Consider the following 111,960-nt stretch of genomic DNA (forward strand, 5'->3'; position numbering starts at 1 on the left):
ACGGCCATGCCGATGCCGCGGCGCTCGGCATGCGCCAGCAGGCGTTCGAGGCCGGCAGTGGGCTGCAAGGTCGGCGACAGCGCACGAAAGCGCGCCTCCTTGCGGTCGGCGAATGCCTCATGCTCGGCCACCGGGCGCCCGGGGAACAGGTAGCGGCACATGTCGGCGTTGGCCCGGCCACTGACGTGGGCGTCGAACTCGGCCTCGCTCAGTTCGCGACCCTGCTCACGCAGCAACTGCTGCAGTGCCTGCAAATGCAGGGTATCGGTGTCGGTCAGGGTGCCATCGAGGTCGAACAGCAGGGCTTCAAGCATGGGGCGCGGTTTCCATTGCACGGCGGGCCATCATAACCATTTTGCCGTGGCGATCAGCGGGGCTGGTCAGATAAACCCGAAAAGAGTACAAATGTGCTCCATGAACAGACTATCGCCCAAACGTGCCGCCATCCTGACCTTCATCCGCGACCGCATCGCGCAGCAAGGGCAGCCCCCGAGCCTGGCCGACATCGCCCAGGCCTTCGGTTTTGCCTCGCGCAGCGTGGCGCGCAAGCACATCCAGGCGCTGTGCGAGGCCGGCTTCATCGAGGTCACCCCCAACCAGGCGCGCAGCATCCGCCTGGCCGGTGCGCTGCGCCGCCCCGAGGTGCTGGAGATCCCGGTACTGGGCCAGGTGGCCGCCGGCCGCCCGATCGGGCCCGACGTGGACATCCACGAACAGCTGATGCTCGATGCGCACCTGTTCAGCCGTACCCCCACCTACCTGCTGAAGGTGCGCGGCGACTCGATGATCGACGACGGTATCTTCGACGGCGACCTGGTGGGCATTCACCAGCAGCCCGATGCCCGCGACGGGCAGATCGTGGTGGCCCGGCTCGATGGGGAGGTCACCATCAAGCGCTTCCAGCGCGCAGGCGCGCACTACCGCCTGCTGCCGCGCAACCCGGCCTATGCACCGATAGACGTGGGGCCCGAACGCGACTTCGTGATCGAAGGGGTGTTCTGCGGCCTGTTGAGGCGCGACTGATGGGCGCGGTGGTCAGCCTCGACGGGCTGCTCGACGAGCGGCGGGTCTGGAAGGGGCGCCCGCTGGCCCAGCCCCGGGGCCTGCAACCCACCGGGCATGCCGCGCTGGACGCGGTGCTGCCCGGCGGCGGCTGGCCACCGGGTGCGCTCAGCGAACTGCTGCTGGCTGCCGAGGGCGCCGGCGAGCTGCACCTGCTCTGGCCGAGCCTGGCGCGCCTGACTGCCAGCGGCGAACGGGTGGTGCTGGTGGCGCCGCCGTTCATTCCGTACCCGCCCGCCTGGCTGGCAGCCGGTGTCGACCTGCGCTGGCTGTCGCTGATCCAGGCCTCCCGCGTCGAGGCCCTGTGGGCCGCCGAGCAGTGCCTGCGCTCGGGCAGTTGCGGCGCGGTGCTGTGCTGGCCGCAGCAGGTCGACGACCGCGCCCTGCGCCGCCTGCAGGTGGCTGCCGAAACCGGCCAGACCCTGGCCTTTGCCTGCCGCCCGCAGCAGGCGGCACTCAACCCGTCGCCGGCCGCGCTGCGCATTGCCGTCGACCTGCACCCGGCGCAGTGGCGGGTGCTCAAGTGCCGTGGCGGGCTGGCCCCGGCCACCCCGATCGCCATGGCCGGGCGAGGGTGATGGGCGATGCTGTGGGCCTGCATCCTGCTGCCGCAACTGGCACTCGACAGCGTGCTGCGCGGTCGCGACGACCCCCAGGCGCCGCTGGTGCTGCTCAGCGGCCCGGCGCAGCGGCGCGTGTTGCAGGCGGTCAACCCGGCGGCCCGGGCCCTGGGGCTGCGCGCCGGGCAGAGCCTGAGCACCGCGCAGGCGCTGGCCAGCAGTTTTACCTGCGTCGAGCATGACCCGGCGGCGGTCGAGCAGTTGCAGCAATTGCTGGCCGCCTGGGCCTACCAGTTCAGTTCGCAGGTCAGCCTGCATTACCCACGCACCGTGTTGCTCGAAGTCGAATCCAGCCTGGGCCTGTTCGGGCCCTGGCCGCTGTTCGAGGCCCGCCTGCGCAAGGAGCTGGGCGAGCTGGGGCTGCGTCATCGCATCGTGCTGGCCAGCAACCCGGTGGCGGCGCGCATGCTGGCCAACGCCCATGACGGGCTGGCACTGAACGACCCCCAGGCCACCCGCGCCGCCCTTGCGCAGATGCCCGTGGACCGCATCGGCCTGCCGGTGGAGGCCGCCACGGCCTTGTCGCGCATGGGCCTGCGCGACCTTGGGCAGGTGCTGGGGTTGCCGCGCGACACCCTGGCCAGGCGTTTTGCCGCCAGCGTGCAGGTGCACCTGGATCGCCTGCTGGGCCTGCGCCCCATGGCGCTGGCGTGCTACCGGCCGCCGGACCGGTTCGAGGCGCGCCTGGAACTCAACTTCGATGTGGAGTCGCACCAGGCGCTGTTGTTTCCGTTGCGCCGGCTGATTGCCGACCTGGCGGCGTTCCTGGCCAGCCGTGACGGCGGCGTGCAGCGTTTTACCCTGCACCTGGAACATGCCCGGGGCGTCGCCACGCCGGTGGTGGTCGGCCTGCTGGCCGCCGAACGCGAGGCGGGCATGCTGTTCGAGCTGGCACGCGGGCGCCTGGAGCAGTTGAGCCTGCCCGCACCGGTGCGCAGCGTGCGCCTGGTGGCCGACGACCTGCCGGCGTTCGTGCCGCAACCGGGCGAGCTGTTCAATGCGCGGCCCCAGCAGCAACAGGGCTGGGAGCAGTTGCGCGAGCGTTTGCGTGCACGCCTGGGCGATGAGAGCGTGCGGGCTGTGCAGGCTTTTGCCGACCACCGCCCCGAGTGCGCCTGGCAGGCGGCAGGCGGCGCCCCGCCGCTGGCCCGTGCGCCGGGCGGGCCGCCGCGCCCGGGCTGGCTGCTGGCCGAGCCGCAGGCCTTGGCGCCCGAGGGCCTGCGCCTGCTGGCCGGGCCCGAGCGGATCGAATCCGGCTGGTGGGATGGCGGCGATGTACGGCGTGACTACTACCTGGTCGAAACCCCGGCCGGCCAGCGCGGCTGGGCCTACCGGCCACTGGGCGAAGGCGGGCCGTTGTGGCTGCAGGGCTGGTTCGCATGAGCGTGGGCTATGCCGAGCTGCACTGCCTGTCGAACTTCACCTTCCAGCGCGGGGCCTCGAGTGCCCGCGAGCTGTTCGAGCGGGCGCACCAGCAGGGCTACCAGGCCCTGGCGATCACCGACGAATGCACCCTGGCCGGTATCGTGCGCGCCTGGCAGGCGGCCAGGGAGACGGGCCTCAAGCTGATCGTCGGCAGCGAGGTGCGGGTGCACGACGGCCCCAGGCTGGTGCTGCTGGTCGAAAACCTGAGCGGCTACCAGCACCTGTGTCGGCTCATCACCCTGGCGCGGCGCCGGGCGAAAAAGGGCGAATACCAGCTGCTGCGCGAAGACTTCGCCGGCCCGCTGCACGGCCTGCTGGCGCTGTGGGTGCCGGACGAGCCGTTGCAGGCCGGCCCCGGCCTGTGGCTGCGCGAGGTGTTCGGCGAGCGCCTGTGGCTGGCGGTGCAACTGCATCGCGGTGCCGACGATCATCAGCGCCTGCAACAACTGCAGGGGTTGGCCGCGAGCCTGAACCTGCGCACCGTGGCCTGTGGCGACGTGCACATGCATGCGCGTGGGCGGCGCGCGCTGCAGGACTGCATGAGCGCGCTGCGCCATCACAGCACCGTGGCCGGTGCCGGGCAGCACCTGTTCGCCAATGGCGAGCGGCACCTGCGGCCCCTGGCGCAACTGGCCGAGCTGTACCCGGCCCACCTGCTTGAGGCCACCCTGGAGATTGCCCGGCGCTGCACCTTCGACCTCGGCCAGTTGCGCTACCAGTACCCGCGCGAAGTGGTGCCCGAGGGGTACACGCCGACCGGCTGGCTACGCACGCTGTGCGAACGCCAGGTGCCGTGGCGCTGGCCGGGAGGAATCGAGCCGGCCGTGCGCCAGACCCTCGAACACGAACTGGCGCTGATCGCCGAGCTGGGCTACGAGAGCTACTTCCTGACCGTCTACGACATCGTTCATTTTGCCCGTGGCCAGGGCATCCTGTGCCAGGGCCGGGGCTCGGCAGCCAACTCGGTGGTGTGCTTCGTGCTGGGCATCACCGAGCTGGACCCGACCCGCACGCACCTGCTGTTCGAGCGCTTTTTATCGCGTGAGCGCGACGAGCCGCCGGACATCGACGTGGACTTCGAGCACGAACGGCGCGAAGAGGTGCTGCAATACGTGTTCAACCGCTATGGCCGCCACCGCGCCGCCCTGACGGCCGTGGCCAGCACCTACCATGCCGCCGGGGCGGTGCGCGACATTGCCCGGGTGCTGGGGCTGCCGCCCGACCAGATCAACGCCCTGGCCGATTGCTGCGGGCGCTGGACCGACCGCATCCCGCCGCCGGAGCGGTTGCGCGAAGCCGGTTTCGACCCCGACAGCCCGCTGCTGCACCGGGTGCTGACCTTGACCGGCGAGCTGATCGGCTTCCCCCGGCACCTGTCGCAGCACCCTGGTGGCTTCGTGATTTCCGAGCAGCCACTGGACACCCTGGTGCCGGTGGAAAACGCCGCCATGGACGAACGCACGGTGATCCAGTGGGACAAGGACGACCTGGACATGGTCGGCCTGCTCAAGGTCGATATCCTGGCCCTGGGCATGCTCAGCGCCTTGCGCCGCTGCTTCGACCTGGTGCGCTACCACCGCGGGCGCGAGCTGACCATCGCGACCCTGCCGCCGGACGATGTCCCCACCTACGACATGATCGGCCGTGCCGATACCGTGGGGGTGTTCCAGATCGAGTCACGGGCGCAGATGGCCATGCTGCCGCGGCTCAAGCCACGCGAGTTCTACGACCTGGTGATCGAGGTGGCCATCGTGCGCCCCGGGCCGATCCAGGGCGACATGGTGCACCCGTACCTGCGCCGGCGTAACAAGCAGGAGCAGGTGACCTACCCGTCGGATGCGCTGAAGAAGGTCTTCGAGCGCACCCTGGGTGTGCCGCTGTTTCAGGAACAGGTGATGGAGCTGGCCATGGTGGCCGCCGACTATACGGCGGGCGAGGCCGACCAGTTGCGCCGTTCGATGGCCGCCTGGAAACGTCACGGCGGCCTGGAGCCACACCGCGAGCGGCTGACCCGGGGCATGCTGAACAACGGCTACAGCGTCGAGTTCGCCGAGCGCATCTTCGAGCAGATCAAGGGCTTTGGCAGCTACGGGTTCCCCGAGTCCCACGCGGCCAGCTTTGCCTTGCTGACCTACGCCAGTTGCTGGCTCAAGTGCCACGAGCCGGCGATCTTCGCCTGTGCGCTGATCAACAGCTGGCCGATGGGCTTCTACAGCCCGGACCAGATCCTGCAGGACGCGCGCCGCCACCGCATCCAGATTCGCCCGGTGGATGTGCAGCACAGCCAGTGGGACTGCAGCCTGGAGCCGGTGGGCGGCGATGAACTGGCGCTGCGCCTTGGCCTGCGCCAGGTGCGCGGCTTTCGCCAGGACGATGCCCTGCGCCTGGCACAGGCCAGGGCGCAGCGGGCGTTCGGCGATGTGGCCGACCTGTGCCTGCGTGCCGGCCTGGATGCGCGGGCGCGGGCGCTGCTGGCCGATGCCGGGGCCCTGGGCGCCCTGGCCGGGCACCGTTATCAGGCGCGCTGGGAAGTGGCGGCGGTGCAGGCGCAACTGCCGCTGTTCGCCGGGGTGGAGCCGCCCCGTGAAGCGCCGGTGAACCTGCCGGTGCCCAGCGTGGGCGAGGACCTGTTTGCCGACTATGCCAGCGTCGGCACCACATTGGGCCCGCACCCGCTGAGCCTGCTGCGCCGACGCCTGAATGGCCTGGGCTGTCGCAGTTCGCAGGCCCTGGAGGGGGCCGAACACGGCGATGCGGTGAGCGTGGCGGGGCTGGTCACCGGGCGCCAGCGGCCAGGCACTGCCAGCGGCGTGACCTTCGTGACCCTGGAGGATGAGTTCGGCATGGTCAACGTGGTGGTGTGGCGCGAGCTGGCCGAGCGTCAGCGCCGGGTGCTGGTGGGCTCGCAGCTGCTGCGGGTGATGGGTACGCTCGAATGCGCCGACGGCGTGCGCCACCTGATCGCGAAGCGCCTGGAAGACCTCAGCCCGCTGTTGCACGGGCTGGATGTGCGCAGCCGCGACTTTCGCTGATCACACCATCGCCAGGCGCTGCTTGCGGGTGGGCGGCGGGAAGGCGCGGTCGATGGCGCGCAGGTCTTCGCTGCTCAAGGTCAGGCTGGCCGCGGCGGCATTGAGCTGCACATGGCGCTTGTCCACCGCCTTGGGGATCGCGATCACGCCGTCTTCACGGGTTACCCAGGCCAGCGCCACCTGGGCCGCGGTGGCGCCATGGCGTTCGGCGATCTGGTTGAGGGTCGCGTTTTTGAGCAGGCGTCCGGCCTGGGCCAGCGGGCAGTAGGCCATGGTTGGCAAGTGGCGCTTGTGGCTGTAGGGCAGCAGGTCGAACTCGATGCCGCGCTGCTCGGGGTTGTACAGCACCTGGTTGGTGGCGCAGGCCGGGTTGTCCAGCTCGCGCAGGTCATCGGTATCGAAGTTGGACACGCCCCAGCGCCGGATCTTGCCGGCCTCGCGCAGGCGCTCGAAGGCTTCGACGGTTTCCTCCAGCGGGTACTGGCCGCGCCAGTGCAGCAGGTACAGGTCGATATGGTCGGTGCCCAGGCGCTGCAGGCTGCGCTCGCAGGCGGCGGGGATGCCGCTGCGGCTGGCGTTGTGCGGGTACACCTTGCTGACCACGCAGACCTGCTCGCGACGCCCCTGGATGGCCTGGCCCACCACCCGCTCGGCGCCGCCCTCGGCATACATTTCGGCGGTGTCGATCAACGTCAGGCCCAGGTCGATGCCGTGCTGCAGGGCGGCGACCTCGGCTTTCTGCTGGCCGGGGTCTTCGCCCATGTACCAGGTGCCCTGGCCGATGACGGGTACGGTGGAGTCGCCGAGTTCGAGCGTACGCATGGAAGGCTCCTGCAAAGTGGGGAGGGTGGTCTACTGTCCTTTAGGGTTTTGTGGCGGGTCAAGCCTACCCGCGTCGACATTGATTTGAATAACCAATCAATCCATCAAAAAAACAAAATTAACAAATGAGTGGCCAAGGGTGAAGATGGCCCCAGACGCTCTCCGACGACCCTCGTCGGTTCTACAACTACAAAAGGCGAATCAGCATGGCCGGACTGGACAAGCGCGTAGCGACCTATGAAGAGGCCCTCGAAGGCCTTGCCGACAACATGACCGTACTGGCAGGCGGCTTCGGCCTGTGCGGCATCCCTGAAAACCTCATTGCCGAGATCAAGCGCCGCGGCGTGCGCGGCCTGACCGTGGTGTCCAACAACTGTGGCGTCGACGGCTTTGGCCTGGGCGTGCTGCTCGAAGACCACCAGATCCGCAAGATGGTCGCCTCGTATGTGGGCGAAAACGCCGAGTTCGAGCGTCAGCTGCTCAGCGGCGAGCTGGAAGTGGAACTTACCCCGCAAGGCACCCTGGCCGAGAAGATGCGCGCCGGCGGCGCCGGCATCCCGGCCTTCTTCACCGCCACCGGCTACGGCACCCCGGTGGCCGAAGGCAAGGAAGTGCGCGAATTCAACGGGCGCAAGTACATCCTCGAAGAAGCCATCACCGGTGACTTCGCCATCGTCAAGGGCTGGAAGGCCGACCACTACGGCAACGTGGTGTACCGCAACACCGCGCAGAACTTCAACCCGCTGGCCGCCACCGCCGGCAAGATCACCGTGGTGGAGGTCGAGGAGATCGTCGAGCCAGGCGTGCTGCTGCCTACCGAGATCCATACCCCGGGCATCTACGTCGACCGGGTCATCGTCGGCACGTTCGAGAAGCGTATCGAAAAACGCACCGTCAAAGCCTGACCCGACCCCGCGCAGAACAACAAAGAGAACCTGAGCATGGCACTTACCCGCGAACAAATGGCACAACGTGTAGCCCGTGAACTCAAGGACGGCTACTACGTCAACCTTGGCATCGGCATCCCGACCCTGGTGGCCAACTACGTCCCGGCGGATATGGACGTGATGCTGCAATCGGAGAACGGCCTGCTGGGCATGGGGGAATTCCCTACCGAAGCGCAGCTGGACGCCGACATGATCAACGCCGGCAAGCAGACCGTGACCGCCCGCACCGGCGCGTCGATCTTCAACTCGGCCGAGTCCTTCGCGATGATCCGTGGCGGCCACGTCGACCTCACTGTGCTGGGGGCGTTCGAGGTGGACGTGGAGGGCAACATCGCCTCCTGGATGATCCCGGGCAAACTGGTCAAGGGCATGGGCGGGGCGATGGACCTGGTGGCCGGTGCCGAAAACATCATCGTCACCATGACCCATGCCTCCAAGGACGGCGAGTCCAAGCTGCTGTCGCGTTGCAGCCTGCCGCTGACCGGTGCCGGCTGCATCCGCAAGGTGCTGACCGACCTGGCCTATCTTGAGATCGAGAATGGCGCGTTCATCCTGCGCGAGACAGCGCCGGGGGTGAGCGTGGAAGAGATCATCGCCAAGACCGCCGGCAAGCTGATCGTGGCCGATGATGTGAAAGAGATGACGTTCTAGGCTGATAACCGCCTTGCCTGTGCTGGCCTCTTCGCCGGCAAGGCCGGCTCCTGCAGGGAACCACGCATTCCTGTGCAGGAGCCGGCCTTGCCGGCGAAGGGGCCTTCAGCCGTTCAAAAAAAATCAATAAGAAGGAAAATCCCGTGGCCGCCGAACTCCAAGACAGCCGCTCCGCCCGCTTTGCCCTGCGTTGCTCCAACTGGGCCGAACGCTGGTTCCCCGACTCCTGGGTGTTCGCCGCCCTGGCCGTGGTGCTGGTGTCACTGGCCGCCCTGGCCATGGGCGCCAAACCCCTCGATACCGCCACCGCCTTCGGTGACGGGTTCTGGAGCCTGATCCCCTTCACCATGCAGATGGCCTTCGTGGTCATCGGCGGCTATGTGGTGGCCAGCTCGCCGCCGGCGGTGAAACTCATCGACCGCCTGGCGCGCATTCCGAAGAACGGCCGTTCGGCCGTGTGCTGGGTGGCGCTGATATCGATGGTCGCCTCGCTGCTCAACTGGGGCCTGTCGCTGGTGTTCGGCGGCCTGCTGGTACGCGCCCTGGCGCGCCGTACCGACCTGAAGATGGACTACCGCGCCGCCGGTGCCGCCGCCTACCTGGGCCTGGGCGCCGTATGGGCCCTGGGCCTGTCCTCGTCGGCCGCGCAGCTGCAAGCCAACCCGGCCAGCCTGCCGCCGTCGATCCTGGCGATCACCGGGGTGATCCCGTTCACCGAAACCATCTTCCTCTGGCAGTCGGGCGTGATGCTGGCGGCGCTGGTCATCGTGTCGCTGATCGTGGCCTACGCCACTGCACCCGGCCCGCAGAGTGCCCGCGATGCCCAGGCCTGTGGCATCGACCCCAGCTTCAGCGCACCACCACCGGCGCAGCGCACGCGCCCAGGTGAATGGCTGGAATACAGCCCGGTGCTGACCCTGCTGCTGGTGGCCCTGGCGGCTGGCTGGCTGTACCACGAGTTCTCGACCAAGCCGGCCATCACCGCGATCTCGGGGCTCAATACCTACAACTTTCTGTTCATCATGCTCGGCGCCTTGCTGCACTGGCGTCCGCGCAGCTTCCTGGATGCGGTGAGCCGTGCGGTGCCGACCACCACCGGGGTACTGATCCAGTTCCCGCTTTACGGCTCGATCGCGGCCATCCTCACCCAGGTCAAGGGCGTGGACGCGCAAACCCTGGCGCACCATATCTCCACCTTCTTCGTGCAGATCGCCTCGCATGACACCTACGCCTTGCTGATGGGCGTGTACTCCGCGGTGCTGGGCTTCTTCATTCCCTCCGGTGGCGGCAAGTGGATCATCGAGGCGCCCTACGTGATGCTGGTGGCCAACGACCTGCAGTACCACCTGGGCTGGGCGGTGCAGATCTACAACGCCGCCGAGGCGCTGCCCAACCTGATCAACCCGTTCTACATGCTGCCGCTGCTGGGCGTGCTGGGGCTCAAGGCGCGCGACCTGATCGGCTTCTCGTTCGTGCAGTTGCTGGTGCACGTGCCGCTGGTGCTGTTCCTGCTCTGGGCGCTGGGCACCACGTTGCAGTACACGCCACCTGTGATGCCGTAGCGCATCCGGCGGGTAAAAAAGGCGATCTTCGGATCGCCTTTTTCATGCCTAAATTAAATCGATAAGCATTCGTATTAAGGGTGATCCGATGATGTCCCGCTGTGTATTTCTAAACGGAATTTCCCGTCGTAAAACAAGGAGAAGGCCGCGATGTTCGCGCCGATTACCCGTTCCATGACGTTGACACTGGGCCTGTACAGCACCGCCTGCAGCGCCGTCGCACTGGCTGACAACGAACCCCTGCCCGACGCCGCCCCCCAGGCGCTGGAGCTGGGTTCGACCAACGTGAGTGCCCAGGGCCTGGGCAGCACCACCGAAAACACCGGGGCCTACACCACCGGCAGCATGAGCACCGCAACCCGCCTGAACCTGTCGATCAAGGACACCCCGCAGTCGATGTCGGTGCTGACCCGCCAGCAGCTGGACGACTTCCAGCTCGACAACCTCTCCGAAGCCATGGGCCAGGTGACGGGCGTGGTGGTGCAGCGCAACGACTCCGAGCGCCCCACCTACAACTCGCGCGGCTATGCCATCGACAACTTCCAGATCGACGGCATGCTCAACACCTTCGCGGGGCTCAAGTCCGACTCGGACACCATCATCTACGACCGCATCGAAGTGGTGCGTGGCGCCACCGGGCTGACCACCGGCGCCGGCGACCCGTCGGGCACCATCAACATGATGCGCAAGCGCCCCACCCATGAACTGGCGGTGAAAACCGGCCTGCGTGGCGGCAGCTACGACAACTACTACAGCTATGTCGACGTGGGCGGGCCGCTGGCCTTCGACGGCCGTCTGCGCGGGCGCAGCGTGCTGGCCTACCGCGATGCCCATTCGTTTCGCGACCGCTACCAGACCCAGCGCGAGGTGGCCTACGGCATTCTCGAGGGCGACCTGAGCGACGACACCGTGCTGGCGGTGGGGTACGACTACCAGAACAAGCATGTACAGGGTGCCTCGTGGGGCACCGTGCCGTACTGGAACGCCTCCGGTGGCAAGGCCAAGCTGCCGCGCTCGAACAACATCTCGGCGCCGTGGAGTTCGTGGCCGCTCAAGGACGAGACCGTGTTTGCCACCCTCGACCAGCGCCTGGGCGGCGACTGGCACCTCAAGGCGGCCTACACCTACCGCCAGAGCGAAACCGACGGCAAGGTGTACTTCGGTGGCCAGGGCTTCCCCGAGGCCGACCGCAGCGGCATGAATGCCTGGGTCAGCCACTTCATCGGCGACGAGAAAATGAGCGCCGCCGACCTTAACCTGGGCGGGCCCTTTGCGCTGCTGGGGCGCGAGCACGAATTCATGATCGGCTATGGCGAGTCGCAGCGGCGCAACAGCGCGCCGCTCAAGCGGCCCCTGGACCTGCCGCCCGGCTACACGGCCATCCCCGACTGGAAGTACCTGGGCGGGGTAGACAAGTTCGCCGATACCGTGACCAACCTGGATGGTTCGCGCGATACCACGCAGCAGAAGGCCGGCTATGTCGCCACCCGGCTGAACGTGACCGATGCACTGCACCTGGTGCTGGGCAGCCGCTACGGCAGTTGGAAGGTCACGGGGCGCTCATGGGCATTCGATGCGGCGGGGCAGGTGGTGGAGAACCCGCGCTCCAGCCGCACCCACAATGACGTGTGGACACCCTATGCGGGCGTTCTGTACGACATCACCGACCAATACACCGTGTACGCCAGCTACACCGACATCTTCAAGCCGCAGAACTACAAGGATGTCGACGACAAGTACCTGGAACCGGTGGTGGGCAGCAACTACGAGGTGGGCCTGAAGGGCAGCCTGCTGGACGAGCGCCTGAACCTGTCGACGGCGGTGTTTCGCAGCAAGCAGGACAACGTGGCCGAGGTGGACGATTCCATTCCGGTAGGGCCCAACGGCGAGCAGTATTACAAGTCCGGCGGCAAGGGCAATACCGTGGAGGGCTTCGAGGCGGAGGTCGCTGGCGAGGTGATGGCGGGGTGGAACATGACCCTGGGCTACAGCTACACCCACTCGCTGGATGCCGAGCACAAGCGGCGCAACACCACCCAGCCGTTGAACATGGTGCGCTGGAACAGCACCTACAGGGTGATGGACAGGTTGACCGTGGGTGGGTCGGTGGATTGGCAGAGCGACATCTACCGCAGCGGCAATCGTCCGGTGGGGCGAGGCAGCGATGGCCGGATCATCACGGCGCCGGCTGACATTCGCCAGCGGTCCTACACGGTGGTGGGGTTGATGTCCCGTTACGAGTTCGACGAACACCTGTCGGCGTCCTTGAACGTGAAGAACCTGCTGGATACCAGGTACTACAACAATGTGGGGTTCTACAACGGGGTGTACTGGGGTGATCCGCGCACGCTGACGGTGAGCCTGGATTGGCGGTTGTAGCGCCCTGAAGCCGAGCCAACAGGGCTGGCGATGCATGCCCTGTTGGCCGTGGCAATCCCGTGCGCCGAGGCCGTGAGAAGGCCTTACCCCATCTGTTCGAGCAACCCGCGCAACCGCTCACGCCCGGCGTCATCCAGCCCGAACACCGGCCTGCGCGGCTCGCCCACCTCCAGCCCGGTCAACGCCAACCCTGCCTTCACCGTCGCCGGCAAGCCGCCCTTGAGGATGAACTCCAGCAATGGCAACTGCCGGTAGAACAGCGCCCGCGCCGCCTCAAGGTCGTTACCCAGCACGGCCTGGTACAGCTGCTGGTTGAGCGCCGGAATCAGGTTGGCTGCCGCCGTGCACCAGCCCGTGGCACCGGCCACGAACGCTTCCAGGGCCAACGGGTTGCAGCCGTTGTAGAACGGCACCTGGCCTTCGCCCAACTGCTGCAGCTTGTGCATGCGCTGGATGTCGCCGGTACTCTCCTTGACCATGGTCACGTTCTCGACCTGGCGCACGATGCGCATGATCAGCTCCACCGACAGGTCGGTGCCGCTGGTGGCCGGGTTGTTGTAGAGCATGATCGGCACGCCGATGCAGTCGCCGATGCTCTGGTAGTGCTGCAGGATCTCGGCCTCGCTCAGCTTCCAGTAGGCCGCCGGCAATACCATCACCGCATCTGCCCCATGGGCCTCGGCAAAGCGCGCACGGCGCATGGCGCTGGCGGTGGTCAGGTCCGAGACGCTGACAATGGTCGGTACCCGCCCGCCAATGTGCGCCAGGCTGAACTCGGCCACCTGGTCCCACTCGCGGTCGCTCAGGTAGGCGCCTTCGCCCGTGCTGCCCAGGGGCGCGATGGCCTGTACGCCACCTTCGATCAGCCGATCGATGGAGCGGCCCAGGGCCGTCAGGTCGAGCTGGGTGCCGTCGGCGCTGAACGGGGTGATGGTGTAGCCGATGATGCCGTGAAAAGTCGTGGACATGAAAAACACTCCGCAGAAAACAGGTTCAGTTCAGGCAATCGGCATGCTGACGCAGGCACTGCCGGGCATAGTAGGCGAACGCCGCGCCGTGGCGCTTGGGGCGGGCGATCCAGTCGTGCGCTTCGCGCCCCAGCACCGGCTCGATGGGCTTGATCTGGCCGGCTGACATCGCCAGCAACTGCAGGCGCGCCGCGCGCTCGATCAACTGCGCGATCACACAGGCTTCCTCGATGCTGGCGCCGGTCGACAGCTGGCCGTGGTGCGACAGCAGGATGGCGCGCTTGTCGCCCAGCGCCGCGCTGATCAGCTCGCCTTCCTCGTTGCCCACCGGCACCCCGGGCCAGCCTTCGAGAAACGCGCAGTCCTCGTACAGCGGGCAGAGGTCCATGTGCGACACCTGCAACGGTACCTCGAGCATCGACAATGCGGCGATGTGGGTCGGGTGGGTGTGGATGATGCAGTTCACATCCGGGCGTGCGCGGTACACCCAGCTGTGAAAGCGATTGGCCGGGTTGGGCATGCCGCTGCCTTCGAGCACCTCCAGGTCCTCGTTGACCAATAGCAGGTTGCTGGCGGTGATTTCATCGAAGCCCAGCCCCAGTTGCTGGGTGTAGAAGGTGCCCGGTTGCGGGCCGCGGGCACTGATCTGCCCGGCCAGGCCGGAGTCGTGGCCGTTGTCGAACAGGATTCGGCAGGTCAGCGCCAGCTTTTCACGCACAGTCCACGTATTATCGGCAAGCGAGCCCTGCATCTGTTCCAGGGCCTGCTTGACCAGTTGGTCCTTGGGGAGTGCTAATGTCTTGGCCATTGGGGTTTCCTCGGTGGCGGATCGGACGTCAGGGCTGGCCCGCCCCGGTTGCTTGAAAGGTGAGCGGGGTGGTCAACCTCATGACACAAACAAGGCTATATGACACAAAGTGTCATTGGCAAGGGAAAGGTTGCCCATTGCACCGGGAATAGCGGCGTTAAATGTCTATCCGATTGAAAGTATTAAGAAAAAAACTTGGGCTGACGCTTGAGACGCTGGCCGAGAAAACGGCCATGACCAAGAGCTACCTGTCCAAGGTGGAGCGGGGTCTGAACACGCCTTCGATTGCGGCGGCGCTGAAACTGGCGCGGGCGTTGAACGTGAACGTGGAAGAACTGTTCGCCGAAGACCAGCCTGCGCAGGCGCGCTACAGCCTGGTACGCCGGGGTGAACGCCAGGCGTTGTCCGGCAGCGCCGAAGGGCCGGGCTACGCGGTGCTGGCCCAGCATATCGGCCAGCGCAGCCTGCTGCCGTTCATCATCTGCCCGCCGGCGGACTTCAGCGACTCGACGTTCAAGGAGCACCTGGGCGAAGAGTTCCTGTTCGTGCACGAAGGGCAGGTGGAAGTGGACTTCATGCACGAGCGGGTGTTGCTCGAGCGCGGCGATGCGCTGCACTTCAATGCCCAGACGCCGCACCGGCTACGCTCGGTCGGGGCGGTGCAGGCGCAGTTGCTGGTGGTGGTGCACGACGCCGATTCGCCGGTTTAACCGGGCTGTCGAATGAACGCCACCGGCACGTGGGCCGTCAGCCATACGCCATTGTCGGCCTGGAAGAACGCCAGGCCCTGGGCGTGCATTGCCGCTGCATCGATGTGCAGCAGTACCGGTGAGCCGTAACGCTGGCCGACCGCAATGGCCGTGGCAGGGTCGTGGGACAGGTGCACGTGGTGACGGTTGCCGGCGATCAGGCCCTGTTGGGCAATCGAGTCGAGAAAGCGCGTTGCCGTACCGTGGTACAGCTCGGCAGGCGGCGCCTTGGGCGCGTACTGGAGCTCGACCGTCGCTGTCGAGTGCCCCTGTACGGCGCGAATCCTGCGGCCATCGTCCGACAGGCCGAAGCGTTTCTTGTCGCTGCTGGCCACCACCGCCTGCAGGTGCGCCAGGTCCAGCGCGCGGCCCTGGCGGGCGGCGCCGGCAATCAGTGCATCGACATCGCCCCAGCCTTCGCTGTCCAGTTGCAGATCGATGGATTCGGGGGCGTGACGCAGCACGTAGCTGAGAAATTTGCTGGTTTCGGTGAAGCGCTTGCTGCTCATGCGGGTCTTCCTTGAACGGTCTGCGCGGCAGCTTATCAGGGCGCGCAAGCGGCGACGAGCGGTGCGCAAGGGGCAGTGGCACGCCTTGAAGCCTGATAGAGTGCGCGTTGTTCCACTGCCCACAGGCCCGCACGCGATGACCACCACCTCGTATTTCTGGCGTGACCCGGCGTTGCCCTTCATCGAGGCGCGCGGGGTCGCAGACGGTCGCAAGGTCTGCTATGCGCGCCATTCCCATGCCGGGTTCTCCATCGGTGCGATCACTGCCGGGCGCAGCTCCTACCTCAGCGGGCACACCTGGCGCGAGGTCGAGACCGGCACGGTGGTGATGATGAACCCCGGTGTGGTGCACGCCTGCAACCCGATCGCCGACCAGCCGTGGTCGTACCTGATGCTGTACGTGGACATGCCGTGGCTGACCCGGCTTGGCTTCGCACCGGTCGCTGCCACCCTGAGTACCGCCCCGGCCCTGTTCGAGGCCCTGTTGCAGTTGTACGACGTGCTCATCGACAACCAGCGTGGCGCGACGTGCAAGGCGGCGGCTGCCGAAGCGTTCTTCGGCGACCTGCGCCAGCAGCTGGAGGCAGCGCCACCGCCGCTGGCCAGGCCGGATGCGCGCCTGGAGCGGGCGGCGGCATTCATTCGCGCACATTGCACCGAACCGCTCAAGCTCGAAGACATCAGCCAGGCCGCCGGCTTATCCACCTCGTATCTGATCCGCACCTTCAAACAGCATTACGGCCTGACCCCGCACGGCTTTGTGCTGGACTGCCGCGTGCAGTACGCCCGCGCCCAGTTGCGCCAGGGCCGGCTGATCGCCGAGGTGGCGCTGGAGGCCGGGTTTGCCGACCAGGCGCATCTGCAACGGGCATTCAAGCAGCACCTGGCTGCGACGCCCGGGCATTACCGCTCAGCCTAGGCGCTGTACGAAAAGCCTTGATACTTGGTGATGCTGGGTTGAAAACAGCCTGACCTTCGTCTTTTTCATACAGACCCCTGCATCAGGTACAGCGCACTCAGCACCAGCAGGGCGGCCAGGCTGCGATTGAACAGGCGCAGGCGCCGCGGGTTGTCGAGGTAGCTGCGGATCAGGCTGCCGGCCAGCGCCCAGCTGCCCAGCGAGAGGTAGCAGATCACCAGGTAGATCAGGCTGAACTGGCCCAGCAGGGCGGTTTCGCCCTGGCCCACGAAGGCGCCGATGCCCGCCACGCAGGCCAGCCAGGCCTTGGGGTTGAGCCATTGCATGGCAGCGCCGCGCAGCAGGCTGGGTGCGTGGGTATCACGCCCTTCACCGAGCGCGCCGTCGTCGCGGGCCAGTTTCCATGCCATGTACAGCAGAAACAGCACCCCGGCCCAGTGCAGGGCAACGGCAAGGCCTGGCCAGTGGCGCAGCACCTCATGCAGGCCCAGGCCGATCAGTACCAGCAGCAGGATGAACCCCAGGGTGGCGCCGGTAACGTGGCGCATGGCCGGGCGCAAGCCATGCCGTGCGCCGGCGCCCAGGGCAACGATGTTGACCGGGCCAGGGGAAATGGAGGCGGCCAGGGCGAAGGCGGCCATGGAAAGGCTGAGGCTCATGCGGCAGATCCTTGAGGGGGAGGGTGCAGCGAGGGTAGGCGGGAAGGTCGGTGGGGTATTGAAGGAAATTGCCCTGTGCCGCAGCGCGTGTTTTGCCACAGATTGAAATAATTTCACGCTGTGAGAAAAGTCAGCTGAAATTGTAGGATCACCGTCCCTAATTGACCCAAGGTTGATATGACTTCGTTCTCGGAGCCTCCCAGTACCCGGCCGTCCTGGCCATCCTCCCTTTCCCGTCCCCGTGACGTTTCCCGCCTGAGTACCTGCCCATGGAATGGCTAGCCGACCCCACGGCCTGGCTGGGCCTTGCCACGCTGATCGTGCTCGAGCTGGTACTGGGTATCGACAACCTGGTGTTCATCGCGATTCTCGCCGACAAGCTGCCGCCCCATCAGCGCGACCGCGCGCGGGTGATCGGCCTGTCGCTGGCGCTGATCATGCGCCTGGGCCTGCTGGCCAGCATCTCGTGGATGGTGACGCTGACCGCGCCGCTGTTCGAGGTGTTCGACAAGAGCTTCTCGGGCCGTGACCTGATCATGCTGTTCGGCGGTGTGTTCCTGCTGTTCAAGGCCACCATGGAGTTGCACGAGCGTCTCGAAGGGCATGTCGCCCACCATCAGGGCCCGGCGCGCCATTCGGCGTTCTGGCCGATCGTGGCGCAGATCGTGGTACTCGATGCAGTGTTCTCGCTGGACGCGGTGATTACCGCCGTGGGCATGGTCGAGCACCTGTCGATCATGATGATCGCGGTGATCTTCTCCATCGGCATCATGATCGTCGCGAGCAAGCCGCTGACCCGCTTCGTCAACGCCCACCCCACGGTGATCATGCTGTGCCTGGGCTTTCTGATGATGATCGGCTTCAGCCTCACCGCCGAGGGCCTGGGCTTTCATATACCCAAGGGGTACCTGTATGCGGCAATCGGCTTCTCGATCCTGATCGAGCTGTTCAACCAGCTGGCCCGCGCCCGGCGCAAACGCAGCCTGCAACAGCACCGGCCATTGCGCGAGCGCACCGCCCACGCGGTGATGCGCATGCTGGGCGGGCGCCGGTTGCAGGCCGACGAGGTGGGTGAGGACATCGCCGACCTGGTCGAGGATGGCGATGAACAGGTGCTGTTCGACCGCCGCGAACGGGTGATGATCAGCGGCGTGCTGAACCTGGCCGAACGCCCCATCAGAACGCTGATGACGGTACGCGCCAAAGTCGACTTCATCGACCTGGCGCAACCGCCGGAGGCGATCCGTACCGCGCTGATGCATTCGTCCTACTCGCGCCTGCCGCTGATTCGCCAGGGGCGGGTGGAGGAGCCGCTGGGCTTCGTGCACAAGAAGGAGCTGCTCAGGGAGCTGCTGGCCGGTCACGAGCCGGACCTGGAGCGCCTGGCGCGCACGCCGCTGAACCTGCTGGAGAGTTTCAGCATCCTCAACGCGCTGGAGCAGATGCGCAGCCAGTCGACCCACATCGCCTTCGTGGTCAACGAATTCGGCGACTTCACCGGCGTGCTGACCATGACCGACATCCTCGAGTCCATCGCCGGCGAGCTGCCCGATGCCAGTGAAGTAGAAGGGCCGGGCATCGTGCAGGCGCCGGACGGCTACCTGGTCAACGGCGCGCTGAACCTGCGCCAGATCCAGGCGCAGATCGGCTTTGCGGCCAAGCCCACCGAGGACTACCAGACCCTCGCCGGCCTGGTCATGAGCCTGCTCGACCGCCTGCCGCGGGTGGGCGATCAACTGACCTGGGGCGACTGGCTGATGACCGTCGAGGCCGTGCAGGAGCGCCGGGTGCGGCAGGTACGGCTTACACCGAACGCCGCCGCTGACGCAGCAGGTGCCTGACCCCCTCGAGCACCAGCACCACCACTGCCAGCCAGATCGGCAGGTAGGTCAGCCACTGATCCGGGGCGATGCTCTCGCCCAGGATCAGGGCCACCGCCACCAGCAGCACCGGTTCCACATAGCTGAGCAGGCCGAACAGGCTGAACGCCAGCAGACGGCTGGCCATCACGTAGGTGACCAGCGCCAGGGCGCTGATCACGCCCAGGATCGGGATCAGCACATAGAGCTGCGGGTGGGCCAGCAGGTCGGCTGCGCTCAGCGGGCCCTGCACGATGAAGTACACCGAGGGCGGCATCATCAGGCACATGTCGGCCCACAGCCCGCCCAGGTGATCGGTGCGCAACTTGCGCCGCAAGATGAAGTAGAACGGGTAGCCGCCGGCCACCAGCAGGGTTTCCCAGGCGAACGAGCCATGGCGTATCAGTTCATGCCCCACCCCCACCACGGCGCAGGCCACGGCGACCTTCTGCAGGCGTGACAGGCGCTCGCCATACACCACCCGCCCGGTCAGCACCATGGTCAGCGGCAGCAGGAAGTACCCCAGCGACACCTCCATGCTGCGCCCGTGCAGCGGTGCCCACAGGAACACCCACAGCTGCAGCCCCATCAATGTCGAGGTACCCACCAGCCCCAGCAACAGCAGCGGGTTGCGCCGGATGCGCTGCAGTACGCCGATTGCCAGTGGCCAGTCCTTGGACAGCAGCATGAACAGCGTGATGCACGGCAGGGTCAGCAGCATGCGCCAACCGAAGATTTCCTCGCCGTCGAGGGGGGTGAGCAGGGAGGTGTAGTAGTACATCAGGGCGAACAGACACGACGCCATGACCGATGAAACGATGCCTCTGGACAAGGGGGCCTCGGGAGCACGAAGGGGTAGGGAAGTGGTGAGCGCGCATGATCTCAGGGGCGCGTCACCTGGGCAACCGGCTGTGTGCCCAATGCAGCCACGAACTCGGCCAACGGCATCGGCCGGGCGAACAGGTAGCCCTGCTGGAAGTCCACCCGGTGCCGGGCCAGGTAGTCGCGCTGGGCGATGGTCTCCACGCCCTCGGCGACGATGCCCAGGCCCAGCTTGCCCGACAGCTCGATGATGCTGTCGAGGATATGCAGCGACAGGGCATCGACGCCGATCATGGCCACGAAGCTCTGGTCGATCTTCAGGTAGTCGACCTTGAACTGGCGCAGGTAGCCCAGGCTCGACTGGCCGGTGCCGAAGTCATCGATGGCGATCATCACCCCCAGGGCCTGCAGACTTGCGAACAGCTGCTCGGTGGTGTCGCTGGGTACCACCAGCTTGCGCTCGGTCAGCTCCAGGGTCAGGATCACCCGGCCAGGCGGGAAGGCGGCGAGAAAATCGCGGCAGTCGTCATACAGGGCCATGTCCTGGCAGTGATCGGCAGTGATGTTGATGCCCACATGAAAGCCGTCGCCAAAGGTCTGGGCGTGGGGCGCCAGGCCTTCGGCCACGCGCTGCATCAGGCGCCGGGTCATGGGCACGATCTGGCCGCTGTGCTCGGCATAGGGAATGAACAGGTCTGGGCGCACCATGCCTTCGCGCGGGTGCTGCCAGCGCATCAGCACCTCGGCGCCGGCCCAGCGGTAGTCACCCTCGCGCACCACCGGCTGGAAGTACGGGATGAACTCGTCGGCCTCCAGTGCCCGTTGCAGCTCCACCCGTGGCGAACTGGCCCTGCGCAGCTGCCAGCGGCAGGCCGCGCCGGCCATCACGCCCAGCAGGGTCACCAGGCCGAACAGCCCCGGGTACTCGGCGCGCATCAGGCGCCAGGGCTCGCCAGCGGCATAACCGCTGTGCACCGAAAAACGATAGCGCTGCGAGGCCTGCTGCGTCGGCGCCACGGCAAACACCGGGGGCGGGCCCTGGTGCACCACGCCGTCTTCGCCCATCCAGTTGGGGCCTACCTGCAGCACCAGGGTGGTGCCCTGGTCGAGCAGCTCCAGGGCGCTGCTCAGGTGGTCGCCATCGACGGTGGTGATGGCGCCGTCGTTGCCCTTGCTGAGCCGGTAGGCCAGCAGTGCATGGCCGGGCGTCACCGAGTTGCCGTTCATCAGCCACAGGCTGCCATCGACATAGTCCTTGGCATCCACCGGCTCGCTGAAGTTGCCAAACAGCGAACTGCAGTACAGGTCATTGTCACGAAACAGGTTGCTGGAGCGCACGAACGAGCCGCGTGTCACCTGTTCGCGCAGGGCCAGCGTGGCCTCTGCGCAGGGTTGGCGGGTCAGGGGCAGCAGGGCCTGGGCGGCGCCGGCGATGTTGTCGAGGATGCGTTCGAAGTGCCCGGTGACCAGGGCGGCCGTGTTCACGGCCCTGGCCTCGAGCTCACGCTGGGCCTGCCAGTGCATGATCAGCACGCCGGACACCACCGGTATCGCCCCCACCAGCCATGGCAGCAGGGCTCGCAGGGTCCAGCGACCGGGGCGTTTTTTCGTGAGGGGCATGGTGGCTACCTGTGCGGGATGAGCGCGGATGATTTCAAGGGCAGGGTTTCCCTGGTACCCCGAGCGCACAGCATAGCCGTTCATCGGCCTGTATACAGCTGAGGCGTCAGCCTGATGTACTGCAGGGGAGGCTGCCGCTGTCGGCAGGCCCGGGCACTAAAGTACTTACAATTTTTCTTACGCCCTGTAGAATCGCGTTACGCATACAATAATAAGGTCCTTCGCCACTGGAGGATCAGACGGCCGAGAATAGGTCCCATATGAAGTGTCATGGGTTCAAACTGATTTATGGTGACTACCTCGCCCGCAGTGTGAGGGGCATCTCCTGCGCGCCGCCACGTTCGCTCCACATCGACAGCAAGCTACCCCTGTGATTTGAACGCTTTGATGATGAGGAAACGAACATGGCAGATATCTTCGAAAACCCGATGGGCCTGATGGGCTTCGAGTTCATTGAACTGGCCGCACCTGTCCCGGGTACCCTGGAGCCGATCTTCCAGATCATGGGCTTCACCAAGGTTGCCAGCCACCGCTCCAAGGACGTGCACCTGTACCGTCAGGGCGGCATCAACCTGATCCTGAACAACGAACCCAAGAGCGTGGCGTCCTACTTTGCCGCCGAGCATGGTCCGTCGGTGTGCGGCATGGCCTTCCGTGTGCGCAATGCCCATGAAGCCTATGCCCGTGCCCTGGAGCTGGGTGCCCAGCCGGTCGAGATCGAGACCGGGCCGATGGAACTGCGTCTGCCGGCGATCAAGGGTATCGGCGGCGCGCCGCTGTACCTGATCGACCGTTTCGAGGAAGGCAGCTCGATCTACGACATCGACTTCAAGTGGATCGAAGGCGTGGACCGCAACCCGGTCGGCGCCGGCCTCAAGATCATCGACCACCTGACCCACAACGTGTATCGCGGGCGCATGGCCTACTGGGCCGGCTTCTACGAGAAGCTGTTCAACTTCCGCGAGATCCGCTACTTCGACATCAAGGGTGAGTACACCGGCCTGACCTCCAAGGCCATGACCGCCCCCGACGCGATGATCCGTATCCCGCTGAACGAGGAGTCCTCCAAGGGCGCCGGCCAGATCGAAGAGTTCCTGATGCAGTTCAACGGCGAGGGCATCCAGCACGTCGCCTTCCTCACCGACGACCTGATCAAGAGCTGGGACGCGCTGAAAAAGCTCGGCATGCGTTTCATGACCGCGCCGCCGGATACCTACTACGAAATGCTCGAAGGCCGTCTGCCGAACCACGGCGAGCCGGTGGGCGAGCTGCAGTCGCGGGGCATTCTGCTGGACGGCTCGTCCGAGGCGGGCGACAAGCGCCTGCTGCTGCAGATCTTCTCCGAAACCCTGATGGGCCCGGTGTTCTTCGAGTTCATCCAGCGCAAGGGTGACGACGGCTTCGGCGAGGGTAACTTCAAGGCCCTGTTCGAATCCATCGAGCGCGACCAGGTTCGCCGCGGTGTACTGACCGCCGAATAAACGCGGCGCGTATGCAAAAAGGCCATCGAGCATGCCTCGATGGCCTTTTTTTGTGCCTGCGCCGGCCTCAACCGTAACGACGCACCGATGGCGCGCGGCGGTTGCGAAACAGCGTCCAGTACACCGCTGCCGAGGTCATGACGCCCACCAGCAGCAACGACGGGATGATGGCCTGGGCGTTGGACAGCATCGCCTGCCAGATATGGCCGTCCGGGTAGCCGCCATGGATGGTGTACCCGTAACTGGCGGACAGCACGCGGACATGCTGTTCGGAGTGATCGGGCAGCACGTCGTCGAAGGTGCTGCCCTCGCTCCACAGGTAATCGTCACCGAACTGCAGCACCAGATTGGCGCTGGCCTTTACCCGCTGCATCGTGGCTTGCAGGGTCTTGGCGTCGACCAGGGCCAGCACGCCGAGCGGGTACTCCTGCAGGCGGTAATACAGGATGGCCGAGTCCGGGGTCACATCGTTGCCCGGCTCCAGGCGCAGGCGCTGGTTGAAGAAGCTGCCCGGGTCGACCAGCAGCTGGTATTCGCCGTGCACCGTGCTGCAGTAGGCCCGGTTCTCGCGCACCAGCACCAGCGAGCGCAGCTCGGGGCGCATCACCACTTCGGTACGCAGGCTGGGCAGGGCCCGCGGGCAGGGGAAGTCCGCCAGGTTGAGCACCTTGTTGCTGGCATTGTGCAGCGAGTCGAGGATGCGATCGATGTCCTGCTGGGTGTGCTGGATCGAGACCAGGGTCGACTCGGCCAGCATCTTTTCCACCTGCCAGCTCATGATCAACAGGCCGCACCCCACAGGGGTCAGGCCGATCAACAGGATGACCAGCAGTTCCAGCAGCACACGGCCAGCGCGAAATTTGTGACGGGGCATGATTCACCTATGTTGACAGAGCGGGCCGCAGGGGCGCGCGGGCATCTTGAGCGGATGCCGTTCAGCATAAGTGAGGGGCGTAGTTTGCCCTTGTAAGACGCGACGACATTGGCCGTGCTATTCGTCGACGCTCCGGGGGGCTAGCCTGCCTTCGATGCGGCCAGTACTGCCAGCACCTGGCGTGCGACAGCGGCCGAGGAGGCGGGGTTCTGCCCGGTGATCAGGCGCCCCTCGCGCTGGTCGCGCACCACGTATTCCTGCCAGGGGTCCTCGGCCTTGCTGTACAGGCCACCGCGCGCGGCCAGTTCGTTCTCGGTCAGAAACGGCACCACCTTGTCCAGTTCGACCAGTTGTTCCTCGACGTTGGAGAACCCGGTAACCTCGCGGTCCTTGAGCAGCAGGGTGTTGTCACTGAGCTTGATGTTGAGCAGGCCGACCGCGCCATGGCACACCGAGGCCACCACGCCGCCGGCCTCGAAGATCTGGCGCGCCAGGCCCTGCAATGCCGTGTTGTCGGGGAAGTCCCAGATCACCCCGTGGCCGCCGGTGAAATAGATCGCGTGGTAGTCCTGCGCCTTGACCTGGTCAGGGGCCAGGGTGGCGCCCAGGCGGTTCATGAACGCCTTGTCGTCGTACCACTGCCAATCCAGGTCCGGGGCCATGCTCAGGCTGTGCGGGTCGATCGGCACGTAGCCGCCGGCGGGGCTCACATAGTCCACCTTGCAGCCGGCCTTCTCGATCACCGCAACGAAGTGCACGGCTTCGCCCAGCCACAGCCCGGTGGCGCGCTTGAGGCTCGGATACCTGGCGGTATTGGTCAGCACTACCAGTACTTTCTTGCTCATTGCAGCGTTCCTCTGGTGATCGGGCGCGGGGAGGGGGGGGGCGAAGCAAACCTATAGAGCATAGTCGCGGCCGCAAAACCCGCCATCGCCCAGGGCGTTGTGCTAGTTTCCACCCATACAGCCGCTGTCACAGGAGTCACCGCCATCATGTCCACACACACCGACCCGTTCATGCAGGCCGCCATCGACGAAGCGCAGAAGAGCCTGGCAGAAGGTGGCATTCCCATCGGCTCGGTGATCGTGCACCAGGGCAGGATCATCGGACGCGGCCACAACCGACGGGTGCAACAGGGCAGCGCGATACTGCATGGTGAAATGAGCGCGCTCGAAGATGCCGGGCGCCAGCCGGCCAGCGTGTACGCCGACGCCACCCTCTATACCACCCTGTCACCCTGCGCCATGTGCAGCGGCGCCATCCTGCTGTACGGCATCAAGCAGGTGGTGATCGGCGAGCACCACACCTTCCTGGGCGAGGAGGACCTGCTGCAGAGCCGTGGCGTGAACCTGCAGGTGCTGCATGACGCCACCTGCACCGGCCTGATGCGCAGATTCATCGAGGACCACCCCCAGCTCTGGAACGAAGATATCGGCGAGCAGTCCGAGCCTTGAGCCCCAAGGAAGCGCACCCGATCATGCACACCCCCCACTCTGAAGCGGCCCCGAACCTGTCGGGCGGCATGAGCGATGCGGTACGCCAGTTCGACTGGAGCCGCACCGCCCTGGGGCCGGCGCCGCAATGGCAGGCTTCGCTGCGCATCGCCGTGGACATGCTGCTGGCTTCCAAGTTTCCGGGTTGCCTGGTGTGGGGCCCCGAGCTGATCAGCATCCACAACGACGCGTTCGTGCCCTTGCTCGGCGCCAAGCCGGCGCCGCTGGGCAAGCCGCTGAGCGTGATCTGGAGCGACGTGTGGGACGATATCAGCGCCCTGGCGCAGCGGGCCTACGCCGGCGAAGCGGTGTTCATGGAAAACTTCGCGCTCGATACCGACCGCAACGGGGACGTGGAGCGGGCGTACTTCACCTTCTGCTACAGCCCGGTGCGCGACGAGTCCGGCCAGGTGGCGGGCTTTCTGAACACCGTGTTCGAAACCACCGAGACGGTCAGAAACGAGCAGGTGTGGCGCGAACGCGCCGATGCCTTCGAACAGAAGATCATGGAGCAGACCGCAGACCACGAGCGCATCTGGGAGCTGTCCAGCGACATCATGATGCTGGTGCGCGAAGACCTGCAGATCTACGCCATCAATGCCTGCGGTCGCGAGCTGCTGGGCTGGGACGATTCGTTCATCGGCAGGCCGGTGCTGGAGCTGTGCCATGTCGACGACCGGCCGGGCATCGAAGCGGTGCACCAGCAACTGCGGGCCGGGCAGACCGTGCAGGGCTTCAAGTGCCGCTACCGTCACCGCGACGGCCATTACCGCTGGTTCAACTGGTCGATCGTGCCCAGCACCGGCATCTATACCGCCATCGGCCACGACATCACCCTGGACCAGGAGCGCGCCGCGGCCCTGGTGCAAGCCGAGGAACTGCTGCGCCAGAGCCAGAAGATGGATGCCGTGGGCCAGTTGACCGCCGGCATGGCGCACGACTTCAACAACCTGCTGACCGGCATCAGCGGCAGCCTGGAAATGATCGAGCGGCGTATCGGCAGTGGCCAGCTGGACGGCCTGGATCGCTACATCGCCGCCGCCAAGGAGGCGTCCCAGCGCGCGGCGGTGCTCACCCACCGCCTGCTGGCATTCGCCCGGCGCCAGCCCCTCGACCCGCGCCCGGCAGACCTCAATGCCCTGGTGCACGGCATGGACGCCCTGATCCGCCAGACCCTGGGCCCGGACATCGCCCTGCAGCTGAAGGTCGAGCCGCAGCTGTGGCGCACCCTGGTGGACGCCAACCAGCTGGAAAACGCCTTGCTCAACCTGTGCATCAACGCACGCGATGCGATGCGCGCCGGCGGGCGCCTGACCATCAGTACCGGCAATGAACGCTACGATGCCCGGGTCGCAGGCAGGGACGGCCTGCCCCCTGGCGACTACTGCTCGCTGACGGTCGAGGACGACGGCCAGGGCATGAGCCCCCAGGTGATGGAGCGCGCCTTCGAACCCTTCTTCACCACCAAGCCCGTGGGCCAGGGCACCGGCCTGGGCCTGTCGATGGTGTACGGTTTCGTGCGTCAGTCGGGCGGGCGGGTGTGGATCGAGGCGTCCGATACCGGCGGCACCCGCATCAGGCTGGTGCTGCCACGCTACTGTGGCGCCGACGGCCAGTCTGCGGCCAGCGTACCGGTGCCGGCCAAGGCCAGCGTGCCGGGCAAGGGGCGGATCCTGCTGATCGATGACGAACCGACCCTGCGCATGCTGATCAAGGAGGTGCTGCAACAGGAAGGCTACGACGTGATCGAGGCCGTGGATGGCCGTTCAGGCCTGGCGGCGTGCCTGGCCGGCCCGCCGGTCGACCTGCTGATCACCGACATCGGCCTGCCCGGCGGTTTCAGTGGGCGCCAGGTGGCCAGCGAGGTGCGCCGGCACAACCCGCAGCAGAACATACTGTTCATCACCGGCTACACCGACGAAGCCATCGCCCAGCGTGACACCCTCGAGGCGGGGGTGGAACTGCTGACCAAGCCGTTCCCGCTGGACCGCCTGCAGCGCAAGGTCAAGGCCATGCTTCAGCGCGCCGAGTCGCGCGGGCCGGGGGCCGGCACGCCGGCGCCCTGACTGGCCACGCGCTCCAGCAGCAGGTAGACGACGCAGGCCACCAGCAGCGGCAGCAGAAAGTACAGTACGCGGTAGGCAATCAGCGCCGCCAGCAGGGTGCCCTTGGCGTACTGGCCCTGCAGCAGGGTGATGAACACCGTCTCCAGCACCCCCAGGCCTGCCGGAATATGCGTGATCACCCCGGCAATGCTGCTGATCATCAACACCCCGACGATGCTCGGGTAGCCCACCTTGTCCGGCAGCAGGGTGTAGATCACCAGCCCCATCAGCAGCCAGTTGCATGCCCCCATGACGGCCTGCAGCAGTGCCAGGCGGATACCCGGCAGCGTGAGCACCTGCCCGCGCACCTGCCAGCTGCGGCGCCTGGCGAACGCGCAGGCGCCCAGGTAGGCCGCAGCGGCCAGCAGCATCAGCACGCCGATCACGCGCAGCCCGCCGGTGCCGATCTCCATCCCCGCCGGCAGGCGCGGCAGGCCACAGGCGAACAGGCTGCCGGCCACCAGCAGGTAGCCCAGCCAGTTGGTCACCAGGCCCAGCCCGAGCAGGCGGCTGATGGTCGGTACATCCAGCCCCAGGCGCGAATACAGGCGATAGCGCAGGGCAACCCCGCCCACCCAGGCACTCAGGTTCAGGTTGAACGCGTAGCACACGAAGGCCAGCGGCACGACCTGGCGCGCCGGCAGCTGGTGGCCGGTGTAGCGCCGCCCCAGCAGGTCATAGCAGCTGAACAGCACGAAGCTGCACGCCGCAATCGCCCCGCCCAGCAGCAACACCCCGGGCGGATAGGACACCAGGGCGTGACGCACCTCGCCCCAGTCCTGGTTGCGCAGCAACATGAACAGCAATGTCGGTATCAGGATGAAGAACGCCAGGGTCAGGGCCCGGCGCGCCCATTGCCAGTGTGTGCCGGAAAGCTTCATGACAGTGGCTCCTGGAGCGCCGCTGGCGGCTGCAGCGGCTTGAGCCGGGGCTGGTGCGCAGGCAGCCAGCCGACGATGGCCGGGAACAGGCGGGTGAAGTGGAACGCCATGAAGATCAGCGGTGCGCGCCACCAGTAGCCGCGCAGCACCCGTTGCAGGGTCACCGGCTTGCATTGGCTGTGGGCCAGCGCCTGCAGGTGCTCGCCCAGCAGCTGGTTGAAGGCCTGGTCGCGGATCACCAGGTTGGCCTCGAGGTTCAGCGACAGGCTCAGCGGGTCGAGGTTGCTCGACCCCACCGTGGACCACTCGCGGTCCACCACCGCGACCTTGCCGTGCAGCGGGCGCTCGCAGTACTCGTGAATGCGCACGCCGTCGCGCAGCAGGTAGTTGTAGAGCATGCGCGAGCACAGCCGCACCAGCGGCATGTCGGGCATGCCCTGCAGGATCAGGGTGACGTCCACGCCACGCCGGGCCGCATTGCGCAGGGCCCGCAGCATCCGGTAGCCGGGGAAGAAGTACGCATTGGCGATGATGATCCGTTCGCGCGCGGTGACGATGGCGCGCATGTAGTGCTGCTCGATGTCGGTGGGGTGCTCGGCGTTGTCGCGGATGCACAGGCACATGCGCGCCTGCACGCTGTCGGCACTGATCGGCGGTGCCCGGCGCCACCAGCCCCGGGGCCGCACAGGGCGGGCGCGCTGGGCGTCGAGCAGGGTCAGGGTGGCCTGCTGCAGGTCGGCCACGATCGGCCCCCGTACCCGCACGGCGTAGTCCTGCTTGGCCATCGGCCCGAAGTCGGCCAGGTGGTCGGCGCTGTAGTTGATTCCACCGACAAAGGCAGTGTGCCCGTCGATCACCAGGATCTTGCGGTGCAGGCGGCGGAACAGGTTGGTGCGCAGCCCCAGCCGCCGCGGGCTCGGGTCGAACGCCTGCAGGTGCACTCCGGCCTGGCTCAGCGCCAGCAGAAAGGCGCTGCTCAGGTCGGCGGTGCCATAACCGTCCACCAGCACCTCCACCTGCACGCCGCGTTGCGCTGCCTCGATCAATACCTGTTGCAGCTGCTTGCCGACCTTGTCTTCGAAAATGATGAAGGTCTCCAGCAGCACCTGCTCCCTGGCATTGGCAATCGCCTCGAAGGCGGCCGGGAAGTACGCCTCGCCATTGATCAGCAATTGCACCTCGTTATCCTCGCGCCAGTCGGCCTTCATAGCAGTACCTCCACGAACAGCGGCAAGTGGTCTGACAGGTGCGACCAGGGTTTGCGCCCCATCACCCGGGGTTGCCGGGCCTGGGCGTTGCGCACATAGATACGGTCCAGGCACAGCAGCGGCCAGCGCGCCGGAAAGCTGCGTGCGGGGCGCCCGTGGGCCTGGGTGAACACCTCCACCAGGCCGCAGCCGGCCAGGTGCTGGTCGGCGCGCTGGCGCCAGTCATTGAAGTCGCCCGCCACGATCACCGGCGCCTCGACGGGCAGGCTGTCCAGCAGCCGGCACAGCAGGCGCAACTGCTTGACGCGCTGGCGCTCATCCAGCCCCAGGTGCGCACACACGGTATGCAGCGGGCGCTGGCCGGGTACATCGAGCACGGCGTGGAGCAGGCCGCGGCGCTCGCTGCCGGTCACGCTCACATCGAGGTTTTCGTAATGCCGGATGGCGAACTTGGACAGCAGCGCATTGCCGTGCTCGCCGTCCGGGTACACAGCGTTGCGCCCGTAGGCGTACTGCGGCCACAGGCTGTCGGCCAGGAACTCGTACTGCGGCACGTGGGACCAGTCCGGGTGGCGGCTGGCATGGCCACGGTGGCTGCCCAGCACCTCCTGCAGAAACACCAGGTCGGCGTCCTGGCTGCGCACGGCCTCGCGTAGCTCGGGCAGCACATAACGCCGGTTGAACGCGCTGAAGCCCTTGTGCACATTCACCGTAAGCACCCGCACGGCGTGCTCGGTGATCTGCCGGCCGGCCACCGGCGGGGGCTGGGGCAGGCTCATGGGGCGTTGCCCGGGCCGAGCATCTGCGCCACCTTGCGCGTCAGCTGGGTGAACTTGAATGGCTTGTTGATCATCTGCATGCCCGGGTCGAGAAAGCCCCGGCACGAGGTGGCGTTTTCGGCGTAGCCGGTGATGAACAGCACCTTCAGCCCCGGGCGCAGCTTGCGCGCGATCTCCGCCAGCTGGCGCCCGTTCATCCCCGGCAGCCCCACATCGCTGATCAGCAGGTCGATCGGCCGGTCGGAGCGCAGAACCGACAGTGCCAGGCTGGCGTCGGCCACCTCGCAGCACTGGTAGCCCTGCTCGGCGAGGGTCTCGTGGACCAGCTGGCGCACCGTGTGGTCGTCCTCCACGATCAGCACGCGGTTGCTGCCATTGGCCTCTGGCGGCGGGCCGGGGGCGGGCGCTGGCGCGCCCTGTACATCCCCCACATGACGCGGCAGGTAGAGCTCGACCTGGGTGCCATGGCCGATGCTGCTGTACAGCGCCACGTGCCCCTGTGACTGGCGACTGAAGCCATACACCATCGACAGGCCCAGCCCGGTGCCCTGGCCGATGGGCTTGGTGGTGAAGAAGGGGTCGAAGGCGCGGTCCACGCTGCTTTGCGGCATGCCGCAGCCGTTGTCGTGCACGCTCAACAGTACATAGTCGCCGCTGGCCAGCGGATGCCCGCCAGGCAACGGCTTGCCCTGGCGACGGTTGCCGGCGTGGATGCGCAGCTCACCGCCGTTGGGCATGGCATCACGGGCGTTGCTCAGCAGGTTGTCGATGGCTTCGCGCAACTGCTGCGCGTCCACCTCGATGTGCCACAGGTCGGCGTCGAGGCTGACCTGCAGGTCGATCTGCGGGGTCAGCAGGGCGCGCAGCTGGTCGCCGTCCAGCAGGCTGGCCAGGCTGACCGGGCCCGCATCCAGCGGCTGACGGCTGGAGAATGCCAGCAGCCGATGGGTCATGCTGGCGGCGCGCTGCACCGCCCCCAGGCTCATGTCGATAAGCTTGGGCAGGTCTTCCTGGCGGCCCTGGGCAAGGCGCCGGCGGATCAGCTCCACGCTGCCGCCGATGCCGGTAAGCAGGTTGTTGAAGTCGTGGGCCACACCGCCGGCCAACTGGCCGATGGCTTCCATCTTCTGCGTGTGGCGCAGCTGTTGTTCGTCTTCGCGCAGGTGGCGCAGTTGCTCTTCCACCCGCTGCTCCAGGTCCTGCAGGCGGGCCGCGCTGTACTGGGCCTGGTACTGGCGACGGCGCGCGCGCAGCGAAGCGTGGGTCAGGGCCAGCAGGCCGCTGGGCTGGAACGGGCATGCCAGCAGGAACAGGTTGCCCAGCGCCGTGTGCAGGTCGGCGTCCGGCGCCCGGGCCGGGCTGGTCAGCAGCACCACCGGCAGGTCCGACCAGACGGGCTGGGTACGCAGGTAGTTGTGCACGGGCGACTGCACGAAGCCGCCCAGGGACTCGTCGGCGATGATGGCCAGCCCCGCGCCCTGGCCCAGGGCATCGGCCATCTCGTCCAGGTCGCGGGTGGCCAGCGCCTGTATGCCGGCTTCGTCGAACAGGTTCAGCGCCAGGCGGCTGAGGGTGGGCGGGGCAAGTATCAGTGCGCGTTCGCCGTTTGGCACCGAATTGTTCACGGGCGATCTCCTTTGATAACGCACAGCCAGGCGATTGCCTTTTTATCCATGCACTATCACTGGACACGCCACTTTCGGCGGGGTTCAAAACGCTTGCGGGAGCCCGGACGAGGGGCCTCAGAGGCCTTGCTGCACCAGCGGATCGTCCGGGTTCTGCTGCTCCAGCTGGGCCAGCAGCACCTGCACGTTCTGCAGCTGGCCGGTCTCTTTCCAGTAGCCGATCAGCAGCACCCGCGCCTTGCGGTTGGCCGGCTGGCGGGCGAGCAGGGTTTCGAGCTGCTTCTGCGCCACCTCGACCTGCTCCAGGCTGTGCAGGGTCAACGCCAGGGTATAGCGATACTCGGCGTTGTCCGGGTCCAGCGCCAGGGCCCGGTCGAACGCCAGCAGCGCGTATTCGTGCTGGTCGTGGCGCATCAGCCACAGGCCCAGCTCGTGTTGCAGGAAGGCCGAGTCTGGGTGGCGCTTGAGCGCCTGGGCCAGCAGCTCGCGGGAGGCATCGGCGTGGCCCTGGCTGTCGAGCAGGCGCACCTTGGCCGCCAGTGCCTCGAGGTCGTCGGGGGCCAGCGCCAGCGCTCGCTCCAGTGCCTGCGCCGCCTCGTCGTCATGGCCCTCGTGCACGTACAGCCGGGCCAGGTGCACCTGGGCGGCGGCATCGTCGAGCTGCTTGAGCAAGGCCTGCTGGTACTGCTCCAGTGCCTGCTGCAGCGGGCCGTAGTACAGGCCGACATCGTCCGGGCCCAGCCCCAGCAGCGCATCGACCGCGGCAAAGCGCACGCTCTGCTCGGGGTCTTCGAGCATCGGCCCCAGCAGCACGCTGCGCTGCGGCGCCGGCACCAGCGCGCTGATGCTGGCGATCGCCGCGCGGCGCACCAGCGGGTCGTCGTGGCTCAGGTCCTGGTCGGCCAGCTTCAGCGCCAGCGGCGAAGGGTAGTTGGGCAGCTCGGCATGCAGGCTGGCGCGGCGAATGCCCGACAGGTCGGCGCGCGCCAGTTGCTGGTACAGCACCCGCGCCGCCCCCGGCTGCCCTTCATGGGCCATGGTCAGCGCCTTGGTGTAGCCATGGCTGGGGGCCGGCGCGGGGGCCGGGGCGTCACCCAGCCAGCCGTAGCCCAGCCCGATGACGAGCAGCACGAGCAGGCTGAGCAGTGTATAGAGGCGCGGTTTTGACATGCGGCATCCGGGCAGGCGGGGTGGGGCAAGCTTGGGTCAGCCAGGAAACGGAGTCAATCCGTTTTCCCCCTTCACCTGCCCGCGCCCTGCGCCGCAGCCCGTGCCGCGAGCCGTCAGGTGCGAAAATGCACCACCAGGCTCTGCAGGTCGCTGCCCAGGCGCGCCAGTTCGACGCTGGAGCTGGCGATCTCGCTGCTGGCCAGTGCCGACTGGTCGGCGGTTTCGCGCACATGCAGCACGTTGCGGGTGATTTCCTCGACCACCGTGGTCTGTTCTTCGGCGGCGCTGGCGATGCGCAGGCTCATCTGCTGGATGTCCGAGACCTGCCGGGTGATCGCCGCCAGCGCATCGCCGGTGTTGCGCACCCCGGTCACGGTCGACTGGGTCTGCTCCACGCTGGACTGCATGATCTGCGTACTCTCGTTGGCAATGCGCTGCAACTCGCCGATCAGGTGCTCGATCTCCTCGGAAGACTGCTGGGTACGCTGGGCCAGGCTGCGCACCTCGTCGGCCACCACTGCGAAGCCGCGCCCGGCCTCGCCGGCACGTGCCGCCTCGATGGCGGCATTGAGCGCCAGCAGGTTGGTCTGCCCGGCCACGGCCTTGATCACCCCGAGCACGCTGGCGATACGGTCGATTTCCTGGTGCAGGCGGCTCATCGACTCGGCCGACACCCCGACCTCGCCGGCCAGCGCCTCGATCTGCACGATGGCATTGCGCGAGATGCCCGAGGCGCCGCTGGCTTCCTCGTCGGCCTGGCGGGCCGCCTGGGCTGCGTCTTCGGAGTTGCGTGCCACGGCCTGCACCATCGAGGTCATCTGGTTCATGGCGGTGGCGACCCGGTCGGTGTCGCTGCGCTGGCTGTCGGTGCCGGCCTGGGTCTGGGTGGTGATGGTGGCCAGCTGGCTGGCCGATACCGCCAGTTGCGAGGAGCCGTGACCAATGCGCGTGATCACCTCGCGCAGACGCTGGCTCATGTCGCCGATGGCGCGCAGCAGCTGGCCCAGTTCGTCTCGCCGATGGCTGTCCAGCTGCACGGTGAGGTCGCCGTGGGCGATGCGCTCGGCCGCCTCCAGGCTCTGGCGCAGCGGGCGTACGATCTGCCGGCCGATCAGCCAGGCGATCAGGGTGCCCAGCACCAGGGTCGCGACGGTCACGCCCAGCAGAATCGAGACCACCGTGGCCACGCTGGCGGCAGCGCGCTCCTCTTCCTTCTTGTACAGCACGTTGATGCTGCCCTGCAGGTCGGCCAGCAGGGCATTGGCCTGCACCACCCGGGCGCTGTCGGGCGGGTCCAGGGCCAGGGCGGCCTGGTGGGTGGTGATGTAGCCCTGCAGGCCGTCGGCCAGTTGCTGCACGGTCTGCAGGTCTTCGGCGGGCCAGGCGCCGCGCTGCACGTCCTCGAGCACCGCGTTCAGTGCGCTGTGCAAGGCCTGCTGGTGGGTCTGGTGGGTGTCCAGGTGGGCGGCCTGGGGCGCCAGCGCGTACTGGTAGTTGGCCTCGCGGGCAAACACCGTTTCGTCGAACAGGGTGCTCAGTCGGTTGATCCGCTCGAACGAAGTCTTGTCGTTGTGCAACCCCTTGAGGCCGGTGGCGGCCAACCACACCGCCAGGGCCAGCATCAGCCCGAAGCCCAGTGCCAGTTTGCGGGTGACGGTGAGGTTTTCCAGTGAAAGTACGCGCAGCATGAACGCTCCTTAGAGTGGGGGGAACGTGGTTCCCGCCACACTATAGAAGCGCTGTCGCAGTGGATGAAGGCCAAGTGCCATACATCACGCCAAACGTTGATCCAGCTCAATTTTATTGTCGGACAAAATTCAGAAGTCGTAACTCAGGCTGGTGTAGTAGAACGCGCCCTGGGCGCCCTCGGGCGAGGTGATCGAGTACTTCTGCACCCCGTACAGGGTCTGGCCTTCGAGTTTGTCGGGGTGGCTGTCGAACAGGTTGATCGCACCCACCGAGACCTTCAGCCCCTGGTCGAAGCGGTAGCTCAGGTCCAGGTCGGTGATCCACTGCGCGCTGAAGGTCTGGTCCAGGTCAGGGTTGCTGGCATTGAGGCTCTGCCATTCACCGTAGCGGCGCTGGGTCAGGGTCACGCCCCAGTTCTGGTACAGCCAATTGGCGCTGAGGGTCAGCTTGGTGTCGGGGGTGCCGTGCTCGATCAGGCCCTGGGTGGCGCGCCCGACGATCTGGTTGCCGGCAATGCCGCCGGCATCGCGCAGTTCGGTGATGCGCGTGCGGGTCTTGGCGAAGCCGGCGTTCAGGTCCAGCCGGCCGTACTGCGCCAGGTCCCACTGGTACTGGCCGGCCAGCTCGATGCCGTCGGTGCGGGTGTCGGCAATGTTGGTATAGAACGCCGCACTCTGGATGTTGGCATACGGCGTACCGGCGAAGATCGGCCCCACCACGCTGGCCGGCAACTGGTCGGACAGGGTGATGCGGTTGTCGATGTCGATGCGGTAGGCGTCCACGGTCACCGAGGCGTTGGCCAGCGGGCGCCACACCAGGCCCAGGGAGTAGTTGGTCGACTCTTCGGGCTTGAGCGCGCGCCCGCCCAGCAGCGCGGCCTCGGGGCTGTCGGCACGCAGGGTGCGCTGCTGCACCTCGACCCAGTTGCCGCTGCCAGGTGGCTGCTCCACCACCTGCACGCTGAACGAGGACAGCCCGCTCTGCACCAGCGAAGGGGCGCGGTAGCCGGTGCTGAGGCTGCCGCGTGCGGCGATCTGCGGGGTGAAGTCGTAGCGCAGCGACAGCTTGCCGTTGGTGGTGTCGCCAAAGTCCGAGTAATGCTCCGAGCGCAGCGCCACGCCGGCCTGGAACTTGTCGGTGAGCTGCCCTTCGAGGTCGACATAGGCGCCGAACACCTTGCGCTCCAGCGACGCGGCATCGACGTTGGTGATGCCCGAGTAGTAACCGGGGATCGGCCGCCCGCTGACCGGGTCCAGGCTGCCGAACAGCGGCCCGTTCTGCCAGCCGGCCGCCTCGCCGGCGCCCAGGTGGTAGTTCTCCTTGCGCCAGGCCAGGCCCGCCGACAGGGTCAGCGGCCTGGCCAGCAGGTCGGTGGGGAAGTCGCGCACCCAGTCCAGGGTCAGGTTGGTCTGTTGGTTCTCGCGCTCGCCGGTGTAGATGCTCGACGGGCTGGCCGTGCCCCAGCTGGGGTTGATGGCGTTGCGGTCGGTGGACTTCAACGTGTCGTTGCCGTAGTTGGCTGCCAGGTCGAACGTGCCCAGGGTTTCGTCCTCCCAGCGCAGGCCGCCGGTCACGGCATAGTCTTGCAGGTTGTAGCGGGTGACCGGCAGGCGCCCGTCCGGGTAGCGGCGCAGCGCATCGCTGCCGTAGTTGCGGGCCAGGGTGGTGGGCGGGTCGAAGAAGCCGTCGGCGTCGGTGTTCTTGTGCGCATAGGTGGCAAAGCCATAGGCGGTCAGCCCTTCGCCCAGGCCGATTTCGCTGTTGGCCACCAGGTTGTACTGGTCCGAGACATTGCCCGAGCCCCAGCGCCAGGTGCGGTAGCGGTTGTTCTGCTCGCGCGGGGTATCGGTGCTGGTGCTGCCGGGGTAGAAGATCCGGTTGTCGGGGTTGGTGTCGCTGGCCGGGTCCTGGCTGCCGGCATCGAAGCTCAGGGTCAGGAAGCCATCGTTGGGCAGGGCCAGGCCCTTCCAGCCGCTGAGCTTGCGCTGCAGGCCGTCGCCCTTGTCGTAGCCGCCGAAGCGATAGCCCACGTTGCCGCCGTCGTCGTTCTCCTTGAGCACGATGTTGATCACCCCGGCGATGGCGTCCGAGCCGTACTGGGCGGCGGCGCCGTCGCGCAGGATCTCCACCCGCGACACCGCGCTGAGCGGGATCAGGCTCAGGTCCACGGCCGCTGCGCCACGCCCGTTGGCCAGGCCCTGGCGGGTCACGTTGGCGCTGGTATGGCGGCGCTTGCCGTTGACCAGCACCAGCACCTGGTCCGACGCCAGGCCGCGCAGCGAGGCGCCCTGGGCGATGGAGCCGGCGAACGCGCCCTGGGGCGACTGCGGGAAGCTGAACGAGGGCGACAGGGCGGTCAGCGCACCGGACAGGTCGCTGGCGCCGGTGTCCTGCAGCTTCTCGGCGCTCAGCACATCCACCGGGGCTGCGCTTTGCAGCGCGGTGACGTCGCTGCGGCGGGTGCCGACCACGACCACGGTATCGAGCTTGTCATCCGCGCCGGGTGCGGCCTGGGCAGAGCATTCGGGCACGGCAACGCTGCCGATGACCAGCGCGATGGCGCCGGCCAAGGGGGTGGGACGCAACATGGGGTGTACTCCTTGCAAGGCAGTTGAAGTGCGCCGGCAGCCTGCCGCCGGCGCGTTCGATCAGAATCGGCTGGTGACGCTGAGGCCGACCGTGCGCGGGTCGCCGTAGGTCAGCACGTACTGGCCCTGGGGGCCGTTGGGCCGGCCGTGCACCTGGTAGCGGCGGTCGGTGAGGTTGTTGACGAAGCCGGTCACGCTGAGCTTTTCATCCGCGCTGAACCAGGTCAGGCGGCTGTTGGCCAGGGTGTAGTGGGGCTGGCTGAGGGTCGGCTCGGCGCTGCTCTGGCGGTTGGCCAGAAAGTACTCCTTGTCGCGAAAACTCACGTCGGCGCCGGCCACCAGCTTGCCGCCGATCGCCAGCGGGATGGTGTAGTCGGCGCCCAGCGACACCACGTTGCGCGGCGAGCGCACGAAGCTGTTGCCGCTGTAGTCGGCGGTCACTTCGCCGGTGGTGGGGTTGACGTTCTTGAAGTCGGTGTACTCGGTGTCCAGGAACGACACCGCCGCGCGCAGGTGCAGGTAGTCGGTGGGCTGGCCCTCGATCTCCAGCTCCGCGCCCTTGACCTTGCCCTTGGCACCGTTGGTGAGCGCGGTGGTGAGCACGCCGCTGTTGACCGTCAGCAGGTTGACCTGGATGTCCTGGTAGTCGTAGTAGAACAGGTTGGCGTTGACCGTCAGGCGGTGGTCGAACCACTCCGATTTCAGGCCCAGCTCGTAGGCATCGAGCTGTTCCGGGTCGACCGTGGTCAGCTGCGCCAGGTTGCTCGACAGGCCGGTGTTGAAGCCGCCGGAGCGAAAGCCGTGGGCATAGCGAAAGAACACCCGCAGGTTGTCGTTGATGCGGTACTCGGGCGTCACATCGTAGGTCCAGGCGTCCCAGCGCTTGCTCTCGTCGCGGTTGCCGTTGGCGCCCGCAGCGCCCAGCGGCACCAGCGGGCCGTTGGCGCTGGTGCGGGTGAGCTGGGCCAGGTCCAGGTCGATGCTCTTTTTCTCGGTGGTCCAGCGCAGCCCGCCGGTCACGGTGAAGTTGTCGCTCAGGTCATAGGCCAGGTTGCCGAACAGCGCGTAGCTGTCGGTCTTGTGGGTGTAGTCGAGGCTGCTCAGGTCGACCCCGCCGATCTGGTTGGAGCCGGTGCCGTTGGGCGTCGGGCCCGGGGTCACGAAACGCCGGTCGGTGCTGTCGAGGGTTTCGTGAAAGTAATGGGTGCCGAGCATCCAGCGCAGGGTTTCCTGCTGCGGGGAGGCCAGGCGAAATTCCTGCGAGTACTGGTCGTAGCGGTTGTCGGTGTCGCTCGCGCCGTTGACCTCGTAGGGGGTGTAGTCGGCGTCGGTCAGCGACTGCTGGCGGATAGAGTCGTAGGCGGTGATGGAGGTCAGCCGGTAGTCGCCGATGTCCCAGTTCAGGGTCAGCGAGGTGCCGTCGTGGTCGAGTTTGGAGTGCTCGTCCACGTTCAGCTCGATGCGCCGCCCCTGGGGGCGCTGGTAGCCGACGTTGTAATAGGTGCCCAGCGGCAGCGAACCGCTGCTGCCATCGCCCTTGAACTGGCGCCCGTGGAGCTTCCACAGCGCCTCCAGGTCCGGGTTGAGCCTGGCCAGAAACTGTACGCGTACGGCCTTCTTGTTGACGTCGCCATAGGTCTGGTCGTTGGTCAGGTTGTGGGTGAAGCCGTCGCGCTCCTCGGAATACAGCGACACCCGGCCGGCCAGGCGTTCGTCCACCAGGGTGCCGCCCAGGGCGCCGTTGAGGATGCGTTCGTTCTTGCTGCCAAAGCCGATGGTGCCGAAGCCGTCGGTGTCGAAGGTGGGCTTTTTCGAGATCACGTTGACTGCCCCCGCCGTGGTGTTCTTGCCGTACAGGGTGCCCTGAGGGCCGCGCAGCACCTCGATGCGCTCCAGGTCGAACAGCGGGCCGCCGCCGGCGACGGGGGCGTTGAGGTAGACGTCGTCGGCATAGATGCCCACCGGGTAGACCGTGGCGGCGCCGGTGTCGCCGGTGCCCAGGCCGCGGATGTACCAGCGCGGGCGGCCATCGCCATCGGGGTTCTTGGCCGAGGCGTTGGGGATGAAGGTGGTGATGTCGCCCATGGCGCGCACGCCGTCGGCGGTGATACTGGTGCCCTGGACCGCGCTGACCGCCACCGGCACTTCCTGCAGGGTTTCTTCGCGGTGTTGTGCGGTGACGGTGACGGTCTTGAGTGCCGGCGTGGTGTTGTCGTCGGCGTGGGCGGTGCTGGTGCCTGCGAGCAGCAGGCCCAGGCCGATGCCCTTGGCCAGTGGATGAAGCTGATGCATGGTGTGGCTCCCCGAGTGTGGCTGATACGGGGCTAGAGCAGGGTTTGTGCCATGTTTTCAAGCTGTTGATTTACATGGGTTTTATCGGGTGTTTCGGGGTGGGTTGCTAGTGGTGCAGCAGGGGGCTGTGGAATGCCTGCTGCTGCAGCAGCAACCGGTTGGCAAGGCTGCGCCTTGCATCGCGGGTCAAGCCCGCTCCCACACGGACCGTGCGAATCCTGTGGGAGCGGGCTTGACCCGCGATGGGCTGCAAAGCAGCCCCGGCAATCAGGTGGCCACCCGCGACGTCGACCCGATCACCGCCTCCAGCACACTGAAATCGATCCAGTCGCGCACATCGAAGCGCCGCGCAATGAAATGCCACCGATGCAGAAAATCGGTGAAATCCTGCAGCGCCTCGATCGAGCGACTGTCCAGCGTGGTGCGCAGGCGCCGGTGCGCGTCCTCGCCATACGCCGCCGCCACCCAGTACTCGCTGGTGTTGAGCTCGCGTGCCAGGTAGCGCCGGGTTTCATCGGGGTTGGCCCAGGCCCACTGCTCGGTACGCAGCACCACGTCGACGATGCGCGTGCACGCGCCGAAATGCTGTTGCAGCAGGTTCAGGTCCACGGTCAGGGTGCGCGGCGTGCCGTTGTTGGAACGGATCAGCGGGTCGGGGTGCGAGCCGGTGTCGATCACCACCCGCAGGCCGAACTCGTGGGCCAGTTGCAAGGCCGAGGCCCCCTTGAGGAAAATCGCGTCGATATCGCCGCGCAGCAGCCCGATCAGTTCGTTGTTGCGCCGGCTCACCCGGTTCATGCCCAGGGTCACCGTGGCGCCATGCACATGGGTGACCTGCTCGTCGCTGTGGGTGCCGCCGTAGGGGTAGTCCACCAGCTCAACATCGGCCACGTCCAGGCCTTCGAGCCTGAGCGCGTTTTCCAGCCCGCGCAGGGCCTGGGCGCGGGTGAAGTCGATCTGCACGTTGGCCCACTTGGGCAGGCCGAAGCGGCGGTTCTTGAGGTCGCGCACGCTTTTCACGCCGCTGTCCTCGGTGGTCAGGATCAACTGCACCTCATCGGCCCAGCTCAGCCCCAGCACGCGGGTCTGCACGCCGCTGGCGTAGGCCCAGATCGCCGGAATGTTGCCGCCGTGGCGCACCGAGTTGGGCAGGTGATGGTCGTAGTGGGCTTCGCGCACTTCGCGCTCGCTGGACTCGCGCAGCGACTGGATCGAGGTGCCCAGCGGCTGGAACGCCTCGGCCAGGCGCCCGGTCTGCACGGCGATGCCAAGGCCGGTCGGCACCGGGCTGTGGGTGTACCAGAGGGTATCGAGAGGGGTGGTCATAGGGGCATCGGGTCCTTGATGGGTTGTTGTTGCACCAGCGGCAGCACTTCCTGGCCGATGCGCAGGGCTTCTTCCAGGTGCGGGTTGCCGGCCAGGATGAAGGTCGAGAAGCCGGCGTCGCGGTACTCGGCCAGGCGTTCGGCGATGTTCTGGTGGCTGCCCACCAGGCCCACGGTGGGGCCGGGCTTGGCCTTGGCGAAACCGGCCCACAGGTTTGGCCCCAGAATCAGGTCGTCGAAGCGCTGGATGTTCTGGTGATAGGCGCTCTGGCGGGCGCCGCCGACCGAGTCGCTGGCAGTGCTGAAGGTGCTGGAGAGGGCGCTGGGCCTGCCGTCGAGCCTGTCGAACTGGCGGCGCAGGTCGCGCCAGGCCGCCTCTTCGGTTTCGCGGGCGAACAGGTCCACGCGCAGGCCGAAGCGCACCGTGCGGCCCTGCCTGTCGGCCAGCTCGCGCACGCGCTCGATGTGCGGCCTGAGCTGCTCGATCGGCTCGGCCCAGTTCAGGTACACATCGGCGTGGCGTGCAGCCACGTCCAGGGCCGGGTCGGAGAAGCCGGAGAAGTACACCCCCGGCTTGCGCACATGGCCCAGGTGCTCGGGCAGGGCGCCGTTGTCCAGTTGATAGACCTCGCCCTGGTAGCTGAAGTGCTCGTTGCGCCACAGGCCGTCGATGATGTCGAGAAATTCTCCGGTGCGCCGGTAGCGCTGGTCGTGGTCGAGAAAGTCGCCCTGGGCGCGCTGGCTGGCGGGGTTGCCGCCGGTGATGATGTTCCAGTCCAGGCGGTCGTGGCTCAGGTGCTGCAGGATGGCGGCCTGCTGTGCGGCATAGGCGGGCAGGGTCCAGGCGGCCTGGAAGGCGATCAGAAAGCGCAGGCGGCGGGTTTCGCGGGCCAGTGCGGCGGCCACGATCCAGGGTTCGGGGCCGGTGGGCAGCAGGGCGCCTTCGAAGCCGGCCAGTTCGGCGGCCTTGGCCACCTGGGCGATGTAGTCGATATAGGTGAAGCCGTCGGGGCGGCCGTCTGCCAGCCGGCCGGGTGCGATATGGCCGTGCTGGTGGCTGAAGCTGCCACGGTTGTGCCGGTCGGTGCTCAATTGCGGCCCGTCGGTGCCCAGGGGTAGGCGCCAGAAGAATTCGGTGCTCATGGCTGTTCCTCGGTGAATGTGCCAGAGGTGGTGCAACCGTCATGCCACGCGGTGCGGGCCCGATTTTGCGGGGGGTGGGCGACTGCACTGCTGCCAGGGCAGCAGTGCAGCAGCAGTGGGTGCGGCGGTTGCAGCACCAGAGCAATGCCCCCCTGTGGGAGCGGGCTTGACCCGCGATTGGCCCTAACCGGCCCGCGCATAGCTGCGATGCAGCGCCGCATACGCCCCACCCCTGGCCAGCAACTGCGCATGCGGCCCTTGCTCCACCAGGCGGCCCTGGCCGATCACCACGATGCGGTCCGCCTCGCGAATGGTCGCCAGCCGATGCGCGATGATGATCGCCGTGCGCCCCTCGCACAGCCGACGCAACGCCCGCTGGATGCGCCGCTCGGTATGCACGTCCACCGCCGAGGTGGCTTCGTCCAGCACCAGCACCGCGGGGTCTGCCAGGTACGCCCGCACCAGGCACACCAGCTGGCGCTGCCCATGGCTCAGGTGCGCGCCCAGCGCCCCCACCTGGGTCGCGTACTGGTGCGGCAGGCGCTCCAGCACTTCATCGGCGCCCAGCTCGCGGGCCGCCGCGATCAGCGTCGCATCGTCCGCCCCCGGTGCTGCCAGGCGCAGGTTGTCGAGGATGCTGCCGGCAAACAGCACGTTGTCCTGCAGCACCACACCCACGTGCCGGCGCAACTGCTGCTGGCTCAACTGGCGAACATCGATGCCATCGAGCTTCACTGCGCCGCCGTCCACGTCATAGAAGCGCGTGAGCAACTGCACCAGCGTGCTCTTGCCATGCCCCGACGGCCCGACCAATGCCAGCACCTCGCCGGCCCGTATGTGCAGGTCCAGCCCGTCGATCACCGGCGTTGGCGCCTGACGCTCATAGGCAAAGCGCACCTGCTCGAAGCGCACCTCGCCACGCGCCCTGGGCAACGCCACGGGCACCTGCGGGTCGAGAATCTGCGGCGCGGTGTCCAGCAGCAGAAAGATCCGCTGCGCCGAAGCCGAACCGGTGGCATAGCGCTCGAACAGGTCGGTCAGCTCCTGCAACGGCCCCAGAAACAGCATCACGTAGAACAGGCTTTCACCCACCTGGCCTACCGTCACCGAACCCTCGGCCAGCCCGTAGCCACCCACCAGCACCAGCACCGCCATGCCCATCGCGGCCAGCAGCGCGGTGAACGGCGCGAACCAGCCCGAGCGCAGGCTGCCCAGAATCAGCGCGCGGTTGAAGTCGTCCAGCAGGCCCTGGTAACGCTGCAGGTTGGTCTGCTGCCGGCCGGTCTGCTGCAGCAGGCGCACGCCGCTGACGCTCTCCACCAGGTGGGCGGTGAAGCGGCTGCGGTTTTCCGCGACCTTCGCCCAGTTGCGCTGGGCGATACGCTTGAAGCCCCAGGTGGCGAGCAGCAGCAACGGCACGCTGCCGATCAGGCTGAAGAAGAACAGCGGCTCTATCAGCCACAGCATCACCGCCGCCAGGCTGCAGCGCAGCAGGGCGCCGAGCAGCTCGGGCGGGCCCTGGATCAGCAGCGGCTCAAGCGCGTCCACGTCGCGGTCGGCCCGCGAAATGATGCGCCCGGCGCGGGTGCGGTCGAAGTAGCCCACGCTCAGCGCCTGCACGTGCGCAAACACCCGCACGCGCAGGTCGTTGAGCACGCTGATCGCGGCGCTGCCGGCGATGTACTGCGACAGCCCCGCCAGCACGAAGCGCCCCAGCCAGCTTGCCGCCAGGCCCGCGCCCAGCCACAGCACCAGCGGCGGGTCCAGCAGCCAGGCGTTGCCGTCATGGATCAGCCCGTGATCGAGCAGCTCGCGCACGAACCACGGGCGCAGGAACACGGTGAACACCAGCACCAGCTCCAGGCCGATCACCCAGCCGATCTGCCGGCGCACCGGGCGCAGCAGCGGCAGCAGGCGCCGGAACATGCTGCGGTCCAGGGCCTTTCTTGCCAGCAATTCTTCTATCTCGATATCGCTCAGGGCAGTGCCCGCTTGCGGCTTAGCCATGCTCGATCCCCAGCAGTTCACGGTAGGTCGGGTTGCGTTGCAGCAGCTGCGCATGGCTGCCGCTGTCGGCGATGCCGGTACTGCTCAGCAGCAGCACGCGGTCGGCCAGTTGCACGGTGCTCAGCTTGCTGGCGATCAGCAGCAGGGTCGGTGCATGCCCATCGCTGCGGCGCTGGCGCAGGGTGTCGAGCACACGCTGCTCGCTGATCGCGTCCAGCGCGCTGGTGGCGTCGTCCAGGCACAGGATGTCGGGGGCCGCCAGCAGGGCGCGGGCCAGGCACAGGCGCTGGCGCTGGCCGCCCGAGAGGGTCACGCCACGGTCGCCCAGCGGCGTGTCCAGGCCCTGGGGCAGGCGTGCCAGCACGTCCTCGGCGCTGGCCTGGCGCAGTGCATCGAGCAGTTGCGCGTCGCTGGCCGTGGGCGCACCCAGGCGCAGGTTGGCAGCCAGGCTGTCGGCGAACAGAAAGCTCTCCTGGGGCAGCACATGCACGCGCCGGCGCAGTTCATCCAGCGCCAGGGTGCGCACGTCGTGCCAGCCCCGTGCAGCGCTGCCCAGCAGCACGCGGCCCTGGTCGGCCTCGGTCAGGCGCGGCAGCAGGCTGGCCAGCAGGCTCTTGCCGGTGCCCGTGGCGCCCACCAGCGCGACCACCTCGCCGGGTTCTATCTGCAACGAGCACTGGCTGAGCACCGCCTGCCCACCGCCGGGCGCTGCCACGCCGACAGCCTCCAGCTTCAGGCCCAGCGGCCCCGGGGGCAGCGACTGCTGACCGCTGACGATGTGTACCGGCGCATCGAGCAACTGCCAGATACGCTCGGCCGAGGCGCGCGCGTCGGCGAAGGTCTGCATCACCCGGCCGATGCCTTCGATGCGAAACACCAGGGTGGTGGCGATCAGCAGCGAGGTCACCAGCTCGCCGATGCCGATGCGCCCCTGGGCCACCAGCTGCGCACCGACCACCAGGATCCACACATGCCCCAGCGCCACCACCGCCTGCGGCAGCGGTATGCGCGAGCTGGCGTAGGCCAGCGCCTGGCGTGCATGCCCGGCAAACACCTGCACCTGCGCGGCAAAGCCCTCGATGCGCTGGGCCTGCAGGCCGAACGACTTGATCACCCGTACCGCGCCGATGCCTTCGGCCAGGTCCTGGTTGACCCGGTCGTAGGCGGCGCCCACGGCACGGTCCAGTGCCACCAGGCGCTCGGTCTGGTGCACGAAGATGCCTAGCCCGAGCACGGTCAGCAGCAGCGGCCCCAGGGCCAGCCACGGGTCGTACCAGGCCAGCAGGCCGACGGTGGCCAGCACCACCAACGGGGTTTCCACCAGTTGGCGCCAGAAGCTGATCAGCGCATCGCGCACCTTGTCCGCATCGCGGGTGGTGCGGGTGACCATCTCGCCCATGCCGTGCTGCCAGTGGTAACCCAGGTGCAGGGCCTGCACCTGGGCCAGCAGGCGCTCGCGCAGGCGCGTGAGCAGCGCCTGGCCGAGCACCAGCGAGCCGATGGCCGCGGCGTACTGCAACACCGCGCGGCCCAGCGCCACCGCGCCTATCAGCCAGAACCAGTGCCAGGCCAGGCGTGCATCCAGGCTGCCATCGGCCAGGCGCACCACGGCGGCGCCGGCACTCACGTCGTTCAGTGCATGGCCGATCAGCCATTGCTGCCAGACCAGCCCCAGGTTGATGAAAACGAACAGCCCGGCGACCAGGGCGAAACGCCAGGGCATTTCGCGGTAGATCGCCAGGCTGCGCAGCAGCGGGTGTCGAGGGCTCATGGAAAACTCGAGACAAAGGGGAAAGCAGGCGCAGGGCAGGCCCCGCGCCCGGTGTTCAGCGGCTGGCGCCCGCGCTCTGCCTGGCGGCGAGAATGGCGGTGTATTCGCCCGGGTCGATGCCGTTGAGGTAGTAGTTGCCCACGTGGTGCAGGCGCCAGCGGATCGGGTCGTGGGTGGTGTGCACCCGCGCATTGCGCCAGAAGCGGTCCAGGTTCCATTTGCTCAGCGAGGCGCTGGCCCCCAGCAGCGAGAAGATGTCGCTGGAGATCTTCAGCGAGGCGGCATCCGAGTGCGCCCGCGCGGTGGCTACCGAGAGAATCAGCTCGTCCTGCAGGGCCTTGTCGTCGGGGGCCAGCTCGTGCGCATCGAAGGTCCGTGCGGCATCGCGCAGCAGCGATTCGGCGGCGCGCAGGGCCACGGCGTATTCACCGACCTGGCGGATGATGTGCGGCTCTTCGCTGGCGCGCTCCACCTCGCTCTCCACCCACGGGCGCGCGTGCTGGTTGAGGTAGTCGATGCCGGCCTGCAGGGCGCCGGCGGCGATGCCGGTGTCGATGGCCGCGTGCAGTATCTGCGGGAAGGTCAGCCCGGTGCGCTTCATCGGGCCCTGGCGGCGCAGTACATAGCGCTCGTCCAGCTCGATGTTGTCGAACTGCACCGTGCCGCTCACCGAGTTGTTCTGGCCGAAGGCGTCCCAGTCGTCGAGCAGGGTCAGGCCCGGCGTGTCGCGGTGCAGCAACACCCCGGCGCCGCCGTCGTCGCTGGCGGCGGTCAGCGAGATCCATTCGGCCAGGTACGAGCCGGTGGAGTAGAACTTGCTGCCGTTGAGCACCAGCTTGCCGTCTTCGCGGCGCTCGATGCGGGTCTTGAGGGCGAACTTGTTCTTGCCGCCGACCTCGGCCAGGGCGTTGCCCAGGCGCTTGCCGGCGAGCAGGTCGGCGATCAGGCGCTCGCGCACTTCATCCGGGTAGCCGCTGAGCACACCGCGCAGCATCACGTTGTGAATCTGCAGCAGTTGCCCGACACCGCCATCGGCGGCGGACACGATGCGCACGGTCTCGACGATGGTCTGTACCGAAGCGCCCAGCCCGCCGAACTGCGCGGGCACGCCGATGGCGGTCAGGCCGCTGTCGGACAGCAGCTGGGCCTGGCGACGCGGCAACTGGCGGTTGTTGTGCCGGTCGCGGGCCAGCTCGGCGATCTGGCCGGCGATTTCATGGGCGGCGGCGATGGCCTGGGCGGCGCTTTCCAGGCGGCGGGGCGGGGTACTCATGCGGGGGCTTCCTTGAATGAACAGGTTTCAGGCCCTTGAGCAGGTTCTGTGCCACACGCCGCAAAGCCTTGTGCCACAAGGGCTGCGGCCAGGTACGGGCGGCGGGGTGCTGCTGGGGCAGCAGCGGGGCGCCGATTGTTGCTCTGGCAGCAGCAGGGCAGCTGCAACACTGCTGCCAGGCCAGCACCCGGTGTTCAGAAGGTCTCTAAAAAACCAACAAAAACAATGAGTTGGTGAGTTGGCACGGGCGCTGCAATGGCATGGCTACCTTCGCTTGATGGAACATGCCCATGTCAATCGCCGCTACCTTGCCGTTGCCTGCCGCACCGGCCCTCGAACAGATCTGGTTCACCCGCTGCCCGGTGCCGACCGCCTCCGGCATCGCCTACACCCTGGGCTGGCTGGGCGAGGAATTCGCCGCCGACGGCCTGCCGGTGGAGACCCTGCAGGAGGCCCGCCAGCTCGGCCATCACCACTACGACCACCAGTTGCCCGGGCTGTTTCGCGAGGGCGGCAACGTGCCGGCCCTGGCCGCCCGCGCCGCCGGTTCGCCCAGCCGCCTGATCGGCCTGACCTGGATCGAGGAATGGCAGACCGTCCTGGTACGCCCCGACTCCGGCATCCGCAGCGCCCGGGACCTCAAGGGCAAGCGCCTGGCGCTGCCGGCCTGGGGCGACAACCGCCCGGGCAGCATCGCCCGTGCCATGAGCCTGCATGGCTACAAGGGCGCGCTGAGCCTGGCCGGCCTGAGCTTCGACGATGTCGAACTGGTGGAAGTGGCGCTGCACAACCAGGACGACGCCCCCACCCCCGAGCAGGGCCTGCAGCGCCTGTGGTCGGGGCTGGACTACCTGGCCCGTGGTGAGGTCGACGCGGTGTACGTCAAGGGCGCCGCCGCTGCCGATGCAGCGCGCCGCCTGGGCCTGGTGGTGGGCATCGACCTGGACCAGATCAGCGACCCGCGTTACCGCATCAACAACGGCACGCCACGGCCGATCACCGTGCACCAGAGCCTGCTGGACAACCACTTCGAGCTGGTGGTGCGCTTCCTCGCGCAGACCCTGCGCGCCGCCGACTGGGCCAGCCACAACCGCGAGGCACTGCTGCGCATCCTGCAGGACGAGACCCGCGCCGGCGCCCAGGGCGTGGACGAAGCCTACCGTGGCGACTTCCACACCACCCTGGCCCCGGACCTCTCGGCCCAGCGCCTGGGCTACCTGGACATCCAGAAGACCTTCCTCAACCTGCATGGCTTTCTCGAAGCCGATTTCAACCTCGCCGACTGGGTCGACCCGCGTCCACTGCAAGCTGCCCATCAACTGCTGGCCCGGCGCGCCCGCGCCTGACCCAAGGAGTCCGCCATGACCGTACTGACCACCGAGCACCTGATCGACGCCGACCTCAAGGCCTTCATCGAGCAGGTGCTGCACGAGGCCGAACAGGCCTTCACCGTGTTCCGCGAAACCAACACCATCACCGCCGCCGGCACCGTGGGCTTCATCGAGCGCGTACCGGGCCGCGAGCTGCTGGTGTCGGTCAACTACCCAGGCCCGTGGGACTACCGCAAGCCGCTGCAGGCCACGGTCAGCGACTTTGCCGGCAACCTGGTGCATGGCCAGGGCAAGGGCGGGCTGGGCCGCTACACCCGGCTGTTTCGCGAAGACGCCGGCATCACCACGGTGTCCCACGTGCACACCCCGTACCTGGGCGCCTGGGCGCAGACCCAGCGCAGCCTGCCGTTCCACTACGTGCCGGTGCAGCGCTACCAGCTGGCCCGCGAGCTGCCGGTGTACATCGACCGGCGCCAGGACGAGGTCGACTTCATTCTCGAGCGCCTGGCCGAGAACCCCTACACCCCGGCGATTCTCGAAGCCAACGGCGGTGCGACCGTGTGGGGGCGCCAGGGCCTGCGCGCCACTGCCGAATTCATCCTGCTGCTGGAGGAGGGCGCGCAACTGCAACTGCTGGCCGAGTCCATCGGCGGCTCGCGCCCCTACGGCCCCGGCGTGCTCACCCAGCAATGGAACATGAGCAAGCTGATCGACCGCGCCCACGCGCTGGGCCTGGTCCCGGCCATCGATCGCCCACGCGCCTGAGGAACCTGCCATGGCCATCAAGATCCTGTGGTACCTCACCAGCCCCGACGGCCCCTACCCGTGGGAGCCCCAGGGGCGCTGGAAAACCGATTTCGCCCACCTCAGGCAACTGGCGGTGGCCAGTGACCGCCTGGGGTTCTACGGCGCCCTGCTGGGTTCAAGCCCCAACGAGAGCCTGGCGGTGTCGGCGGCATTGATCGATGCCACCGAGCGCCTGCGCTTTCTGGTGGCGCAGCACCCGGGCGAGCTGTCGCCGGCGGTGCTGGCCAAGTGGGCGCTGACCTTCGACGAGTTCTCCAACGGCCGCCTGCTGTTCAACGTGGTCAATGGCAGCGACGCGGGCCTGGCCACCCTGGGTGTGCATTACCCGCACGATGAGCGCTACCAGTTCAGCCTGGAATACTGGCGCGCCTTCCAGCGCATCTATGCCGGCGACACCGCCGGTTTCGACGGCCAGTACGTGCAGCTCGCGCCACGCCCGGCTGCGGCGGCGCGCCATCCGCTGGGCGGCTGGCACCCGCCGCAGCGCCTGGCGGTACCCCTGTGGGGCGCCGGCACCTCGGACGTGGGCGTGGCGCATTCGGTGCAACTGCTGGACGTGTACCTGAGCTTTGCCGACACCCCGCCCAGGCTGGGCGACAAGTTCCGCCGCGTGGCCGCCGAAGCGGCGAAGATCGGCCGCGAACTGACCTACGGCACGCGCCTGCAGGTCATCGTGCGCGAGACCGAGGCCCAAGCCTGGGCGCATGCCGAGAATCTGCTGCAACAGACCTCCCTGGCCACCGCCCGCGCCGCCATCGAGCGCCGCCTGCCGCCGGGCCAGACCCTGGACACCTTCCACAGCGACAACCCGCAGGTGCAGCGCAACGTGCAGAGCATCCGCGACGGGCGCCTGCCCACTGCGCGCGAGCTTGAGATCTACCCCAACGTGTGGACCGGCCCCAGCCTGTTCGGCTTCGACATCCTCGGCCCGTCGTCCGGCACCTACCTGGTGGGTAGTGCCGAGCAGGTGGCCGAGCGCATTCGCGAGTACCAGCAGCAGGGCACCTCGGCGTTCATTCTCTCGGGCTTTCCGCTGATCGATGAAGCGCACCGGGTGGCCGACCTGCTGTTCCCGCTGCTGGAACTGGACCACGGGTTCGAGATCCCGCGCCTGGGTGCGCGCACCGCTGCCGAGCCGGCCTAAGGAGCTGCCCATGCCTCATGAATTCTCGCGCCGGATCTTCCTCGGCAACAGCCTGGCCGTCGGCGGCGGCCTGCTGCTGGGCTCCAGCCTGCTGGGCGGCTGCGATGCCGGCGGGCCTGCCAGCAGCGCGGCGGCCAGCGCACGCCCGGGCACCCCGGTGCACGGCGGGCGCCTGCGCGTCGGCATCATCGACGGCGACCAGGCCGGCAACCTGGATGCACACAAGCCTTCCGGTGGCGGGATCATTCGCGGCTGGGCGCTGTACAGCAAGTTCTGGGAATGGAACGACGACGTCAGCACGCGCCTGGGCCTGGCCGAATTTGCCGAGCCCAATGCCGATGCCAGCGCCTGGACCATTCGCATCAAGCCGGGGCTGGAGTTCCACCACGGCAAGAGCATCGGCGCCGACGACATGCTGTTCTCGATCCTGCGCCTGACCGACCCGAAACTTGCCTCGCCATTTGCCGGGCTGGTGGGCGCCATCGACCGCCAGGCGCTGCGCAAGCTCGACGAGCGCACCATCGAGATCCGCTTCAAGCAGGGCCGCAGCTTCTTCCCGCTGGACGAGACCCTGATTGCCTTCGGCGGCATCGTGCCCACCGACTACGACCCGGTCAGCAACCCGGTGGGCGCCGGCCCGTACCGGCTTAAAAGTTTCGTGCCGGGCCAGCGTGCGCTGTTCAGCCGTTTCGAAAACTACTACAAGCCCAACCAGCCGTACGCCGACGAGCTGGAGATCATCGAATTCAAGGACCAGGTATCACGCGTGGCCGCCCTGCGTGCCGGGCAGATCGACATCGCCAGCGGCGTGCAGGCCGAGCACAGTGCCTTGCTCAAGGCCGACCCGCGCCTGCAACTGGTGGTGTCGCCCACCACCTCGTTCAGTGGCTTCAACCTCAACACCGCCAAGGCGCCGTTCCAGGACGAGCGGGTGCGCCAGGCCTTCCGCCTGCTGGCCGACCGCCAGGAGCTGGTGGGCCGTGGCCTCAACGGTTTCGGGCGCATCGCCAACGACCTGTATTCGCCAACCGACCCCACCTACAACCATGCCATCGCCCAGCGCCCCTTCGATCTGGACCAGGCCCGTTCGCTGCTGCGCCAGGCCGGGCAGACCGACCTGCGCATAGAGCTGACCACCACCGCCAACGAAATCAACGCTGCCCTGGTGTTCGCCCAGCAGGCGAAGAAGGCCGGGGTCCAGGTCAAGGTCACGCCGGTGGACGCCTCGGTATTCAACGGCCCGCAGAAGGAGCAGTGGCTGATGTCGCCCGGCTCGACACCGGCCCGCGGCTTTCTGGCCACCGGCCTGCACAACGATGCACCGCTGGCGATCTACAACCGCAGCAACTTCCGTGACGAGCGCTTCAGTGCGCTGTTCACCCAGGCCCTCGGCCAGCCGGATCTGGCGCAGCGCAAGCAACTGGTACACGAGGCGCAGGCCATTCAGCACCAGCGCGGCGGCCTGCTGATCTGGGGCTTCACCGACGTGCTGGACGCCGCCTCGAACAAGGTCGGCGGCCTGCACGGCGAACAGACCACCTTCGCCTCCTGGCGCTTTGACAGCCTGTGGTTGAACCATGCCTGAACCGTGCGCAACCTCTCATCGACTGCCGGCCTGGCTGCCCTGGTTCATCGGGCGCCTGGGCTACGGCCTGCTCACCGCCTGGGTCATCAGCCTAGTGGTGTTCATCGCCACCCAGGCGCTGCCCTCGGACCCGGCGCGGGTGATCCTGGGCCCCGACGCGCCGCTGGAGAGCATCCAGACCCTGCGCGAGCAACTGGGCCTGAACCGGCCGATCCTGCTGCAGTACCTGAGCTGGCTGGGGCAGGTGCTGCACGGCGACCTGGGCATCTCGCTGGATTCGAACCAACCGGTGGCCGGCATCATTCTCGCGCGCTTTGGCAATACCCTGGCGCTGCTGGGCGGCGTGCTGCTGGTGGTGGTGCCGCTGGCGTTGAGCATCGGCGTGAGCCTGGCGCTGCGGCGTGACAGCCGCCTGGACCGCTGGGCGCTGTCGGCGCTGATCTTTCTCAAGGCCACCCCGGGTTTTCTGCTGGCCATCGGGCTGGTGCTGCTGTTTTCCATGCCGCAGTTCAGCCTGCTGCCGGCGGTGTCGATCCTCGACCCGGACAAGCACCTGTGGCAGCAGCTGGAGTTTCTGCTGCTGCCGATCCTGGCCCTGAGCCTGTCGTCGCTGCCGTACCTGGCGCGGCTGGTACGCGCCTCGATGATCGAGGCGCTGGAATCCGACTACGTGAGTGCGGCGCGCCTGCGCGGGGTGCCCGAATGGCGCATCGTGTGGCGCCACACCTTGCCCAACGCGCTGGTGCCGGCGGTGCAGGGCGTGGCCCTGACCTTGCGCACCCTGATCGGCGGCGCGCTGCTGGCCGAGGTGATCTTCAGCTACCCCGGCATCGGCACCCAGCTCAACACCGCGATCCAGATGCGCGACCTGCCGCTGATCCAGGGCGTGGTGCTGGTGATCACCCTGGGCGTGGTGGCGATCAACCTGCTGGCCGACCTGCTCACCGTGCTGCTGACCCCCAGGCTGCGCACCGCGCGGCGGGCCACGCTGATCCAGCGCAACCGTCGCGGCATCCAGAGCTGGTGGCGACGCCCGGCAGCCAAGGCCCCTTGAGAGGAAGAGAGCATGTTCAGTGCAAGTGTCTGGCGTGAGCCGCAAATTCGTCGGGGTGGGCTGGTGACCCTGGCCATCGTGCTGCTGGCGCTGCTGGGCCCGTGGCTGGCGCCGCATGCGCCCACCGACATGGTTGGCGGGGTGTACGGGCCGCCCAGCGGCGAGGCGCCGTTGGGGCATGATTTTCTGGGCCACGACGTGGTGTCGCGGTTGCTCGGTGGCGGTGTGTCGATCCTGTGGATGTCGCTGGCGGCCGCTGCCATTGCGCTGGTGCTGGGCACGGCGCTGGGGCTGCTGGCCGGTCTGTCGCGCCAGCGCCTGGACCAGGCCATCACCTGGCTGGCGGATGTGTGGCTGGCGTTTCCGGACCTGATCCTGGTGCTGCTGATCGTGTCGATGCTGGGGCGCGCGCCGTGGCTGATCGTGATGACCGTGGCGATTGCCTTTACCCCCGGCGTGATCCGCCTGGCGCGCGGCAGTGCGGTGGCGGTGGCCAGCCAGGAGTTCGTGGAGGCGGCGCAGATGATGGGCTTTTCGCGCACGCGGATTCTGCTGCGCGAGATCCTGCCCAACGTGCTCACGCCGCTGCTGGTGCACTTTGGCAACATGCTGACCTGGGGCGTGGGCATGTTGTCGGGCCTGAGCTTTCTGGGTTACGGCGTGGCGCCGCCGGCGGCGGACTGGGGGCTGATGATCAACGAGAACCAGGCCGGGCTGCTGGTGCAGCCGTGGGCGGTGCTGGCACCGGCGCTGCTGATCGGGGTGTTCGCCTACGGCACCAATATTCTGGCCGAGGGCATTGCCCGGCACAGTGCGGGAGAACGCAAATGAATGCGCATGCCTTGATGGCCTCTTCGCCGGCAACGCCGGCGCCTACAGGTTTTGCACCGTCTGTAGGAGCCGGCGTTGCCGGCGAAGCGTTGCGGGTCGAGAACCTGCGGGTCGAACTCGCCAGCGGCGCCGATATCATCGACCACATCCACTTCAGCCTGGCCCCCGGTGAAATCCTCGGCCTTGTCGGCGAGTCCGGCTCGGGCAAGACCACCCTGGCCACCGCGCTGCTGGCCCATGCCCGGCGCGGTGCGCAGATTGCCGGCGGGCGCATCGACATTGCCGGCGCCTCGCTGCTCGAGCTCAAGGGCGATGCCCTGCGCCGTGCCCGCGGCGGGCTGATCGGCTATGTTGCGCAAGACCCGGCCATGGCCCTCAACCCGGCGCTGCGCATCGGCAACCTGCTGCGCGAAACCCTGCTGGCCCACGAGCCGCAGCTTGCCCGCGCAGCCCAGGCCGACCGGCTGCAGCAGACCCTGGTGGACGTCGGCCTGCCCGGCGATCGCGAGTTTCTCAGGCGCTTCCCCCATCAACTGTCCGGCGGCCAGCAGCAACGGGTGATGCTGGCCCTGGCCTTCGTGCTGCGCCCGCGCCTGATCGTGCTCGACGAACCCACCACCGCCCTCGACGTCGGCACCCAGGCGCACATCCTGCAAACCCTGCGCAGGCTGTGCAAGGAGCAGGGGGTGGCGGCGGTGTACGTGTCCCACGACCTGGCCGTGATCAAGGACCTGGTCGACCGCGTGATGGTGATGTACGCCGGGCGCATCGTCGAGGTGGCGCAGCGCGAACGCCTGTTCGCGCGGCCCGCGCACCCGTACACCCTGGGCCTGCTGGCGGCGATTCCGGACGTGGCCCGCCAGCGCCCGTTGCAGGCGATTGCCGGCCATGCCCCGGCGCCCGGTCAGCGCCCGCAAGGCTGCGCCTTCGCCCCGCGGTGCGCGCGCCGCAGCGCTGCCTGCACCTCGCTGGAGCCGTCGCTGAATGCGCTGGACAGCGCGCAGCAGGTCGCCTGCCTGCACCCGCAACTGACCGCCGTGGCCGCGCCGGCGGTGGTGCCGACAACGGTGCTCAGCTGCGCTGACACGCCGCTGCTGAGCCTGCGCGACCTCAACCTGAGCTACGACCGCCAGGTGCTGTTCGACCTGTCGCTGGACCTGTACAAGGGCGAATGCCTGGCGGTGGTGGGCGAGTCGGGCTCGGGCAAGACCAGCCTGGCGCGCACCCTGGCGGGGCTGGGCGATACCGCCCAGGCCGAGCTGACCTTCGACGGGCAGCCGCTGAGCCTGCTGGCGCGCCAGCGGCCCGCGGCCACGCGCCACCGTATCCAGTACATCTTCCAGAACCCGTACCGCGCCCTGAACCCGCGCCAGACCGTGGCGCAGTGCCTGCAAGCGCCCCTGGAGCACTTCTTCGGCCTCAAGGGCGCGGCCTGCCGGGCGCGTATCGACGCGGCGCTGGCACGGGTCGCGCTGCCCCCGGATGCGGCGCACAAGTACCCGCATCATCTGTCGGGTGGCGAGCGCCAGCGCGTGGCGATTGCCCGCGCGCTGGTGTGCGAGCCTTCGGTGCTGATCTGCGACGAGGTGACCTCGGCCCTGGACGTGTCGGTGCAGGCGGCGATCCTGGCGCTGCTCAAGCAGTTGCAGGGCGAGGGCATGACCCTGCTGTTCGTCACCCACGACCTGGGCGTGGTGCGCGCCATCGCCGACCGCGTGGTGGTGGTCAGGGAAGGGCGGATTGTCGAGCAGGGGCCGGCGCAGGATGTGCTGGACCACCCCCAGGCGGCGTACACCCAGGGGCTGCTGGCGCACTCGCCACGGCTGGGCTGAGCGGGCGGCCGGCGTGCATCAGCGCATGCACCAGCAGGCCGGTCAGCAACCCCCAGAACGCGCCGCCGATACCCAGCAGGGTGACATTGGCGGCGGTAGCCAGAAAGGTGATCAGCGCGGTCTCGCGAGTACGCGCATCGCCCATCGCGCTGGCCAGGCTGCCACCGATGGCGCCCAGCAGGGCCAGCCCGGCGAGGGTGGTGACGAAGGTGCGCGGCAGCACCATGAACAGGCTGGCCAGGGTCACGCCGAAAACCCCCACGGTGACGTAGAACACCCCGCAGGCGATGCCGGCGAGGTAGCGCCTGGCCGGGTCGGGGTGCGCGTCCTTGCCGGTGCAGATGGCCGCAGTGATGGCGGCCACGTTGAACGCATGGGCGCCAAACGGCGCCATCAGCAGCGACCCCAGCCCGGTGACCGTGATGATCGGGTTGGCGCTGGTGGCGTAGCCGTCGTTGCGCAGCACCAGCATGCCGGGCATGTACTGCCCGGTGAGGGTGATGACGAACAGCGGCAGCGCCACGCCGAACAGCGCGCCAAGGCTGAACTGCGGAGTTTCGAACACCGGCAGCGCCATGCTCAGGTGCACGCCGTGCAGGTCCAGGCGCTGCTGGGCCAGCAGCATGGCCAGGCCCGCCACCAGCACCCCGACCACGGCAAAGCGCGAGGTGAAGCGGCGCAGCACGGCGTAGGTGAGCACCAGCACGATCACCAGCAGCGGGTCGGCGCTGGCCCCGCCGAAGGCGTTGACCCCGAACTGCAGCAGGATGCCTGCCAGCAGCCCGGCGGCGATGCCGGCCGGTATCCAGCGCACCAGCCGCTCGAACACCCCCGACAGCCCCAGCAGGATGAAGCCGATGGCGCACAGTACGTAGGCGCCGATCACCTCGCCATAGGGTGTGAACGGCATGACCGTGGCCAGGAACGCCACGCCCGGGGTGGACCAGGCGGTGATGATCGGCGCGCGGTAGCGCCAGCTCAGCCAGGCCCCGGTCAGGCCCACGCCGATGCTCACCGACCACACCCACGAGGCGGTTTGCGCGGCGGTCAGGTTGCCCAGTTGCGCGGCCTGGAACACCAGCACGAAGGTGCCGCCATAGTTGACCATGACGCTGATCAGGGCGGCCAGGGTGGGTGAGACGAGGTCACGCGGGTGCAGGCGCGAAGCGGTTCGGTTCATGGGCAGGTCCTTGCGGGATGGGCTGGGGTGCCGAGCGTATCCGCGCCAGGGGTGGCCCGATCAGTCCACCTCGCTGGCCTGCGCCAGACCGCTGCGCACGCCGGGGCGCAGGGCCTTGGCCAGGCGTGCCACGGCACTGCCGATCTGGTGCGGGGTGAGCGCTGCGAAGCCCAGCAGCCAGCCGCCCTGTGCCGGCGGCGTGGCGTACAGGCGGCTGAGGCCGGGCAGGTGGATGCCCGCCCGCGCGGCCTGGCGGATCGTCTCGGCCTCGCTCCAGCCATGCTCCAGGCGGCACAGCATCTGCAGGCCGCCCGGTGGCAGCTGCGCGCTGGCGATGCCGCCCAGGTGCTGGTGCAGTGCCTCGGCCATGGCCTCGCGGCGCACGGCATACAGCGTGCGCATGGCGCGAATGTGCGCGGCGAAATGGCCGTCTTCGATAAACCGCGCCAGGGTCAACTGGGCCAGTTGCGGGGTGTGCCCGTCGAGCATGCTGCGCGCGTGGCTCATGGGCGCGACCAGGGCCGGCGGCAGCACCATGAAACCCATGCGCAGGCCGGGGTACAGCGACTTGGCGAAGGTGCCCAGGTAGATCGTGCGCTGCGCGTTGTCCAGGCCCTGCACGCAGGCGGTGGGCAGGCCGTCGTAGTGGAACTGGCTGTCGTAGTCGTCCTCGATGATCCAGCCGTTGCGCTCGGCGGCCCAGGCAATCAGGTCCAGGCGCCGTTCCAGGGCCAGGGTGACGCCGGTGGGGTACTGGTGCGACGGGGTGACGTAGACGGTGTTGGCGCCGCTGCGGTCGGCACGCAGCAGGTCGGTGCGCAGGCCGTGCTCATCCACGGCCACGGGCACCACCTGCAGCTGGGCCATCTCGAAGGCCTTGCGCGCGCCAAAGTAACCCGGGTCTTCGAGCAGGATCGGCCCGCCGGGGTCGGCCAGCACCTGCGCGCACAGGTACAGCGCCTGGCGCGCGCTGCTCAGCACCAGCACCTGGTCGGCGTGCACCCTGGCGCCGCGTTCCAGGTTCAGGTAGCGGGCGATGGCCTGGCGCAGCGGCGCGGCACCCAGCGGGTCGCCATGCAGCAGCACCTGGGCGCGGTAGTCCTTCTGGGCCTGGCGTTGCAGGCGGTCCCAGGTGTCGAGGGGGAAGTTGCGCGTCTCGGGCAGGCCGGTGGCGAAGGCCTTGACCTGCTGCTGGTCGCTGACCCCGCCGCTGGCCAGGATCGCCGCGCCACGGGCGCTGAGGCCGACGGTGGCAGGCGCGTGCTGCGGCGCGCCGGTGCGCGGGGGGCGTGCACCCAGCAGACGCGGCCCCAGGTGCTCGGCCACATAGCTGCCCGAGCCTGGGCGGCGGCAGATGCAGCCCTCCAGCTGCAGTTGCACATAGGCCATCTCCACGGTGTCGCGAGACAGTCCCAGGGAACTGGCCAGGGTGCGGGTGGCGGGCAGGCGGCAACCCGGCGGCAGTTCGCCGGCAAGAATGAGTTCGCGCAGGGCGCGCTGTACCCGCACGCGCAGCTCCAGCGGGGCCAGCTCGGCGGCGGCCAGGCGGATCTTCAGGGTGTCGAGTTGAAAACTGTGGGCCATGACGTCTGTGCAGTGAAGAAGGGCAGGCCGGCATGCTGACCTGCCAGGGCCCGGCTGTCCATGCCTGCCCTTGAACGGGGGAAGGTTACAGCGCGATCTGGTAGAGGATCGTGCCGGGGTTGACGGCCACACGGTTGTACAGCTGCTGGGCGCGATGGTTGGTCTGGTGGGTGTGCCAGTACAGGCGTGTGCACTGCTGCTGGTCGGCGGCGGCCTTGACCCAGGCGATCAGGTGCTCGCCGGTACCCTGGCCGCGCATCTGCGGGGCGACGTAGAGGTCTTCGAGGTAGCAGTAGTGGGTGGTCGACCAGGTAGAGCGGTGGATGACCCAGGTGACCATGCCGACCAGCTCGCCGTCGTACTCGGCCACTGCGGCGAACACGGGCTCGTCGGGGTCCAGAAAGCGCTTGAAGGTGGTGGCGTTGACGGCTTCGCCCAGGTCGATCTGGTAGAAGTCCTGATAGGCCAGCCAGAGCGGCAGCCAGGCCTCGAAGTCGGTGGGCTGGATGGGGCGGATGGCGAGTGATGCGGTACTGCTGGTCATCGCTGATGGTCCTCGTTGATGGCAAGGCTGCATGCCTCGCGACCTGCCCAAGCATAGGGGCAGGGCGCGGGCATCAACCGACCACTTGGAGGGCGGCGGGCAGTCCGCGTGCCTCAGGCTGCCAACACGCCGGCCAGCGCGACCAGCCGCTGTTCGACCGTGTCGCGGGGGCAGTGGCTCTGCAGGTAGCCGGCCTCGACGACAAAGTCGAAGTCCTGCTGCAGGGCATGGGCCAGGGCGTCGCGCCCGAGCAGTTCATCGACATCGATCTGCAGCAGGAAGCCATGCGGCGTGGAGGTGACATAGAGATGGGTGTGCACCTGCGGGCTGTGCCTGTGCAGCAGGTAGAAGTAGGGTTCGTCGGCACTGCCGGAAACCGGCACGTAGCCTTCGACCGACAGCGGTGCCAGTTGCGCCAGCCGCTGCGGGGTTTGCAGCTGTTGATGCAGGGCGAAGCTGAACAGCTCGGCATGGCTGCCACTCATGCGTTCCCTGGCCAGCAGGTACACCTGGTCGCGTTCGAAGCGCAGTTGGCGCAACGCGCAGTACCCGAGGGCCGAGGGGGTCTGGATCAGCACCTGGCGCCACGGCTCCCGCACCCGGGCCTGGTCGATGATGCGTTGCAACTGGGCCGGCAGCGGGCGGGTTTCGTCCAGTCGGTTCCAGAGGCAGAACAGCGTCACGCGCATGCCGTCTTCATTGGCCAGCAGGCGTTTCCAGGTGCCAGGGCCCGTGAGACCGTCGCCAAGGAACGAATGGTTGTAGCCGCGTTTGAGCAGGTAATCACCCTCGCTCAACAGCGCGCGCTCCCAGAGGAAGTCGTCGATTGCGCGTAGGCCGTGGTCGTCGAACATCTGCTCGGCCAGCGCAAGGCTGCTGGCAAAGTGTTCCTGCCAGGTGGCATGCGCGTGGCTTTGCAGCGCCCAGGCGGCGCTGCTGTGGTCGAGCAGAAAATCGATCTGGCCCTGGAAGTAGCCGTGCTGCTCGGCGTGTTCGAGCAGCGGCCGCCATTGGCTGTCGGCGACGATCAGTTTCGCCTTGGTGATTTCCTCGCGCACCTGGGTACCGCGAAAGCCGCTGACGGGCCTGTCGACGCTGGCAAAGTGCGCGAGGATGTCCAGCGCCTGCTCCAGCATTTCGCCAAGCCCGCTGACGCTGCGCTTTACATCGTCCGGCCCGTCGTAGCTGGCATTGACCGACAGGTTGACCACCAGCCGCATCCACTCGCCAAATGCCTGCGGTTGGCTGCTGCCATGGCGGCGCAGGAACATCGCATAGCCGCAGAACTGCACCAGGCGGGTGTAGTTCAGTGGCTGGTCGCTGATGGCGTGGTTGAAGAAGGCGACCTCGTCGAAGTAGTGCGCCGTGGGCAACTGGGTGGCGAAACTGCCGGGCCCCTCGCTCCAGGCTTCGAGCAGCAGCATCAGGGTTTCGGAAAACGCATCATCGAGCCAGCCGTTGTCCTCGTAGACCTGGTAGCTCAGGCGCTGCTGGCGGTTGCGCAGCTTGAGCAGGTCGGCTTCGTAGCCCGGCGCCTCGGGCGCGCGGGTTGCCGCGGCGACCATCTGCAACAGGTTCATCACCGCCTGGTCGAACAGGCGCATGGTCGCGGGGGCCGTGGCGTCATTGCGGGCGTTGCTGAAGTTCCAGAAAAAATCCGCCCAGCGCGTGTCCATGCGCCAGGCGAAGAAGGTCGCGGTGCTGACCGGCTTGCCGTGCATCTGCCGGGTGTGACCGTCGAACTGGGTGTGCAGGTACCGTTCATAGCGCGCCTTGAACGTCTCGAAGGCGGTCAGCGGCATGCCGCGGGCGTTCATCTTGATGTACAGGTCGTCGGCCAGGCCGAAGTCGTCCAGGTCGAGGATCTGGAAGCTGATCACCGGCCGCTGCACATCGATCAGGCGGGCAAAACGGGCGGTGGCGGCGTTATGAAAGCGCTCGTGCATGGCCTGCAGCATGGTCAGGCATGACTGGATGGTGGGGTCCAGGCGCCAGTGGCGAAAGTACCAGGGCTGGTCGGTGAGGTGCTCGATCAGCGAGTCGTCGGCACCCAGCGCGGGCGAGGGCGCATGCTGGCTGAGGGCGTCGAAGAACTCGCTGCTGCTGGGCCTGACGCTGTAGGCGAATCGGGCGCTGCCGTTGGCGTTGCAGAACAGCTGGGCGAAGGCTGCCAGCTCACCGTCGCGTTGCGCCAGGTACCAGTGCAGCAGAAACAGCGTGGTCAGGCGCTGCTGGCCGTCGAGCGGGACGAACTGGCGCTGGGGGTTCAGCGTGCCGTAGACGAAGTCCAGGTTCAGCGGCAGGCTCGGGTCGTCGGGCGGCAGTGCCAGGGCGCGGGCCAGGGCACCGAGGAACTCGCTGCGCACCTCTTCGGTATCGGCCCTGCCCTGGGCGTAGTCGCGCTGGATCAGCGGGATGCGGGTGCCGGCGTAGCGCTCGAACAGCTGGCCGAAGATGATCTGGCTGTTGGCGCTCATGCGTGCTGCTCCTGCGGGTCGGCGAAGAAGGCTATCAGGGTGTGCAAGAGCGCAAGCGCGTAGCCCTTGCGGTCCTGTTCGCCCCAGAACAGCAGGTGCTTGACGTCGGGGCTGTAGCATTTGAGGAACAGGTTGCGCGTGCACAGCGGCACGAACACGCCGCCCTGGTCCAGGGCCAGCAGGCGCTCGCGCTTGACCGCGAAGATCGCGTTCTTGTAGCTGCGGTTGGTCTTCTGGTCGAGCAGCGTGAGGTTGCCGATGCTGTCGTCGACCTCCTGGTTTTCGCCGAACGCCTCCAGCACTGCCTGGTGGAGCGCGTTGAAAGCCTCATCGTCTGCACCCTTGGGGTCGCCAATGAATGCCTCCAGGGCCTCGCGCAGGGGCCGGGTTTCGGTCTTGTCCGGCAGGTGCGGCAGGCAGCGCTGCAGCCATTGCTGTTTTTCCTCGGCGCCGTTGAAGCGGTGGGCGGTGACCGAGCGCACATGTTCGATGTCCCAGCGCTCCTTCTTGAAGCTGTCGAACTGGAAGCGCACGTTCGATTGCGGGTTCTGCAGCAGGCTGGCGAGGTTGAACAGCAGCAGGGTCGCGCGAATGGCCGATCTGTCCCGCTGTGAGTAGTCCAGGCCGGCGAGGAAGGGCGAGAGCGCATCGGTAATGGCGTCGCGGGTAGCCGGCTGGGGCAGGGGCGAGCCGGTCAGTTGCATGAACACGCGCTGGCGCAGGCGCTGTTCGAACTGGCTCTTGGGCAGGCCTTGCGACAGTGCGAACAGCTCGGCCACGGCGACACCCTGCTGCACCAGAAAACCGATGATGTGGTAGAGCCGGCGGTCCTCGAACCATTCCTCCAGCAGCATGCAGGTGTTCTTGACCTGCTGCCATAGCGGTTGCGTCGAGGCGTCGGGGGCAGCCAGCCGGCGACTGTAGTGATGGAACACGGAGTAGCGCTGTCGGGCTGGCGCGCTTGCGCCTTCCAGCCGGGCTACCAGCTGGAACAGGAAGCCGATGCGGTTCTGCCCGGTGCTTGGCTGCTCGTTCAGGAAGTACCAGAGCGCGTCGTTCTGCAGGGCCTTTTCGAGTTGATCCCATTCGTGGGCGATGCGCAGTTGCTGGGGCGTTTCGCCCGAGGCGTCGTCGGCGTTGCGCTTGAGGAACAGCGCACGGATCAGCTCGTCGTCGGTCAGGGGGATCTTGCCGATGTTCAGGCGCGTGAAGGCGTCCACCGGGTTCTCGCTGGCGGCCAGCTCGTACCAGATGACCTTGGTGCGGTTGAGCAGGGTGGACTTGAAGTCGTCGACTTCGTTGTCGTGCTGATCGAACCAGTGCTCGATGCTGTGCATGGCCTGGTACAGGTGGAAGAAATCGACATTGCCGCGGGCCTGTTCGGCCGAGGGCTCGAGCAGAAAATCCGGCAGGTGCGGGCGGGTTTCGTAGCTGAGTTCGAACACCGGTGCGCGGTGTTTTTCTGTGAGCCGCTGGTTGAAGAAACGCAGAATCAGCAGCAGCGTGGTGAGGCGCTGCTGGCCGTCGACCACTTCATACTGGCCATTGTCGCGGGCCTTTAGCACCAGCGGCTGCAGGCAGTAGAAGTCGTCGTTCTGCGGGTTCTTGCGGTAGGCGAACTCGAGGATGTCTTCCAGCAGTTGTTGCACCTGCTCGGGTTTCCAGCGGTAGCCGCGCTGGTAGGCGGGGATCCAGAAGCGATTGACCGGGCTTTGCCTGTCCTCCCTGATCAGCTGGTGGACGGGCTTGGGCCGAAAATCGGGTGAGGTCATTGCAATGGTCCTTATTGCCGAGGGTGCGCAACAGCCGAGCGATGGCAGAGTGCCTTGGTGGGGCGAGGTTGGCAACGGAGTGGGCAGAAAAACCGCGTGGGCAGGTTTTGCTGGCGCTGCGCACCAGATCGCGGGCAAGGCCCGCTCCTACGGCCTGGCGGCCAGAGGCGGAGTCTGCCCGCAGGGCGTAGGAGCCGGCGTTGCCGGCGAACGAGCGCGAAGCGGTCGCAAGGCCTGAGTGCGCGGTGTGTCAGGCGAACCGCATGTGCAGGTTTTACTGGCGCTGCGCACCAGATCGCGGGGCAAGGCCCGCTCCCACGGCCTGGCGGCCAGAGGCGGAGTCTGCCCGCAGGGCGTAGGAGCCGGCGTTGCCGGCGAATGAGCGCGAAGCGGTCGCAACGCCTGAGGGCGCGGTGTACCAGGCAGACCGCATGTGCAGGTTTTACTGGCGCTGCGCACCAGATCGCGGGTCAAGGCCCGCTCCTACGGCCTGGCGGCCAGAGGCGGAGTCTGCCCGCAGGGCGTAGGAGCCGGCGTTGCCGGCGAGCGAGCGCGAAGCGGTCGCAACGCCTGAGTGCGCGGTGTATCAGGCGAACCGCGTGTGCAGGTTTTACTGGCGCTGCGCACCAGATCGCGGGGCAAGGCCCGCTCCCACGGCCTGGCGGCCAGAGGCAGCATCTGCCCGCAGGGCGTAGGAGCCGGCGTTGCCGGCGAACGAGCGCGAAGCGGTCGCAACGCCTGAGTGCGCGGTGTATCAGGCAGACCGCATGTGCAGGTTTTACTGGCGCTGCGCACCAGATCGCGGGCAAGGCCCGCTCCTACGGCCTGGCGGCCAGAGGCGGAGTCTACCTGCAGGGCGTAGGAGCCGGCGTTGCCGGCGAACGAGCGCGAAGCGGTCGCAGGGCCTACATGCACAATGCAGGCTTTTGCTGCGAGGCCACCGCGCCAATCGCCAGGGAAGTGCCCCTCACTCACCCCCCATCATCAGGTCCAGATTCTGCACCGCCGCCCCCGCCGCGCCCTTGCCCAGGTTGTCGAACACCGCCGCCAACAGCACCTGCTCGCCATTCTCGAACACCATCAGGCGCAGGTCGTCGGTGCCGTTCATCACCTGCGGGTCCAGGTACGTCAGCGCCTTGGCCTGCTGCAACGAAAGCACCTCGACGTGCTGCAATTGCGCATAGTGCTCGGCCAGGCACACATGCAAGCGCTCCCCGGTAACACCCGGGGCCAGCAGCCGCAGTTGCACCGGGATGGTCAGCACGATGCCCTGGCGGAACGCACCATAGGCCGGCATGAACATCGGCCGCTGGCCCAGCCCGCTGTACTGCTGGATCTCCGGCACGTGCTTGTGCGCAAGCCCCAGCCCATACGCCTGGTATGCCGGCGCCCCGGCCGCATCCGGCCCCTCGTACAGCTCGACACCGGCACGCCCGGTGCCCGAGTAGCCCGACACGGCATGCAGGCTGGCAGGGTAGTCCTGTGGCAACAGGCCGGCATCGATCAACGGCTTGAGCAGGCCGATGGCCCCGGTCGGGTAGCACCCGGGGTTGCTCACCCGCTTGGCTGATGCAATGCGCTCGGCCTGCTGTGGGCTCATCTGGGCGAAACCATAGACCCACTCCGGGTGGGTACGGTGCGCGGAACTGGCGTCGATCACCCGCACCGCCGGGTTGCGGATGCTGGCCACCGCTTCGCGCGCGGCATCGTCGGGCAGGCACAGCATGGCGATGTCGCAGGCGTTGATCGCCTCGGCGCGGTGCTGCGGGCTCTTTCTGTGTTCGGCGGGCAGGGTCAGCAACTGCAGGTCGGTTCGGCCCTGCAGGCGCTGGTGGATCTGCAACCCGGTGGTGCCCTGGTCGCCATCGATGAATACAACGGGTGTGGCCATGAGTGTGCTCGCACGTGAAAAAGGTCAGGGCTTATCTTCGATGCGCGGTTAAGATAGGAAAAGTTGAATTTGGCAAAGGTCAGGTTCAGTTTTACTGAAGAGGCAACATCCATGCGTGAAATCAGCCTGGACCGTTTGCGTACCCTGGTGGCGATTGCCGACCTGGGGTCGTTCGCCGAAGCCGCCCGGGTGCTCAACCTGGCGCCGCCCACGGTCAGCCTGCATGTCGCCGAGCTTGAAGCACGGGTGGGCGGCACCCTGCTTTCGCGCACCCGTGGCAACGTGCAGCCCACGGCCATCGGCGAAACCCTGGTGGAGCGCGCCCGCCGCCTGCTGGCCGACGCGCAGCAGGCACTGGACGATGTGCAGCGCCAGGTGCTGGGCCTGGCCGGGCGCGTGCGATTGGGGGCGTCCACCGGGGCGATTGCGCAACTGATGCCCCAGGCGCTGGAAACCCTGGGCCATGCACACCCCGGCATCGATGTGCAGGTGGCGGTGCTGACCTCGCGCGAAACGCTCAATAAGCTCGCCGAGGGCTCGCTGGACATCGGCCTGGTGGCCCTGCCGCAAAGCCCGGTGAAGGGGCTGAGCATCGAGCCCTGGCGGCGCGACCCGGTCATGGCGTACCTGCCGGCACGCTGGGACTGCCCGGCGCAGGTCACGCCCGAGTGGCTGGCGACCCAGCCGCTGATTCTCAACGACAGCAGCACCGGGCTGTCACGCCTGACCTCGGAGTGGTTCAACGCGGCCGGCCAGCAGCCGGCGCCGCGCATCCAGCTCAACTACAACGATGCGATCAAGAGCCTGGTGGCTGCCGGCTACGGCGCCACCCTGCTGCCCAACGAGGGCTCCACGCCGCTGGCCGATGCGCGCATCGTGATGCGCCCGTTGCAGCCGCTGCTGTGGCGCCAGCTGGGCATCGCGCACCGCAGCGGCGAGGTGGAGCGTGCCACCGGCCATGTGCTGCAGGTGCTGTGGGGCTTGAGCGCGGGGTAGGGCGGGGCCGCGCAGACCTGTAGAATCCCCGCCAGGACCGCAAGGTCACCCTGTTTCCGGAGCCAGACGCCGCATGCCTGTCATCACCCTGCTGCAAACACCCCCCGACGAACCGATCAAGGGCCAGATCCTGCAGATGGTGGTCGACTACCTGACCGACATCAGCAGCGTGGCCCTGCCGCCGAGCAACCCGCTGTACAGCCTCTACCAGTACGGTATCGGCTATGAGGTGCACCTGTACCTGGAGGCCCTGAGTGGCGCGCGCGGCATCCCGGTGGAGCTGCTGGTGGCCACCGACGAGCAGGACCCCTCGCGGCTGCTGGGGTTCGTGCTGTACCTGCCGGTGCAAGACGACCCCCAGGCCTGTGCGGTGGCGTACATGGCGGTACTGGCCGGGCACCGGCGCCAGGGCATCGCCCGGGCCCTGCTGGGGCAGGTGCGCGAGCGCTACCCGCACGTGGAGCTGGCCTGCGCCGTGGGCAAGGTGGCGTATTTCGAGGCGATGGGCTTTCAGGTGCTGGGGGCACGCGGGCCGCAGGTATTGATGAACACCCGCGATCACGCCACCGAGGGGCTGCTGGCGGTGCTCGACGTGGCGCCGATCTACCGCACCCTTGAGGTCCAGCAGATTCACGCCTACCTGCTCAAGCAGCACGGCAAGCGGGCCATGGTGGACGCCGAAAAGCAGCGCGACCGTCATCTGGATCAACTCACCCGCCAGGCCAGGGCATTCGTGCAGCAGCGCCTTGGCGACACGGGCGCGCAGGCCGCTGCCAGCCTGCGGCTGGTGTGAGGGTAGGGGCGTCAACCGGTGGATTTGTGCGCAGGGCAAGGAACGCCGGCCGGCACTGCGCATCCAAGCTCGATAGCGGCGCACAGGCAGGTATTGATAATGCGTCGCATCCCGTGGTGCTACGAAAGCAACACAAAATCCCGCATCATGGGCGCAGTTTGTTCAAGGGAGAGTTACATGCACGACTTATCATCCAGGCTGCGTCTGGGCGCGTTGGCGCTGGGCATGCTTGTCACCACGCTGGCGGTGGCGAGCGACGAGACGCAACTGGTCGAGTCGATCAATGGATATCGCAGCCAGTCGCAACGTTGTGCCGAGCAGGTGTCGCTGGAGCTGCCGCCGCTGGCCAGCGACCCGCGCCTGGTGCTCCCGGCCAACGGTGTCGGTGACTTGCAACAGGCGCTGGTGAAGGCCTCGTACCCGATGGTCAGCGTGCAGGCCATCAGCCTGTCGGGGCCGCGCGATGCAGCGGCAGCGATGAAGGCGATTCAGGAGAGCTTCTGCAAGGTGGTGCTCGACCCGCAGTTCGTCGATGTGGGCGTGAGCCGCGAAGGGCGTGACTGGCGCATCGTGCTGGCGCGCCCACTGCTCAGTGCCAAGCTGGCGGAGTCGCAGGTGGAGGGGCAGAAGCTGCTCGATGCGATCAACAGTGCGCGGGCCCAGCCGCGCCAGTGCGGCGCCCAGGCCTATGCGGCCAGCGCGCCGCTGGCCTGGAATACCACCCTGGCAGAGGCCTCACAGGGCCATACGCGGGCCATGGCCAACGGCAATTTCTTCGACCACCGCGACCGTGACGGGCGCATGCCGGGCGACCGCGCCGAGTTGCAGGGCTACAGCTATCAGCTGATCGGGGAAAACATTGCCGCCGGGCAGGACAACGTGCGCAAGGTGGTCGATGGCTGGCTGGCCAGTGCCGGGCATTGCGCCAACCTGATGAACCCGCAGTTCAAGGAGCTGGGCGCGGCTTATGCGGTGGACCCCAAGAGCGATGCGGGGATCTACTGGACGGCGATGTTCGGGACGAAGTGACAGCATCGCGGGTCAAGCCCGCTCCCACAAGGCACACCGCCATCCTTGTGGGAGCGGGCTTGACCCGCGAGAGGCCGGCGCCGACCTATACCAGTACCTTGGTCATGGGCACACACGCCAGGTCGATGCCCCGGGGTGAGTGATAGAGCGCTGTCGCTTCGCCCACATAACCACACTGTCGATAGAAGGCTGCAGCGTTCAGCGTGGCGTCCAGGTTCACCTGCGCCAGCCCCAGGTTGCGCGCCAGCGCTTCAAGAAACGCCAGCATCTGTTTGCCCAGGCCTTGCTGCATGTACCCCGGCAACACGAAGATCGCCCCGATTTCACGGGCATTCACATCCAGCATGCCGGTTGCCACCGGCTCACCTTCGATGCACCCCATGTAGAAGTGACTGGCCATAAGGCTGGCGTAGCCATCCTCGGCCGTGCCCGCCGTCCAGGCCAGCATCTGTTCTGCCGGGTAGGCCCCGATGCAGTGATGACGGACTGCCTCCCGACGTATGTCGTAGGCCACCTGGGCATCGGCGCTGGTAGCGGGTCTGATGGTGAGCATTTCACAGTCCATTGGTTCAGGAGGAGGTTGCGGTGGCACTGGCAGTATCGCTGCGGTGGCAGTTCAGGCACCAGACCACGCCACCGACCAGCAGCGCAATAGCAACCAGCTCCAGCGCACCGGGCAGCCGCTGTTCCCACAAAAAGCCGAACAGCAGCGCCGCCAGGGTTTCCACCACCAGCACCTGGCCGCTGAGCGCCAGCGGCAGCAGCCGGCTGGCCTGGTTCCAGAAGGCGCCGCCGACCACCGACGATAGCAGCGCCACGCCCGCGGCCACCAGCACGAAGTGAACCCAGGTTGCCGCGCCATGGGCCGCCACTTCAGGGCCCAGCACCGGGATCGCCAGCACCAGCGCCTGTGCGCCGGTCATCAGGCCCGTGAGCAAGGCCCAGTCGTGGGAGGACACGCCGCCGACCAGGGCCAGCCGACGGGCGTTGGCCACCGCGTACCAGCTCCAGCTCACCAGCGCGCCCACGGCGCACAGCAGGCCGGCTATCACCTGGCCGCTGCTGGTGCGGGTGTCGGCGCCGCTGTGCAACGCATCGAGGCTGATCAGGGCCACGCCGGCCATCGCCAGGGTCAGCGAGGGGATCAGCCGCCGCACAGGCACCGCGTTGGCGTCATGGCGCCCCGCCAGGGTCACCAGCACCGGGATCAGACCGACGATCAACGAGGTGGTGGCGATGCCGACCAGTTGCACGCCGCTGCCCACCAGCGAGTAGTACACCAGGTTGCCCACCAGGCTCAGCCAGAACAGCGAGACCCAGTCGGCACGGGTGAGCTGCGCGCATACCCGGTGCAGGCGCGGCATCAGCAGCACCAGCGAAAACAGCCCGTAACACAGGAACCGCAGTACCGCGAACTGCACCCCGCTCAACCCTGGGGTGAGTTCGGGGCCCAGGAAGATCACGCCCCAGCACACCCCGGCCGCCACGCCGTAGCCAAGCCCCTTTACCAACGAACGATCAGCGAACATCGCACCACCCCTGCCGTGAAAGGTGCCCAGCATGCGGGTTTTGCCAGTGGTGGTATTGGCGCCGACTGCGGGTTTTTTTACCCAGGCTGTTGCTGGCGCCTGCGGTAGGCGGCGGGAGTGATGCCGCCCACCCGCTGCATGGCGCGGGTAAGGGCGGCCTGGTCGCTGAAGCCGCTGCGCAGGGCGATCTCGGCAATCGGCAGGTGGCTGTCGCCCAGCCAGCGCTGCGCCTGCTCGATCCTTACGCGGGTCAGCCAGCCCTGCGGGGTGCAGTCATGCAGCTCGCGAAAGCGCTGATGCAGCTGGCTGAGGCTCATGCCCGCGACATGGGCCATGCGCTCGTTGCTCCAGGCGGCGGCTGGTCGGGCGTGTACCTGGGCAATCAGGCGGTTGAGGCCGGGGTTCGGCTGCACCGGCAGGGCGGCCAGCGACGCCAGCAGCAAGGGCGCCAGGTGCGTTGCAGTGGCCGCCAGCTGGTCACGGCCGATGAGCTCGGCATATTCGATCAGGCGCCGGGTGGCGGGCGGGATGGCGACGTAGGTGCGTTGGGCCAGCGCCGTGAACGGCTGGCCGTGCAGTGCATCGGGAGCACAGTCGAGCACCAGGAAGCGACTGCCGGGCTGCGCCAGCTGCGCGTGCTGCGAACCGGGTCGCACCAGCGCCGCCAGGGCATTGTCGATGCTGCCGCCACGGCCATCCACGTCGATTTCCATGCGCCCGCAGATGGGCAGCACCAGTTGCGTGAAGTCATGCTGGTGATGAGCGCTTTCAGCCTGATAGCTGCGAATATCGAGGTTCAAGACCAATGGTGCACTCCTGGCGTCAGACGTCGGCATGGCCGCCGTGCGCACAGGCTATCCTCGACCCTCTGAACATTCAATCGCACGTGCGCGCCCCAGCCGACAGCCGGCTGTTCGAGATGATCGCACAGTGCCACAATGCGGCTTACCAGCGCTTCACCATAGCGGGCATAGCCAATGGATCATCCCTTTTCGCACCCTGATGCCACTGTGGCGCAACTGGCCCGTACCGACCGTTTGCAGTTGCTGTTCCGTCAGTCGCTGACCGCGGTATACGGCAGCTTTCTTGGCGCAGTGATGCTGTGCTGGCTGTGCTGGGACTACATCGAACACAACGTCGCGTTGAGCTGGATCGGCGTGCTGAGCGTGGCGACCCTGTCGCGCATCGTGCTGTTCACCGCTTACTACCGCAGCCCCGAGACCAGCCATACCCCGTCGCGCTGGGAACGCAGATACTGGGTCACCCTGGTGTTCAGTGCCGGCGTGTGGGGCCTGGGGGCGCTGGCGGTGATGCCGCACGACAGCCTGCTGGCCCAGGCGATCGTGCTGTTGTTCGCCGTGGGCATGTCGGGCAGCGCGGTGTCCTGCTATTACGCCTACCGCTCGATGACCCTGGCCGCCATCGGCCTGGTGCTGCTGCCCTGCACGCTGTGGCTGCTGTTTCAGCCCTCGCAGTTGCAGACCGGCATGGCCCTGGCGGTGCTGGTGTTTTCCTCGTTCATGCTGCGTGCCACCGGCAAGCTCTGCGCGGCGCTGGAGAAGGCGTTATGCCTGACTCACGAGATGGAACGCGCGCACCACATCGCCAGCAGCGCGGCGCAAACCGATGAGCTGACCGGCCTGAAGAACCGCCGGGCGTTCTTCGAACATGCCCAGCAGTTGTACTCCCACAGCCAGCGCGAGCAGCGCCCGCTGTGCGCACTGATGCTGGACATCGATCACTTCAAGCGCATCAACGACACCTACGGTCATCAGGTCGGCGACGAGGTGCTGCGCCAGATCGGCGGGGTGATCAAGGCCTCGTTCCGCGACACCGACGTGTACGGTCGGCTGGGCGGCGAGGAGTTCGCGGTGCTGCTGGCCGACACGCCGATGGACACGGCGATGGGCATCGCCGAACAGTTGGCGCAAGCCATCGCCCAATTGCAGTTCGTGCACCACAGCGACGGCCGCCAGGGCATGACGGCCAGCTTCGGCGTGGCGGTGGCCAGTGCGGCGCACAGCGACCTGCACACCTTGCTCAACAGCGCCGACCAGGCGATGTACCGCGCCAAGGCCCAGGGGCGCAATCAGGTGGTGGCGGCCGACTGACCGCCTGTGCACTGCAACTGAACGTTCGGCCACGCCCGGCACTCACTAGAGCTGAGTGACCCAGAGGACAATGCCATGTCGGTTGACCGCAATACGCCTGAACTCAAAGCCTGGTATGCCGTGCTGGACGATCAGAGTTACCGGCTGGAGTCGCCGGATGCCTACCACCAGGCCCTGGTCAGCCTGGCCCAGGCGCTGCTGGACGACGGTGCCATCGAATGGGACGACTGGCTGGCGCTCAAGGCCATGGCCGATGAGGCGAACACGCACGCCATCGAAGCGGCCGTGGAGGCCAAGGTCGACGACCCGGATACCTGATCGCCAGGGAGGTGCGGATGAAAACGCTGAAGATCGCCACATTCAACATCAACGGCCTGCGGGCGCGGCTGCCCAACCTGCTGGCCTGGCTGGAGCGGGAACAGCCCGACATCGCCTGCCTGCAGGAGCTCAAGGCGGTAGACAGCGCGTTCCCTGTGGCTGACTTCGAAGCCCTCGGCTATGGCTGCCTGCACCATGGCCAGGCGTCGTGGAACGGCGTGGCGATTCTGGCCCGTGACGCGCAACCGCTGGAGGTGCGCCGCGGCTTGCCGGGAAGCGAGGACGATACGCAAAGCCGGTATCTGGAAGCGGCGGTGCTGGGCATTCAGGTCGGCTGCCTGTACCTGCCCAATGGCAACCCGCAACCGGGGCCCAAGTTCGACTACAAGCTGGCCTGGTTCGAACGCCTGATCGCCCACGCCCAGGGCCTGGTGAACAGCGAGCACCCGGTGCTGCTGGCCGGCGACTTCAATGTGGTGCCCACCGACCTGGATATCTACAACCCGCGCTCCTGGCTCAAGGACGCGCTGCTGCAGCCCGAAAGCCGCGAATGCTACCAGCGCCTGCTGGCCCAGGGCTGGACGGATGCTATCCGCCACCTGTACCCGGACGAGCGGGTGTACACCTTCTGGGACTATTTTCGCCAGCACTGGCAGAAGAACTCGGGGCTGCGCATCGACCACCTGCTGCTCAACCCGCCGCTGGCCAGGCGCCTGAAAAACGCCGGGGTCGACGCCTGGGTGCGCAACGAAGCGCATGCCAGCGACCATGCACCCACCTGGATCGAACTCAAGGCCGCTCGATGAGCCCCTTGTTACGCATCGGCTGTGCCGGCTGGAGCCTGCCGCGCGCGTACTGGCCGGCGTTCGCCGAGCAGGGCACGCACCTGCAGCGGTATGCGTCGCGCCTGCCGGCCGTGGAAATCAACAGCTCGTTCTACCGCCCGCACCAGCCCGCCACCTATGCGCGCTGGGCTCAGGCGGTACCGCCAGGCTTCGCATTCTCGGTCAAGGTGCCCAAGCAGATCACCCATGTGCAACGCCTGCATGACTGCGCCGGGTTGCTGGATGCGTTTGTGCAGCAGTGCACGCAGCTGGGCGAGCGCCTGGGATGCCTGCTGGTGCAGACCCCGCCATCGCTGGCCTGCGAGCCGCAGGTGGCGCAGGCGTTCTTCGGTGCACTGCGTGAGCGCTACGCCGGCGCCGTGGCGTTCGAGCCGCGCCATGCCTCCTGGGCCGACGCCGGGGCGCTGCTCGAACGCTGGCGCATTGCCCAGGTGGGGGCCGACCCCAGCCCCATCGGTGCCGTGCATCCAGGTGGCTGGGCCGGCTTGCGCTATTGGCGCCTGCACGGCTCGCCACGCCTCTATCACAGCGCCTATGGGCACGAACGCCTGGCACTGCTGGCCCAGGACATACGCCAGGCCCTGGAGGCCGGCATGGAGTGCTGGTGCATCTTCGACAACACCGCCAGCGGCGCTGCGGTAGGCGATGCACTGGGCCTGCTGCAACTGCTGGAGGACACATAAGGCAATTTGCTGGCCCCGACGCCTTTTCATCCTTGGCAAACTCGCCGCCTTTCAACGGGTTAGGATGACTTCATGCGAGGTTTCGTGATGACCGTGGCCGTGTGCGCACTGGCCACCTTCTCGCTGGCGACGCACGCCAAGGCGCTGAACAAGAATGACCGCTTCGTGTGCAGCTGGGGTTCGGAGATTGCCGCCGGTGCGCAGCAGTCCAAGCTGTCCGGGGTCACGCTGTATGCCGCGCGCAAGCGTCTGCAATCGCGTAAGTTCCCCAAGCCGTGGATGCGCATGACGGCCATGGGCATTACCGAACAGACCTACAACAGCCGCTCGCGGCTCAAGCCGCCAGCCATCAAGCAGACCTACTACGAACAGTGCGCGCGCCATGCCATGGCGCAGCGCTAGGCGCCGAGCAGGCGCTCGATCCGGGCCAGTTCCCAGGTGCTGAGCAGGTAGACCGGGTCGGTGCCGTAGCGCAGGCCAGGCTCGTACACCCGGCCATCCGGGCTCTGGCAGCGCTGGCAGTGGTGCAGGTGGCCGTGTTCGACATCCAGGCTCAACTGCCAGCCGTCGATCTGCACCTGCATCACGCCACTGGCCGGTTGCGCCTGCAGGCACTGCAGGCTGGCCAGCCCCAGGGCGGCGTCACGTAGCTGCTGGCACACCTCGCGGGCGGTGAGGGTGTGGTCAGTGGGCGCGTTCATCCATACCTCCCGGAAAAAAGCGTCACTTTATGCGGTGGCGCGGGCGATGTCTTCGCCTGCCTGAGTCGCGCTATAGTCGCCGGCTTGTCGAAGCCCAATGAACGAGGTGTGGTGTGAGAGTGCTGATCGTGCTGTTGCTGGGCCTGATGCCCATCGTTGCCCAGGCGCTTGAGGTGGGCGAGCGCGTGGCCCCGTGGACCCTGCTCGACCAGTTCGAGCAGCCGTATACCCTCAACGACGACACTGCCCTGGTGCTGGTGGCGCGTAGCATGGAGGGTGGCAAGCTGGTCAAGGCGGTGCTGGAGGGGCAGCCCAAGGGCTACCTGGAGGCGCGCAAGGGTGTGTTTGTCGCCGACGTGCAGCGCATGCCGGCGCTGATCGCCAAGCTGTTCGCCATCCCGGCCATGCGCGACTACAGCTACCGCGTGCTGCTGGACCGCGAGGGGCGGGTGGCCTCGCGTTACCCGGGCGCCGAGGGCACGGTGCTGTTGCTGCAACTGGAGCACGGGCGCGTGACGGCCAAGCAGGAATTGGCCGATGCACAGGCACTGCGCGAGGCGCTGGCCGAGGTGAAGGCGCGTTGAAGATCCCCGCTGAGTTCATCGTTCACGAAACCGCGCACTGGGTACTCAACCACCATCTGTCTTCGGCGTTGCCGGGTTACCTGATGCTGGGGTCGCGCCAGCCGGTCGATTCACTGGCGCAACTGCCCGACGCGGCGCTGGCCGAGATGGGCGGGCTGATGGCCAGGACGCAGGCGGTGATGGAGCGCCAGTTGCAGCCCAAGTGGCTGTATATCAGCCGGTACGGGCATATGCCGGGGTACCCGATTCACTTTCACTTCATCCCGGTGTACGACTGGGTGGAGGCGCTGTTCTGGAAGGATGAGCGCTATCGGCTGCTGCAGACCTATGCCGGGGCCGGCTGCCAGTCGCTCACCGATGGCGCGGAGCTGACCCTGTTCGTGTGGCGCGAGTTCGGTGAGCGCGAAGACCCGCCAGCGGTGCAGGGGCGCTCGGTAGGTGAAGCCATTGAATGTGTGCGTGAGGCGTTGCGATGAGGGGCCTATGGTTGGAAGGGGCACTACCCGTGTGATTTGAGCCATGCGAGCGCTTTGCGCTCGATCGCGGGCCAAGCCCGCTCCCACAGAAGCAGCGCAAACCTGTGGGAGCGGGCTTGACCCGCGATCGGGTGCGCAGCACCAGCAGGCAACTACACCCCTCACTTCACCGGATGCGCCGCCACCGCCACCTTCAACGCCTCGGTCACCAGCTCGATCAGCACCGGCCTGGCACTGGCCTGCATGGCCTTGCCGATGTCTGGCTGCTTGCTCATTACCTTGTCGGCATACTTGGATTCGCGACCTTCGCTGGCCAGTGACGCCAGCTCCTTCGCCGAAAACGACTGGCTGTAGGCCTCGACCAGGTGCTGGTCCCACTGCGGCTGGTACTTGGGCAGCAGCCCCTTGATGGCCGCCGTCACGCTCTTTTCCGCTTGCTGGCTGCCGACCTGCGCAGTCAGCAGGCCGTAGGTGTTGGTGCGCATGGCCGCCGACAGCGCAATCGGCCCCAGGTTGGCCCCGGCCTGGCTCTTGACCACGAACTCGCGCGCCGCCTCTGCGGCCGGTGCCTTGGCATAGGCAGTGCCACCCAGTCCGCTCAACGCCAGCAGGGCAAGCAGGGTATATAGAACTTTCATGATCACTCCGTTCTCGACAATCCGAATCTACTGCGCCAGATGCTCCAGCGCGATGCCCGGCCGCTCCACATGGCGGTAGCCGGTCTGGCCGGCCACCGGCACGGGCACGCCCGGTTGCGGGGCCCTGGCCTGGGTACGATAACCCAGCGGGCTGGTGCCCAGCTCTTTCTGAAACACCCGGCGCATGCGTTCTTCGCGGCCGAAGCCGACGGTTTCGGCAATGCGCTTGATCGGCTCGCGGGTGGTCTCCAGCAGGCGGCACGCCGCTTCAAGGCGCAATGTTTCCACCGCCTGGGCCGGCGTGTCACCCGTGGCCGCCACATAGGCCCGGGCAAAATGCCGCGGGCTCATGCCGAACTGCTCGGCCAGGCGCTCCACCCGCAGGTCGCCATCCAGGTTGGCGGCGATCCAGGCATGCAGCCGGGCCAGGCGCACATCCGGTGCGGTGCGCAGCGCGTTGGACTGTGCCTGCAACGAGGCACTGAGCTGCGGTTGCCCGGCCGAGCGCCACAGAAACACCGTGAAGTAGCGTGCCAGCGCCAGGGCCGCGTGGGGGCCCAGGTCCTGCTCCACCAGTGCCAGCGCCAGGTCGATGCCCGCCGTGGCGCCGCCGCAGGTCCACAGGTTGGCGTCGTTCAGGTACAGCGCGTCGGGCTGGCACTGCACGCTGGGGTAGCGCGCCTGCAACTCGTCATTGAACTTCCAGTGGGTCACCACCCGACGGCCATCGAGCAGGCCCGCAGCCGCCAGCGCGAAGGTGCCGGTGCCCACCGAGCACAGCCGGCGAATCTGCCCATGGCGCCGGCGCAGCCAGTCGCACGCGCGCGGGTCTGCTTCCAGTGCGGCCACCCCCGGGCCGCCGGCCACGATCAGGGTGTCGATGTCGCGCAGCTCCAGGTCCAGCTGCGCCAGTGAACGGGTCATCACCTCGATGCCCGACACCGTGCTGATCAGGCCGCCCTCGGGCGAGGCCAGTACCAGGCGATAGGGCGGGTGCTGTGCGAACGCGCCGGCCAGCAGGCGCGGCACGGCGCCGAACACCTCCAGCGGGCCGGCCGCATTGAGCAGCAACGCATCGTCGAAACCCAGCACCACCACCGCGCGGGGCGCGGGTGGCGTGGCAGCAAAGGAGGGGTGTTTGGCATGGAGTTGCACGGGGGGCCTCGACATACTGGGTTCAACACGAAACAAGGGGACGACAATGCCGTTATTCGCTGCTGCTGCCAAGCACCTGCACGCCCGCCGCACCACCTTGCGCGCCGTGGCGCTGTGCGCCGGCATGGTGCTGGCCCAGGCCGTCAGCGCCGCACCTGCCGCGCTGCGGGTCGGCGACCAGAGCGGGCTGGTACAAACCCTGCTGCAGGCCGCCGGGGAGGCCGAGCCCCTGACCTTGCCCCTGAGCTGGCACCCGTTCCCGGCCGGCCCGGCCTTGCTCGAGGCGCTGAGTGCCGGGGCGGTGGATGTGGGGGTGGTGGGCAATGCGCCGCCGGTGTTTGCCCAGGCCGGTGGTTTCGACATCCGTATCATCGGCGTGGCCGACGGCGCCCAGAACAACAATGCGCTGCTGCTGCCACAAGGCTCGACGGTGCAACAGGTGGCCGACCTCAAGGGCCGGCGCGTGGCGGTGGCCAAGGGCTCCAGCGGCCACTACCTGCTGCTGGCCGCGCTGCGCCAGGCCGGGCTGAGCCCCCGGGAGGTGAAGATCGCCTATGCCAGCCCCATCGATGCGCAAAACGCCTTTGCCAGTGGCCACCTGGACGCCTGGGCGGTGTGGTACCCCTTTGTCGGGCAGGCCACCGCTCACGGCGCCCGGGTGCTGGTGGACGGCTCGGCCTGGCCCGAGACCGGCCTTAACTTCACGGTCGCCAGCGGCCAGGCCCTGGCCGACCCGCAGCGTACTCGACAGCTGGGCGAGCTGATGGTGCGCCTGGCCAGGGCGCAGGCCTGGGCCACCGCCCACCCGGATGCCTGGGCCCAGGCGCTGGCAGGCAGCACGCGCCTGCCCCTTGAGCTGGTGCGCGAGATGCTGGCGCACCAGCACTTGCGCTATGTGCCCATCGACCCTTCGATCATCGCCTTGCAGCAACGCCTGGCCGATGCCTTCGCCGCCGAGCGCCTGATCCCAAAACCGCTGCAGGTTGAACAGGTATTCGATAGCCGTTTCAACAGTTTGCTGCCACAACCTGACTAAACACTTCAACTCGACCTGCCATGCCGACCTGCCGTCGGCAGGGCACCACTCACCCGGAGAAACCTCATGACTGCCCTGCACACCCCGACCCTCAAACGCCACAGGACCGGCCTGGTTGCCGTGGACCACGCCCGCAGCGCCGGGGGTTATACCCTGTTCGCACCGCAGACCGCCGACGGCAACGTGTTCCTGATCGACCTGGACGGCGAAGTGGTACACCGCTGGAAGCTGCCCCAGCGCCCCGGTCGCGACGCGGTGATACTGCCCAACGGCAACCTGGGCTACAACGGCAACCACCCCGACTCCCCCGAGCTGTTCCCCGGCTGGTCGGTGTGGCACGGCGGCGCCTTCAGTGAAGTCACCGCGCAAGGCGAGGTGGTGTGGCAGCACACCGACCTGCTGCACCACCACGATGCCCAGTGGCTGGACAACGGCCACCTGCTGTACACCACGGTCGAGCCCCTGAGCCCCGAGCTGGCCAGCCGCGTGGTGGGCGGTATTCCCGGCAGCGAGGCGGCGGGCGGGGTGATCTATGCCGATGTGGTCAAGGAGGTGGATCGCCAGGGCCAGGTGGTGTGGGAGTGGCGCAGCTGGGAGCACCTGCGCCCCGAGGACTACCCGCTGCACGACACCTTCGAGCGCTACCACTGGCCCATGACCAACGCGGTGACCCCGGGTCGCGATGGCAAGGTGATCCTCAGCCTGCGCAGCGTGTCGTCGGTGATCGCCGTGCAGCGCGGCAGCGGCGAGGTGCTGTGGCGTCTGGGCCACGATCTGGTGGCGCAGCAGCATTGCCCTAGCGAGCTGGAGAACGGCCGCATCCTGGTGTTCGACAACGGTATTTCGCGGCCCCACGTGTCGATGCCGCACTCGCGCATCCTGGAGATCGACCCGCTGACCCGGCGCATCGAATGGCAGTACGCCGATACCCCCGGCTACGCCTTCTTCACCCCTTTCATGGGCGGTGCACAGCGCCTGCACAATGGCAACACGCTGATCACCGAGGCCAACTTCGGCCGCCTGTTCGAAGTGACGCCGGCCGGCGAGGTGGTGTGGGAGTACATCAACCCGCATTTTGCCGCCTACCCCGATGCGGCCTCGCGCCGCTACCTGCCGGGCGAGAACAACGCGATCTTCCGCGCGCACCGTTACCAGCGCGACGACATTCCCTGGCTGAAAGCCTGAACACAGCGCACCAGCACCCACCCTCACGCTCACGCACACCACGCGCAGCGAGGTACCGCCATACTCCCAAAGGAATCGATGATGAAGCTGCCTTATCCACGCCCCCTGTGCCTGGCCGCACTGGGCCTGCTGTCACTGCCTGCGTCAGCCACTGAACCTACCCCCACCGACGCCCCGACCCTTGCCCCGGTGACGGTCGAGGCGCGCCGGCGCAGCGAAGAGGCGCAGCACGTGCCCACCCCCATGAGCGTGCTGGGCGCCCAGGCCCTGGAGGCCCAGCGCCTGTATCGCCTGCAGGACCTGCAACAGGCCATGCCCAGCGTCAACGTGGCGTTCATGAACCCGCGCCAGTCGAGCCTGTCGATTCGCGGGCTGGGCAACAACCCGGCCAGTGACGGCCTGGAGGGCAGCGCCGGGATCTACCTCGACAACGTCTACCTGGGCCGCCCCGGCATGGCCGTGTTCGACCTGCTGGACATCGAGCAGATCGCCTTGCTGCGCGGCCCGCAAGGCACCCTGTTCGGCAAGAACACCACGGCCGGTGTGCTCAACATCGCCACCCGCCAGCCCACCTTCACCCCGCAGGGCAACGTGTCGACGTCGCTGGGCGAGGACGGCTACCGGCAGGTGCAGGGCGGTGTGTCGGGGCCGTTGACCGACACGCTGGCCGGGCGGGTGGCGGCCTACCGCACCGACGAGAACGGCTACGTGGAGAACCGGTTCGACGGCGACACCCTGGGCGGCGGCCGACGCCAGGGCTTTCGCGGGCAGTTGCTGTTCAGGCCGCAGGAAGACTTCAGCCTGCGCTGGATTGGCGACTACAACGAGGAGCACTCCAGCGCCGGCACGCGCTCGCTGTTCAGCACCGGGCCGACCATCAACGGAGTCAACCGCTATGAACAGCGGGCCCAGGCGGTGGGCGCGACGCTGGTCGACGGGCGCAGGGTCAACCTCGATGCCGACCAGCGTGTCACGGTGTTCCAGGGCGGCACCTCGCTGGAGGCGAACTGGGGGCTGGCCGATGGCTTCACGCTGACGTCGATCAGCGCCTACCGCTGGTGGGACTTCACCCCGCGCAACGACGACGAACTGAACGTGGACGTGATGCACAACGTCGGTCAGTCGGCCCGCGACAAGCAGTATTCGCAAGAGCTGCGCCTGGCCTCGCCGCTGGGTGAGCGGTTCGATTACGTGGTGGGCGGCTATTACTTCGGCCAGCAGATGCGAAACCGCGTGTTCACCGAATACGGGCCGCTGGCCGACACCTGGAACGGCACCCCGCAGGGCGCATTGAACGATGTGAACAGCGTGGGCCACGGCAGCATCGACACCGACAGCTTCGCCACCTTTGCCCAGGGCACCTGGCACCTGACCCCGCGCCTGGACCTGAGCCTGGGCCTGCGCGGTACCTACGAGCGCAAGCAGGCCAGGGTGACGCGCGATGCCCCGGTGGGCGGCGCGAGCGTGACGGGGGCGGCGGCAGCGGTAAGGCAGGGGCGTGTCGGCGCCTATGATTCGGGCGACCTGAGCCTCTACAGCTTCAGCCCGTCGGCGCTGGCCAGCCTGGCCTGGCGGGTGAACGACCAGGTGCTGGCGTATGGCTCGTTGTCCCATGGGGAGAAGTCCGGCGGGGTCAACCTCAGCGTGGCCAGCGCCCCGGTGGCCGGCGCCGACTCGCTGCTGATCGGCAGCGAACGGGCCAACGACGCCGAACTGGGCATCAAGACCACGCTGCTGGATCAGCGCCTGCAACTCAATGCCAACCTGTTCTGGACGATTGTGCACGGCTACCAGACCAACGCCTACGACGACGCCAACCTCACCAGCTACCTGACCAACGCCGGCAGCGTGCGCAGCCGTGGCCTTGAGCTGGACAGTACCTGGCGGGTGAGCCGTGGCCTGACGCTGAGCCTGAACGGCTCGTGGAACGATGTGCGCTACCTGTCCTACGACAACGCCCCATGCCCGGCGGAGGTGGCCTTGCGCCCCGGGGCCCCGGCCGCCTGCGACCTCAGCGGGCATAACGTGGTGGGCGCGGCCAAATGGATTGCCAACACCAGCGCCAGCTACCAGTGGGACCTGGACAACGGCCTGCAACCCTACGTGAACGGCAACTACGCCTGGCGCTCGCAGGCGGTGGGCACGGTGGACGATTCGCGCCTGGCGCAGTTGCCGGGGTATGCGCTGGTCAACCTGTCGGCGGGGGTGCGCGGCGACTGGGGCCAGGGCCAGTGGGACGTGTCGCTGTGGCTGAAGAACGCCTTCGACAAGACCTACTACACCACCCTGTGGAACTCGCCCAACGGCGCCTACACCGGGGTGCTGGGTACGCCGCGCACCCTGGGCATGAGTGCACGCTACGACTTCTGAGGCGTGGGCTTCAGGAGTACGCCTGCACCACCCAGCGTACCTTCGCCAGCGCCGCGCGCAGCGTGTCCAGGTCCACCGAGCCCAGCGCCAGCCTGAGTGCACGCGGCACGTGACTGGTGGTGGCGAACGGCTGCGCGGTGGACACCGCCACCTGTTCGCGCATCAGGGCGGCGGCGATCTGTTCGGCGCGGGCGTCATCGGCCAGCGGTAGCCACAGAAAGTACGAAGTGGGGTGGGTGACGCAAGGCATGCCCGCCAGTACTTCGCGGGCGATGGCCTGCCTGGCCTGGGCATCGGCGCGCTTCTCGGCTTCCAGGCGCTCCACCGTGCCGTCCTCGATCCAGGCGCAGGCAATGGCGGTCATCACCCCGGGGGTATTCCAGGTGGTGGCGCGAATGGAGCGCTCCAGCGCGGCAACCTGGTGCGGCGGCGCGGCAATGAAGCCCACCCGCAGGCCGGTGGCGACGTTCTTCGACAGGCCTGACACGTACAGCGTGCGCTCCGGTGCCAGCTGGGCCAGGGGCGGCGGCGCGTCGTCGGCCAGGAAGGCGTAGGCGGCGTCCTCGATCAGGTGCAGGTTGTGGGTGCGGGCAATCGACACCAGTTGTTCGCGCTGCTCCTGGCTCATCACCCAGCCCAGCGGGTTGTGCAGCGTGGGCATGCTGTACACCGCGCGTACCGGGCGGCTGCGGCACAGCCGCTGCAGGGCGCCGAGGTCCGGCCCGTGGGGCGTGACCGGAATCGGCAGCATCTCGAGGCGCAACGCCTCGGCCAGCACCTTGAACCCGGAGTAGGTGAGGGCGTCGACCGCGATCACGTCGCCGGGCTGCAGCAGGGCCATCAGCACCACGGCCAACCCGTGCTGGGCGCCGCTGACGATCAGTACCTGCTCTGGATTCACCTCAAGCCCGCAACCGAGCAGGTGCCGGGCGATGCAGGCGCGTTCATGGGCGCGCCCGGCATGGGGCTGGTAGCGCAGCAGCGCCTCCAGGTCGCCGCTCAGTGCCAGCTGGCGCAAGCCGCTGCGCAGCAGGTCGGCCTGGCCGGGCAATGCCGGGTAGTTGAAGTTCAGGTCGGCCATGCCGGCGGCCACCACCTGCTGGTCGACGCCCAGGTCGGGCGGCAGCGAGGTTTCGCGCACGAAGGTGCCGCGCCCGGTCTCGCCGCTCACCAGGCCCATCTGCTCGAGTTCGGCATATACCCGTGACGCGGTGACCAGGGCCAGGCCATGGGTCGCGGCCAGGTGACGGTGGGTGGGCAGGCGGGTGCCAGGGGCGAGCCTGCCGTCACGAATGTCGGCGGCGAAGGTGTCGACCAGGGCCTTGTAGCGCGAGCGAGGCATGTGCAGATGTATCCATGACGATTTTTTGATTGTGCTGATCGTCGGCCCTAGCATGGTTTTTGGCAAGCGTGCCCTTAACCCCTGCAACTGTCGAGCGTGACTTCAATGGAACAGACTCTCAAACCTCGCACCCTGGACGACGCCACCCGTGGCTGGATCAACGGCCTGATCGGCGTGGTGATTTTCAGCGGCTCCTTGCCGGCCACGCGCCTGGCGGTGCTGGAATTCGACCCGGTGTTCCTCACCGTGGCGCGTGCCGCCATTGCCGGTGTACTGGCGCTGGCCTTGCTGATGCTGCTCAGGCAACCGCACCCGACCCGGGCTCAGGTAATGCCCTTGATCGTGGTGTCGCTTGGGGTGGTGGTGGGGTTTCCGCTGCTGACTGCGCTGGCCTTGCAGTACGTGACCTCGGCGCATTCGATCGTGTTCATCGGCATGCTGCCGCTGGCCACCGCGGTGTTTGGTGTGCTGCGCGGGGGCGAGCGCCCGCGCCCGGTGTTCTGGCTGTTTTCGGTGCTGGGGTGCTTGATGGTGGTGGGCTTTGCCTTGTCGCAGGGCTTGGCGGCGTCGCCCCAGGGTGACCTGCTGATGCTGCTGGCGGTGGTGGTGTGCGGCCTGGGTTATGCCGAGGGGGCACGGTTGTCGCGGGCGCTGGGCGGGTGGCAGGTGATCTGCTGGGCGCTGCTGGTGTCGTTGCCGGTGATGCTGGTGCTGACCTGGTACATGGCGCCGTCGACGTTCACGGGTATCAGCCTGCCGGCGTGGGTGAGCCTGGGGTATGTGTCGCTGTTCAGCATGCTGATCGGTTTCGTGTTCTGGTATCGCGGCCTGGCCCAGGGCGGGATTGCGGCGGTGGGGCAGTTGCAGCTGCTGCAGCCGTTCTTTGGCCTGGCCTTGGCGGCGGGGTTGCTGGGCGAGCAGGTCAGCCCGGGTATGCTGGGGGTGACGGTGGGGGTGATCCTGTGTGTGGCGGGGGCGAGGCGGTGGGCGCGGTAGACGGTTGCGTCCAGCCTGGGCTTTTCAGCCGAACTCATCTGATCCGCTTTTTGCCTCGCTAGCTGCATCTGTTTCCAGATCAGAAGGGGGCAGACAATGTGGCCTTCGACAGCCGCACCCCCTCAGTTAGGAGCTCCCATGGGCAAGATGGCAATTTTTGTATTCGGCTTTCTGGTATTGGCCTTCGCAATCGGAGCACTGGGTACCATCTCCCCCCTGTAACCCCCGCCACACCCCGCACAAAACCAGGAAGGCGCCGAGACTCCCGCGCCTTCTTTTCTATTCTGCCACCAAGCCCTTGTTCACCCGCCACGCCAGCGGCAGCGTGAGCAGCAGCGTGGCCGCCAGCACCACCACCGCCGTGGGCACCCCGGTAACGTCCCCCAGCCGCCCGAACACCACCGGTGCCAGCGCGCCGCCACCGATGGTGCCGGTGTAGAACAGCGCGAAGGCCTGCTCGTGCTTGCCGGCAGCCGCCAGCTCCGGCACCACGCCATACAGCACCGACGAGGTGCCGTTCAGCGCCAGGCCCAGCAACGGCAGCATCACCAGCGTGGCCGAATACGGCAGCACCACCGCCAGCACGATCAACAGCGCAGTCCCCGCTTCGGTGAGCGAGACGGTTTTCAGCAGGCCGATGCGTGCGCCCAGGTAGCCGCACAGCAGCTTGCCGAAGGCCCCGCCCACGAACAGCAGCGTCAGCGCCAGGCCGATACCGGCGGTGCCGGCGCCCTTGAGCCTGAGCAGAAACGGCAGGAAGGTCAGAAACCCCATGCGCACCGCGCTGTCGAGCATGCCCAGCATCAGCAGGGCACGCAGGCCGCCCGGCGAGCCGTTTCCGGTGGCCAGCTTCGGCGCCTTGCCGCCCGCCGCCAGGGCCTGGGCCCGGGAGGGGATCAGCCACCACAGCAACACCGCCGCAGCCACCCCCAGCACGCCCAGCAGCGTTGCACCGGTACGCCAGCTGACGGCCACCAGCAGCACGCCCATCAGGCCCGGAATGACCGCCTTGCCGATATCGCCCGCGAAGTTGTAGTGCGACAGCGCCTGCTTGACCCCGCCGCCCGCCGCGTGGCTGTCGGTGATCATCGAGGAGGCCAGCGGGTGCTGGGTACTGGCGCCCAGCCCGCCCAGCATCAGCGCCACCAGCAGCACACCCAGGCCGGTGGCCTGGCCGGCGACCAGGTAGGCCACGCCGGCCAGCAGCGTGCCGCCCACCAGCAGGCGCTCGCGGCCAAAGCGCCGGGCCGCGCGGCTGGCCAGCAGCTGAAAGCCGGCCATCATCCCGGAATAGGCCCCGCGCAACAGGCCCACCTGGGCCAGGCTGAGGCCGAACTGCGCCTGCCACAGCGGCAGCAGCACGTAGATCACGTCGGTGAGCCCGTCGTGCACCGCGTGGGCGCTGCAGCCGGCCAGCAGCGAGCGGCGGCGCACCGAGGTTTCGGTGGTGACGGTGGCGTTACGGGGTACCGTTTCTTCCATGGATGACAAACCCTTCGCGTTCGGTCAGACGCTCGTAGTATGCCCGAACCGCTGCAAAATCCGGATGCTCCAGCGGGGTTTCGAACCAGCGATTGACCGACAGGCCGATGGCGATGTCCGCCAGTGAAAAGTCCTGGCCACTGACGTAGGCGCCGGTCGATTCGAGCTGGCGGTCGAGGATCTGCAGGTTGGTGGTCCACTGCCTGCATGCCGCCGCCAGTGCCTCGGGGTCCTGATGGTCGGGGGAATGGCGCACCAGCGACAGGAAGGGGTAGGTCCAGGACTTGTTGAGGTCGGTGGCCTGCCAGTCCATCCACTGGTCCACCCGTGCGCGCACCCGGGGCTCGGCGGGGTAGAGGTGCTGCCCGTGGTACTGGTTGGCCAGGTAGCGCAGGATGCTGTTGGACTCCCACAGCACGAAGTCGCCGTCCTTGATCACCGGCACCATGGCGTTGGGGTTGAGGGCCAGGAACTGCGGGCTGAAGGTGGACCTGAAGCCCGAGCCCCAGTCCTCGCGCTCGAAGGCGATACCCAGCTCGGTGCAGGCCCATAGCACCTTGCGTACATTGATGGAGGAAGCTTTGCCGAGTATCTGCAGCATGGGAGGCCCTTGTGGTTCGGTAGGGGAGTGAGGCGCGTCAGGCGCCGGTGGTGTCGTCGAGCGAGGCCATGTCGATCACGAAGCGGTAGCGCACATCGGAGCGCTGCATGCGTTCGAACGCCTCGTTGATCTGGTCCATGCGGATCATTTCACACTCCGGCAGAATGTTCTTCTTCGCGCAGAAGTCGAGCATCTCCTGGGTTTGCGCAATCCCGCCAATCGGCGAGCCGGCCAGGCGCCGCCGGCCGAGGATGAACGGCACGGTCAGTTGTTCGTCGATCGGCCCCACCTGGCCGACGATCACCAGGGTGCCGTCCACGTCCAGCAGCGACATGTAGGGCGACACGTCATGGCGCACCGGCACCGTGTCGATGATCAAGTCGAAGCTGGAGCGCGCGGCGGCCATGGCCTTGGCGTCGGACGACACCAGCAGCTTGTCGGCGCCCAGCGCCCGCGCATCATCGAGTTTGTCGGGGGTGCGGCTGAGCACCGTGACGTCGGCACCCAGGCCCGCCGCCAGCTTCACGGCCATGTGCCCCAGCCCGCCCAGGCCGATGACCGCGACGCGGCTGCCGGGCCCGGCATTCCAGGTGCGCAGCGGCGAGTAGGTGGTGATGCCGGCGCACAGCAGCGGCGCGGCCTTGGCCAGGTCCAGGCCGTCGGGCACGCGCAGCACGAACTCCTCGCGCACTACAAGGTGCTTGGAATAGCCGCCGTAGGTGGGTTCGCGGGTGATGCGGTCCAGGCTGTTGTAGGTTTGCGTGTTGTTCTCGCGGCACAGCTGTTCCTCGCCCTTGCGGCACTGGTCGCACTGCTGGCAGGAGTCGACCATGCAGCCCACCGCCACGGCGTCACCGACCTTGTAGCGGGTGACCTGGCTGCCCACCTCGGTCACGCGCCCGACGATCTCGTGGCCTGGCACGATCGGGTAGCGGCTGAAACCCCAGTCGTCGCGGGCCTGGTGCAGGTCGGAGTGGCATACGCCGCAGTACAGGATCTGCATCGCCACGTCGTTGGGGCGCAGGGCGCGGCGTTCGAACTTGAAGGGTGCCAGCGGTGCTTCGCGGTGCTGCGCTGCATAGCCAATGGTGTACATGTTCACCTCTCGTCACGCTCGGGAATGGGGACCAGGGTTTCAATATAGCCAGCATGGCGGGCTTCGTTGGGCGGGTAGGGATATTGGCGGGAACTCTTGGCCTGGGGGGCCTATCCTAATGAATGTAGGTTCCCCCCCATCACGGAGGCATCGTCATGCGCCGTTTACTGCTGGTTTCTTCCCTTGTGCTCTGCCTGCCTTTGGGCACGGCCCTGGCCCGTGTGGATGGTCGCGATGTCGCCACCTCCGCCGGGGTTTCCGCCTCGTTGTACTCGACCTTCAAGGACGACAAGCTGGTGATTCCGGCGCGCGATGATGCTTCGACGTTCATCGCCAGCGGCGGCGAAATTCGCGGTGTGTACCTGGAGTCGATGCTGCAGCGTATCCGTCAGCAGAACCCTGGGTTGCAGGCCAGTGACGAAGACCTGGCCAAGGCGATACTGACCCAGGATGAGCTGGGGGCGGGGCAGTAAGGCGCCGCAGGCAAGGCGAGCCCATCGCGGGTCAAGCCCGCTCCCACAGGGATCTTCATGGCCTTTGTGGGAGCGGGCTTGACCCGCGATGGGCACGCCGCGATCTATCAGACTGAAGCCGGATCAACCTTGCCAGGGTCGATGCCCAGCGCTTCGATCGCGCCGGCCACCACCTCGCGCTCGATCACCCCGTCCGCCGCCAGCGCATTCAGCGCCGCCAGCACGATGAACTGGCGGTCCACCTCGAAATGCCGGCGCAGCGCCTCGCGGGTGTCCGACTGGCCGAAGCCGTCGGTGCCCAAGGCCACGAAACGCCTTCCGGTCACCCACGGCCGGATCTGGTCGGCATGGATCTTCATGTAGTCCGTGGCCACCACCACCGGCCCCGCATGCCCCTGCAGCAGCGTTTCGATGTATGGCGTCTTCGGCGCCTGCAACGGGTGCAGCAGGTTCCAGCGCTCCACCGCCTGCGCCTCGCGCCGCACCTCGGTCAGGCTGGTGGCGCTCCACACCTCGCTGCTGACGCCGAAATCACGCTGCAGAATCTCCGCCGCCGCCAGCACCTCGTTCAGTATCGAGCCGCTGCCCATCAACTGCACATGCCGCTCGCCCTGCGGCGGTTTTTCCACCGGCAGGCGGTACAGCCCCTTGAGAATGCCTTGCTCTGCGCCTTCGGGCATGGCCGGGTGGGCGTAGTTCTCGTTGAGCACGGTGATGTAGTAGTACACGTCCTCCTGCTCGGCATACATGCGGCGCATGCCGTCCTGGATGATTACCGCCAGTTCGTAGGCATAGGTGGGGTCGTAGGAGACGCAGCACGGCACGGTGGCCGACATCACGTGGCTGTGCCCGTCGTCATGCTGCAAGCCTTCGCCCATCAGCGTGGTGCGCCCGCTGGTGGCGCCCAGCAGAAACCCCCGTGCGCGCGCATCGCCCGCCGCCCACAGCAGGTCGCCCACTCGCTGGAAGCCGAACATCGAATAGAAGATGTAGAACGGCAGGGTCATCACGCCATGGTTGGCGTAGGCGGTGCTGGCGGCAATCCACGACGAGGTGGCGCCGGACTCGTTGAGCCCTTCCTGCATGATCTGGCCGTCGGTACTCTCCTTGTAGTAGCTGAGCGTGCCGGCATCCTGCGGCGTGTACAGCTGGCCCACATGGGAGTGGATGCCGATCTGGCGGAACAGCCCCTCCATGCCGAAGGTGCGTGATTCGTCGGGCACGATCGGTACGACGAGGCGGCCGACCTGCGGGTCCTTGAGCAGGGTGCCGAGAATGCGCACGAACGCCATGGTGGTGGAGATGGCACGGTCACCGGTGCCCTTGAGCTGGCTGTCGAAGGCCTCCAGGGCCGGTACCTGCAACGGCTCGACCCTGGCCTGGCGCGCCGGCACATGCCCGCCCAGGCGATCACGGGCCACCTGCAGGTAGCGCGCATCGGCGCTGTCGGGGGCGGGCTTGAGATAGGGGATCTCGCCGAGGCGCTCATCACTCAGGTCCAGGCCGAAGCGGTCGCGGAAGGCCTTGACCGCCTCGTCGCCCATCTTCTTCAACTGGTGGTTGATGTTCTGGCCTTCGCCGGCTTCGCCCATGCCGAAGCCCTTCACGGTCTTGGCCAGGATCACCGTTGGCCGCCCCGTGTGACGCACGGCCGCCGCGTAGGCGTTGTACACCTTGACCGGGTCGTGCCCGCCGCGAGCCAGCTTCCAGATGTCGTCATCGCTCAGGTCGCTGACCATCGCCAGCAGTTCCGGGTACTTGCCGAAGAAGTGCTCGCGCACGTAGGCGCCGTTCTGCGACTTGTAGGTCTGATACTCGCCGTCCACGCACTCCATCATGCGCTGGCGCAGGATGCCGCTGCTATCCCTGGCCAGCAGCGCATCCCAGCCGCTGCCCCACACCACCTTGATCACGTTCCAGCCGGCAGCACGGTACAGGCTCTCGAATTCCTGGATCACCTTGGCGTTGCCACGTACCGGGCCGTCCAGGCGCTGCAGGTTGCAGTTGACCACGAAGATCAGGTTGTCGAGTTTTTCGCGCCCGGCCAGCGAGATGGCCGCCAGCGACTCGGGCTGATCCATTTCGCCGTCACCGAGAAACGCCCACACCTTGCGGCCCTGGCGTGGGGTGAGGTCGCGGTCTTCGAGGTAGCGCATGAAGCGCGCCTGGTAGGCCGCGGTGATCGGCCCCAGGCCCATGGACACGGTGGGAAACTGCCAGAACTCGGGCATCAGCCGCGGGTGCGGGTAGGACGACACGCCATCGCGGTCGGTCTCGCGGCGAAAGTTGTCCAGCTGCGCCTCGCTCAGGCGCCCTTCGAGGTAGGCCCGGCCATAGATACCCGGCGCCGAGTGGCCCTGGATGTACACCATGTCGCCGGCAAACTGCGCGGTGCGCCCGCGAAAGAAATGATCGAAGCCCACGTCATACAGCACCGCCGCCGAGGCGTAGGTGGCGATATGCCCGCCCACCCCCGAATGCTTGCCGGCGCGCAGCACCATGGCCAGTGCGTTCCAGCGGATATAGGCATTCAGGCGCTGCTCGGTGGCCAGGTCGCCGGGGTAGGGCAGTTCGCGCTCGGGGCCGATGGTGTTGACGTAGGGGGTGTTGACGCGGCCACGAAAGTCGCCGTGCAGCGACACGTCCAGGTCCAGCATCTGGTCGATCAGGAAGTGCGCACGCGAGCGCCCCTCCACCTCGACAACGGTGGCCAGGGACTCAAGCCATTCCTGGGTCTGCTCGGGATCTGGGTCGTTCAACAGAGGGGGCTGCTGTTGCATCGGTAATCCTCCTGCGGGGTTGTGGCGGACAGTGCCGGCAGGCCTGCCGGGTAGTAGTTGCATTTGCAATTGATTCTAGGCATGCGCCCCGTATGATTGCAAATGCAATAACTTTGACCCGAGGAACCCTCATGGCTGCACCCACCGCTGATCTCTGGTTCAGCTTCATTCGCGCCCACCGCAACCTGATTCGCGAAATCGAACGCCGCCTGGCCGACCAGGGCCTGCCCGTGTACGCCTGGTATGACGCGCTGTGGGGCATCGAGAGCGGCCCAGATGGCTGCCGGCGCATGCACGAGCTGGCCGATGTGATGGCCATCGAGCGTTACAACCTGACCCGACTGGTCGACCGTCTGGAGGCCGAAGGGCATGTGTTGCGCAAGAAGGTCGCGGGCGACGGGCGCGGCGCCCTGGCGTGCATCACCGACAGCGGCAAGGCGCTGCGCAAGCGCATGTGGGCGGTGTACAAGCAGGCAGTGGACGAGCTGTTTCTGAGCCAGTTCACGCCCGAGCAACAGGCGCTGTTCGCCCAGGCGCTGGAACAGTCGAGCTTCAAGGCCCGGGCGTCATTCGCCTAGGCCCAGCCGGGCCTGTGCGGCGGGTAGCGCCTGGGTGTCGAACAGGCCCTGGCCGGCCAGTGCCTGCAACGCGCTGAAGGTTATCCAGCGCCGATCCAGGCAGTTGCCCGGCGCCAGGCTGTCGGCGCCCAGTGCGGTGAAGGGCGCCGTGACATGCGGGGCAAGCTGGTCGGCGATGTGCTGGGCATAGCCGGTCACGGCGATCACCGGCGTGCTGGCCGACATCAGGCAGTACTGCAGGTAGCTCTTGCGTGGCGCGGCCTCGGGGTGCAGGCGGTTCCAGCGCGCGGCATCGTCGCTGTCACGGGCCAGGCGCGTGTAGCTGGGGCAACTCCACAACTGGCTGGCGATGCCCCAGTGCGTGTCGAGCAGCACCGCGGCGGCGCGCACCTCCCGGAGCATGGCGCCGGCACCCAGCAGGCGTACCTGGGGGCGGGCAGCGCTGGTGGGCTGCAACGGGTACATGCCCAGGAATGCATCGCTGCAATCGTCGTGTGCCGGTTCATCGGCTGCCTGCGGCTGGTCGTGCAGGGTCATGTAGTAGAAGCCGTGGCGCCCCTGTACGTACAGCTCGTCCAGCGCCGCCAGCAGGATGGCCTGGGCCTCGGCAGCGCTGGCGGGGTCGTACGGGCGGCACTGGGCGTTGGCCGACAGCCACAACGGCAGCCACGGGTGCGCACCCTTGGGCCAGCGCGAGGCGGCCGATTCCAGGTCGTTGAACACGATGCCGCGGTGGCCGATCTGCTCGGCCAGCATCGACACGCGGGCCGAGCTCGGCGACTGGGTGAGGTAGATCAGCGGGCGTTCGCGGCTGGGCGCCTGCTGGCGAAACCAGATGCCCCAGGGGCTGACCACCTCGCTCGCGCTGTCGGCGCGATCATTGATCACCCACAGGTTGCCCGCCACGGCCGGGTCGTGCTCGATGCGGTGCACGGTCTGCAAAATCTGCAACAGCGGCGAGTGCGACGCTGCGCCGGTCGACGGCAGGCCGGCCTCGATGCTGCGAATGCAGGCGTGGGCGGCCAGTCGGGCAGGGGGGATGGCAGGCAGTGAATCCACGGGGCAGCTCCATGATCGGTCCTTGGCAGAAGCGCAAGGGATACTGCAATCTGATTGCAAATGCAATCAGATGCTGTCGGCACGATCAGGGTGCTGCGCTTTCAGGTATGGGGCACCGCGGCGGGTGCTGCGTTGCCGGCGTACTGGGGCTTGAGGTGGCCTTGTTCGTCCAGCAGGTAGGCGTCCATGATTTCCCGGACCACCGGCCCGGCCACGCGCCCACCGGCCTCGCCGTTCTCGATCATCACCGCGATGGCGATGCTCGGGTGGTCGGCGGGGGCAAAGCCCACGAACAACGCGTTGTCGCGGTGGCGCTCCAGGGTCTTGTCGCGGTTGTAGCGTTCCCCCTGCTTGATCGCCACCACCTGCGCGGTGCCGCTCTTGCCGGCGATGCGGTACTGCGCCCCGGCAGCGGCGGCGCGGGCGATGCCGCGCGGGGCGTGCATGACCATCTGCATGCCCTGGTTGACCTGGTCCCAGGCGTGGCGGTCATGCAGCACGATGTCGGGCATGGGGTTGGGGTCTACCGGCGGCTCGTCGCCGATGCTCATGGCCAGGTGCGGGCGGTGCCACACGCCCTTGCTGGCCAGCAGGCTGGTGGCCTGCGCCAGTTGCAGCGGGGTGACCTGCATGTAGCCCTGGCCGATGCCCAGGATCAGGGTTTCGCCGGGGTACCAGGCCTGGCGCCGGTTGGCGCGCTTCCAGGCGGGTGAGGGCATCAGGCCGGGTGACTCTTCGAACATGTCCAGCGAGACCTTCTGGCCCAGGCCGAATTCGCTCATGTAGTCGTGCAGGCGCTCGACCCCCAGCTTGTGCGCCAGGTCGTAGAAGTAGGTGTCGTTGGAGCGCATGATGGCGCTGTACATGTCCACCCAGCCGTCGCCGCTGCGGTTCCAGTTGCGGTACTTGTGGTCGTAGTTGGGCAGCTCGTAGTAGCCGGGGTCGAACACCCGGCTGGCCGGGGTGATCACGCCGCTGTCGAGGCCGGCGATGGCCACCTCGGGCTTGATCGTCGAGCCCGGGGCGTACAGGCCGCGCAGCACGCGGTTGAACAGTGGCCGGTCGATGGAATCGCGCAGCTCGGCGTACTGCCTGAAGCTGATGCCCTTGACGAACAGGTTGGGATCGAAGCTGGGGTTGCTGACCATCGCCAGCACCTCGCCGGTGGCCGGGTCCAGCGCCACCACCGAACCACGGCGATCGCCCAGGGCCTTTTCGGCGGCCAGCTGCAGGTGCGCGTCCAGGCTCAGGGTGATGTTCTTGCCGGGCACCGGATCGTGGTGGCGCAGCACGCGCATGATGCGGCCCTGGGCGTTGGTCTCGACCTCTTCGTAGCCCACCTGGCCGTGCAGCTGGGCCTCGTAGAAGTGCTCGATGCCGGTCTTGCCGATGGACTGGGTGCCACGATATTCGGTGGCATCGAGGGTCTTGGCTTCTTTCTCGTTGATGCGCCCCACGTAGCCCACCGAGTGGGCAAAGTGCGCGCCCATGGGGTATTCACGAATGAACTGCGGCTCCACGTCCAGCCCCGGCAGACGGAACTGGTTGACCGCGATCAGGGCGATCTGCTCTTCGCTCAGGCCGAACATCAGCGTCACCGGCTCGAACGGCTTGCGGCCACGGCGCAGGTCCTTCTCGAAGCCCTGGCGGTCCTCCTCGCCCAGGCCCAGGATCTGCACCAGGCTGTCGAGCACCCTGGGCGTGTCGCCAGCACGCTCGCGGGTCATGGTGAGGTTGAAGCTGGGCTTGTTGTCGGCCAGCACCTCGCCGTTGCGGTCGTAGATCAGCCCGCGCTCGGGGGCGATGGGCAGCACGTGCACGCGGTTGTTCTGCGACACGGCGGCATGGTAGTCGTGCTGCACCACCTGCAGCACGTACAGCCGCCCCACCAGCACCGCCACCAGCACCAGTACCAGCAGCGCACACGCGATCAGCCTGCGGTTGACCAGGTGCGTTTCTTTCTCGTGGTCCTTGAGGGGGATAGGCTGGGGCATGTGCAGGCTCTTGCGGAAAACGGATACACCACCGGCCTGGGAGCAGGCAGTGAACGGGCGCGATGGCGTGAATGAACGGCGATCCTACGCAAGCTGCTGCGGTGCCTCAAGGCCGGTTGTCCGCAGGCGGGCGAGGGTGCGCCGAGGTTCCCCGGTTAGCGGGGCGCAGCGTTCATGAAGATTTTTTCATGAAGGCCGCAGCGGCCCGGTCGACAGGCTGCGCTTGCATGCGTGGCGAACTGCGAATACTGTATGGATAATCAGTATCGAGGTGGACCCCATGCAGCTCATCGCCAAGCTCGGCATCCTGGCTGATGCCGCCAAGTACGACGCCTCGTGCGCCAGCAGCGGCGCCCCCAAGCGCAGCTCGCGCGGTCGCGACGGCCTGGGCGCCACCGATGGCATGGGCATCTGCCACAGCTACACCCCCGACGGGCGCTGCGTGTCGCTGCTCAAGGTGCTGCTGACCAACTTCTGCCTGTACGACTGCCAGTACTGCGTCAACCGCCGCTCCAGCAACGTGCCGCGGGCACGCTTCACGCCTGAGGAGGTGGTGCGCCTGACCCTGGATTTCTACCGGCGCAACTGCATCAGCGGGCTGTTCCTCAGCTCGGGCATCATCCGCTCCGCCGACTACACCATGGAACAGTTGATTCGCGTGGCGCAGCTGCTGCGCGAAGAGCACAACTTTCGCGGCTACATCCACCTCAAGACCATCCCCGACGCCGACCCGCTGCTGATCGAGCAGGCCGGGCGGCTGGCCGACCGCCTCAGCGTGAACATCGAGCTGCCCACCGAAGCCAGCCTGCAGCGCCTGGCGCCGGAGAAGCAGGTGCGTACCATTCGCCAGGCCATGGGCACCATCCACCACGGCCAGCAGGCGGTGGCCGGTGAAGTCAACGCACCGCGCTTCACCCCTGCCGGGCAGAGCACCCAGATGATCGTGGGCGCCGATGCCACCGACGACCACACCATCCTGGGCAATGCCGAATCGCTGTACCACGGCTATGGCCTGCGGCGTGTGTACTACTCGGCGTTCAGCCCGATCCCCGACAGCCCCACCAGCGTACCCCTGGCCGCGCCGCCGCTGCTGCGCGAGCACCGCCTGTACCAGGCGGACTTTCTCATGCGCGGCTATGGCTACAAGGCCGGCGAACTGCTGGGCGGCGCGGGCAACCTGGCGCTGGACATCGACCCCAAGCTGGCCTGGGCCCTGGCCAACCGCGAGGTGTTTCCGCTGGATGTGAACCGTGCCGAGCCGGCGTTGCTGGCGCGCATTCCCGGCATCGGGCTGCGCAGCGTGCAACGCCTGGTGGCGCTGCGCCGTGAACGGCGCATTCGCTATGACGACCTGATCCAGCTGCGCTGCGTGCTGGACAAGGCGCGCCCGTTCATCGTCACCAGCGACTACCGCCCGCCCCAGTCGGAAACCCGCAGCGGCCTGCTGCGCGAACGCCTGCGCGAGCCGCAGGCACCGGTGCAGATGGGGTTGTGGGGATGATCGCGCTGGACTGCGACGAGCACTTCGACACCTGGCGCGACCAGGCCCGCGTGCTGCTGGGCCACGGCATCGACCCCACCGAGGTGGTGTGGGCGCACGGCCCGGTGCACGATCTGCTGGCGGTGCCGGCGGTATTGCCGCAGGGCCCCGGGCCGTTTCGCACACGGGTGCCGGCCGCCTTGCTGGATCAACTTGAGCAGGCCGCCCGCTACCGTGGCGAGCAGCGCTGGAACCTGCTGTATGAAGTGCTGTGGCGCGTGGCCCATGGCGACCGCACCGCCATGCTGGCGGGCGACCGGCTGGGCAGCGAGCTGCAGCGGCGCATCAAGCAGGTCAGCCGCGAGGCCCATCACCTGCATGCCTTCGTGCGCTTCGTGCCATTGCCGGCGGCACTGGCCGAGCAACTGCAACTGGACCTGGTGGCCTTCCATGAACCGGCCCACGACATTCTGCAAAGCGCCAGCGGCCACTTTGCCGACCGGCTGGGCCGCCAGCGCTGGCTGATCGCCACGCCACGCGATGGCATCCGTTTCGATGGCAGCACCCTGGACTACCGACGGCACTGCCCCGAGCAATGGCGCCAGTGGGCCTGCCACGCCGACGACCCTGGCGCCGAGCTGTGGCGCACCTACTACCGGCACACCTTCAACCCGGCACGGGTCAACCCCGATGCCATGCGCCAGCACATGCCGGGGCGCTTCTGGCGTCATTTGCCCGAAGGCCCGCTGATCGCGCGGCTGGTGGGCCAGGCGCGCCAGGGCAAGCAGCGCGACGGCCAGGCGCAGGAGGTGGGGCAGCAGGGCGGCAAGCGCATCGGGCGCGGGGATTCGCCAACGCGCTGAGGGCCGCCTTTCCATATGCCACCCTGGCTGTGTATGATCGGCGCGGGCCGATGCTGCCCGCCGCTCGCTCCCGTTGGGAAAGGTGAAAGCATTGCAGTTACCCCTGACGCGATCATTCTCTTGAACGTCGAGGCCTGGCAACGCGAGCCCCACACTGCCTCGGCACCAGGAGCACATGATGATCTCGATCGAACAGGCCAAACAGATGGCCAAGCGTCTGCGTACCGCCCTGCAGGCGCAGAGCCCGCCGCTGACCCACTCCGGTGCGCTGGAGCTGGTGGCGCAGCAGTTGGGCTACAAGGACTGGAACACCGCCTCGGCCCTGCTTGCCCCCGCCATCCCTGCAAGCGAAGTGAGCTTCGACAAGCCTATCCCCATCCTGCGCATGTTCGACGAAGCCAAGGCGCGCGAGTTCTACCTCGACTTCCTGGGCTTCAGCGTGGAGTTCGAACACCGCTTCGAAGCCGACCTACCGCTGTACCTGGGCATCGTACGCAATGGGCTGCAACTGCACCTGTCCGAGCACCACGGCGACGCGAGCCCTGGCTCGACGGTGTTCATCCCCATGCACAACATCGAGCAATTGCGCGACGAGCTGCTTGCCAAGCGCTACGGCTATGGCCGCCCGGACATCGTCGAGCAGGGCTGGGGCAAGGTGCTTGAGGTGTACGACCCGTTCGGCAATCGCATTCGCTTCTGCCAGGGCTGACCGGCCTTTCCCCCCAGGCTGAAGATGCGCCGTTTGTTCAAGCGGAGCAGGCTGCGGCTACACGAAACTCCAGGCTCTGACCTGCCTGGAGTTTCACGATGCGAACCCTGTACGCCCCTGTATTTTTCCTTGGATTCATCGGCTCGGCCGTGTGGCTGCTGGACGAGGGCGCAAGCCTTGGCTGGTTGCCGGTTCTGCTGTTGCTGGCGATTGGCGTGTCGATGCTGTGCGAGCGGCTGTGGCCCTATCGCGAGCGTTGGAATGTAAGCCAGGGCGATGGCACCCGGGACGTGATTCACGCGGGGGTGAACGAGGCGCTCAACGCGGCCGGCATTGCCGCCATCCCCCTGATTGCCCTGGTGCTGCCCGATACCGGCCTGTGGCCGAGCGACTGGCCGCTGGCGCTGCAGCTGTTGCTGGCGTTGCCGGTGGCAGACCTGGGCATCACCCTGGTGCATTACGCCAGCCACCGCCTGCCGTTGCTGTGGCGCCTGCACGCCGTGCATCACAGCGTGACCCGAATGTACGGCTTCAACGGGCTGATGAAGCACCCGCTGCACCAGATGCTCGAAGCGCTGGGCGGCACCTTGCCCTTGCTGCTGTGCGGGTTGCCGCTGGATGTGGCGGCCTTGCTGGCGTTCAGCATATCCATCCAGCTGCTGTTGCAGCACAGCAACGTCGACATGCGCATCGGCTGGCTGCGCCATGTGTTTGCCTGGGCGCCGGTGCACCGGCTGCATCACCTCAAGTACGGCACCACGGGGGATGTGAACTTCGCGCTGTTCTTCAGCGTTTGGGACCGCCTGCTGGGTACCGCCCTGCACCTGCCGCACTATCACCTGGCGGACGACGACCTGGGTATCGGCGACTTTCCGGACTACCCGGTGGGCTACGGCGCGCAGTTGCGCCAACCCTTTCGCCGCGACCAGCCCGAGCATCCACCTGCCGTACTGCCCGATGCCCTGAGCCGTGCGCTAGTCCAGCAGCCTTAGGCGCAGGTGGCGCAGGGTACGGTCGGCACGGATGCCGAACTGCTGGCGCACGCTGCGTGACAGGTGGGCCGAGTCGGCAAAGCCTGCGCAGGTGGCTGCCTCGGTCAGGCTGCTACCGCCCAGTGCCAGCTGCAAGGCCACGCGCAGGCGTTGCCACAACACCAGGCGGCGCACCGACAGCCCCAGTTGACCGCTGAACAGGCGCTCCAGCTGGCTGAGCGACAGCGCCGCCTCACTGGCCAGCTGCGCGGCGGGCAGGGTGTTTTCATCCAGTGCACGCACCCGTTGCAAGGCGGTGGTCAGGCGCGGATGCAAAGGGCGCCGGGGCAGGGCGCGCAAGCGTTGGTTCAGGCCCTCCAGGTCTGCGCCGGCGTCTTCGCAGAGCTGGCGCAGCACCGGCAGTTCGAAAGCCAATGGCTCGGCAAACAGCGTGATCGCCGGTTGCTCGCTGAGAATCGCATGCGGCTGGCCGGAGGCAATGAGCAGCAGCGGCCCGCACTCGACCTGGCCCTGGATCGACGCCTGCACCGGAGCAGCGCAGGCGATCAGCACCTGGTGGGCATAGTGGGCGTGGGCCTGGGTTTGCCCGACCTGCCCGGCCACCAGGCAGTAGTCGGTGGCCAGCCACAGGTCGCCTTGCCAGGGTTCGTTGGGTGCGCGGTGGATAGTGGTGCTCCTGAGTGAGGGTGAAGGCGGGCGGCGAGGTTACAACGGCAAGGGCCGGTCCTGCACCACGCGCTTCATCACCAGGGTGGAGGTGAGCCGCTGCACGTTGGGCAGCGACGACAGGCTTTCATCATAGAGCCGCTGGAAGGCCGGCAGGTCCTGGGTGATCACGTGCAGCAGGTAGTCCGGCTCGCCGAACAGGCGCTGCGCATCCACCACCTGTGGCAATGCCACCAGCGCGTTCTCGAACGCCTCGACCGCCGTGCGATCGCCCTCGCGAAGGGTGACGAAGACCATGGCGGAAAAGGTCAGGCCCAGGGCAATGGGGTCCAGTTTCGCCCGATAGCCCAGCAGCACCCCCGATTCTTCCAGGGCACGCACCCGCCGGTGGCAGGGGGAGAGGCTCAACCCCACCCGCTCGGCCAGTTCGGTGATCGAAAGGCGCCCGTCTTTTTGCAGTTCGGCAAGAATGTTCCGGTCGATGCGGTCCATCTGGAAGGATCTTCCCCTATTGGCCTATGTCGCGATTATCTTCGAAAGAAAATTCTAGCAAGATTTCATTATTGTTCCCTGCACCAATTTGCTTGTGGAGCAGGACGATGCAGCCAACCGTGTACACATCCCTGACGTGGGTAGCGCCATGACCCTGAGTGTTTTCGTGGCGTTCTGGGCGGTGTCGATGTTGTTCATCATCACGCCGGGTGCGGACTGGGCCTATGCGATATCGGCCGGGCTGAAGGGGCGGGTGGTATTGCCCGCCGTGGCCGGGCTGTTGTCGGGGCATCTGATCGCGACACTGATCGTCGCCGCCGGGGTGGGCACGCTGGTGGCGGGGCATCCGTTTGCGCTGTCGGTGCTGACGGTGGCCGGGGCCGGGTACCTGCTATGGTTGGGCATCGGCATGTTGCGGCACCCGACTGTGCCCCAGGCGGACCAGGTGCAGGTAGCCGGTGCGTGGCAGCGCTGGGCGGTGAAGGGCCTGTGTGTGAGCGGCCTGAACCCCAAGGTGTTCCTGCTGTTTCTGGCATTGCTGCCACAGTTCACCGACGCCACGGCGCCGTGGCCGGTACCGCTGCAGATCGTGGCGCTGGGGCTGGTGCATGCGCTCAGCTGCGGGGTGATCTACCTGCTGGTGGGCTTTGGTTCGCAGGCCGTGCTGGGCGCGCGGCCTGCGGCGGCGCTGTGGGTCAGCCGGGTGTCGGGGGCGGCGATGGTCATCATCGCGCTGGTGCTGCTGGGCGGGCAGCTACCCAGGTAGGCAGAATGTACGCGGCAATCGAACAGGGGGAGTGCCATGAAGAGCTTGAGAGCACGGGCCGTACAGGGCCTGGAGGTGGGGGCGCAACTGAGTGTGACCCGATGCTTCACCGATGAGGACATCCGCTGCTTTGCGCAGCTTTCGCGGGACTACAACCCCGTGCACTACGATGCCGCCTCGGCCGAACTGCGCAGGTTCAGGTCGATCATTTCCCATGGCCTGCTGACGGCCAGCCTGGTGACCGAGATCGGCGGGCAGATCGGCTGGCTGGCGACCAGCATGAGCTTCGAGTTCAAGCGGCCGGTGTATGCCGGCGATGCAATCACCTGCCACTGGCTGATCGTGGACAAGGACGAGCGCGGGCATGCGCGGGCGCAGTTGAGCATCGTCAACGCGCAGGGCGAAACCGTGCTGGAAGGCATGACCACCGGGGTGTTGCCGAACGCAGCGGCGCGTGAACGCATGGCGCAGCTGTTGGCCGAGGGCGACCCCGGCAACCTGGCTGCGGCAGGTGCCTAGGGCGCCGGCACGCGGCAGGGTTCAATTGCGAAAGTACAGCTCGTCCAGCTGGCGCCGACGGATCGCCACGTACTGCTCCCACACCTTGGGGAACTCCGCCTCGCGGATGAACGGGAAGGTGAGGTACACGAATCGCCCCTTCACTTGAATGTACTGGCGTGCACGCTGGAAGGCCGGCTGCTCGGTCAATGCGATGCTCTCGTCGTAGCCGTCGTGATAGTGACGAATATCCACCCGGTGCGGGGCAAGCATGCCGCGGGCAAAGTCGATCACCCAGCCGGTGCCCACCGAGGTGCTCAGGTAACCGTAGACACCATCCTCCGACAGCTGCAGGCACGCCTTGGCCTGCGTGCCGTCGTCATCGTTCACCAGCACGATCTGGTCGTTGAAGTACTGGATGGATTGCCCCTGCGGCCCGTGCAGCACCAGGTTCCAGCCTTCGGCATCCATGCGGAACTCGCCCTGGTTGGCAAACTCGGCGATCCATCCGTTTGACAGCTCGATTCTGTGGTTGGTCATGGGGGTGGGGGTCCTGAGGGATAGGGCAGGCAGTTGCTTCAGCTGTGCTCGATCAGCATGACAGCAATGGTATCGGGCTCCAAGGCTTCGAACACATGGGGCTGGTTGGCCGGGTAGCGCAGGTAGTCGCCGGCATGCAACAGCACCGGTGCACTGGCCGGGCCTGCGCTGGCGGCCCCCTGGCACACGAATACATGCTCGAAAGTGCCCGCCGGGTGCGCCTGGGAATGGTGCGGCTGCCCGGGCTGGGCATGCACGCGGTACAGGTCCCGGCGTATGCCGGGCGGGCAGTCGGCGAGCAGGGTCGCCGCGTAGTCGGCGTCGTCGGCCTTGAGCGCCGCACCTTCGCCTGCGCGAATCACCGTGACCGTCTGCGCCGGCTGCTCGAAGAACCGCGTGACCTGAATGCCCAGTGCCGTGGCCAGCGCCCACAGGGTCTCGATGCTGGGGTTGCCAAGGCCGGACTCCAGCTGCGACAGCGTGGATTTGGCCACGCCGGCGCGGCGCGCCAGATCGCTGACGGACATCCCCGACTGCAAGCGCTCGCGCCTGATGGCCTGGGCCAGAATCATGATCGGCGCATCGTTCGATATAATGGTCATTTGTTCGTTATGAGTTGACTGGGAGAGAGGGCGGCGGACATTATGGCACCCACCTGTTCGTTTTGATGGATTTTGTTCGATGACACAGCCTTCTGTTTTTACCTCGACGGGACACCGCGCGCCATGAATGCACGTTCACGCGGCACCCTCGAAATGGTCACCGCCATGTGCATTTCTGGCACTGTTGGCTGGTTCGTGGTGCAGTCGGGCCAGTCACCTTCGTCGATGGTGTTCTGGCGCTGCCTGTTCGGCGCCGCCGTGATGGCCCTGGCGTGCTGGGCGCTGGGGGTGTTTGGCACGCTGCGCCCGACCCGCGCGCAGTGGGGGTGGATGCTGCTGGGTGGCGTTGCGCTGGCCTGCAACTGGCTGCTGCTGTTCAGCGCCTACAGCCAGGCCTCCATCGCGGTGGCCACGGTGGTCTACCACACGCAACCCTTCATGCTGGTGGGGCTGGGCGTGCTGCTGTTCGGCGAGCGGATTTCGGCCAGTGGTGCCGGCTGGTTGGGCCTGGCGTTTGTCGGCATGCTGCTGATTGTGACGGCCAAGACGGGGGCGGCCGGGGAAAACTACCTGATGGGTGTGATGCTCGCGCTGGCGTCGGCCTTGCTGTACGCGATTGCGGCGATCATCGCCAAGCGCCTGCAGGGCGTGCCGCCGCACCTGATCGTGCTGGTGCAACTGCTGGTGGGCGCGGCCATGCTCTGGCCCTGGGCGCAGGTGCCGGACATGACCGCACAGCCCCAGGCCTGGGCCTACCTGCTGACCATTGGCGCGGTGCATACCGGGCTGATGTCGACCCTGCTGTACGGCGCCATCCAGAAACTGCCCACGGCGCTGATCGGCGCCCTGTCGTTTCTGTACCCGGCGGTGGCCATCCTGGTCGACTGGCTGGCCTTCGATCACCCCCTCAGCGCGCTGCAGGCAGCCGGGGCGCTGGCCATATTGCTGGCGGCGGCCGGCATGAACCTGGGCTGGCGCCTGGGCCCAAAGCCGGCCCTGAATACCTGAGTTAGACCACCGCGTGCCCTGGGCCGCACTGGTCGAGCGTGGCCAGGTAAACACTGGGCGGGGCGCCCAATTGACGGTGGAACATGCTGGAAAAGGCGCTGGGGCTGTCGTAGCCCAGCTCCAGCGCGACCCGTGTGACCGAGGCGCCGGCCGCCAGGCGGGTGACGGCAGCCATCAGGCAGGCCTGCTGGCGCCAGGTGCCGAATGAAAGCCCGGTTTGCTGGCGGAACAGGCGGCTGAAGGTTCTTGCACTGCAATGCAGGGCACTTGCCCAGGACTCGGCGCTGGTGTCGATGCGGGGTTGGCGCAGGAAGTTGCGACATAGTTCGGCCAGCCGCGGGTCGTTTGGCAAGGGTGCGAACAGCGCCAGGCTCGGCGCGCTGCGCAGCTCGTGCAGTACCAACTGAATCAGATGCCCGTCGCGACCGTGTGTTTCATACAGTGCGGGTACGTGCGCCGTGGCCAGCAACAGGTGGTGGAGCAGGGGCGAGACCACCAGGGCCTGGCACTGCGAGGTATCACGCACAGGCTGCGCCGGCTCTATGTACAGACTGCGGGTGCTCACCCCGCGCATCAGCACCTGGTGCGGCTTGCCGGCGGGTATCCACACCCCGCTACCGGGCGGAATCACCCAGCTGCCGTCCTGGGTTTGGACCTCCATCAGGCCACTCATGCCATACAGAAACTGTGCGCGCCGATGCACATGGGTGGGCAGCAGTGTGTCGGGCGGGTAGTCGGTACCGATGGCGAGCACCGGGCGGGCGACGGCGTCGACGCTGGCGAGCGGAACATTGAGCATGTGAAGCACCTTGGCCGGAACGCGAGGATTATTGGCCAATTCGCGAGGGCTGGCCACATGTCTGGCCGTTAACGTGTGGCTTCCCCCTTGTGTTGGAAGCGATGCATGTTCTGGTTTCTGCTGTGTGCGTTCGGTGTGGTAGCCGGTGTGACGACTGTGCTGTTCGGCTTTGGTGGCGGCTTTGTGGCGGTGCCGCTGCTGTTCACCCTTATCAGTGTGAGCCATGCGCCGGGGTCGGCCATCGGCGAGGCCGCGATGCATATCGCCGTGGCCACCTCCACGGCGGCGATGATCTTCGGCGCAGGCCTTTCGACCTTGCGCCATGCCCGTGCGCGCACCTTGCAGTGGCCGGTGGTGCGGCCGTTGCTGGGTTACGTTGCGCTGGGTGCAGTACTGGGCGCATGGGCCGCCACGCAGGTGCAAGGGGCGTGGATACGCTGGCTGTTCATCGGCTACCTTGGCCTGACCATTCTTGATGCCGTGTTGCGCCCGGGGTTTACCGTGAGCACAAGCGATGGCATGCGCCCGCTGGGCCGTCGAGCCAGCGCCGTGATCGGTGTCGGCATGGGCGCCGTGGCCGCATTCCTGGGTGTAGGCGGCAGCGTGATGAGCGTGCCGCTGATGCGCAGGCGTGGGGCGAGCATGGCCGTGGCGACGGCGTCGGCCAACCCGCTGTCGCTGCCGATGGCGATTGCCGGTACTGCCGCCTACGCCGTGCTTGCGTGGCGCACCGAAGTGCTGGGGCCCTGGTTTGCTGGCTTTATCGATGTGCGTGCCCTGGCCGTGCTGGTGCTGGGCTCGTGGTGCGGCATTCGCCTGGCCGCGCCGTGGATCGGGCGCATGCCCGACGCGCTGCATGTGAAGTGCTACCTGGCCCTGCTGGGGGTGGTGCTGGTGGTGATGGTGGTTGCCTGACTAGCCCAGCCAGACGCTCAGTAACCCCGCAGCCAGCGCGACCAGTGCCGTGTTGAGGCACACCAGCGCAAAGCCGAAGCGCACCAGTTCGCCTTCTTCACTGGTGCTGGTTCTGGCCAGGCCCAGGATCAGCATCACGATCGACAGCGAGCCCAGCGCCGCATGCCCCGCCGCGCTGTTCTGCACCGCCGCGAGCAACAGGCGGCCGTGTTCGGGCAGCATGGCGATGGCGGGCATGAAGATCGCATTGCCGCCCACGTTCGAGCCGGTCATGTAGCCGGACAACCCGCCCAGCAGGGCGACCAGCAACGAGGCGGTGGACGGTGCCAGGCCGGTCAGCAGCTGCATCAGGCCCGCCAGAAAGCCGGCCTTGACCATCAACTGCGACATGGCGAGAAAAAAGAAGATCGTCAGCAGGGGCCGCTTCGCCCGGGCCAGCAGTGCGGTGCCGATGCGGGTACCCGGCCCCGGCAGGGACGGTGCGCTTCGCGGGTGAAACCCCAGGCCCACCAGCACCAGGATCAGTGCCACGCCCGGCGAGGCGAGCGGCTTCCAGGTGACCTGCGCGCCCTGGACGACCCACAGGTTCTGCCAGCCGGTGATGGCCCACAGCGCCTTGAGTGCGACGATGCTGGTGATCAGCACCAGGTAAGGCCACGCCTGGCGCGGCCATTGTCGCGCCCCGCGTGTGCCGCCGTGGTTGTGCAGGCGCCACAGCCCGTTGGCCAGTACGGCGGCTGCGCTCACCAGGCCCGCCGCCACGCCGGCTACCTCCGGCCCCAACCCGCGGCTGCTGCTGTAGAGCACCCCCACGAATACCAGCCAGCCAGCGCCCAGCACCGTCCATTCGCGCAAGGTGCGAACCTCGGCCAGGTACAGTGCCATCGCCCCGAGCGCGAGAAACACCGGTGCGCTGGTCAGTGCCGAGGTGGCTGCCAGCGCCGCAGCGTCCAGATGGGCCAGGGAAGCGCCGATCACCGATGCCAGGCCCAGCGTGCCCCACGGCATGATCGCCATGCCGGCCAACGCGATACGCAGCGCCACCCGGCGGTCGAACAGGCTGAGCAGCAGCGGCACGGTGGCGATCAACGACACGCCAAAGCCGGTCATTGCTTCGAGCAACGGGGCCAGCCCGAGCACGATGAACACCACCTGGTCGCCGCGCCCGAGCCCGAGCGAGCGTACCCACTGGCTGAATGCCAGGTTCACGCCCAGGCGCTCGATGAAGATCACGAAGGCCAGCCCCGGTACGATCACGAACGCGGTGCTGGCAAACAGCACTGCAGTGTCCTGGGCGGCCGCCACCAGGCTGCCCAGGCGCCACGTATCGGCAGCACCGACCAGCCACATCACCATTACCAGCAGCGTACCGGCGATGGCGGCGTGCGCGGGTGGGCGGCGCAGTACCACCAGCATGGCCGTGACCAGCAGCACGGGCGACAGATGAAACAGTGCGAGCATGCGAGCAATATCCTGTGTGAGTCCCGACCAGGGCTGCGGCTGCAGGCTGGGGCTCGATAATATTTCTCGCTGTCAGATAAAGGGGCGCGGATTTCTGGTAGTTTTCGAGAAAATTTCTCGCAGGGTTTCCATGGCCATTCACGATGTAGCGGCTGAGCCGCTGGACAAGTTCGACCGCGCCATTCTTGACCTGGTGCAGCGCGACAACACCGTGCCGCTACGGTTGGTGGCCGAGCAGGTCAGCCTGTCCACCGCGGCGGTGCAACGGCGCATCAAGCGCATGGAGGAGAGGGGCGTCATCACCGCCAATGTCGCCGTTGTCGACCCTACTGCGGTGGGTCGGCCGATCACCATCATCGTGGAGGTGATGGCCGAGCGCACCAGCCTCGATGCGCTGGAGGCCATGAAGGCGCACTTTGCGGTGCCTGAAGTGCAGCAGTGCTACTACGTCACTGGCGAGGTGGATTTCGTGCTGGTGCTGACCGTGGCCAGCATGCAGGAGTACCAGGCGTTGGCGCGGCGGTTGTTTGCCGAGAACGCCAATGTCACCTGGTTCAAGACCATTGTGGCGCTGGACCGGGTGAAGGTCGGGTTGCAGGTGCCCAGCCTGTAGGAGCGGGCCTTGCCCCGCGATCTGGCGCGCAGCGCCAGCAGAACCTGCGACGCGATCAGCCTGATACACCGCACACTTTCCAAGGTAACGATGTTGGTGCAGCATAGGCCCGCGTCGACAAAGGGACATGAGACTCGAATGAAGCTTATCGCTGCGCAAATCTCGGCCACCCCGGGCGATGTCGAAAAGAACCTCGCCCAACACATCGACGCTATCCACGCCGCCGCAAGCCAGGGAGCCGATGCGGTGGTCTTCCCCGAACTTTCGCTGACCGGCTACGAACCCGAACTGGCCGGTGCCCTGGCGATGGCGCCCACCGACAGCCGCCTCGATGCGTTCCAGGCCTTGAGTGATCGCTACACCCTGCTCATCGCCGTGGGTGCGCCAACCCAGGGGAGGGAGGGCACCCAGATCAGCATGATCGCCTTCCAGCCAGGGCTGCCACGCGCGGTGTACTCCAAGCAGCTTCTGCACGCCGATGAACTGCCATTCTTCACGCCTGGTACCCAGCAGCAGGTGTTCCGCCAGGGCGGGCATGTTCTGGTGCCCGCGATCTGCTATGAATCCTTGCAACCCGCCCATGCAGACCAGGCCGCCGCGGCAGGTGCCCAGGTGTACCTGGCCAGCGTGGCCAAGTCGCAGAAGGGCGTGGACCTGGCCTGCAACCATTACCCGGCAATGGCCCGCAAGCATGGCATGACCGTGATCATGGCCAACTGCGTAGGCCCCGCCGACAACTTCATCGGTGCAGGCCAGTCCGCGGTCTGGAACCCGAATGGCGAGCGCGTCTGCACTGCCGACGCCACCCGGCAAGCCCTGGTCGCATATGACACACGCACGGGAGAAGCGGGTACTGTCAGCCTGGCTTGAATCACCATCGCCACCCCAATTCGTCGACCTTCGGAAGCACTCATGCCCGCCTTGATTCCCCTTGACCCCGCAACACTCCCGGACATCGCCACGCTGCGCCAGCGCGCCAAGGCCCTGGCCATGCTCGATGCCATCGTCTCCCCCGAATGGGAATACCGCTATTTCAGCTACAACGCGAGCTGGTTCGACGGTGAGGAAATGGCGTCGATGCGCAATGGCTCGGGCGATGAATGGTTTGTGCACTTCGGGCCGTTCGGCGCGGCCATCAAGGGGATTGCGCATGAATCCCCGTTAGCCGGCGACAGCCGTCTCGTCGAGGCCGTACAGCAACAAGTGCCGCCGGCCTTTGCCGCCTTTCTCAACGAAGCGGCCTTCAGCATGGACTGGCTGAGCTACTGCTACTGGAGAAGCCCTGACGACGCGGCCTGGCAGAAGGTGGCAGCGCCGAACGTCACAACGGACCACCTCGACGATGGCTCGTTGGAGTTTCTGGCGCTGCTGATCGAACCGGCCAGTGGCTACGTGGAGTTTGCCCAGTGGTACTACGAACAGGCCGTGCCATTGGCGGCGGTGCAGCAACTCTACGACCACACCCCGTTGACCGCCGACCTGGTGGCCGCGCTCAACCCGGACCTGGACTTTGCCGAGGCGGTGGCCTCGGCTGTCGAAACGGGCTACCCCTGCGCCGGATAAGTGCTACCACCCCTGGGCCAGCGGCGCTGGCCCTTGCAAGGTGGGGAACAGCGGCAACACTTCTTCGGCCAATTCCTGAATGACCTCGTCAACCGGCCGCCGGGCCATCTGAATGCCCAGCGCCGCATGATTGACGCCCGCTGCCTTCCATTCGCCAAGCAACGCGATCAGCCCGTTGCGCCCGGTCTTGAGCACATACCCACCTTGCAACGGCGTGCGCGGGAAGTCGGGGTCTTCGTCCAGGTCGATCCACTCGTTGGTCATGTGCGGGCGAAACCCGCCGTTGGGGATCTGCGAGCGCCACGCCCGAACCTTCTCTGCCAGGCGAAGCGGGCCCTGCGCCGTGTGGGTGGCATCCGGGTAGGTCAGCCAGCCATCGGCCTGCTCACCCAGCCACTGCAGGGATTGACGCGACGACCCCGTCACGATCAGCGGAATGCGCCCGGTGACCGGTTGTGGCAGCAACTGCGTGCCGCTCATCTGGCCCAGCGGCGAGCGGATGGTCGCAGGGCCCTGCGCCAGCAATTGCCGAAAGTAGTCCACGCTGTGGGCAAAGCGCTCACCGCGCTGGTCATGGGCCAGGCCGTAGGCGGGGAACTCCACGGCCCTGTCCCCCGACGCGATGCCCATCACCAACCGGCCGCCCGACAGGCGATCGAGGCTGGCGGCAGACTTGGCCAGGTCGATGGGGTGGCGCAAGGTGAAGATGGCGCTGCCGGTGACCAGCGCGATGTGCCGGGTATGGGCGGCCAGGTAGCCCAGGTACACGAAGGGGTCGAACACCTGGCCGGCATCGCCGAAGGCCGGGTCGAACAAGGGCACGTCGCGCACCCATACGGCAGCAAAGCCCAGGCGCTCGATCTCGCTCACACGCTGCGCCTGGGCGTGAAGCACCGCCATGTCGCCCTGGTAGAAGCGCAGTGGCAGAAAGATGCCCAGTGTCAGGTGATCGGCGGCGAACATGCGCCGGTAGCCGGGGTGGTGGGCGAAGGCTTCGGCGTTCGCGCCGCAGGTGACGGCGGGTGCAGTGGGGTGGGTCATGGTGTTCATGCCTGTTCCTTGGTGTCGGGGTTCATGGGCCGGTGGCAGGGGCGGGCAGGCGAATGCCGCGTTGCACCGCAGGGCGCTGCTCTACCTGCGCGTACCATTGGCTCAACCAGGGATGCTGGCTGAAGTCGAAGCCCACCAGCTGCGCGATATGCAGCCAGGCGAAGGTGGCGATGTCTGCAATCGAATAGGTGGCGCCACCCAGCCACGGCTGGTTTGCCAGGTGCTGATCGAGGGTGACGAAGGTGGCTTCGGTGAGGGTCCTGTAGCGCTGGATGGCGGCAGGGTTGGGCACGCTGTCGAAGCATTCGAAGTGCACGCGCTGGCCCAGCAACGGCCCCATGCTGGCGCTGTGAAACATCAGCCAGGTGATGCATGCCCAGCGCTCGGGGGCGTCGTGGCCAAGCAACTGGCCGCTCTTGTCCGCCAGGTACAGCAGGATGGCGGCGGACTCGAACAGGGTGATGCCGGTGGCGCGGTCGATCAGCACCGGAATGCGACCGTGCGGGTTGAGCGCAAGAAACTCGGGCCGCTGGTGCTCGCCCTCATCGATGCGCACATGGCGCAGGCTGTAGGGCAGGCCCATTTCTTCCAGGGCGATGGTGATCTTGAAGCCGTTTGGCGAACTGTCGGTGTAGAGAATCAGGTCAGGATCGGACACAGGGCACATACCTCAGGCAGACTAATGCTTGTTGCGTGGTGTGGGTGCCATGCTAGTGAGTGATTGCCTGGGACAAAAACGATTAGTCCTGCGCTTTGACTTTAGATTTTCTAAACCAAGGAATACGCCATGGGCGCCGTTCTACCCTTGCTGGCGCTGCGCGCCTTTACCGAAGCTGCACGGCTGGGCAGCCTCAAGGCGGCGGCCGAGCACATGGGCGTCACCCCCGGCGCCATCAGCCAGCAGATCCGCCAGCTGGAAGACCGTCTGGGCGTCACGCTGCTGCTACGGGGGCGGCATGGGGTGCAGCTCAGCGATGCCGGCGCACGTCTTTTCCCCGGGTTGTCGCGGGGCTTTGGGCAGATCGAGAACGCGCTGCTCGAACTTGAGTCGTTCACCCACGAGCAAACGCTTACCATCAGCACCGTGCCGTCGTTCGCGTCCACCTGGCTGGTGCCGCGCCTGGGTGACTTCAGTGCCCGGCATCCTGACATCGAAGTGCGGGTGGAGGCGTCGGCAAGGCTGGTGGATTTCCAGCGCGAGCGCATCGACATTGCGCTGCGCCATGGCCTGGGCCAGTACCCGGGGCTGGAGTCGATCCCACTGATGGCGCCGGTGCTGCTACCGGTGGCCAGCCCTCGGCTGCTGGCCGAGGGGCCGCCGATCAACAGCCCGCAGGATTGCCTGAACTACCCGTTGCTGCACGACACCGAGCGAGCGGATTGGCCGCTGTGGCTGCAAGCGCATGGCGTGGAGGCTGACAGCCGTAGCCAGCGCGGTGCCAGTTACGATGAAGACCTGTTGCTGCTGCGCGCGGCGGCGAGCGGGCAGGGCATTGCCTTGGTGCAGGACAACCATGCCCAGGAAGATCTGCACAACGGCAGGCTGGTGGTGGCGCTGGACAGGCCGTGGCCGTCGCGATTTGCGTACTACCTGGTAACGCGCAAAGAGGCCTTGAAGCGGGCGCAGGTGCAGGCGTTCATCGAGTGGATAACGCAGCAGGCGGGCGCTGCGTGACAGGTGTGGCTCAGCCTTCGGCGGCGGGGGTCGGGGTTTCGGCGGCTTCTGCAGCCAGCTTCAGTCGGTCGGCCTTGCAGATGTATTTGGGTTTGCTTTTGGGGGCCAGCTTGGCGCTGGCCTTCTTGGCGTTGGCCTTGAGTATCTGCTTGATCTTCTTTTGGCGGTTCATGGTTCTGCTGGGCCTGTAGATGCTTGAAAGCGGTGCGATGGCGGGGAGGTTGCAGGTGTCTGCAGAGCCTTGCCGGTATTGCCGGTTGGGGCGAGTTTACTAAAGGTTGCGCTGCAAGCGTGAGCGTTGTGCGTGGGGAGGCTTTGAGGGCGCGTGCACAGGTTTTGCTGGTGCTGCGCACCAGATCGCGGGTCAAGGCCCGCTCCTACGGCCTGGCGGCCAGAGGCGAAGTCTGCCCGAAGGGCGTAGGAGCCGGCGTTGCCGGCGAACGAGCGCGAAGCGGTCGCAACGCCTGAGTGCGCGGTGTGTCAGGCAAACCGCACGTGCAGGTTTTGCTGGCGCTATGCACCAGATCGCGGGTCAAGGCCCGCTCCTACGGCCTGGCGGCCAGAGGCGGAGTCTGCCCGCAGGCCGTAGGAGCCGGCGTTGCCGGCGAACGAGCGCAAAGCGGTCGAAACGCCTGAGTGCGCGGTGTATCAGGCAGACCGCATGTGCAGGTTTTGCTGGCGCTACGCACCAGATCGCGGGGCAAGGCCCGCTCCTACGGCCTGGCGGCCAGAGGCGGAGTCTGCCCGCAGGGCGTAGGAGCCGGCGTTGCCGGCGAACGAGCGCGAAGCGGTCGCAAGGCCTGAGTGCGCGGTGTGCCAGGCGAACCGCATGTGCAGGTTTTGCTGGCGCTGCGCGCCAGATCGCGGGGCAAGGCCCGCTCCTACGCCCTGGCGGCCAGAGGCAGCATCTGCCCGAAGGGCGTAGGAGCCGGCGTTGCCGGCGAACGAGCGCAACGCGGTCGCAACGCCTGAGTGCGCGGTGTATCAGGCGAACTGCATGTGCAGGTTTTGCTGGCGCTGCGCACCAGATCGCGGGGCAAGGCCCGCTCCCACGGCCTGGCGGCCCGAAACAGATCATCGAGCCATGCATAATCCGCTTCTGCCCGCAGGGCGTGGGAGCGGGCTTGACCCGCGAATCGAGCGCGAAGCGGTCGCAACGCCTGAATGCACGGTGCATCAGTCAATCTGCATACGCCGGCAATCACGCTGACCCCGGCGCATCATCAGAAGCTGTACTTCGCCGTAACCATCAAGTTGCGCGGGTCGCCA

The 111,960-nt window shown here is 67.2% G+C and carries 101 protein-coding genes and 1 pseudogene (2 of these 102 only partly in view); 49 read left to right on the forward strand and 53 right to left on the reverse strand.

What is annotated here, in order from left to right:
* Window positions 1–314: the 5' portion of an HAD family hydrolase gene (locus ACPRTJ_RS21870; protein WP_054915391.1), read on the reverse strand. The gene continues 343 nt to the left of window position 1, outside the view; the window shows 314 of its 657 coding nt (coding positions 1–314); the start codon lies at window positions 312–314; its stop codon lies beyond the left edge, outside the window.
* Window positions 315–405: 91 nt separating this feature from the next.
* Between ACPRTJ_RS21870 and lexA the strand changes: the two genes are divergently transcribed.
* Genes lexA through ACPRTJ_RS21890 form a run of 4 tightly spaced genes read left to right on the forward strand, consistent with a single transcriptional unit; the run spans window position 406 to window position 6,139 of the window.
* The gene (gene lexA / locus ACPRTJ_RS21875; RefSeq protein ID WP_196932376.1) at window positions 406–1,023 is read left to right on the forward strand and encodes a transcriptional repressor LexA; all 618 of its coding nucleotides are present in this window, start codon (window positions 406–408) and stop codon (window positions 1,021–1,023) included.
* Window positions 1,023–1,640 (forward strand): translesion DNA synthesis-associated protein ImuA, encoded by a 618-nt coding sequence (gene imuA, locus ACPRTJ_RS21880; protein WP_043862945.1) that lies wholly within the window; start codon window positions 1,023–1,025, stop codon window positions 1,638–1,640. The genes lexA and imuA overlap by 1 nt, the downstream gene beginning before the upstream one ends.
* Before the next feature lie 6 nt (window positions 1,641–1,646).
* Window positions 1,647–3,065 carry a Y-family DNA polymerase gene (locus ACPRTJ_RS21885; protein WP_078480165.1) on the forward strand — a complete coding sequence of 473 codons (1,419 nt, stop codon included), beginning with the start codon at window positions 1,647–1,649 and terminating at the stop codon, window positions 3,063–3,065.
* Window positions 3,041–6,139, forward strand: a complete 3,099-nt coding sequence (locus tag ACPRTJ_RS21890) for an error-prone DNA polymerase (protein WP_218278986.1) — start codon at window positions 3,041–3,043, stop codon at window positions 6,137–6,139. Before ACPRTJ_RS21885 ends, ACPRTJ_RS21890 begins: the two co-directional genes overlap by 25 nt.
* On the opposite strand, the gene ACPRTJ_RS21895 is transcribed toward ACPRTJ_RS21890, so the two are convergent.
* On the reverse strand, window positions 6,140–6,961 hold the full coding sequence (locus tag ACPRTJ_RS21895; RefSeq protein WP_043862942.1) for an aldo/keto reductase: 822 nt from the start codon (window positions 6,959–6,961) through the stop codon (window positions 6,140–6,142).
* A 206-nt stretch (window positions 6,962–7,167) separates the two neighbouring features.
* Between ACPRTJ_RS21895 and ACPRTJ_RS21900 the strand changes: the two genes are divergently transcribed.
* From ACPRTJ_RS21900 to ACPRTJ_RS21915, 4 genes are all read left to right on the forward strand, one after another.
* A complete protein-coding gene (locus ACPRTJ_RS21900) occupies window positions 7,168–7,866 on the forward strand; it encodes a CoA transferase subunit A (protein ID WP_043862941.1) in 699 nt (232 codons plus the stop codon).
* A gap of 36 nt (window positions 7,867–7,902) precedes the next feature.
* Window positions 7,903–8,559 (forward strand): CoA transferase subunit B, encoded by a 657-nt coding sequence (locus tag ACPRTJ_RS21905; protein ID WP_043862940.1) that lies wholly within the window; start codon window positions 7,903–7,905, stop codon window positions 8,557–8,559.
* Window positions 8,560–8,702: 143 nt separating this feature from the next.
* A complete protein-coding gene (locus ACPRTJ_RS21910; protein ID WP_104573086.1) occupies window positions 8,703–10,121 on the forward strand; it encodes a short-chain fatty acid transporter in 1,419 nt (472 codons plus the stop codon).
* Between the two features lie 150 nt (window positions 10,122–10,271).
* Entirely contained in the window at window positions 10,272–12,500 is a 2,229-nt protein-coding gene (locus tag ACPRTJ_RS21915) for a TonB-dependent siderophore receptor (protein ID WP_426427289.1), read from the forward strand.
* Window positions 12,501–12,583: 83 nt separating this feature from the next.
* Here the strand turns inward: ACPRTJ_RS21915 and ACPRTJ_RS21920 are convergent, their stop codons facing one another.
* Together ACPRTJ_RS21920 and ACPRTJ_RS21925 are read right to left on the reverse strand one after the other, a co-directional pair.
* The gene (locus ACPRTJ_RS21920) at window positions 12,584–13,468 is read right to left on the reverse strand and encodes a dihydrodipicolinate synthase family protein (protein ID WP_043862937.1); all 885 of its coding nucleotides are present in this window, start codon (window positions 13,466–13,468) and stop codon (window positions 12,584–12,586) included.
* A 25-nt stretch (window positions 13,469–13,493) separates the two neighbouring features.
* Window positions 13,494–14,276, reverse strand: a complete 783-nt coding sequence (locus ACPRTJ_RS21925) for an aldolase (protein ID WP_043862936.1) — start codon at window positions 14,274–14,276, stop codon at window positions 13,494–13,496.
* A 161-nt stretch (window positions 14,277–14,437) separates the two neighbouring features.
* On the opposite strand from ACPRTJ_RS21925, the gene ACPRTJ_RS21930 reads away from it, so the two are divergent.
* A complete protein-coding gene (locus tag ACPRTJ_RS21930) occupies window positions 14,438–14,986 on the forward strand; it encodes a helix-turn-helix domain-containing protein (RefSeq protein WP_043862935.1) in 549 nt (182 codons plus the stop codon).
* Here the strand turns inward: ACPRTJ_RS21930 and ACPRTJ_RS21935 are convergent.
* Window positions 14,983–15,534 carry an RNA 2'-phosphotransferase gene (locus ACPRTJ_RS21935; RefSeq protein WP_078480160.1) on the reverse strand — a complete coding sequence of 184 codons (552 nt, stop codon included), beginning with the start codon at window positions 15,532–15,534 and terminating at the stop codon, window positions 14,983–14,985. The genes ACPRTJ_RS21930 and ACPRTJ_RS21935 overlap by 4 nt on opposite strands.
* A 136-nt stretch (window positions 15,535–15,670) precedes the next feature.
* On the opposite strand from ACPRTJ_RS21935, the gene ACPRTJ_RS21940 reads away from it, so the two are divergent.
* On the forward strand, window positions 15,671–16,453 hold the full coding sequence (locus ACPRTJ_RS21940) for an AraC family transcriptional regulator (RefSeq protein WP_078480159.1): 783 nt from the start codon (window positions 15,671–15,673) through the stop codon (window positions 16,451–16,453).
* Between the two features lie 65 nt (window positions 16,454–16,518).
* Here ACPRTJ_RS21940 and ACPRTJ_RS21945 read toward each other — a convergent pair whose 3' ends face one another.
* The gene (locus ACPRTJ_RS21945; RefSeq protein WP_054915382.1) at window positions 16,519–17,112 is read right to left on the reverse strand and encodes a LysE family translocator; all 594 of its coding nucleotides are present in this window, start codon (window positions 17,110–17,112) and stop codon (window positions 16,519–16,521) included.
* A 269-nt stretch (window positions 17,113–17,381) separates the two neighbouring features.
* On the opposite strand from ACPRTJ_RS21945, the gene ACPRTJ_RS21950 reads away from it, so the two are divergent.
* Window positions 17,382–18,953 (forward strand): TerC family protein, encoded by a 1,572-nt coding sequence (locus tag ACPRTJ_RS21950; RefSeq protein ID WP_043862931.1) that lies wholly within the window; start codon window positions 17,382–17,384, stop codon window positions 18,951–18,953.
* Here ACPRTJ_RS21950 and rarD read toward each other — a convergent pair.
* Together rarD and ACPRTJ_RS21960 are read right to left on the reverse strand one after the other, a co-directional pair.
* Entirely contained in the window at window positions 18,916–19,803 is an 888-nt protein-coding gene (rarD, locus tag ACPRTJ_RS21955) for an EamA family transporter RarD (RefSeq protein ID WP_043862930.1), read from the reverse strand. The two genes, ACPRTJ_RS21950 and rarD, sit on opposite strands and share 38 nt — an antisense overlap.
* Before the next feature lie 50 nt (window positions 19,804–19,853).
* Entirely contained in the window at window positions 19,854–21,413 is a 1,560-nt protein-coding gene (locus tag ACPRTJ_RS21960; protein WP_043862929.1) for an EAL domain-containing protein, read from the reverse strand.
* Window positions 21,414–21,817: 404 nt separating this feature from the next.
* On the opposite strand from ACPRTJ_RS21960, the gene hppD reads away from it, so the two are divergent.
* Complete coding sequence (hppD, locus tag ACPRTJ_RS21965; protein ID WP_054915379.1) at window positions 21,818–22,894, forward strand: 4-hydroxyphenylpyruvate dioxygenase; 1,077 nt, start codon at window positions 21,818–21,820, stop codon at window positions 22,892–22,894.
* Window positions 22,895–22,961: 67 nt separating this feature from the next.
* Here the strand turns inward: hppD and ACPRTJ_RS21970 are convergent, their stop codons facing one another.
* Window positions 22,962–23,768, reverse strand: coding sequence for a CSS-motif domain-containing protein (locus ACPRTJ_RS21970; protein WP_043862927.1), 807 nt, complete (start codon window positions 23,766–23,768; stop codon window positions 22,962–22,964).
* A gap of 140 nt (window positions 23,769–23,908) precedes the next feature.
* Window positions 23,909–24,613: a type 1 glutamine amidotransferase domain-containing protein gene (locus ACPRTJ_RS21975; RefSeq protein ID WP_426427290.1), complete on the reverse strand. Its 705-nt coding sequence runs from the start codon at window positions 24,611–24,613 to the stop codon at window positions 23,909–23,911.
* Window positions 24,614–24,760: 147 nt separating this feature from the next.
* On the opposite strand from ACPRTJ_RS21975, the gene ACPRTJ_RS21980 reads away from it, so the two are divergent.
* Together ACPRTJ_RS21980 and ACPRTJ_RS21985 are read left to right on the forward strand one after the other, a co-directional pair.
* The gene (locus tag ACPRTJ_RS21980; protein WP_274096410.1) at window positions 24,761–25,222 is read left to right on the forward strand and encodes a nucleoside deaminase; all 462 of its coding nucleotides are present in this window, start codon (window positions 24,761–24,763) and stop codon (window positions 25,220–25,222) included.
* A gap of 23 nt (window positions 25,223–25,245) precedes the next feature.
* Window positions 25,246–27,327, forward strand: coding sequence for an ATP-binding protein (locus tag ACPRTJ_RS21985; protein ID WP_415377882.1), 2,082 nt, complete (start codon window positions 25,246–25,248; stop codon window positions 27,325–27,327).
* Here ACPRTJ_RS21985 and ACPRTJ_RS21990 read toward each other — a convergent pair.
* From ACPRTJ_RS21990 to ACPRTJ_RS22055, 14 genes and pseudogenes are all read right to left on the reverse strand, one after another.
* Window positions 27,279–28,247: a lysylphosphatidylglycerol synthase domain-containing protein gene (locus tag ACPRTJ_RS21990; protein ID WP_058540675.1), complete on the reverse strand. Its 969-nt coding sequence runs from the start codon at window positions 28,245–28,247 to the stop codon at window positions 27,279–27,281. The genes ACPRTJ_RS21985 and ACPRTJ_RS21990 overlap by 49 nt on opposite strands.
* Entirely contained in the window at window positions 28,244–29,455 is a 1,212-nt protein-coding gene (clsB, locus tag ACPRTJ_RS21995) for a cardiolipin synthase ClsB (protein ID WP_236176897.1), read from the reverse strand. Before clsB ends, ACPRTJ_RS21990 begins: the two co-directional genes overlap by 4 nt.
* On the reverse strand, window positions 29,452–30,234 hold the full coding sequence (locus ACPRTJ_RS22000; protein ID WP_426427291.1) for an endonuclease/exonuclease/phosphatase family protein: 783 nt from the start codon (window positions 30,232–30,234) through the stop codon (window positions 29,452–29,454). The genes clsB and ACPRTJ_RS22000 overlap by 4 nt, the downstream gene beginning before the upstream one ends.
* The gene (locus tag ACPRTJ_RS22005; protein WP_426427292.1) at window positions 30,231–31,859 is read right to left on the reverse strand and encodes a response regulator; all 1,629 of its coding nucleotides are present in this window, start codon (window positions 31,857–31,859) and stop codon (window positions 30,231–30,233) included. The genes ACPRTJ_RS22000 and ACPRTJ_RS22005 overlap by 4 nt, the downstream gene beginning before the upstream one ends.
* A 117-nt stretch (window positions 31,860–31,976) precedes the next feature.
* A complete protein-coding gene (locus ACPRTJ_RS22010) occupies window positions 31,977–33,029 on the reverse strand; it encodes a tetratricopeptide repeat protein (protein ID WP_054915374.1) in 1,053 nt (350 codons plus the stop codon).
* 113 nt (window positions 33,030–33,142) lie between these two features.
* On the reverse strand, window positions 33,143–34,006 hold the full coding sequence (locus tag ACPRTJ_RS22015; protein WP_370409184.1) for a methyl-accepting chemotaxis protein: 864 nt from the start codon (window positions 34,004–34,006) through the stop codon (window positions 33,143–33,145).
* Window positions 34,007–34,045: 39 nt separating this feature from the next.
* Window positions 34,046–34,717 (reverse strand): annotated as a pseudogene (locus ACPRTJ_RS22020) (HAMP domain-containing protein); the annotation flags it as partial.
* 129 nt (window positions 34,718–34,846) lie between these two features.
* Window positions 34,847–37,306, reverse strand: coding sequence for a TonB-dependent receptor plug domain-containing protein (locus tag ACPRTJ_RS22025; RefSeq protein ID WP_058540677.1), 2,460 nt, complete (start codon window positions 37,304–37,306; stop codon window positions 34,847–34,849).
* 60 nt (window positions 37,307–37,366) lie between these two features.
* Window positions 37,367–39,598, reverse strand: coding sequence for a TonB-dependent receptor (locus ACPRTJ_RS22030; protein ID WP_426427293.1), 2,232 nt, complete (start codon window positions 39,596–39,598; stop codon window positions 37,367–37,369).
* A gap of 267 nt (window positions 39,599–39,865) precedes the next feature.
* Window positions 39,866–40,924, reverse strand: coding sequence for an ABC transporter substrate-binding protein (locus ACPRTJ_RS22035; RefSeq protein ID WP_043862916.1), 1,059 nt, complete (start codon window positions 40,922–40,924; stop codon window positions 39,866–39,868).
* Window positions 40,921–42,066, reverse strand: coding sequence for an LLM class flavin-dependent oxidoreductase (locus ACPRTJ_RS22040; RefSeq protein ID WP_058540679.1), 1,146 nt, complete (start codon window positions 42,064–42,066; stop codon window positions 40,921–40,923). The genes ACPRTJ_RS22035 and ACPRTJ_RS22040 overlap by 4 nt, the downstream gene beginning before the upstream one ends.
* A 183-nt stretch (window positions 42,067–42,249) precedes the next feature.
* On the reverse strand, window positions 42,250–44,073 hold the full coding sequence (locus ACPRTJ_RS22045; RefSeq protein WP_054915370.1) for an ABC transporter ATP-binding protein: 1,824 nt from the start codon (window positions 44,071–44,073) through the stop codon (window positions 42,250–42,252).
* On the reverse strand, window positions 44,066–45,844 hold the full coding sequence (locus ACPRTJ_RS22050) for an ABC transporter ATP-binding protein (RefSeq protein WP_123752510.1): 1,779 nt from the start codon (window positions 45,842–45,844) through the stop codon (window positions 44,066–44,068). The genes ACPRTJ_RS22045 and ACPRTJ_RS22050 overlap by 8 nt, the downstream gene beginning before the upstream one ends.
* 55 nt (window positions 45,845–45,899) lie before the next feature.
* Entirely contained in the window at window positions 45,900–47,117 is a 1,218-nt protein-coding gene (locus tag ACPRTJ_RS22055) for an acyl-CoA dehydrogenase family protein (RefSeq protein ID WP_058540681.1), read from the reverse strand.
* A 290-nt stretch (window positions 47,118–47,407) separates the two neighbouring features.
* On the opposite strand from ACPRTJ_RS22055, the gene ACPRTJ_RS22060 reads away from it, so the two are divergent.
* The 7 genes from ACPRTJ_RS22060 to ACPRTJ_RS22090 are packed head-to-tail and all read left to right on the forward strand — an operon-like array spanning window position 47,408 to window position 55,701.
* Window positions 47,408–48,463, forward strand: coding sequence for an ABC transporter substrate-binding protein (locus tag ACPRTJ_RS22060; protein WP_054915367.1), 1,056 nt, complete (start codon window positions 47,408–47,410; stop codon window positions 48,461–48,463).
* Window positions 48,464–48,478: 15 nt separating this feature from the next.
* On the forward strand, window positions 48,479–49,213 hold the full coding sequence (locus tag ACPRTJ_RS22065; protein ID WP_043860481.1) for a class II aldolase/adducin family protein: 735 nt from the start codon (window positions 48,479–48,481) through the stop codon (window positions 49,211–49,213).
* 10 nt (window positions 49,214–49,223) lie between these two features.
* Window positions 49,224–50,399, forward strand: a complete 1,176-nt coding sequence (locus ACPRTJ_RS22070; protein WP_043860482.1) for an LLM class flavin-dependent oxidoreductase — start codon at window positions 49,224–49,226, stop codon at window positions 50,397–50,399.
* A 10-nt stretch (window positions 50,400–50,409) separates the two neighbouring features.
* A complete protein-coding gene (locus tag ACPRTJ_RS22075; protein WP_278929901.1) occupies window positions 50,410–51,984 on the forward strand; it encodes an ABC transporter substrate-binding protein in 1,575 nt (524 codons plus the stop codon).
* Window positions 51,977–53,038: an ABC transporter permease gene (locus tag ACPRTJ_RS22080; RefSeq protein WP_043860484.1), complete on the forward strand. Its 1,062-nt coding sequence runs from the start codon at window positions 51,977–51,979 to the stop codon at window positions 53,036–53,038. Before ACPRTJ_RS22075 ends, ACPRTJ_RS22080 begins: the two co-directional genes overlap by 8 nt.
* A 12-nt stretch (window positions 53,039–53,050) precedes the next feature.
* On the forward strand, window positions 53,051–53,869 hold the full coding sequence (locus ACPRTJ_RS22085) for an ABC transporter permease (protein ID WP_043860485.1): 819 nt from the start codon (window positions 53,051–53,053) through the stop codon (window positions 53,867–53,869).
* A complete protein-coding gene (locus tag ACPRTJ_RS22090; protein WP_426427294.1) occupies window positions 53,866–55,701 on the forward strand; it encodes a dipeptide ABC transporter ATP-binding protein in 1,836 nt (611 codons plus the stop codon). The genes ACPRTJ_RS22085 and ACPRTJ_RS22090 overlap by 4 nt, the downstream gene beginning before the upstream one ends.
* Here the strand turns inward: ACPRTJ_RS22090 and ACPRTJ_RS22095 are convergent.
* From ACPRTJ_RS22095 to argC, 6 genes are all read right to left on the reverse strand, one after another.
* Window positions 55,595–56,881: a benzoate/H(+) symporter BenE family transporter gene (locus tag ACPRTJ_RS22095; protein ID WP_088515368.1), complete on the reverse strand. Its 1,287-nt coding sequence runs from the start codon at window positions 56,879–56,881 to the stop codon at window positions 55,595–55,597. The two genes, ACPRTJ_RS22090 and ACPRTJ_RS22095, sit on opposite strands and share 107 nt — an antisense overlap.
* 60 nt (window positions 56,882–56,941) lie before the next feature.
* Window positions 56,942–58,465, reverse strand: a complete 1,524-nt coding sequence (locus ACPRTJ_RS22100; RefSeq protein ID WP_054915361.1) for a PLP-dependent aminotransferase family protein — start codon at window positions 58,463–58,465, stop codon at window positions 56,942–56,944.
* 85 nt (window positions 58,466–58,550) lie between these two features.
* On the reverse strand, window positions 58,551–59,009 hold the full coding sequence (locus tag ACPRTJ_RS22105; RefSeq protein ID WP_426427295.1) for a GNAT family N-acetyltransferase: 459 nt from the start codon (window positions 59,007–59,009) through the stop codon (window positions 58,551–58,553).
* Window positions 59,010–59,122: 113 nt separating this feature from the next.
* Window positions 59,123–61,486, reverse strand: a complete 2,364-nt coding sequence (locus ACPRTJ_RS22110; protein WP_426427296.1) for a GmrSD restriction endonuclease domain-containing protein — start codon at window positions 61,484–61,486, stop codon at window positions 59,123–59,125.
* Entirely contained in the window at window positions 61,483–63,258 is a 1,776-nt protein-coding gene (locus ACPRTJ_RS22115; protein ID WP_236176908.1) for a DUF262 domain-containing protein, read from the reverse strand. The genes ACPRTJ_RS22110 and ACPRTJ_RS22115 overlap by 4 nt, the downstream gene beginning before the upstream one ends.
* A 967-nt stretch (window positions 63,259–64,225) precedes the next feature.
* Window positions 64,226–65,149: an N-acetyl-gamma-glutamyl-phosphate reductase gene (gene argC / locus ACPRTJ_RS22120; protein ID WP_274096396.1), complete on the reverse strand. Its 924-nt coding sequence runs from the start codon at window positions 65,147–65,149 to the stop codon at window positions 64,226–64,228.
* A 111-nt stretch (window positions 65,150–65,260) separates the two neighbouring features.
* Between argC and ACPRTJ_RS22125 the strand changes: the two genes are divergently transcribed.
* From ACPRTJ_RS22125 to ACPRTJ_RS22135, 3 genes are all read left to right on the forward strand, one after another.
* On the forward strand, window positions 65,261–66,145 hold the full coding sequence (locus tag ACPRTJ_RS22125) for a LysR family transcriptional regulator (protein WP_043860492.1): 885 nt from the start codon (window positions 65,261–65,263) through the stop codon (window positions 66,143–66,145).
* 73 nt (window positions 66,146–66,218) lie between these two features.
* Entirely contained in the window at window positions 66,219–66,938 is a 720-nt protein-coding gene (locus ACPRTJ_RS22130) for a GNAT family N-acetyltransferase (protein ID WP_043860493.1), read from the forward strand.
* A gap of 177 nt (window positions 66,939–67,115) precedes the next feature.
* Window positions 67,116–67,967 carry a CAP domain-containing protein gene (locus ACPRTJ_RS22135; protein ID WP_043860494.1) on the forward strand — a complete coding sequence of 284 codons (852 nt, stop codon included), beginning with the start codon at window positions 67,116–67,118 and terminating at the stop codon, window positions 67,965–67,967.
* A gap of 85 nt (window positions 67,968–68,052) precedes the next feature.
* Here the strand turns inward: ACPRTJ_RS22135 and ACPRTJ_RS22140 are convergent, their stop codons facing one another.
* From ACPRTJ_RS22140 to ACPRTJ_RS22150, 3 genes are all read right to left on the reverse strand, one after another.
* Window positions 68,053–68,520 (reverse strand): GNAT family N-acetyltransferase, encoded by a 468-nt coding sequence (locus ACPRTJ_RS22140; RefSeq protein ID WP_058540690.1) that lies wholly within the window; start codon window positions 68,518–68,520, stop codon window positions 68,053–68,055.
* A 16-nt stretch (window positions 68,521–68,536) separates the two neighbouring features.
* Window positions 68,537–69,496, reverse strand: a complete 960-nt coding sequence (locus ACPRTJ_RS22145) for a DMT family transporter (RefSeq protein ID WP_078480222.1) — start codon at window positions 69,494–69,496, stop codon at window positions 68,537–68,539.
* Window positions 69,497–69,573: 77 nt separating this feature from the next.
* Window positions 69,574–70,302 carry an AraC family transcriptional regulator gene (locus tag ACPRTJ_RS22150; RefSeq protein ID WP_043860496.1) on the reverse strand — a complete coding sequence of 243 codons (729 nt, stop codon included), beginning with the start codon at window positions 70,300–70,302 and terminating at the stop codon, window positions 69,574–69,576.
* Between the two features lie 171 nt (window positions 70,303–70,473).
* On the opposite strand from ACPRTJ_RS22150, the gene ACPRTJ_RS22155 reads away from it, so the two are divergent.
* The 5 genes from ACPRTJ_RS22155 to ACPRTJ_RS22175 all read left to right on the forward strand — a co-directional run bounded on the left by ACPRTJ_RS22155 (window position 70,474) and on the right by ACPRTJ_RS22175 (window position 73,855).
* On the forward strand, window positions 70,474–71,607 hold the full coding sequence (locus ACPRTJ_RS22155; protein WP_426427297.1) for a GGDEF domain-containing protein: 1,134 nt from the start codon (window positions 70,474–70,476) through the stop codon (window positions 71,605–71,607).
* Window positions 71,608–71,682: 75 nt separating this feature from the next.
* Complete coding sequence (locus tag ACPRTJ_RS22160) at window positions 71,683–71,925, forward strand: hypothetical protein (protein WP_054915353.1); 243 nt, start codon at window positions 71,683–71,685, stop codon at window positions 71,923–71,925.
* A 17-nt stretch (window positions 71,926–71,942) separates the two neighbouring features.
* Window positions 71,943–72,731 (forward strand): exodeoxyribonuclease III, encoded by a 789-nt coding sequence (gene xth / locus ACPRTJ_RS22165; protein WP_043860499.1) that lies wholly within the window; start codon window positions 71,943–71,945, stop codon window positions 72,729–72,731.
* Entirely contained in the window at window positions 72,728–73,453 is a 726-nt protein-coding gene (locus ACPRTJ_RS22170; RefSeq protein WP_426427298.1) for a DUF72 domain-containing protein, read from the forward strand. The genes xth and ACPRTJ_RS22170 overlap by 4 nt, the downstream gene beginning before the upstream one ends.
* A gap of 72 nt (window positions 73,454–73,525) precedes the next feature.
* Window positions 73,526–73,855 (forward strand): hypothetical protein, encoded by a 330-nt coding sequence (locus ACPRTJ_RS22175; RefSeq protein ID WP_043860501.1) that lies wholly within the window; start codon window positions 73,526–73,528, stop codon window positions 73,853–73,855.
* Here ACPRTJ_RS22175 and ACPRTJ_RS22180 read toward each other — a convergent pair.
* Window positions 73,852–74,154: a DUF7693 family protein gene (locus tag ACPRTJ_RS22180; RefSeq protein ID WP_043860502.1), complete on the reverse strand. Its 303-nt coding sequence runs from the start codon at window positions 74,152–74,154 to the stop codon at window positions 73,852–73,854. The genes ACPRTJ_RS22175 and ACPRTJ_RS22180 overlap by 4 nt on opposite strands.
* 113 nt (window positions 74,155–74,267) lie before the next feature.
* Here ACPRTJ_RS22180 and ACPRTJ_RS22185 point away from each other — a divergent pair, with 113 nt between their 5' ends.
* Window positions 74,268–74,738 (forward strand): hypothetical protein, encoded by a 471-nt coding sequence (locus ACPRTJ_RS22185; protein WP_054915351.1) that lies wholly within the window; start codon window positions 74,268–74,270, stop codon window positions 74,736–74,738.
* Window positions 74,735–75,214 carry an HIT family protein gene (locus ACPRTJ_RS22190; protein WP_058540692.1) on the forward strand — a complete coding sequence of 160 codons (480 nt, stop codon included), beginning with the start codon at window positions 74,735–74,737 and terminating at the stop codon, window positions 75,212–75,214. The genes ACPRTJ_RS22185 and ACPRTJ_RS22190 overlap by 4 nt, the downstream gene beginning before the upstream one ends.
* A gap of 161 nt (window positions 75,215–75,375) precedes the next feature.
* Here ACPRTJ_RS22190 and ACPRTJ_RS22195 read toward each other — a convergent pair whose 3' ends face one another.
* Window positions 75,376–75,852: a hypothetical protein gene (locus ACPRTJ_RS22195; RefSeq protein ID WP_043860504.1), complete on the reverse strand. Its 477-nt coding sequence runs from the start codon at window positions 75,850–75,852 to the stop codon at window positions 75,376–75,378.
* Between the two features lie 27 nt (window positions 75,853–75,879).
* Window positions 75,880–77,007 (reverse strand): GlxA family transcriptional regulator, encoded by a 1,128-nt coding sequence (locus tag ACPRTJ_RS22200; RefSeq protein ID WP_236171670.1) that lies wholly within the window; start codon window positions 77,005–77,007, stop codon window positions 75,880–75,882.
* Window positions 77,008–77,053: 46 nt separating this feature from the next.
* On the opposite strand from ACPRTJ_RS22200, the gene ACPRTJ_RS22205 reads away from it, so the two are divergent.
* The 3 genes from ACPRTJ_RS22205 (at window position 77,054) to ACPRTJ_RS22215 (ending at window position 81,598) form a co-directional block, all read left to right on the forward strand.
* The gene (locus ACPRTJ_RS22205) at window positions 77,054–78,043 is read left to right on the forward strand and encodes an ABC transporter substrate-binding protein (protein WP_236176912.1); all 990 of its coding nucleotides are present in this window, start codon (window positions 77,054–77,056) and stop codon (window positions 78,041–78,043) included.
* Between the two features lie 66 nt (window positions 78,044–78,109).
* A complete protein-coding gene (locus ACPRTJ_RS22210) occupies window positions 78,110–79,228 on the forward strand; it encodes an aryl-sulfate sulfotransferase (protein ID WP_043860506.1) in 1,119 nt (372 codons plus the stop codon).
* Between the two features lie 81 nt (window positions 79,229–79,309).
* A complete protein-coding gene (locus ACPRTJ_RS22215) occupies window positions 79,310–81,598 on the forward strand; it encodes a TonB-dependent receptor (protein WP_426427299.1) in 2,289 nt (762 codons plus the stop codon).
* Between the two features lie 10 nt (window positions 81,599–81,608).
* Here ACPRTJ_RS22215 and ACPRTJ_RS22220 read toward each other — a convergent pair whose 3' ends face one another.
* A complete protein-coding gene (locus tag ACPRTJ_RS22220) occupies window positions 81,609–82,940 on the reverse strand; it encodes a PLP-dependent aminotransferase family protein (protein WP_043860508.1) in 1,332 nt (443 codons plus the stop codon).
* A 105-nt stretch (window positions 82,941–83,045) separates the two neighbouring features.
* Here ACPRTJ_RS22220 and ACPRTJ_RS22225 point away from each other — a divergent pair, with 105 nt between their 5' ends.
* Window positions 83,046–83,936: a DMT family transporter gene (locus ACPRTJ_RS22225; RefSeq protein WP_426427300.1), complete on the forward strand. Its 891-nt coding sequence runs from the start codon at window positions 83,046–83,048 to the stop codon at window positions 83,934–83,936.
* Between the two features lie 279 nt (window positions 83,937–84,215).
* Here ACPRTJ_RS22225 and ACPRTJ_RS22230 read toward each other — a convergent pair whose 3' ends face one another.
* Genes ACPRTJ_RS22230 through ACPRTJ_RS22240 form a run of 3 tightly spaced genes read right to left on the reverse strand, consistent with a single transcriptional unit; the run spans window position 84,216 to window position 87,115 of the window.
* Window positions 84,216–85,418: an MFS transporter gene (locus tag ACPRTJ_RS22230; protein WP_078480128.1), complete on the reverse strand. Its 1,203-nt coding sequence runs from the start codon at window positions 85,416–85,418 to the stop codon at window positions 84,216–84,218.
* Window positions 85,396–86,019: a glutathione S-transferase family protein gene (locus ACPRTJ_RS22235; protein WP_043860541.1), complete on the reverse strand. Its 624-nt coding sequence runs from the start codon at window positions 86,017–86,019 to the stop codon at window positions 85,396–85,398. Before ACPRTJ_RS22235 ends, ACPRTJ_RS22230 begins: the two co-directional genes overlap by 23 nt.
* A 37-nt stretch (window positions 86,020–86,056) precedes the next feature.
* The gene (locus ACPRTJ_RS22240; RefSeq protein ID WP_058540721.1) at window positions 86,057–87,115 is read right to left on the reverse strand and encodes an NAD(P)-dependent alcohol dehydrogenase; all 1,059 of its coding nucleotides are present in this window, start codon (window positions 87,113–87,115) and stop codon (window positions 86,057–86,059) included.
* Between the two features lie 155 nt (window positions 87,116–87,270).
* Here ACPRTJ_RS22240 and ACPRTJ_RS22245 point away from each other — a divergent pair, with 155 nt between their 5' ends.
* Window positions 87,271–87,588, forward strand: a complete 318-nt coding sequence (locus tag ACPRTJ_RS22245) for a DUF2388 domain-containing protein (RefSeq protein ID WP_043860539.1) — start codon at window positions 87,271–87,273, stop codon at window positions 87,586–87,588.
* Window positions 87,589–87,695: 107 nt separating this feature from the next.
* Here the strand turns inward: ACPRTJ_RS22245 and aceE are convergent, their stop codons facing one another.
* Window positions 87,696–90,368 carry a pyruvate dehydrogenase (acetyl-transferring), homodimeric type gene (aceE, locus tag ACPRTJ_RS22250; RefSeq protein ID WP_088515355.1) on the reverse strand — a complete coding sequence of 891 codons (2,673 nt, stop codon included), beginning with the start codon at window positions 90,366–90,368 and terminating at the stop codon, window positions 87,696–87,698.
* Between the two features lie 131 nt (window positions 90,369–90,499).
* Between aceE and ACPRTJ_RS22255 the strand changes: the two genes are divergently transcribed.
* On the forward strand, window positions 90,500–90,946 hold the full coding sequence (locus ACPRTJ_RS22255; protein ID WP_043860537.1) for a MarR family winged helix-turn-helix transcriptional regulator: 447 nt from the start codon (window positions 90,500–90,502) through the stop codon (window positions 90,944–90,946).
* Here ACPRTJ_RS22255 and ACPRTJ_RS22260 read toward each other — a convergent pair.
* Window positions 90,935–92,005, reverse strand: coding sequence for a transketolase-like TK C-terminal-containing protein (locus ACPRTJ_RS22260; RefSeq protein ID WP_116054396.1), 1,071 nt, complete (start codon window positions 92,003–92,005; stop codon window positions 90,935–90,937). The genes ACPRTJ_RS22255 and ACPRTJ_RS22260 overlap by 12 nt on opposite strands.
* Before the next feature lie 101 nt (window positions 92,006–92,106).
* The gene (mrdA, locus tag ACPRTJ_RS22265; protein WP_043860536.1) at window positions 92,107–93,999 is read right to left on the reverse strand and encodes a penicillin-binding protein 2; all 1,893 of its coding nucleotides are present in this window, start codon (window positions 93,997–93,999) and stop codon (window positions 92,107–92,109) included.
* Between the two features lie 280 nt (window positions 94,000–94,279).
* Between mrdA and ACPRTJ_RS22270 the strand changes: the two genes are divergently transcribed.
* From ACPRTJ_RS22270 to ACPRTJ_RS22285, 4 genes are all read left to right on the forward strand, one after another.
* Window positions 94,280–95,500 carry a putative DNA modification/repair radical SAM protein gene (locus ACPRTJ_RS22270; RefSeq protein WP_196932402.1) on the forward strand — a complete coding sequence of 407 codons (1,221 nt, stop codon included), beginning with the start codon at window positions 94,280–94,282 and terminating at the stop codon, window positions 95,498–95,500.
* Window positions 95,497–96,342, forward strand: a complete 846-nt coding sequence (locus tag ACPRTJ_RS22275) for a TIGR03915 family putative DNA repair protein (RefSeq protein ID WP_054915340.1) — start codon at window positions 95,497–95,499, stop codon at window positions 96,340–96,342. The genes ACPRTJ_RS22270 and ACPRTJ_RS22275 overlap by 4 nt, the downstream gene beginning before the upstream one ends.
* Before the next feature lie 178 nt (window positions 96,343–96,520).
* The gene (locus tag ACPRTJ_RS22280) at window positions 96,521–97,051 is read left to right on the forward strand and encodes a glyoxalase superfamily protein (protein ID WP_236177473.1); all 531 of its coding nucleotides are present in this window, start codon (window positions 96,521–96,523) and stop codon (window positions 97,049–97,051) included.
* Between the two features lie 98 nt (window positions 97,052–97,149).
* A complete protein-coding gene (locus ACPRTJ_RS22285) occupies window positions 97,150–98,043 on the forward strand; it encodes a sterol desaturase family protein (RefSeq protein WP_054915338.1) in 894 nt (297 codons plus the stop codon).
* Here the strand turns inward: ACPRTJ_RS22285 and ACPRTJ_RS22290 are convergent.
* Window positions 98,026–98,646 (reverse strand): helix-turn-helix transcriptional regulator, encoded by a 621-nt coding sequence (locus tag ACPRTJ_RS22290; protein WP_235384165.1) that lies wholly within the window; start codon window positions 98,644–98,646, stop codon window positions 98,026–98,028. The two genes, ACPRTJ_RS22285 and ACPRTJ_RS22290, sit on opposite strands and share 18 nt — an antisense overlap.
* Before the next feature lie 102 nt (window positions 98,647–98,748).
* The gene (locus tag ACPRTJ_RS22295; RefSeq protein WP_043860530.1) at window positions 98,749–99,201 is read right to left on the reverse strand and encodes an Lrp/AsnC family transcriptional regulator; all 453 of its coding nucleotides are present in this window, start codon (window positions 99,199–99,201) and stop codon (window positions 98,749–98,751) included.
* Between the two features lie 148 nt (window positions 99,202–99,349).
* On the opposite strand from ACPRTJ_RS22295, the gene ACPRTJ_RS22300 reads away from it, so the two are divergent.
* Window positions 99,350–99,967 carry a LysE family translocator gene (locus ACPRTJ_RS22300; protein ID WP_043860545.1) on the forward strand — a complete coding sequence of 206 codons (618 nt, stop codon included), beginning with the start codon at window positions 99,350–99,352 and terminating at the stop codon, window positions 99,965–99,967.
* Window positions 99,968–100,003: 36 nt separating this feature from the next.
* Complete coding sequence (locus ACPRTJ_RS22305) at window positions 100,004–100,486, forward strand: MaoC family dehydratase (RefSeq protein WP_054915335.1); 483 nt, start codon at window positions 100,004–100,006, stop codon at window positions 100,484–100,486.
* A gap of 21 nt (window positions 100,487–100,507) precedes the next feature.
* On the opposite strand, the gene ACPRTJ_RS22310 is transcribed toward ACPRTJ_RS22305, so the two are convergent.
* Together ACPRTJ_RS22310 and ACPRTJ_RS22315 are read right to left on the reverse strand one after the other, a co-directional pair.
* On the reverse strand, window positions 100,508–101,005 hold the full coding sequence (locus ACPRTJ_RS22310) for a hypothetical protein (RefSeq protein WP_043860528.1): 498 nt from the start codon (window positions 101,003–101,005) through the stop codon (window positions 100,508–100,510).
* Window positions 101,006–101,043: 38 nt separating this feature from the next.
* The gene (locus ACPRTJ_RS22315; RefSeq protein WP_286899336.1) at window positions 101,044–101,607 is read right to left on the reverse strand and encodes a helix-turn-helix domain-containing protein; all 564 of its coding nucleotides are present in this window, start codon (window positions 101,605–101,607) and stop codon (window positions 101,044–101,046) included.
* A 123-nt stretch (window positions 101,608–101,730) separates the two neighbouring features.
* On the opposite strand from ACPRTJ_RS22315, the gene ACPRTJ_RS22320 reads away from it, so the two are divergent.
* Window positions 101,731–102,615, forward strand: coding sequence for a DMT family transporter (locus ACPRTJ_RS22320; protein WP_116054390.1), 885 nt, complete (start codon window positions 101,731–101,733; stop codon window positions 102,613–102,615).
* A gap of 1 nt (window position 102,616) precedes the next feature.
* Here ACPRTJ_RS22320 and ACPRTJ_RS22325 read toward each other — a convergent pair whose 3' ends face one another.
* Window positions 102,617–103,414, reverse strand: a complete 798-nt coding sequence (locus tag ACPRTJ_RS22325) for an AraC family transcriptional regulator (RefSeq protein ID WP_054915332.1) — start codon at window positions 103,412–103,414, stop codon at window positions 102,617–102,619.
* Window positions 103,415–103,519: 105 nt separating this feature from the next.
* On the opposite strand from ACPRTJ_RS22325, the gene ACPRTJ_RS22330 reads away from it, so the two are divergent.
* Complete coding sequence (locus tag ACPRTJ_RS22330; protein ID WP_054915331.1) at window positions 103,520–104,329, forward strand: sulfite exporter TauE/SafE family protein; 810 nt, start codon at window positions 103,520–103,522, stop codon at window positions 104,327–104,329.
* Here ACPRTJ_RS22330 and ACPRTJ_RS22335 read toward each other — a convergent pair whose 3' ends face one another.
* Window positions 104,330–105,790: a transporter gene (locus ACPRTJ_RS22335; protein ID WP_426427301.1), complete on the reverse strand. Its 1,461-nt coding sequence runs from the start codon at window positions 105,788–105,790 to the stop codon at window positions 104,330–104,332. It abuts the gene before it with no gap.
* A 130-nt stretch (window positions 105,791–105,920) separates the two neighbouring features.
* Between ACPRTJ_RS22335 and ACPRTJ_RS22340 the strand changes: the two genes are divergently transcribed.
* From ACPRTJ_RS22340 to ACPRTJ_RS22350, 3 genes are all read left to right on the forward strand, one after another.
* Entirely contained in the window at window positions 105,921–106,403 is a 483-nt protein-coding gene (locus ACPRTJ_RS22340; protein ID WP_100633987.1) for an Lrp/AsnC family transcriptional regulator, read from the forward strand.
* A gap of 138 nt (window positions 106,404–106,541) precedes the next feature.
* Window positions 106,542–107,273 (forward strand): carbon-nitrogen hydrolase family protein, encoded by a 732-nt coding sequence (locus ACPRTJ_RS22345; RefSeq protein WP_426427302.1) that lies wholly within the window; start codon window positions 106,542–106,544, stop codon window positions 107,271–107,273.
* A 42-nt stretch (window positions 107,274–107,315) separates the two neighbouring features.
* On the forward strand, window positions 107,316–107,966 hold the full coding sequence (locus ACPRTJ_RS22350) for a hypothetical protein (RefSeq protein ID WP_426427303.1): 651 nt from the start codon (window positions 107,316–107,318) through the stop codon (window positions 107,964–107,966).
* A 3-nt stretch (window positions 107,967–107,969) separates the two neighbouring features.
* Here ACPRTJ_RS22350 and ACPRTJ_RS22355 read toward each other — a convergent pair whose 3' ends face one another.
* Both ACPRTJ_RS22355 and ACPRTJ_RS22360 read right to left on the reverse strand, forming a co-directional pair.
* On the reverse strand, window positions 107,970–109,016 hold the full coding sequence (locus tag ACPRTJ_RS22355; RefSeq protein ID WP_426427304.1) for an LLM class oxidoreductase: 1,047 nt from the start codon (window positions 109,014–109,016) through the stop codon (window positions 107,970–107,972).
* Window positions 109,017–109,038: 22 nt separating this feature from the next.
* The gene (locus tag ACPRTJ_RS22360) at window positions 109,039–109,674 is read right to left on the reverse strand and encodes a glutathione S-transferase family protein (RefSeq protein ID WP_426427305.1); all 636 of its coding nucleotides are present in this window, start codon (window positions 109,672–109,674) and stop codon (window positions 109,039–109,041) included.
* 129 nt (window positions 109,675–109,803) lie between these two features.
* Here ACPRTJ_RS22360 and gcvA point away from each other — a divergent pair, with 129 nt between their 5' ends.
* Window positions 109,804–110,691 (forward strand): transcriptional regulator GcvA, encoded by an 888-nt coding sequence (gene gcvA, locus ACPRTJ_RS22365; RefSeq protein ID WP_100633997.1) that lies wholly within the window; start codon window positions 109,804–109,806, stop codon window positions 110,689–110,691.
* A gap of 10 nt (window positions 110,692–110,701) precedes the next feature.
* Here the strand turns inward: gcvA and ACPRTJ_RS22370 are convergent, their stop codons facing one another.
* Window positions 110,702–110,863 (reverse strand): DUF2986 domain-containing protein, encoded by a 162-nt coding sequence (locus ACPRTJ_RS22370; RefSeq protein ID WP_078480115.1) that lies wholly within the window; start codon window positions 110,861–110,863, stop codon window positions 110,702–110,704.
* A gap of 1,051 nt (window positions 110,864–111,914) precedes the next feature.
* Window positions 111,915–111,960, reverse strand: the 3' portion of a protein-coding gene (locus tag ACPRTJ_RS22375) for a TonB-dependent siderophore receptor (RefSeq protein WP_196932408.1). It continues 2,420 nt past the right edge of the window; only the last 46 of its 2,466 coding nucleotides appear in the window; its start codon lies beyond the right edge, outside the window — the gene reads right to left on this strand; the stop codon is at window positions 111,915–111,917.

Origin of the sequence: Pseudomonas palmensis (assembly GCF_049942755.1) — a bacterium.
Lineage (GTDB): Bacteria > Pseudomonadota > Gammaproteobacteria > Pseudomonadales > Pseudomonadaceae > Aquipseudomonas > Aquipseudomonas palmensis.

Coding starts and splice junctions, on each gene's coding strand:
- ACPRTJ_RS22245 (WP_043860539.1), top strand. CDS start 87,271: ATGCGCCGTTTACTGCTGGTTTCTTCCCTTGTGCTCTGCCTGCCTTTG.
- ACPRTJ_RS22330 (WP_054915331.1), top strand. CDS start 103,520: ATGTTCTGGTTTCTGCTGTGTGCGTTCGGTGTGGTAGCCGGTGTGACG.
- ACPRTJ_RS21895 (WP_043862942.1), bottom strand. CDS start 6,961: ATGCGTACGCTCGAACTCGGCGACTCCACCGTACCCGTCATCGGCCAG.
- ACPRTJ_RS22025 (WP_058540677.1), bottom strand. CDS start 37,306: ATGTTGCGTCCCACCCCCTTGGCCGGCGCCATCGCGCTGGTCATCGGC.
- ACPRTJ_RS22115 (WP_236176908.1), bottom strand. CDS start 63,258: ATGACCTCACCCGATTTTCGGCCCAAGCCCGTCCACCAGCTGATCAGG.
- ACPRTJ_RS22255 (WP_043860537.1), top strand. CDS start 90,500: ATGGCTGCACCCACCGCTGATCTCTGGTTCAGCTTCATTCGCGCCCAC.
- ACPRTJ_RS22030 (WP_426427293.1), bottom strand. CDS start 39,598: ATGCATCAGCTTCATCCACTGGCCAAGGGCATCGGCCTGGGCCTGCTG.
- ACPRTJ_RS21980 (WP_274096410.1), top strand. CDS start 24,761: ATGTCCACACACACCGACCCGTTCATGCAGGCCGCCATCGACGAAGCG.
- ACPRTJ_RS22310 (WP_043860528.1), bottom strand. CDS start 101,005: ATGACCAACCACAGAATCGAGCTGTCAAACGGATGGATCGCCGAGTTT.
- ACPRTJ_RS22010 (WP_054915374.1), bottom strand. CDS start 33,029: ATGTCAAAACCGCGCCTCTATACACTGCTCAGCCTGCTCGTGCTGCTC.
- mrdA (WP_043860536.1), bottom strand. CDS start 93,999: ATGCCCCAGCCTATCCCCCTCAAGGACCACGAGAAAGAAACGCACCTG.
- ACPRTJ_RS21920 (WP_043862937.1), bottom strand. CDS start 13,468: ATGTCCACGACTTTTCACGGCATCATCGGCTACACCATCACCCCGTTC.
- ACPRTJ_RS22125 (WP_043860492.1), top strand. CDS start 65,261: ATGCGTGAAATCAGCCTGGACCGTTTGCGTACCCTGGTGGCGATTGCC.
- ACPRTJ_RS22345 (WP_426427302.1), top strand. CDS start 106,542: ATGAAGCTTATCGCTGCGCAAATCTCGGCCACCCCGGGCGATGTCGAA.
- ACPRTJ_RS22135 (WP_043860494.1), top strand. CDS start 67,116: ATGCACGACTTATCATCCAGGCTGCGTCTGGGCGCGTTGGCGCTGGGC.
- ACPRTJ_RS22100 (WP_054915361.1), bottom strand. CDS start 58,465: ATGGCCCACAGTTTTCAACTCGACACCCTGAAGATCCGCCTGGCCGCC.
- gcvA (WP_100633997.1), top strand. CDS start 109,804: ATGGGCGCCGTTCTACCCTTGCTGGCGCTGCGCGCCTTTACCGAAGCT.
- ACPRTJ_RS21935 (WP_078480160.1), bottom strand. CDS start 15,534: ATGAGCAGCAAGCGCTTCACCGAAACCAGCAAATTTCTCAGCTACGTG.
- ACPRTJ_RS22355 (WP_426427304.1), bottom strand. CDS start 109,016: ATGAACACCATGACCCACCCCACTGCACCCGCCGTCACCTGCGGCGCG.
- ACPRTJ_RS22220 (WP_043860508.1), bottom strand. CDS start 82,940: ATGCCTCGCTCGCGCTACAAGGCCCTGGTCGACACCTTCGCCGCCGAC.
- ACPRTJ_RS22215 (WP_426427299.1), top strand. CDS start 79,310: ATGAAGCTGCCTTATCCACGCCCCCTGTGCCTGGCCGCACTGGGCCTG.
- ACPRTJ_RS22070 (WP_043860482.1), top strand. CDS start 49,224: ATGGCCATCAAGATCCTGTGGTACCTCACCAGCCCCGACGGCCCCTAC.
- ACPRTJ_RS22035 (WP_043862916.1), bottom strand. CDS start 40,924: ATGACCACCCCTCTCGATACCCTCTGGTACACCCACAGCCCGGTGCCG.
- lexA (WP_196932376.1), top strand. CDS start 406: ATGTGCTCCATGAACAGACTATCGCCCAAACGTGCCGCCATCCTGACC.
- ACPRTJ_RS21960 (WP_043862929.1), bottom strand. CDS start 21,413: ATGCCCCTCACGAAAAAACGCCCCGGTCGCTGGACCCTGCGAGCCCTG.
- ACPRTJ_RS22110 (WP_426427296.1), bottom strand. CDS start 61,486: ATGAGCGCCAACAGCCAGATCATCTTCGGCCAGCTGTTCGAGCGCTAC.
- ACPRTJ_RS22325 (WP_054915332.1), bottom strand. CDS start 103,414: ATGCTCAATGTTCCGCTCGCCAGCGTCGACGCCGTCGCCCGCCCGGTG.
- aceE (WP_088515355.1), bottom strand. CDS start 90,368: ATGCAACAGCAGCCCCCTCTGTTGAACGACCCAGATCCCGAGCAGACC.
- ACPRTJ_RS22175 (WP_043860501.1), top strand. CDS start 73,526: ATGCGAGGTTTCGTGATGACCGTGGCCGTGTGCGCACTGGCCACCTTC.
- ACPRTJ_RS22295 (WP_043860530.1), bottom strand. CDS start 99,201: ATGGACCGCATCGACCGGAACATTCTTGCCGAACTGCAAAAAGACGGG.
- ACPRTJ_RS22320 (WP_116054390.1), top strand. CDS start 101,731: ATGAATGCACGTTCACGCGGCACCCTCGAAATGGTCACCGCCATGTGC.
- ACPRTJ_RS22280 (WP_236177473.1), top strand. CDS start 96,521: ATGATCTCGATCGAACAGGCCAAACAGATGGCCAAGCGTCTGCGTACC.
- ACPRTJ_RS22055 (WP_058540681.1), bottom strand. CDS start 47,117: ATGAGTACCCCGCCCCGCCGCCTGGAAAGCGCCGCCCAGGCCATCGCC.
- ACPRTJ_RS22300 (WP_043860545.1), top strand. CDS start 99,350: ATGACCCTGAGTGTTTTCGTGGCGTTCTGGGCGGTGTCGATGTTGTTC.
- ACPRTJ_RS22240 (WP_058540721.1), bottom strand. CDS start 87,115: ATGTACACCATTGGCTATGCAGCGCAGCACCGCGAAGCACCGCTGGCA.
- ACPRTJ_RS22105 (WP_426427295.1), bottom strand. CDS start 59,009: ATGACCAGCAGTACCGCATCACTCGCCATCCGCCCCATCCAGCCCACC.
- ACPRTJ_RS22205 (WP_236176912.1), top strand. CDS start 77,054: ATGCCGTTATTCGCTGCTGCTGCCAAGCACCTGCACGCCCGCCGCACC.
- ACPRTJ_RS22335 (WP_426427301.1), bottom strand. CDS start 105,790: ATGCTCGCACTGTTTCATCTGTCGCCCGTGCTGCTGGTCACGGCCATG.
- ACPRTJ_RS22155 (WP_426427297.1), top strand. CDS start 70,474: ATGGATCATCCCTTTTCGCACCCTGATGCCACTGTGGCGCAACTGGCC.
- ACPRTJ_RS22275 (WP_054915340.1), top strand. CDS start 95,497: ATGATCGCGCTGGACTGCGACGAGCACTTCGACACCTGGCGCGACCAG.
- ACPRTJ_RS22085 (WP_043860485.1), top strand. CDS start 53,051: ATGTTCAGTGCAAGTGTCTGGCGTGAGCCGCAAATTCGTCGGGGTGGG.
- ACPRTJ_RS22015 (WP_370409184.1), bottom strand. CDS start 34,006: ATGAGCCAGCGTCTGCGCGAGGTGATCACGCGCATTGGTCACGGCTCC.
- ACPRTJ_RS22340 (WP_100633987.1), top strand. CDS start 105,921: ATGGCCATTCACGATGTAGCGGCTGAGCCGCTGGACAAGTTCGACCGC.
- ACPRTJ_RS22090 (WP_426427294.1), top strand. CDS start 53,866: ATGAATGCGCATGCCTTGATGGCCTCTTCGCCGGCAACGCCGGCGCCT.
- ACPRTJ_RS22235 (WP_043860541.1), bottom strand. CDS start 86,019: ATGCTGCAGATACTCGGCAAAGCTTCCTCCATCAATGTACGCAAGGTG.
- ACPRTJ_RS22160 (WP_054915353.1), top strand. CDS start 71,683: ATGTCGGTTGACCGCAATACGCCTGAACTCAAAGCCTGGTATGCCGTG.
- ACPRTJ_RS22305 (WP_054915335.1), top strand. CDS start 100,004: ATGAAGAGCTTGAGAGCACGGGCCGTACAGGGCCTGGAGGTGGGGGCG.
- ACPRTJ_RS22180 (WP_043860502.1), bottom strand. CDS start 74,154: ATGAACGCGCCCACTGACCACACCCTCACCGCCCGCGAGGTGTGCCAG.
- ACPRTJ_RS22095 (WP_088515368.1), bottom strand. CDS start 56,881: ATGAACCGAACCGCTTCGCGCCTGCACCCGCGTGACCTCGTCTCACCC.
- ACPRTJ_RS22225 (WP_426427300.1), top strand. CDS start 83,046: ATGGAACAGACTCTCAAACCTCGCACCCTGGACGACGCCACCCGTGGC.
- ACPRTJ_RS22065 (WP_043860481.1), top strand. CDS start 48,479: ATGACCGTACTGACCACCGAGCACCTGATCGACGCCGACCTCAAGGCC.
- ACPRTJ_RS21940 (WP_078480159.1), top strand. CDS start 15,671: ATGACCACCACCTCGTATTTCTGGCGTGACCCGGCGTTGCCCTTCATC.
- ACPRTJ_RS22000 (WP_426427291.1), bottom strand. CDS start 30,234: ATGAGCCTGCCCCAGCCCCCGCCGGTGGCCGGCCGGCAGATCACCGAG.
- xth (WP_043860499.1), top strand. CDS start 71,943: ATGAAAACGCTGAAGATCGCCACATTCAACATCAACGGCCTGCGGGCG.
- ACPRTJ_RS22040 (WP_058540679.1), bottom strand. CDS start 42,066: ATGAGCACCGAATTCTTCTGGCGCCTACCCCTGGGCACCGACGGGCCG.
- ACPRTJ_RS21970 (WP_043862927.1), bottom strand. CDS start 23,768: ATGCCCCGTCACAAATTTCGCGCTGGCCGTGTGCTGCTGGAACTGCTG.
- ACPRTJ_RS21900 (WP_043862941.1), top strand. CDS start 7,168: ATGGCCGGACTGGACAAGCGCGTAGCGACCTATGAAGAGGCCCTCGAA.
- ACPRTJ_RS22140 (WP_058540690.1), bottom strand. CDS start 68,520: ATGCTCACCATCAGACCCGCTACCAGCGCCGATGCCCAGGTGGCCTAC.
- ACPRTJ_RS22315 (WP_286899336.1), bottom strand. CDS start 101,607: ATGACCATTATATCGAACGATGCGCCGATCATGATTCTGGCCCAGGCC.
- ACPRTJ_RS21950 (WP_043862931.1), top strand. CDS start 17,382: ATGGAATGGCTAGCCGACCCCACGGCCTGGCTGGGCCTTGCCACGCTG.
- ACPRTJ_RS22170 (WP_426427298.1), top strand. CDS start 72,728: ATGAGCCCCTTGTTACGCATCGGCTGTGCCGGCTGGAGCCTGCCGCGC.
- ACPRTJ_RS21945 (WP_054915382.1), bottom strand. CDS start 17,112: ATGAGCCTCAGCCTTTCCATGGCCGCCTTCGCCCTGGCCGCCTCCATT.
- ACPRTJ_RS21905 (WP_043862940.1), top strand. CDS start 7,903: ATGGCACTTACCCGCGAACAAATGGCACAACGTGTAGCCCGTGAACTC.
- ACPRTJ_RS21885 (WP_078480165.1), top strand. CDS start 1,647: ATGCTGTGGGCCTGCATCCTGCTGCCGCAACTGGCACTCGACAGCGTG.
- ACPRTJ_RS22075 (WP_278929901.1), top strand. CDS start 50,410: ATGCCTCATGAATTCTCGCGCCGGATCTTCCTCGGCAACAGCCTGGCC.
- ACPRTJ_RS22045 (WP_054915370.1), bottom strand. CDS start 44,073: ATGGCTAAGCCGCAAGCGGGCACTGCCCTGAGCGATATCGAGATAGAA.
- ACPRTJ_RS22270 (WP_196932402.1), top strand. CDS start 94,280: ATGCAGCTCATCGCCAAGCTCGGCATCCTGGCTGATGCCGCCAAGTAC.
- ACPRTJ_RS21930 (WP_043862935.1), top strand. CDS start 14,438: ATGTCTATCCGATTGAAAGTATTAAGAAAAAAACTTGGGCTGACGCTT.
- hppD (WP_054915379.1), top strand. CDS start 21,818: ATGGCAGATATCTTCGAAAACCCGATGGGCCTGATGGGCTTCGAGTTC.
- ACPRTJ_RS22130 (WP_043860493.1), top strand. CDS start 66,219: ATGCCTGTCATCACCCTGCTGCAAACACCCCCCGACGAACCGATCAAG.
- ACPRTJ_RS22080 (WP_043860484.1), top strand. CDS start 51,977: ATGCCTGAACCGTGCGCAACCTCTCATCGACTGCCGGCCTGGCTGCCC.
- ACPRTJ_RS21990 (WP_058540675.1), bottom strand. CDS start 28,247: ATGAAGCTTTCCGGCACACACTGGCAATGGGCGCGCCGGGCCCTGACC.
- ACPRTJ_RS22050 (WP_123752510.1), bottom strand. CDS start 45,844: ATGAGCCCTCGACACCCGCTGCTGCGCAGCCTGGCGATCTACCGCGAA.
- ACPRTJ_RS21925 (WP_043862936.1), bottom strand. CDS start 14,276: ATGGCCAAGACATTAGCACTCCCCAAGGACCAACTGGTCAAGCAGGCC.
- ACPRTJ_RS22195 (WP_043860504.1), bottom strand. CDS start 75,852: ATGAAAGTTCTATATACCCTGCTTGCCCTGCTGGCGTTGAGCGGACTG.
- ACPRTJ_RS22370 (WP_078480115.1), bottom strand. CDS start 110,863: ATGAACCGCCAAAAGAAGATCAAGCAGATACTCAAGGCCAACGCCAAG.
- ACPRTJ_RS21975 (WP_426427290.1), bottom strand. CDS start 24,613: ATGAGCAAGAAAGTACTGGTAGTGCTGACCAATACCGCCAGGTATCCG.
- ACPRTJ_RS22230 (WP_078480128.1), bottom strand. CDS start 85,418: ATGGAAGAAACGGTACCCCGTAACGCCACCGTCACCACCGAAACCTCG.
- argC (WP_274096396.1), bottom strand. CDS start 65,149: ATGGCCACACCCGTTGTATTCATCGATGGCGACCAGGGCACCACCGGG.
- imuA (WP_043862945.1), top strand. CDS start 1,023: ATGGGCGCGGTGGTCAGCCTCGACGGGCTGCTCGACGAGCGGCGGGTC.
- ACPRTJ_RS22145 (WP_078480222.1), bottom strand. CDS start 69,496: ATGTTCGCTGATCGTTCGTTGGTAAAGGGGCTTGGCTACGGCGTGGCG.
- ACPRTJ_RS22060 (WP_054915367.1), top strand. CDS start 47,408: ATGTCAATCGCCGCTACCTTGCCGTTGCCTGCCGCACCGGCCCTCGAA.
- ACPRTJ_RS22350 (WP_426427303.1), top strand. CDS start 107,316: ATGCCCGCCTTGATTCCCCTTGACCCCGCAACACTCCCGGACATCGCC.
- ACPRTJ_RS21985 (WP_415377882.1), top strand. CDS start 25,246: ATGCACACCCCCCACTCTGAAGCGGCCCCGAACCTGTCGGGCGGCATG.
- ACPRTJ_RS22285 (WP_054915338.1), top strand. CDS start 97,150: ATGCGAACCCTGTACGCCCCTGTATTTTTCCTTGGATTCATCGGCTCG.
- ACPRTJ_RS22210 (WP_043860506.1), top strand. CDS start 78,110: ATGACTGCCCTGCACACCCCGACCCTCAAACGCCACAGGACCGGCCTG.
- ACPRTJ_RS21915 (WP_426427289.1), top strand. CDS start 10,272: ATGTTCGCGCCGATTACCCGTTCCATGACGTTGACACTGGGCCTGTAC.
- clsB (WP_236176897.1), bottom strand. CDS start 29,455: ATGAAGGCCGACTGGCGCGAGGATAACGAGGTGCAATTGCTGATCAAT.